The organism is Vibrio sp. D420a, from assembly GCF_030248625.1.
Classification (GTDB): Bacteria; Pseudomonadota; Gammaproteobacteria; order Enterobacterales; family Vibrionaceae; genus Vibrio; species Vibrio fortis_A.
Genome location: NZ_JAHGAN010000012.1, coordinates 115,344 through 208,907 on the forward strand (window position 1 = coordinate 115,344; position 93,564 = coordinate 208,907).

The window sequence follows — 93,564 nt, forward strand, 5'->3', positions numbered from 1 at the left end:
GGTGAGAGTGTTGAATCAGTAATAGCACAAATAGAAAGCTGGACTTCAGACTTAGTCAGCCTTTCACCACAAGAAGCGAAACAGCACTTACAATCAATGCCAGCAGGCGCAGCACGTAATGCCGTAGATTGCGCGCTTTGGGATTTGATTAGCAAGCTAGAAGGGACATCCTTTCCATCACCTACTTTTACTATTAGCCCAGCAATAGAGACCGCCATGACTGTTTCCATTGGAGAGGTAGAAGCCATGGCAAAACAGGCCAAGCAATACGTAGACCAAGGTGCGACACTGTTAAAAGTGAAATTGGATGGCGAATCGGTGGTTGAACGAGTTGCCGCTGTGAGAGCCGCTGCTCCGAATAGCAAAATCGTACTCGATGCAAATGAAGCTTGGGGTTCCCTCGATTTAGAACAGTTATTCGAACAACTTGCCCGTTTTGATATCACCATGATTGAGCAGCCTTTACCATCAGGAGAAGACCAGCTCCTAGCCAGTATTAAGCACCCTATTCCACTCTGTGCAGACGAAAGCTGCCACACGAGAGCACAACTCGCTGACCTGAAGGGACTTTATGAGATGGTCAATATCAAACTCGATAAGACAGGCGGGTTAACAGAAGCATTACTCTTAGAAAAGCAAGCCAGAAACGAAGGCTTCGCCATTATGGCTGGCTGCATGCTGGGCACTTCGACCGCTATGAAAGCGGCTTTGCCAATTGCAACCAACGCAGAGGTGGTTGATTTGGATGGCCCAGTGTTGCTTGGCGATGATGTTGAAGACGGACTTAAGTACCACTCAGGAAAATTGTACCTGTAACGTCTCTCACCTTAACACATGCTTATACGCTGCCCTTTAACTAGGGCAGCAATCGAATAATTAGCTGGCGTACTTTGCTTGATAAAACTGATGTTGTTCTTCTGAGTCCATCAAGTTGCAAGTCTTACACATGCGCACTTTGTTGAGCTTGTACTTCAAACAACATGTCTTTCTTCGAGCGAACAAAGCATGCCCGTGACTACTTGATACGGTTTTCACTTCTACTAAGCTATTTTTTTCACCCAGAATCTTCGTCAACCAACGTTCTACTCGCTGATTCAAATCAGCATCTGAGGTATGTAGCTGTTTGTCAGACAAGCGAGTGAAACCTTGAGCCAAGGCATTGCTTAAGTTACCCCAAAAGCGTTTTCGATTTACACGTTGCTCTGCAAATATCGGCTCTAGCTGAGCGCCAATATCGGCGACAATTTTAGCAAGCTTTTCATCTAACTCTTGGTCGCTCAAAACTTGGCTTTCTTGGTTTTCTATCGCAATCGTATTAACTCGACCGTTTGGCTCAATGTTAAGATGAATCGCTTTTGCATCAATGTTTGGAACAATGCCGTATTTCCATCGCAGTGCAACCAAAGTCGGAAAAATAAGCTCGACTAGCTGCTTGTGCCATAAAGATGCGCATACCGCAGTTCCCAACTGGGTGTGTTCAGCATGCAAAGACATCAGCTCTGAAAAGGATTCATTCAGCCAAGTATTCAGGTCGATATTTTCGTCGCTAAGCACTTTGAGTTCATGGCGTTGATCAACCTGTGTTAATTCGTTTAACGCCAGATCCAGCGAGCACAGTTTTCTTTCCCCCCATAACGACTGCAAGTGGTTAAAGTCCGTTGTGGTAGAGCCCGATGGAACCGCTTTTAAGGAAGCGGCCTGGATTGATTTGATTTTCATTCTAAAATTTAACTTTGTTGTTCACTTACAAACTGTGAATTATCTATTTCACACTGTATGAGATATCGATACTGTACTCGCGCTGCTTCCATGTAACGAAATCAGGCGCAGCAGGAAACGGTTCCGCTTTTCGGACCAGCTTAATTGCGGCTCGGTCAAACTCACGAATTCGAGACGGTTTTGCGATTTTGTAATCTTTGATCATCCCCAACCTATCGAGGGTAAATACCACCACGACGACACCCTGTTTGCGGCGCGATTTCAGTATTTTGGGCGTGACCTTTTTGGACAGCAAATGTTGTCGAATGAAATAGTCAAACTGCGCCTCATCAGCGATACCACCCGCTTGGTTCCCTGCACCGGTTTCTTTTTGCTGAACGTTTTGCTGCTTCGAGCCGTCTACACCTTGCTCTCCAACTTTCTTTTGCGCAAGCAATTCAGGAGAAGGTTGTACCTTCATCTCTTGAGGCTTTGGTTCGACTTTCCTCTCTTTGGGTTTAGGTTCAACTTTGCGCTCTTTCGTTGGTGGCTTCTCTTTCGGCAATACTTTCTTTTTCACTGGCTCTTTTTTCTGCACCTCAGTTTTCTTTAAAGGTGCTTTTTTAGGAACCGCTTGTTTTACTGGCTCTGGCTCTGGCTCTGGCTCTGGCTCTGGCTCTGGCTCTGGCTCTGGCTCTGGAGGAGGCTCTACAACGTCTTCAACCATGTCTAGTTTTGGGGTGGCAACACTCGCCGGAGTCACGACCGTCGCCCCCATCATTGCTGCCTGCAAACCAACGCTAATTCTTAACATGTCTGTGCTTTTTGCGATGACAATATCTTCCTTGGGAGAGAAATAGAGCCAAGCCGCAGCTATACAGTGAATCACCAATGACAGCAATACAAAGCCAGTAAAGGCCGAGCATCTTACTTTCATGCTTTGCCCTTACTGCTGTAAAGCTAGATGCGAGACGTTCAACTCTAGCTCCTGCAATGCTCCAAATAACGCAACGACCCTTTCCATTGGGACTTGTTTGTCACTGTGAATCACTACGCTCAGTTGGTCTGGATACATTAATTTCTGTTCAATTAGCCTTTCCTTGAGCGAATCTATTGAAAACACGCGAGCATCGTTGACTAACCAAGCATCGTCCCCATCAACCACACCAATTGAAACCACATTTTTTTGCACGTTCGCAACCGTTGGCTTTTCAACGGCCTTCGGAAGTTCGACCTCCATCGTCAACAACGGCACGTTGATCATCAACATCATGAACGCAATGATGACAAAAATGACGTCTATCATCGGCGTCATGGCATCTTGCAGCGAGCTAGATACTTCTTCATCTTCCAAATCAATCATGTTCGGTCTCTTCCAACTGAATACAGTGAGAAAAGTGATTAAGCACATCTGCAGCTTCCGCCAAATGAATGCGAATTCTCGACTTAATTAAGGCATGGCAAAGTACGCACACCACAGCGATAACCATCCCTGCAGCTGTTGTTGAAAGAGCTTGCCAAAGACCATCAGCAACAATTGATGGGTTGACAGGGCCATCACTCAGACCGATGTCGCGAAATGAACGCATCAAACCAATAATGGTTCCCAGCAACCCCAGCATTGGTGCAAGCGATGCAATCGTCGTCAAACCTGACAGTCGACGTTTTAGCCGGTTCGAATAACGAACCAACATGATTTTAATCGCCTCATCACGAACTTCTTTGGTGCTAGATTTATGGTGAACCAGCTCATCGATGACAAACTGATACCCGGTACCAGAGTGTTTCAAAATGTCCAAAGCATTGTTCATTTCATGCTTGTGTAATGCCTGAAAGATCGCTTGATTGTCGCCTTTTGAAAGTCCTTGTTTTCTCAAAACAACAAACAGGCGTTCTAACACTAATGCAAGTGCAATCGCCGAACACAACACCAAGGGCGCACCGGTCGCAATGGCCCAAGAATCAATTAACATAGTTCACCTCTTGTTTCTCAGCTGCTTGGATATGTTGCTCAAAGGCTTTAAGTCGCTTGTAAACAGAGATCAATTCAACAATGGTGGACCAACTGAACACAAGGTAATGTAACGATCCCTCTACCTTATTAAACGCACGGATAATCTGCTGCATGGTGCCGAAGGTAATAAGGCCAGCAATAATGGTCGGCGTTAACATGATGTATGGCAGTATTGAAGAGAGCTGCAGGTAGCTCACTTTAAACAAATCAAAATAGAGGTAATGACGATACATAGTGACGTAATTGGTACGCACGTGTTGAAACAGCTCTTTCATCGATTGTGGTTGAGCTCGTGTGTGGTCGTCTTCACCAAGCACTAACTCTTTACGCAACGCGGCTTCGGCCTTTTGGTTATTGAACTCCAAGCCCGGTAACTTCACACCAACAACCGCAAGCAGAACAGTGCCAAACAAAGCAGAGAGAATCGCTACGTAGATCAATACGTGTTCTACTTCGCCAAAAAATGGCACCGACTTAACTTGTTTACTCAACTCCCATAGCACAGGTTGAAACGCCAATAACGTCATCAATGAACGTAGGAACGATACTCCAAGACGCTCTACGATATTGGCGAAGCGCATAGTATCTTCTTGAACACGCTGCGAAGCGCCCTCTATATGACGAACTTTATCCCAATGCTCCATGTAGTAATTGTGCATTGCAGTGCGCCAACGAAAAACGTAGTGACGCATGAAGAACTCGAGCAAAATAGCAACCGCAATAAAGATCGCTGAGATTCGTAAGAAGGTCCACAAGTGACCATATATATCATTGGCTTGTACAGAGCCGGGATTAGTCAATGCTTGTTGAATGGCATTATAAAAATCACCAAACCATTCGTTGACTTGTACATCCAACTGCACTTTGTACCAAGTTGCGAACAGAATGATCACGCTGCCTACCCAAGACCAAACGTACCAGCGCTTATTAAAGAAAAAACTACGGAACATAAATTAGATACCTTCAGATGACACAGGGGTGCCAATCAAAATTGCTTGTTTAGATAGAGGGATAATCTGGTCAACGATCTCAGATAAGTGCTGCTCAGTGACTCGCTGCTCTAGTGTTTGCATTGACTGCAGATAGTCTGGACCTTGATACTTTTCGTAGCTCAGAGCTAAACGACGCAGCCAAGTATTTGTATCCGACAATCTCAATGATTCTGCGAATTGAATGTCGCCTTGAATACGAGGGTAATTTTCCAAAGGCAGTTGCTGAGATAGGTTTTCTAGCACCGTATTATGAGCTGCCACTAACAAGTCAACTTTCTCTGGTGCCGTAGTAAACTCTGTCGATAAGCGCACTTTATTGTCTTTATTCAAAGTCATCTCAAATCGAATCGAATACACACCACCAAGTTCATGACGAAGCTTATTTTTCAGTGCTTTTTGTACAATTGGATTCAGCGTTGATACCAAGAAACTCGATTCTGGTGTCCACATCATGTCCGCTTCACTTTTGATGGTGACTGTCGATTTATCTTCATCGTGGATTGCCTGTTCCAGAGTGTGGTATCCCGTAGGCAATACAGATTCTCGGCCTTCAAAATCCGATTTACGCGTCACTGCGGCCAAATATGGCAGTACCGACTTTTCGATCTCTTGTTCAGTGGTTTGCCCAACAATGAATAGAGACACCGGTTGTTGGTTTAGGGTCTCAACAGCAGACGTAAAGCGGCTCATGTTTAGCGCTTCAATATCATTGTTTGTTGGTGAAGCGTCTTTTGGTGTTCCCCACAGCGCCGCTCGTTCGGTTTCATGTTTAGACACAATATGAACAGAATCGCTAATAGCTTCTTTAGCTTCTTCAAACTGTTCAGCGTTCAACATCCAATCTGTTTGTGTGATCCAATAAGCACGCATTAAAGGCTCTAGGTTTGAAGCTGCCACTTTTGCAGACAAGTCTAGTTGACTGCCTGATTGTGCCCAGCTCCAAGTAGCATTGTGGTCCTTTTGCCATTGCTGCAACGATTGGTTAGAGATCATATTGAAATCAGTTTGTTGCCAAACCTGTTGAGCGGCTTGTAGCATCCAAGGCGGATACGCAGCACTGTTGTAACCCGCGTGAGATAACGCTTTGATATAGAGCTCGCCATCGGACGTTTTGCGATCTAACCAAATCACTTGATCACCGTTTACCAAAGTCCATTGAACAACGACTGGTGAGAAGTGTTTATGCTTACTTGTTACATGTGGTGTTGGAAGTACAGGCTTAGCAAGCTCAAGTGTCTGTGTTGCTTTCCCTTTTCTCGGGCTTTCAGTGAGTTGAGCTGATTTTACTTTTGATGCAGGTACCACTTTCATAGCCGCATATCGTTGCGATGAAATTTGCTTTGAAAGTTGTCCAATTTCCTCAATCGTAGGTAGTGTACGCTGCTGTCCACCAGGGATCTGGTAGAACATGAACTGGTCTGGTGCGCTAAGGATTTGATTAAGACGTTCGTTAAGCTCTTCAACCGTTAGAGCATCGATCCACTTAAGTGTACGTGCAGATTTAATTTCATAATCTTCTTCTACGCTCTCTTGCATCACTGCAGATGTAAGTTTGTCTTCCCATTTAGCAAAATCACGCTTTGGAATGATTTGTCGGTTTCTTTGGACAGAGGCTCTCGCCTTCTCTTTCAAGGCCTGCAGAGCTGACTCATTGATTCCATTCTGCTTTAGTCGCTCGATTTCAGTCAGTACAACTTGTTGCCCTAAAGCGTGATTCGTTGTTTTGGCTGCCATCGCCGCAATCAGTCGATCATTAGTCGGCTCACTAAAAGAGATATGAACAGATGAAATCGACGCATCGTACTCAGATTTTGATGCACGAACAGAGGGCTTTACTAGCTTTCTAATGAAGTAATTTTGCAGTCTCTGGTAGGCACCCGCCTCAGTAATACTTGGTTCCATTTTACTTCTAAAGCCATAAACAACCGCCGAGGTTGTGCCTTTTGGATCTTGAACCTTACCGATCACTAAGCCTTCTTTGAGAGGAAGCTTCACATAGTCTCTATTTGGTACAGGAGCAGCGTCTTCATACCCAAAAGTGTTTTCGATTGCCTCAATAAGCTTGCGGTCATCAAAATAACCACTCGCCACCAAGGTCATATTGCCCGGCACGTAATATCTATCGTAGAAAGCGCGAATATCCTCAATCTCGACATCTAGAATGGCGTTCTTAGTGCCAATAGTTGGACGATCTACATAGCGAGATCCATTTCGAACTACCTGCTTTTTGGCTGTATTGACTCGTTCAGCAACACCAGCACCTCTGCGCATCTCTTCAAGTATGACTCCACGCTCAAGCTGCCAATCTTGATCTTTCATTTTTGCACCAAAGGCTAAATCACTCAGCAATTTGACAGATTGCGAAACATCTAGAGCGTCATTGGGGCGAGTTCTCACCATGTACTGAGTCTCAGTTTGGCGGGTCATCGCGTTGATTTGAGTGCCAGTTTTCCAACCTACTTGGTCGAAGAAACGATGCATGTCGATACTGTGCGCACGGTTCGAACGAAAGACCATGTGCTCAACAATATGAGCCATGCCGCGATGCTCATCATCAACAGAACCAGCGTTGACGATCAAACGAAGATTAAAGGAGTCTTTTGAATTTTGACTGTTATGAAAAACATACTGGAAGCCATTATCCAAATAGCCGTGATTGAGGTCTGAACTCCATTGAATTTCTTTTGCAAAAGCACCTGTGCAGGCCAATACCAAACTCGATGCAATGATACAAATAGAAACGCACCCACTAAGAAACATAATAATAACAACGCTATAACATATTGAATAAAAAAGCACATCCAATGAGAAATTGATTTGATAATGATTATCAATAATTTTCTCATTAGCATTGAAAACGATTCCAAGATTACTATATTATGCGACGCACATCCAAGAATTTTATTGAAAGTAGCCATGCCATCATCTGGGTAAATAGAGCCAGACCATGGCTTTAAAAACAAGAATGTCATTTAAATGACCTAAAACTGCTACTTAATCGATCAAAAGCCCAGTCAAAGCCATTCTTTTAAAGTGGTTAATTGGGATTATTTAGTTGAATGATTATTAATATCATTTAATTTTAGGTCTGGTAACGGTATCAGACACATGCAGTGGTATGACTTGCACAAAGTCATTTTTTGAATCTTTAAATAAAAACAAAAGAATCGACGAAATGAATAAAAATGTTATTGCGCTGGCAATTTTGTCAGCTTTAGGGAGCCCAGTCAGCTACGCTAATGAGCCAGTTGATCTTGGGGATATTGAAATATCGGATGGAAACAGCAGTAACGACAGCGCTGTAAATTCTGATGCTATTTATGAAAGCTATGACCCGATTGACTCAGGTACATCGGTAATGAGTGAAACCAGTGTCCAGAACAATAAATCGGGTGGTATTGATACAACCGATCTACTGAAATCGTCACCTTACGTTCAGATGGACAATAGTTTGGATGACGCTACTCAAGAAAACATCCAGTCTATTCGCCCGCAAAACTTCTCGATTTCAGGTGGTAACTACTACGACAATAACATCCAGATCGACGGCGTATCGGCAACGTCCATTCATGATGTCGTTAAGCCAACGAACAATGATGGTTCGACGAATAATTTGGATTGGAATAATGTCGTCGGTCAGACAAGCCAAAGCCTTTATGTAACACCCGATTTGATTGGCTCTGTTGAGATCATGGACTCCAACATCTCGGCGGAGCATGGCGACTTTGTCGGCGGTGTTGTGAACTATGAGCTTCGCAAGCCTAAAAAAGAGTTTGGCTTCAGCCTAAGTACCAGCTTCCAAAACGACAGCATGGTGGAATACCATGAGCCGACAGAAATCGATCCTGATGACGATCCTATTGCTCCACCGGAATTCACTAAACAACAAACTACCGTCAGCTTTGATCTGCCACTGACAGAGAAGCTTAGTGTTCTCACGTCCTACAGCAAAAGTACCTCTGAAGTCGAATATACACAAGATGAAGCATACGGTGGTACAACCGGCAACAATGGTGACACTTCTGAAAACTTCTTATTGAAAGGGGTTTACGAGTATCGAGACGACCTCACCTTCGAAGGTCAGATCATCCATAGTCCTTACGAAAGTGAGCGCGATTTACAGAATGCACGCAATGACCTAACCATCAGCAACTCTTCAGGCACCCAAGGTTATCTGAGTGCAACAGGCTTTTCTGGATCAACAGATTGGAACACCAAACTTTCTGTCTTACATAATGATGCATCACGTACGTCAAACAACGAACGGTACCAAATGGATGGCGAGTTCTTAGACTGGTGTAACACCACATCAAACTGTAACGATGGCGGTATCGGCGACTTAGAACAGTTGCAGACCGATTACGCCTGGACAACTTCGTTCTCGACAATGCTTGACCAAGGTACGTTGAACTACGGTAGCGAGATAAAATACACAGATGCTGGCAAATCTCGACCAGAAGATGTGTACTACTATTACAGCATTAAAAAGTCGGCTGCCGATGATTTTATCTGCGATCCTAACGACAAATCTTGTACGCCAGATATGGCCAACTGGAAACATACTAAATACGACGCTTTTGACGCTGATGTCGGTGTGTACAGCCACGCACTTTGGGCAGAATACCTTACTCAATTTGGCCCCGTAGAAATGAGAGCTGGTACGCGCTACTCATACGATGACTTTATGGAAAACCATAACCTTGCACCGCGTTTAACTGCAAGCTGGGAGTTTATCGAAGAGACATACCTAACTGTGGGCGCAAACCGTTACTATGCCAACAAGATGATAGGTTATGCGATCAAAGAGCAAACACCTGCTCACACCTGTTATCAACGTGATATGAAAGACACCAGTGATGGCGGTTGGGGCGGCGTACCGGGAGACTGGTATGAGTGTTCAAGTCAACCAAGTGTTGATAACTACAGCGATTCAGACCTAGACACGCCATACAGTGACGAATTGACGTTAGCAATCACCATCCCTACTTTCTTAGATGGTAATGCGCGCTTCAAAACCGTTTATCGTCAGAACCGCTCACAGTTTGCAAAAAGTGATGAGCTAACGGATGCCAATGGTGATGATTACTACGAAATGACCAACGACGGCGAGACTGATTACTACGGTTACTCAATCGAATGGTCAGGTAATTATAAAAAACACTTCTTCAATGCCAACGTAACTTGGTCTGAAACCAAGAACAATGGATTAGTCGATTACACCACCGATCCAGAAGATGAAACTGAGCTTGTTTACTACAAGGGTCAGATCATGACGATGGCTGATATGTATGAAGATGACGCTCGTCAGAACTACGCCGCACCATTCAGAGCATCAGCTTCATGGTCAGCACTGTGGTTTGATGACGTGCTGATGACTAACGCTACCGTTTACTACCGCGGTAAGTATGAATATCTCACAGACACACGAGATAACTACACCGACACTGACGGCAGCAGATACGACATTTATGATGTCGAGGAGCAAAAAGCAAAAACCACTGTCGACCTCAATGCCACTTATCGCTTCCTGAAGTATAAGCAGCATAATGCTTCAATTGATCTACGAATCAAGAACCTATTCGATGAAGTTAATGGCAGTGAGTCCAATTACCAGATCGGACGTTCTTTCTGGGTCGGCTTAAATTACTCAATGTAATATCAGCCGTAGAACGAATTAACCCTTCAAATAGGTTAATTCGTTCATTATTTGCGCGAGATCGGTCACATCTCGCGCAATCGACCATCCATAAAAAACAATTCCATCATTTTTTACTACCCACCTTTAAAATTGAGGTATATACTCTTTCTTATCCCTAGATGGAGGCAGAAATGGATACCCAAAACACCACGACTACGTTTCAACAGCTAAAAACCGGTGCAGACGCATACATTCAGCGTCGTAATCAACGCTTGCTAGCCAACCACCGTAAAGAACTGCGTAACTTTACACGAGCAGAAGCATCAACCTACTTAGGTATTGATGCGAAAACACTGGATCGTTACGTGACTTCTGCTGACATCGATCCACGTCGTCATGAAGACTCACAGTGGTCTATCGACATCTCAGAAATGTACAAAGTGCGCGACCTACTGCCGGAAAATCTACGCAAAGATGCGAAGTTTATCCGCAGCGATAAGCAAAAAGCGCAAGTTATGGTCATCCAAAACCAAAAAGGTGGTGTAGGTAAAACCGTATCAGCAGCGACCATTGCTTCTGGTTTAGCGACTGAATTCCACCAAGAGTATCGCGTTGGCCTTATCGATATGGACGGCCAAGCAACACTTTCTATGTACTACGCTCCAGAAGCGGAACAAGAAGGTTACCTTTCTGTTGGCGATCTTATGATGCGCACCTTTGATTTAGATGAAGGTGAAACATTTGAGCAAGCCGTTTCGGAAGCATTCTTAGAAACCACCATCCCTAACTTGCGTATTCTGCCTGCAGCGCAAAGCGATCGTGCTATGGAAGGTTGGTTCCACGAACGAGTATTTAGCCAAACTCTGGCATCACCATACTCGCTGCTGCATGACATTATTGAAAGTGTTCAAGATGAGTTCGATATCATCATCATCGATACTCCACCATCACTTGGCTATGCGACGTTTAACGCATATTACGCGGCGACCAGTGTGGTATTCCCACTATCGATTACTGAAAACGATATCGATGCAACTTGTTCGTACTTTAGCTACATCCCACAAGTGTGGGCACTGCTAGAGAATGCAAACCACCAAGGTTATGACTTCATGAAGATTTTGCTTACAAATCATCGTGATAGCTCAACGACTACAGACTTGATGAACAACCTATACGACCAATTCTCGCCGTATCTGTACTCGAAAGAGTTCAAACACAGCGAAGCGGTTCGTCAGGCATCTTCTCTTCTTTCGACAGTTTTTGATATGTCGAAAAGTGAGTACCCAAAAAGTAAAGCGACCTTCCAAAGCGCGCAACAAAACAGCTACGAAGTCACCAGCCAGATCCTCCGCGATATTCTGAACGTGTGGCGTGAACAGGAGAATAGTTAATGGCTAAGAAACGTGGCGGTAGCCCTCTAGGAAATACACCTGGCTCCATTGCAGCGCAGCAGTCAGCAGCGAAAGCAACAGTGGAAACGCTGACTAGCCAATTGACTAAAGAGCTAGAGAAGTCGGGCCAAAAAGCGGCTGACTTTCTTCAAGAAAAGTTCGGTATTGGCTCTGTTGGCCAACAAATGGTTTGGAAATTGGCTTCTGGCAATACTGCAACATTCAATGAAGTGACACTGTCATTTAATCAAGTAAAAGCAGATACTTACGTCACTTTTGATGTAAATGGTCGTGACCAAAGCCTGCTCACTAAAGAATCACTCGAAGACCTTAACTCTCTTGAGTTCCAACAGTTCTACCCAGCGGTTGGCCGTGAAGTCGATGGCCAGATTGATGTACTCGATGGTTCTCGTCGTCGTGCTTGGTTCTTACTTCAAGAAGGACGCGTAAAAGAGTTCAGAATTCTTGTTACCCAAGACGAGATTTCAACTTCTGATGCTAAAGCGCTAGCGAAACAGTTACAAACGGCAAAAGAGCACAACCAACGCGAAATTGGTCTTCAATGCCAAACGATCATGAACAGCGGTAATTACACTCAAGAAGACGTTGCTGCGATGATTGGTATCAGCCGCCCAGCGGTGAGTAAGGCACTAAAAGCAGCCAGCATTGATCAACGCATTATCGCCCTATTCCCAGTAGTAAATGCATTATCACACACAGATTATGCTCTACTTGGAAAAGTGATGAAGACATACCAAGAAGACAGTAAAGGCTTAACCGCGTTTATCCAAAAATTGGGTAAAAAAGCTGTCAATGTTCAGGTTGAACATTGTAGTGACGAGAACAAAGAAGCCCTACTCTCTTTGATCAAATCAGAGCTAAAAATTGCGGAATCTAAAAAGGTAACCGACAAAGCTGAAGTCACTCAACTCGCTGAATTTGCTAGTAAAGGTATGTTTGCACGTAAGAAAGTTAAAGGTCGTAACTTCTCTTACGAGTTTGGCCGTTTATCGAAAGAACTGCAGTCAGAACTTGATGAAGCGATTCAAGCTGTACTGGATAAAGCAACCCAAGACTAGCTAACCCAATAGCTAAAATAAGCACCTTTATCTAGTTCAAAAAAGGCTGAAACTTATACTTCCAATATAAGTTTCAGCCTTTTTCATTTTAGCCTTTCGCCTAGCGGTGCTTATATTGCGTTGGGCAATAACCTCGCGTTACTTCAGAGCTGCGAAACTTGGTATGCTTAGTTTTACGCCCTGAAACCCTCGCTCGCCAAAGCTTAAAACTTCCAGGTTTCAGTTGTTTTCTCATAAATCGGATTACTTCTGGTTCGCTCAGCCCAAACTGTAGCTCTATGGCTTCGAATGGAGTCCGATCTTCCCAAGCCATTTCTATAATCCGTGACTCGCTCTCTTCACTCAACATCATTCGTCAATTCCACACTAAAAAAGAAGAATTTTACGTTCAGAGCTGGTGTTGGGTTCATCTACGAATCAAAGTTTTTGTTTAGAGCGTGGCATGTTCAGGGTAGCCAATAACTCGTCTACAACGAAAATGATATATTCCTAGCGATACCTACTCCAAATGCGATTACCTCTTCTAGTCATACTATACAGATTAATTTTACATTTGAGACTCAGCCACACCATATAGAACGTAAGCCACTGTTTATTCGATATAATTTACATTAAGATAGTAAATATAAAAAACTAGGTAGAAAGATTCTGTCTAATAAAACTGTTATGTGCTTTGAGGGACGATATGAGATTTCCAGATTTACGTTTGCATGATTCAGTCGTTCAATCTGTCGAGTATTTATGGGAGAAAAAGTCAGTTCGAATAACTGGATTACTATGCTCGAAAGAGAGCGTGCAGTTCGAAATTAATTTCTCAGCGGTATCAGCCGTGAATATAACCCAAGCGGAGCCGTGGGGACCATCGGTTTCAGTCAACGAAGTAAGAGTGTCAGAGAAAGGAACGTACATTATAGAGATGCAATCAGGAGACGATATCCAAGTATTTGCTAGTTCCTTCACCTACAATGAAGTACATACATAACAAGGCGTTAAATGGCTAAGAGGATACAAATTGGATTCGAAGAAATCGACACACCTATTGAATGATATTGGACATATTGTTACATCTGAGATTACGCCTAACTGGACGGAACTCTTTATTGAAGCTGAAATTGATGCTGAGTTAGCTGACCTCTGTGCTTGGTATTTGGACGAAAATGGAGAAGAGCATTACCCCAATATAACTAGAGAGCTTGTTAACTGCTTCGTGGAACTTCGAAGACATAGCAAGGATAACGAGAAAGGCGCTTGGACGAAGTGTTTTTACAATCTAAAGTCAAACGGGAAGTATGTCATAGATTTCTCATATGGAAAGCCTCGCTGGTCTTGATATACGTATAACGGGCTCAGTGAGCATGAAAAACTAGTGGTTATCACATTTGTTGAACCGGGGGGGACAGCCCTTACATTTTCGCAAATGAAACGGCTTGGTTTATCTAGTTCTGCCATCGAGTCTTTGGTTCAAAAAGAACTACTTTGGACCTTAGTTAGGTCTGATGGTATGACTGAAAGTTTCGTATTAGATATGGCGTTGTATATCAAAGCATTAAGTGCAATAAATGAGTCCACTCACTAACAGGGCGTGTGGTCAAGTAAAGGACGAGTATTTCCTAAGATGAGAACGAACTTAGAATTAGAAGCGAAAAAGCTTACAAGCCTACTCGGTAACAAAAAAGTATCTGAGATTTATCGCCATCGAGAAAGTGAACTGTGCATAGAATTCTCTGATGGTTCCAGACTTTTCGTTAATTGCAATGAAAATAGAAGCCTCGAACTGTCAATAACTGGTTGCGCGAGCATTAAGAACTGTTGAAGAATATAACAATTTTTTCAAGAGCGATTCGCATTACGGTGTCATATAGCATATGGAGAAATGGCGTTGGCAGCATTTGTTTTAGTACTCATATTTTATGTAATTTGGCGCACTCAGAAGCCGCTCGCAGACATATATTTGTGTGATGCGACTGACATTGTTAGTAAAGAATATAGAGGGACAATGCTTCAACTGGTCAGCATTAAGTCCAATAAAGAAATATACGAAATTTGCTTCCAATTAAAGGCAACCAGTTGTTTATGGAATCGAAAAAAACATATCTATACAAGAAAGCAGTTTGAAGAACTTTTGGGTTGTTTAGATAAAGGTTTGAGTGGTCGCTTTGATTCTCCAAACGGAAAGGTTATTGAGGTGGTGCATTCTCACCCTCTAGGTGAAATCTTACTTCATTTATCAACACCATTGTCATGGCAGCAATATACGTTAGAAAAGAAAGTAATCAATTCTATCCGTTCTGATCTAAGTAATAATCTTATTTAACAAATATTTAAAACAGATCCCCAAGATATGGCATTAAGTGATAGTGTTGCTCACTACATCAACGCAGTGCCATACACAAAGGAAAAGCCTGTGACTAAAAGGATTCAAAATAGAGAAGTTAAAGTGTGTCCAGTAGTACTGCGCAAATCAGGTTCGAATTTGGAGTTGCTAGTATTCGAACATCCTTTGGCCGGTGTGCAATTAATAAAAGGTACGTTAGAGCTGACAGACAGTTCAATAGAGAGCGCAGCACTTAGAGAGCTTACAGAGGAGTCAGGTATATCCAAAGTTTCCAGAACTAAATACCTCAGAAGTTGGGAAAGTGGTTTCCAAAATCAACTTTGGCATTTTGTCCTGTGTGAAGTATCGGAAAGTTTACCAAACAACTGGACCTTCTACACACAAGATGATGGCGGCCACGAGTTCAATTTTTTCTGGCACAAACTCGGAGGTTGTCTGGAATTTGAATGTCACAAAGTGTTTTGTAAAGCCATTAAACAAGTCGAAACTATGTTTATACAACAGGCATATCAAAGTGATACATAACATTTGGCACTCTCATTTAAACACGGTTCCCAAAGTCCACCACTAACCTTTTACCACAACCAGAGGTCCCTTCATTGACGTTAGTATGTAAAACAGAAAGATTGGCTATTCGCCAGCTTACGCTCAAAGATACAGATTTTGTCATCCGTTTATACAATGATGAGTCTTTTATCCGCAATATTGCCGATAAAAACATCCGTACCTTAGAAGATGCTAAGAACTATCTTACCAATGGTCCATTGGCTAGTTACGAAACATACGGTTTCGGCCTGAACCTAGTCTCGCTACGCAAAACGGGTGCACCTATAGGAATTTGTGGCGTATTAAAACGCCCCGAGTTAGACAATCCAGATCTTGGTTATGCATTTCTACCGGAATATTGTAATCAAGGGTATGCGACGGAGGCTTCTATCGGGGTACTTCAACATACTGTTAAAGCTCTATCTTTAGATACTGTGCTAGCTGTTACCTTCCCCAGTAACAAAGGTTCAAACCGAGTACTAACAAAAGTAGGCTTTGAGCTGAAGGGCACCATCGAATTGTATGGTTTAGAGAACAACTTATATGAATACCGAGCGTGAGATGGCCTTGTGACTTAACTCGACGCAAACTTCAAATTAACTCAATCGCACTCAGTTAATGCCAATATCGAGAGCTCCCCTACCCCTTAGGTTACATTTTCGCTTCAAGACCGCCAGCATCACTAAGACAATCTCATCATCCACACTTAACCTCTAACGACTACTTTACTCGTTAGTTTTAAAGAAAATTGAGACATTTTGTTTGTTGCTACGTAGTGGTTCAAAAAACGAGAAACCACATGAAAACAGTCAACATCGTATGGTTCAAACGCGACCTTCGACTCACCGACCATCCCCCTTTATTCAATGCACTATCGTCCGATCGCCCGACAATTTTGCTCTACATATTCGAGCCTTCATTGCTCAACAACCCTCACTACTCAGAGAGGCATTGGCGATTTGTGTGGCAGTCTCTTGAGTGCATGAACGAAACGTTAGCTCATCACGGACATCAAGTCTCTGTAATGCAGGGAGACGCGTTAGAGTGCTTCCAAGAGATACAATCTAAGTACCTAATAGATACCGTCTATTCCCATCAAGAGATCGGCTTGAATTGTACTTTCGAGCGCGACCGCTTGCTCAAGGGATGGTTCGATGCCGAAGGTATCGCTTGGCAAGAGTCTCAGCAGGGGGCTGTCTTGCGCGGATTAGCAAACCGAGAGGACTGGGATAAAAACTGGTCTTTAGTCATGCGCTCTGAAATATTAAAGCCTGAACTGTGTAGTGAACACTTACATACTTTAGACTCTAAACAAGTTGACCATGCATTCACCCCTCCCAAATCATGGACGAATTTAAGTAGTGGCATGCAAACAGGCGGAAGTAAGCTTGCATGGCTAACACTTCACGACTTCTTTAACCGCAGAGGTAAAGACTACTATCGCAGCCTTTCTAGCCCAATCACATCTAGAAATGCTTGCACTCGCTTGTCTCCCTATCTTGCGTGGGGCAACATCTCGCTTCGTGAGGTCTACCAAGAGCTATTGCAACATTGGAACGTGCCCGGCTTTCGTCGTAGCTTAATCGCCCTATCATCTCGGCTCCACTGGCATTGTCATTTCATCCAAAAATTCGAATCAGAGTGTGAGATGGAGTTTCGTTGCACCAATACGGCCTATGAAGCGTTACTCTCACAATCTTGTAATACAGATCCAAATCACCTCTTGGCTTGGAAGTCAGGTAATACTGGATTTCCTTTGGTCGACGCCTGCATGCGCTGCTTACATCACACCGGATACATCAATTTCCGAATGAGAGCGATGTTGGTCAGCTTCCTTACCCATCACATGAGCATGGATTGGCGGGAAGGCGTGACTCACCTAGCCCAGTTATTTCTCGACTTTGAGCCTGGTATTCATTATTCCCAGTTCCAGATGCAAGCTGGCGTGACCGGCATTAATACCATCCGCATATACAACCCTATCAAGCAGGCACAAGAACATGATTCAGATGGGGAGTTTGTCAAAAAATGGGTGCCTGAGTTAGAACAAGTTCCTACGCCATTGATATTTGAACCGTGGAAGATGACACAAATGGAAGCTGCGATGTATCAGTTGGAACAAGATTCACCATACCTAGACCCAATTTTCGATCTGAACGAGAGAGCACGCGAAGCGAGAGAACGACTGTGGTCTTGGAAAAAACGCATTGATGTTAAAAATGAAGGAGCGCGAATTTTAGCTAGGCATGTACGTCAAACCAATAAACGCGCAACCAGTTGATCGCAAAACAAACCTTTGACGTAAATATCTTCCTAAACAAAGCCTTCGCCAATCACATTGAGACTATGGGTAGACACATGAGAGAGTTAACTTTTTCGCACGATGATATTCAAACCATGGAAAAGCGTTTCCGTACTCGATTGGTCAACTCGATATCGGGATTCAAAAGCGCTAATCTGATAGGGACAAGAGATGAACAAGGACAAGAGAACCTTGCAATCGTTAGTTCTGTCGTCCATTTGGGCTCACACCCTCCCCTGTTGGGCTTTATTGTTCGCCCGTGTAAAACGCCAAGACACACGCTTCAAAACATCATTGAAACCAAGTCGTTCACAATAAACAGCGTCAACGACAAGATTTTCCAACAGGCACACCAAACATCGGCTCGATACTCAAAATCAACTTCCGAGTTTAGTAAGGTGGGACTCACTCCTTATTACGACGGCAACTGCCCTGCCCCGTTCGTTTTAGAAAGCCGTTTAAAAATCGCGTTAACTCTGAAGGAACGTATTGACATTAAGAGCAATGACACGGTAATGCTTGTTGGAGAGGTCAACACCATTCACGTTCCAAGAATGGCGATCATGCATGATGGTTTTCTAGACCTCGACGCGTTAGGCACAGTCACGATTTCGGGGCTAGATAGTTACCACAGTACTCAACGCATTAACCGTTTAAGCTATGCTAAGCCAGACAAAAGTGTATTTCCACTAACCACCGACGGTGAGCCATCGTCATGGGCAGCTGTTAACCCTGTGCCGGAATAGCCGTGATTGAGCCTAGCTCGTTTTAGGCTTTTTAATCACGTCCCAAGAGCATTCTGGTAAAGACCTCTCTCGATGCAGGAGTGTTTTCTCTATCGACTATGTATTTGACATGGTCATTGTTCTTGGCGGATGGAGATAGCTCAATACTCCAAAGCGCGTTGATTTGATTCGGTACCATCGAATATCGCACATCGATGATTCGATGTTGGTTGTAAGGATCTAATGCAAGGTATCCATTAGAAAAGCGAGAAAACCGGCCAATATCTATCATCTGCTGACTACCTTGCGACACCCACGGCAAGTCAGTAGCAACATTTAGCTTAGCAATAGAATCTCCCGGATATGCTTTAACATCAGGCCCGACCCTAACCGCATCCACAAAATAGGTGTCATTCACTTCATAAACGACTTTCCAAACAAGGAGGTTGGCTAACGTTGGCTTTACTTCCACGGCTACAGGAGTATGTTGACGCTCGTTAGCTAGCTCCAACCCAGCAGCTTCCGCTCTATCTTTCTGTATTCCCCCAATAATCAAATAGACAAATGTCCAGCTCATCGCCACCAGAGCGAACTTAGACTTGTACTTCCAGAAAGCGAGAATAACCAGAACCAATAATGGCAATGTAAACACAGGGTCGATAACGGAGATGATACTAAAGGCAACGCGTTCATCGGAGATAGGCCAAAGCAGCTGCGTTCCGTAACTGGTGCAAGCGTCTAGCATGCCGTGGGTACCGTAACCCAGCGCACAATAGAACCATGTCCGCTGGAAAGAGAGATCGCACCGCTTTGCAAAAATGAAATAGAAGACTAACGCGCAAAGCAAACTACCAAAGGGGATAAACAACAAGGAGTGGGTAAACTGTCGGTGATACTCAAGAAACAATAACGGATCTTGGCTAGAACGGATGAGTACATCCAAATCGGGTGCCATCCCAGAAAGCCCGCCCAAAACCGCGGCAGCCCTCAGGTGCTTCCCCTTACTTACTGCCAGTGTCAACGCTGCGCCCAGCATCCCTTGCGTCAATGGGTCCATTTATAACTCTTTGATAGCATTAATCTAAATGACTCATACTATTTAGAGTAGACGCATTTATTGGCCTATGTGAAGGCAAGCCAACATTTATATCCAGTAGAGGGTTGTGGCCTTCCTTCCCTTATTTAGGCCGCTTGTGATTGTGCAAGAGCAAACTCACGAATCTGCTTCTCTTTGAAACTCGATAATATAAACATCATTAGGTAACCAGAACACAATGCGATAATGATCGCCACAACATTGTCAGTAAACGCAGATATTACATAGAACATAACAACCAGCGTCGCGATACCTGTTAAGCGAATAAATAAGCTTGTTTTAAAGTGTCCGTTTGCTTTGATGTAGGCCAGTTGGTGGGCATTTAGCATCATAAAAATAAAGAAGATAGAGAAGTGGAACAACACTGGTGTTGCGCCTGCATACTCAGCTGGGAAAAGCGCTTCAACAAGGTTTGTACCGAACAACAGCATCGTCAAGAAAAACGCACCGCTGACAATAAATGACAACTTAAACACCCATCGACGGATAAGCTGAATCTCAGAGAATTCTCCATTTCGAACCTTCACAGACAGTTCAGGCAGAACAAAGCGGTAAATTGGGAATACGAATAACATCGTCATGTATGTGAAGACCGGACGCACCACAACCTGAAAATCACCCAATTCATCAACGCTGAAGTAGCGAATAGTTAGCAACACAGCAATGTAAATCATAAGAATGCTTGCTCCTGCTTCGAGTGTCGCAGTAAAGCTCTTTTTCACATAGCCGTACATGTCTGAATTAAGCTGTACAGGCTTGATTGGCAGAGTCGATATCTCTTTTCTTCGGCTGATATACATATAGAGCGCTGTTATCAACGAAGATATGGTCAAACCATAGAACAACGCCGTTAACGCACTGAATCCAGCAATATAGTAAGCGAATAGAAACAGAGCCACGTTCAAGGCAGGGTCAAGCCAAGTGGTGCGGTTAGTGATGTCGTACAAACGATACATAGCAACTAAGTTGGTAAAGTAGAGCTTAAGCCCCAAACCAAAAATGATGCCCACCAACTGCAAGTATTCAACACCGATATCCAAGCTGTGCTTGATGTAAGGAATCACCCCACCCCACGTCATTAGGACGACGACAATAAGAGTAAAGCGGAAGATATTGATAATATCGATATCATTCTTGGTTTGAGAATACGTCACGACCATGGATGAGCGGAAGCCCGTCATCAGTATCATGGACAGAGAAATGATATCAACGACAGTATGAAAGAGCGCCAAATCGGCTTTTGCTACCCAGCCGGCAAGCCAGATCTTAAAGGTAAAACCTATCGCAATGCTGATTAATGTTGCCCATATACCGGAAAGAAACGCCTTCTTTACCTTGGTGACTGATTGTGAATGCATTTCGAATACTACTGTCATAGGTGAGATTTTCACATAGTATTGAAAGCTATTCTCATTTACAACAAAACTCTGCTGTAGCTCTTATAACATTGGCTATGCAAGAAGCCAGATCAAAAGCATGTGCACTTTCTTAAGAAATTGAAGGAACAATCCGTTTGTAGACAGCACACACGACAACGTCTCTCTACACAAACTCATCATGATTGCTTAGGCGCTAGGCTGAAAGTATGTCGCCTATAGGTTAGGCGTGACACTGTCCCTTTAGCATCAAATAATCGAATAGACATTACTAACCCAAAAGTTAAATAAGTAATACAGCTTTGGAATGAGCGAAAAACTTGTCAATGTTCAGCCTGAACATTCCTTTCTAATAGCGTCTTGAGTAGCAGAAATACAGCGCCACTGTACGTGGCCGTGCTAGAGATTTAAGTGGAACTCACGAAACTCTCTTGGTGAATATCTGGTACTTTTTTTGAAGGTGTTCGAAAAGGTAGACAGACTCTCGTAGCCGACATCAGCGCAAGTATCAGTAATCGAGAGTCCTTGCTTTAAAAGTTCTTTGGCTTTTGCGATTCGCATACCCCGTAGGTAGTTTCTTGGCGTCAGACCATACAGCTGCTTAAAAGTACGAACATAATGAAATCTAGACATAAAAGCAGCCTGAGCTAAATCATCCAGCTCGAGTTTTTGAGCATAGTGCTTTTCCATGAACGCTTTAGATTGCCTGATTAGGGCATAGTGTCGCTCAAGCGTTGCTATGTCGCGGTATAAGCGATCTATCTCTTATTCATAGAATGTCTTAGGGGTTGATGCCATCGTGACCAAAAACATCGATTAGGGACAACAGGAAGTTTAGCATGAGATGAGAGTATAAACGTAAGGAGCGCCACACTCTATGACGCGCCTTCTAGACATAAGTTAGCGATAGACTAAAAAAGGTTTCTTCTCAGTGGAATACACTAAGACGGTAGCGACAATCGTATATGACGCACTAAGCATCGAGTACGAACTAGGCACTAAAGGCACAACGTCAATCGGTGAGTTATTAAAGCCGCAGCGCGAAGCTCTAACTTTCGGTATCGAACCTAGTTCAGCTATCGACAAGGCTCAAGAGCAATTATGAGCATCAGAAGTACCAATTGAAGTACGCAGTACAAGGTTTGTAAAGTCACTACCTACGAATGGAATCTGTTAGGTCGTAGGTTCAACCTACAGCTACGCACTTCGGGTTTAACCTCGGAACTGGTCATTAAATGAAAAAGGCAATAGGCCCATTTCTGTCACACGCCTGTCGCATTGACAGATGTGTGACAGAAGGCTGCCGTTTCTTGGTGGACATCCCCACGCACTCGGACCCATCCTCCCACGCATCCCCCGATCTCAATTTGGTTAAGTTTATCTTGACATAGCTACTTTTGGATCATAGTTTGGCGAAGCCCTTTTAATTATTTTAATTATTTTAATTATTAAAACTGTTAAAATATTTTAATTCTAAAGATGGGTCTGGCGAGGGTAATTTAGTCAGCTGTCACTTGAGGGTTGGTTGCTAACCATAAGGCTTGTCGTCCTCATTCGTCCCGAAATTTTTGTTATTGCATCCTGATTGAGTGACAGCATTGTGACACTTTTGGTGCGTCTTATGCTTATTTCATACCATTCCTGCCCTTAATTTCTGTTATCACCATCATCCACTAGCTCTTTATGTGGCACCAATCTGTCAGTCAGCTGTCAGTCAATTACCAATTAATTATTACGTTTATCGTTGATAAGTTGTTCAAGCAACTACCTCATGTGAAAAAATAAACATTTCTCAATTGTTCGTTGAGCAAGTTGTTTTTTGTCAATCGAAATATGAAGACTTAAGCTGATGTGATTCTAATTGGTATATTTTGGTGACCAGTAGACCGGACGTTTGTTGCCTTTGAGTGTATGGTTCGAGGTTAAGTTTGCTCGGTAGGGGCTGAAGTATCTGCACCAATTGTATGTAATTACCACAAGTTTCATCAAGTACAGCAATCATGACATTCCCCGCTTCTCTCGGCTCGATTGAATACTCAACGCCGAGAGCAATCAGCCTTTCATACTCTTGTTGTGCATCGTCCAAAGAAAATGATGTCCATGGAATACTCGCCTCTTTCAACGCTTGTTGATAATGGCGAGCTGGCTCAAACTCCATTGGTTCTAACAGCAACTCAACACCCGACTGCTCTTGTCGGGAGACCACTTGTACTCATAAAGTGGCACTTCTGTCTTCTTAATAAAACCTACTGCATCAGTGTAGAATGCAAGCCTTAGAGTTACTCATTCTATATCGCGTTGTTTTGATCGCTATAGCGCTACAAATCTTACTGTATGGAGTCTATCTCGCAATATAAAGTGACAATGTCACTTAAAGTAAGCATTCACGCTTTCTAATAGACAAGGACGTATGACTAATCACTCATCACGGACAAGCTAAAAGAATATGATAGATGACTTCTGAGGTTTTACCTTTTAATCCTATAGTAAATGCGACATCTTTTACTTGGGATCTTAACTCCCCTAGCCTCACGTCAGATATACAGAAATCAAACTCTTGATTCGATGTAAGTGTAGAGGCATCGGCAGTACGTAACACTAACTTGGGCGCGACGTTCTACAGTGAATTGCGGTTCTATGTTGTCAATGTTCAGGCTGAACATTGACAAAAAAGAGACACAATCGCAGTCTAAGATTAGTTATCTAGACGATTAATGATATGACGAATAGAGCCCAATACGTCGGATGCCATCATACCGACTTGTCCATACATATTGGCATTGTGATCCGCAGCCATACTGTGAATGACACTACCTAGTATTGCTGCATCAATAGGTTGATACCCTTGTGCTAAGAGTGACGAGATGAGGCCAGCAAGTACATCCCCCATCCCACCAGTCGCCATCCCAGCATTACCTGCGTGGCATACTACCGTTTTGTGGCCATCACTAATTAAGGTTCCCGCCCCTTTAAGTACAGTGACACATCGATATTTTTGACATAGCTTTTTAATAGAGAGATAGCGATCGGCTTCAACTTCTTTGACACTGCAATTGAGCAACATTGCCGCTTCACCAGGATGAGGCGTAATAACTGTATTCTCTATCGGGCGGGCATCTAAGTCATCTTGCGCTAACCAATATAAGCCATCCGCATCTATCACTTTAGGCATATCATAAGCTTGACTCATCACCGCTTCATAAGCATTTTTACCCCAATCGAGTCTACTTAAACCGACACCCACACAGATACTAGTGCACCATTCAAGTCGTTCTGATAGTTGCTCGACATCTGACACCATAGCTTCAGGTAACAAAGAACGCATAGGAAAGCAGCTAGATTGATGGACAATAGAGGCCAGCAACCCCGTCCCGGAACGCAACGAAGCTGCAGCGGCAAGATACGCAGCACCGCTCATGCCGTCACCGCCGCCAACAACCAACAATCGCCCGTGGCTACCTTTATGTGAGTCTTGTGCTCTAACTTTCAACCTATCTAGCCATCTCGAACTCGTGAGCAAAGCATTTGGTGCATTATGATCAGCAAAGGCTCCATCTATGCTTAACCCTGCAAACAACAACTCCCCAACATGACTTCGAGCTTGAGCGGTAACCAAGCCTCTTTTGAGGGCAATAAAGGTGACAGTCGCCGTTGCCTTAACCGCCGTTCCAAGCTGTCTACCTGTGTCGCTATCTAGCCCCGATGGAACGTCGATTGAGATAACAGGGCAGCTAGACTTGTTCAATGTGGTGATAACAGACTCGGCATACTCCCTGAGTTTGCCAGTAAGCCCTGTTCCCAAAATCCCATCAACAATGAGGTCGATACTATCGTCTACTTCAAAGTTTGGTTCGTGCACTTTGCCGCCAGCAGATAGAAAGAGTTGCTCTGCAGACTTCGCATCTCCACTTATCTTTTGAGATGAACCCACTTGCCATAAAGTCACCTTGTATCCCGACATCAATGCTAGTCTTGCGACAACATAGCCATCACCACCATTGTTACCAGTTCCAGTAACCACCAGGATATGACAACAATGCTCATATCTTTGCTGAATGACAGAAAACACTGACTCTCCAGCTCGCTCCATCAATTCGTACATGGGAATACCGAGAAGTTTAGCGACTCGTTTTTCTCCCTGTCTTACCGTATCTGATAAGTACAGCTCTTGCGGTAATTCTGGTATTGCCAAGCTTGTAAACATGAGAGGCCTCAAAGACTAATGTTGGGTTCTACTTATTGAAAAGCATATAACATTGTTTATTGGTTTGATGTGTCCCGGCGAGCAACATCAGGTACAAAAACTATTTATACAAAGAAACAACAATCAAACGTGTCAGTGTTCAGGCTGAACATTGACAACATCTCAAGCCGAAAATCTTTCATCCAGTCGCGATAGGTAGTGGTAGGTATACTAAACAACCTCCTCTTACACTCTATATTGATGTAGGGTTAAATGTTGACAACGAGTTCCTGTTCTTTAAGCCTTCAAAGGCAGTAAGCAATAGAGTAGGGAAGGGAAGGCTAACAAGGTGTGAGGACAAGTAACATTGCCTTATGTTCAGGCTGAACATTGACAAAAAAACTCCTCATACGGGAGATAGATGGGGTAGGTTACTAAATGGTAACTGCTTGTCACTAAAGGAGATCACTTCTATATTTGAAATGGTTTAAGAATCCAATTTCGATAAAAAGGGAACCAGATGGGACATTCAAGTAAACTCAAGGCTGGGGATTCATTTCCTACTATTAATGCAACCTTACTCGACGGAACAAATGTCACCTTAGGTGAGCCAAAGTCAGGAATGACATGGCAAGCTGTATTCGTTTATAGGGGCAAGCACTGTCCATTATGTACAAAATACCTAAATGAGATTGAAAGCTATAAACAAGCCTTCAATGATGCTGGTGTCGATATTCTTGCAGTCTCAGCAGACGCAAAACATCAAACAGAAGAACAATTAGAGAAACTCGACATCTCTTTCCCAATTGCGTACGGACTCACCGAAGAACAAATGAAAACACTCGGTGTATACATTTCGCTTCCACGTTCAGAACAAGAAACCGATCATAACTTTGCAGAACCTGGATTGTTCGTCGTTAATGAAAAAGGGGAGTTACATGTCGTTGATATTTCAAATAACCCTTTTGTACGTCCAGAACTGGGGGCGTTAACGCGCGGATTAGCTTGGATACGAGATCCCAATAACCATTACCCAATTCGCGGCACACTAGATTATTAGCCTAGAATTGACGTAAAAAAGCCAGCTAAGTGAGTAACTTAAGCTGGCTTTTGTTTATCTAGAGTAAAGTTAAAATTATTTAAGTTGTATGTTGTGGTCTTCCGACCAGGCACGTAACTCTTCAAGGATACCCAATGCTGTTGAACCAAACTCGGTCAGTTCATAGCTCACTGCAATAGGGCGGTCACTGATGACTTTACGAATAATCATGCCCTCAGATTCGAGCTCTTTCAATCGTTGGTCAATCATCTTCTTGCTCGCGCCTCCCAGCATTCTCGCTAAATCATTGAAACGGACAGGACCATCTTTTAAGTGATAGATAATGGAGCCTTTCCACTTACCGCCAATTAAACGCATGCCTTTTTCTATAGCACACGGTTCCGTGCAGACATTAGCAACCGTTTTACGACCTTTAGTATCTATAGTGATGGAGCTTTGCATAATAAATACCCCGATAAACTTCTACGTTAGTTACAAACTATGCTTAGTATACAGCAAGTCCATACTGCACGCGTTTTCAGTATTACCTATTAGTTATGAAAGCAACCAATCGAAGGCCTTTTCACGCCAATAGTAAAAATCTTAAATCTAAGCCTAACCAATGCAGATTTAAAAATGCGCCATAATATGAGCTTCAAAGCGTTCGAAATCACGCTCAATATCCGCATTTTTCATTACATCGAAACAAGAAAAAGTCGGAAGAGAAGTCATACCAAAGAAACGAAAGTTTGCATGCATGTGGAACATAAGATCATCAACACCTTTGCCTTGGAATAGATATTCCTTGTCATCATCAAACGACTCTTCAGGAGCATTAAATGTCAGTGATAGCATGTACTTTGTTCCAGTTTGAGTGCCACCTGTACCATAGTTTTTCTTAGGATCGCTTTCACTACGACCATCGAATGCACAAAGAGCGCCCCCCATACCTGCAGTAAACACATCATCCATATACTTTTTAAATGACCATGGTACAGACATCCAATTGACAGGAGATTGGATAATCACTCTGTCGGCCCATGCAAAATGTCCAAGCTGTTCCTCAACATCAATCTCATCTTGCATAGAAACCGTGCGAACCTCATAGCCTTTACTCTGTAAAAGTGTTTGAGCTTTATCAACTAGACTCGCATTCAAACGACCTGGAGAATAAGGAGAAACTTCGTGCGCGTTAATAATCAGTACATTAGTCATTTTCATTACCTTTAACTATCGTAAATTAAATAGGGGAGGGGAGTTCCCATCCGATAGTGGTTTATTATGGTAACCTGAAAACAACTTTCAATTAGTATACTTTTAGTAACCTAGTCAAATCTCTAACAACTCATTGATAAAAGTAGAAAAAATTGTTTTTCCGATCATTAGTCATCCAATCAAATATGGTTACATCGATCGGAACAATGTCAATGTTCACGTTGAACACTGAATTTAACAACAATGAGTGATACTACGAATAATACGAGATAGTTAAAATGTTACGTCGTAACGTACTGGTGAGGTTTGATGACAAAAATAAACTACTTACTGAAAAAACGATCTCAATTTATATGATCACTAATAGGAAAGAACAAAACTAATCGTTCCTTAGATGGATTATTAATGAAAGCAATAAACTAAAACTCTTTAGAAACATCTATATTATGATCTTTATACTGAACACAATATCATCAATAATCGGTCAATGTTCAGCCTGAACATTGACAAAAAATTAACATACCAAAGTACTTACTACTTGAGTTACTTATGATCAATTGGTAACAGTGTAACGAACATGATTATGATCTTAACTTTACGATCGAAACATCATGAAGGTTCTACAATACCTTCTTCTAATCATATCAACTTCGTTAAATGTTTATATCTTAGAAGTAGAGGATAATGACATTTAACGATCTTAAATTTTGAATTCCATTTAGTTTATTGAAACAAAAATTTAGCCTATCACCTTAAGCTTAAATAACGAACAAAAAGAGCATTAAACAACTGAAGTTTGTCGATAAACTCAACAGCTCATTACAAAACTCTCTTGAGTTTTGTGATGAGATTTTGAGTCACCGACAGAACCTAAGTGAAGTTGGTAATTTTTTAAAACTAGATTCTAAAGGTTCTAGTTTCTTAGTATGACGCTTTAAGTAACGACATTTACCGATTAAACGTAGATATTAGCCGATTGGATATAAATATTTACCGATTATCTAATAACATTAGACGATCTCACATATAAACATTTGCCGAACACGATTGTTTTAATATAAACATTAACCGATCATCTATGAAGTAAGATCTTAATTTGTTGAAGCTCAATGATCTTCAGGCGATCCAAGCACACAAAGTAACCACAATACGTCTCATAAGGGAAGAGATCGGTAAATAAAGATCAATCCATAAGAACTAAACATTTACCGAATCAACTAAACATCTACCGATGTTTATAGGGGGTTATTGTGATCTACTATCAACATTTACCGATCGAGTATAGATATTTACCGAAGTTAATGAGTTAATCGAAGATCTCTGTTAGACTGATAAAATCGTATCCATAGGTAATGATCATGACTTCATCATCCAGCTTAACCGTTATTAATGAAGAAGATCGAAAGAATCGATTCATCTCATCCATTTTGTTTTCAAGAGCAACGATTTTTCATCCCGCATCTCGGTTAACGTCAACTATGCAGTCCAAGTTGGTTGAGATTGCGCAAAATGGTGGTACGGATCTTAACTATCCATTAGAAAGTGTGAACATCAATAGTTACGGTAAAAATTTTAGAGTTGATCTTCATGTTGACTATTTACTGCAACCTCACCGCGATATCTTAGAAACCATGTTGGCTTACGCACAAACGATCCAATTGGATGACTCTTCTTATGAAGCTGGTGCACGGCTGACTTGGTCACAGGTATATCAAACAATTACCGATGGCGATGTTTCGGATACACAAGAGGATGGCTTCGATTCATTTATTGATCGAGATGCAACGGTTCTATCGATGAGTATGTATGAATTGGCTACGCGAATGGGCATGGCAACGACACGAGCTAACTACGATCAAATTGAGCGCAGAATCACTCAATTGGCAACTGCACATCTAGTGATCAACGAACTCGATGATGATCAAAATGTCGTCGGTAAAAAACCATTAGAGTTTGTACAAGATTACCGATTCTATTGTGATCGCAGTAAATTCAAAACGGGTCGTAAGACAACCAAGAACTTAACCAATCATGTATTTTTGGTTCCTGATATGCGTCTGCTGCAGGCCATTCGTGACCACGGTTACTATTACCGACTCGAACAACACAAAATGACGAACTACAGCAAGCCGTCAGTACGCTCATTTTTGAAATACATAACCACACATAAAGCTGAGTTTTTGCATAACAAGAAGTTTGAGTGGGCGCTTGATAGCTACATTCAATCTATCGCTTCGAAAGTCAGTCATAGCTTCCGTAGTGATCTTAGAAAAGATCTTTTAGCAAATGCAGTACAAATTGAAAAAGACTTCAGTCTACAATTCCGAGATGTCGGAAATGGTATTCAAATTTTCTATATCGGAGAAAGTGAATCATGATAACTCAGTCTCTTGATACGCTGATGTCGTCACGTGCAAGTCAAGAAATGAGCTTTAGCTTAAAAGGTTTACTTAAAGGTCATGTGGGGATGTTGATAGCAGCTCCTAATGTCGGTAAATCTCACTTAGCACTGTGTATCGCTATGGAGCATGCTTCTTCGATGACGCTATTGGGTATGAGTGCAGCCGATAGGCCCGCCAAAACACTGGTCTTGAGCTCGGAGGATGGGGCGGGTGTTATTCAAACCAGAATGAAAGATAAGCTAGCTAGTTGTACTCCTACAATTCGCTCTGAACTGAAGAACAACTTGCACTTCATGACCGATATTGAGCCTATCGTCATACCACCTGATTGCTCACACCAAGAACAATTAGAGCATCAACAATACTTGGCTCAACTTAAAGAAACATTCGCTCAATTTGACCTAGTGATCATCGATACCGTAACTGAAGCAATCGGACGCTGTGAGGAAGTGAAGCACGATAGATTGATTAAGAATGTGTTTCAGTCGCTAGCCAATGACTCAGGTGCAAGCTTGTTACTAGTACACCACGTGAACAAAGATGAAATTCGTGGCAATCAAGAGATAACCATGGCGTCTGGAGCAGGGCTTACATCGGTAATGCGTTTGACCAAGTGTTTATTTACCTTGAAACGCAGCAAAGACTTAATGTCGATTAAGTACCTGAAAAGTAATTATCTACCAGAAAACGAGAATCAAGAGTTTGCGGTTGAGGTTCGCCAAAGCCTAACCATAAACCCAGAGTTGTATAATCCGAAAGCACGAGCTAGCAGCAAAGGTGTTAGAACGACGACTCGAATTAAAGCCGCGCCAAAATCCATTACACTGTCCGGGACAATCCCCGAGCAGGAAGAGATCGAAGAGCGCAAGAACTTGCGTGATGTTCTCTAGTCATTCTCTAGTGTTAAGACCTTTCTATGAGCAGCTCAAATTAGAGCTGCTTTTTTTGTATGGGCACGTTTGACCTGTCTACAGGTTTCAGGTTTAGACTCCGCGCCTTAATTCAATAAGTCGAAGTGGGGTCTAATAAGGTGTATCAAAGATTATCGAGCAAACAAGCTGTATTGAGTCAGTGGTTTCAATCGCTGCCAATGACCGCAAAAGGTATTTTTCTCGCTCTTTTTTCAACGGCACTTTTCACATTAGTCGGGGCGTTGGTTCGTCAATTGAGCGCTGACTATGATGTTTTTCAAATCCTATTCTTCCGACAGCTCGTTTTTGTGCTTCTACTTGCCCCTGCAATGCGCAACAACATGAAAGTGTTGTTAAAGCCGAATAAGGTTAGGCTTCATATTCTTCGCATACTTGGAGCGTTTACAGCGCTTTATTTGGGTTTTGTCACTGTCAGTAATATCGCCTTCGCAGACGCGACGGCTCTCGGGTTTTTACAAGTCATTTTTGTCGCGCTCATTGCTCGTATAACCTTGAAAGAACAAGTGACGACGCGTCGCTGTCTTACCATCACCTTAGGTTTTACTGGTGTGATGTTGGTGGTACAACCGTCGCTTTCTGGAAATGAGTTCGTTTATGTTATGACAGGTGTGGCGGCAGCGATAGGAGCGGCTATTGCTGTCACCTGTGTTCGTGCCGTTGCACAGACTGAACCGAAGATAACGTTATTAGCCTATCAAGCGGTCTGTGTTGGCTTGATTGCACTGATTCCGGCAACTTATCAATGGCAAACGCCGACTATTGAGGATCTCCTATGGCTTCTCTCAATCGGTGTGATTTCTTCTATTGCTCAATACGTTGGGATCTCGGCTTACAAATGGGCGGAGGCAAACATTATTGCTAATGTGGAATATGTGAAGATCATTTACTCTGTACTGATAGGGTGGATGCTTTTTTCGGAGCTTCCTAACATGTGGGCTTTCGTAGGTGTGTTAACCATTCTAGCGAGCGCAATCATCCCCATGGTTTGGTCATATTTCGAGTCAAAAAAGGAGTCATACGTTGATGCTGAGCATTAAGCAATTCTGCGAGAGAATGAAGGTATCTCGTTCAACGGTTCTTTACTATGAAAGACAGGGGCTTTTGAAACCCTCATCGAGATCGTCAAGTGGCTATCGCCAATATAATCAAAAGGACGTTGAGCGCTTCTCTGCCATCTTGGCGTATCGATCTTATGGTATCCCAGTATCGAAAATTGAGTCTCTAATGATCGATGCTGAGGGAAAAGAACGAGATATGGCGTTAAGGCAACAGTTCGCCGCACTCGATAGAGAAATACAGAAGCTACGTCAGCAACAGCACTCTATTCTTGCTCTGCTCCAAGAACCTGATGGACTTGAACAAGGATTAATGACCAAGGAGCGCTGGGTGGAAATCCTCTGGCAGTCCGGAATGGATGACCAAGACATGCATAACTGGCACAAGCGATTTGAACAGATGGAGCCGCTTGGTCATTTGAAGTTTCTTCAGTCACTCAATATTGATGAAAGTGAAATCGAGGCTATCAGAACCTGGTCACGTGAGCCTTAAAATAAGATTTCGAATAGTCGTTTACTTCAATAAACGTTTTATCAACAAAGGCTGCAAGTAGATTGGTAGCTGCAGAGCGCCAACAAGAGGCAAGAACAGCGGTCCAAGATAAGCCCCTGCTATGGTGTAGGTAAGGAGCACATTGCGGTTCCCCGACGTGATAGCGGCAATCATCGCGCCATCGCGATCGGTAAATTTGAATATGAGGTAAGCGGCTACGAAAAAGCTCAGGCACAAAACAAAAGCCAGCATGAAAAGGTGTAACGCGTGCTCTGGATTTGTATCCCACAATTGACGAAAGTCGCCCATTAATCCGAGCGGGAAAAGAAATACCAGCATTATGTTGTACTTAGCCAGCTCAGCATGCACTTTTTTGATCTTGGATAGATCGACGAAGGCATGGATCACGAAGGAGAGTGCAATAGGGCCGACGATATAAACGATCAACTTGACTAAGTAAGCCTGCATGTCCAACTCAAAGTGATCGTTATAGGCCCACCACAGCGTTGCGTAGAGAGCCACTGGCTTCAAGAGCGTGGATGTGATGGTGTAGGTCATGGCTGAAAAGTAATCCAGGCCAATTGAGCGTACGATCGCGGGAGTGGCAAACAGCGAGCCAGTAGCCGCAACCCCTAACATGGCTAAGGCGTGATCCTGATTTAAGCCGAACATCATTATCACAGCGCCGCAGAGGGCGATCATGCCGAAGGTATGTATTACGGCATAGAGCCAGCCTTTTGGGCGAACTAAGGATTTGAGTAGCGCTTTTTGGTCGAGTCCGACCAAGGTGAAGAACATTAAAAAGAATAAGACAAACGGCAATATCTTAAACACATGCATTGAGATGCCAGGAACAAGAAATCCTAGAAAACAGAATGCAATGAGTAACCATGGGGCTTTACTTGATATGTAGTTGAGCATATTACCGTTTTAAGGGAGGGGAGACTACCTCCTTAATCCTTTATTTGGGCTGTACTAACAGAAGAGCGTTTCACAAGTATTGGCATAAACAGCTTGTGTTCTTTCAGTTGCGTTTGTTCTTTATTTGTGAGCTGCAATGACAATTTCACTGCTTCGTCTGCCATCACTTGAATTGGGTAACGAATGGTAGTTAAACGCGGGTAGATATAGCGAGCAATATGGCCATCATCGAAACCTATCACTGACATATCTTCAGGGATACGAACCCCGTTTTCTTGCAGTAGCGTCATGCATCCTGCTGCCATTGAATCGTTATAAGTCGCGACTGCTGTGATCGGTGTATTTCTCGCCATCAAATCGACCATGGCTTGTTCGCCACCGGTTTCATCAGGTTCACCGTATTGGATGTACTCGTCACGGGGTTCAATACCATTATCACGTAGAGCGTCTAGGTATCCCTCACGACGGTCGCGTGCATCATCAATGTCGTGACTAGAACACAGGTAACCAACGTGTTTGTGACCATTACGGATAAGGTGCTCCGTCGCGATATAAGAGCCCTGACGGTTATCAAGAGCAATACAGCGTGGAGCGATATTTTCCACAACTCGGTTGATGATGACCATGCCAGGGATCTCTTCAGCAAGCTTAGTGAGTTCTTCGTCAGACATGCCTTTGCTGTGCACTACTAACGATTCACAGCGACTGTTGATCAGCAAATTGATGGCATTGCGCTCTTTGGTTGCATCATGATAACCACTGCCCACCAGCAACTGCTTTTCTTGCTCACTCGCAATGGTATCTATGGCCTTGATCATAGAGCCAAAAAACGGTGCAGACATGTCATTGACTAACACACCTATAGCGTTAGAAGACTTACTTACGAGTGCACGTGCATTGGCATTTGGGCGGTATCCCAGCTTTTCCATCGCATTTTTTACAGCAACAATCGCTGCTTCGCTGGTGTGAGGGGCATTGTTGAGCACTCGAGAAGTGGTAGCGATCGATACGCCTGCTTCTCTTGCGACATCTTTTATGGTGGCCATAGGGGACTCAGAACTAAAAATTTTGAGCTATTTAACAATGTGTAGCAGCTGAACTCAAATAGTTAAGTAATAATTGTCGTTATACATCATGAATTTGAATGAAAAGCATGCCCATTTGAGCATGCTTGATGATCTATTTTGGCTTTGAACGAACATTCAGTGAATCGCAGAGTGAATTATTGAACAGTAAGTGATTGCTTACTTCATTTCTGAAGTAGATCTTCTTTCATCTCGTTTGACGACTGGTAGCCGTAGTAATACCAAAGCTTTTTGTTGGTGAGACAATAGTTATATAGAACCTCTCTCATCCACTCTCTTCTTGTGTCGCTTAATAGTTGGTTTAGTTGCAATCTTAGCTGCTTCATGGTGCCTCCCATGTGTGGTCTCTTTGCGTTTCAGTCTAAGTTCACAACCCAAGGGCCGGTAATCGTATGTGTTCGTCTTTAAGTACATTTCGATTATTTCTTGCTAAAATTTATACGTTTTTGAATTTATAAGTACAAAGTGTTCGCGTATGAAAGGCAGTTTAGAACGAGTACCACAAAGAATTGGCGTTTCGTGGCGATATCGTAAGATTGAAGAATCGTCAAAGAGTTATGGTTGGCATCGCCATGAAGAGTACGAGATTGCTATCCATCGTAACTTTTCAGGTAGTTGTTTCGTTGGTAATCACATAAGTGAAGTGTCACACAACCACATGGTTTTGTTGGGTTCCGGCCTTCCGCATGCGATCTATTCAGACTCTGTCGCGGATTCGAAGCCGTGTGAAACGCATGTAATCTGGTTCCGTAAAGAGTGGATTGAATCTTTAATTCATCTTTGCCCTGAACTCACACCATTAACAGACCTCCTCAAAGATGCACACCGAGGTGTTCAATTTTCCGAGAAAACCACTGAGCGAGTTGTCGCTCTGCTAGGCAATATTCTCGATTCTTCGCCCATACAACAGCTTTCCGACTTGCTGGCAATCTTCGGATTATTACTGGGAGATGATGGTGCCGTTCGACTGATAAATGCGAGTACTTTGAAGGTGGACACTAATGCTAGCAAGACTCATAAGAACCTAGAAAAAATTGACGAATATCTTCTGTCACACTTCAATCAGAATATCGCGCCAAGTGATCTCGCTGACTATTTGTTCTTGAGTGAAAGCAGCGTGCGTCGGATCTTTGCAAAACACTTCAACGAAAGTTTTAGTCAACGGCTTAAAAAGATTCGATTAAACGTAGCTTGCGATATGTTGATGAATACAGACCTACCGATTGGCATCATCATCGAAAAAGTTGGCTACGATAATCAAGCTAACTTCAATCGACAGTTCAAAGCCTATAAAAGAACCACACCTACCCAATACCGCCTAGCGATGAAGAGTGTTCGTTAGCGAGAATAAAACATAGACACACATAAGATATACAACCTATCTACAAAATTCCGATGGTAAGGAGTGCTGCTAAATCACAACATTGCAAGAGGTTGTTGTGGTTTGTTAAGTTGCTGATTATGATGGGATAGTTTTTATGAAGATTGCCTTTTTAGAGAAAGGATTATGAATTGGTGACTACTAGACTATGAGTGACAGAGAACAGGATAAAATTTATCACAGCCTATTAGGTAAGCTAACACTCGTGTTTTTATGCATCGTACAGTCAAACTCGGCATATTCAACACAGCTGAATTGCGAATTGATTTCTGAATACGAAGATATAAATGTAGATACTAGGCAGAGTACAGTTTCAGAGTTCATTTTTGGAGTGGTGCGCAAAGAACAAGAAATGAAACTAATTACAGAGCTTACTAATGAAATCTATCAAGGTCATACAAGCTTTGATGGATACCTGAGTATTAAAGATTGCGTCGGAAACTCTGATAGTCATTTCATTCAACGTAATCGGAACGTAATACTTACTACTCTCCTTGGTCAGGTAACCAGTTTTTCTGATGTTGCGCCAGCATCTTTAGAAATAGAAAGAAGCTTCGCAGAAACTGTTTTAAAACAAGGCGATAATTATGAACAAGCGGGCGCAATAGGTGCAGTCAAAAGTTTTAAAGATGATCGTGCTGTCGATGCTTTGTTTGAGTTGATTGTTACTACGGAGTGGCGATCATATGTTCGTATAGCATTGTCATCGTTATATTCGATCAGAAGTGATTATGCTCAACAAAAACTTATTAAAGCGAAGGAAGTTAGACCCGAGTTTGAGTCAGTAATTGATGAATACCTAAACTATTGGTGATAGCGGAAAGAGACTACTACCTATTTGATTAATCTATCCACACAACAATAGTAAACAATGATGAAGCATTATACAGTTAGCAAGAAAACCCTAAAAAATATTGTTTCTAATGGATATTAGGTCGAGCCATATTAGTAATAATAGTTTGTTTAATATTGGTTCATCTGACCTAAAAATAAAAACATGAGCCTATTTATATTTGGACTATATAACCACTATATGTCGACTTTTCTCACCGTGAGTTGCTTGTATGGCAAACGAAAGATGATCCCCTTGAGTAACAATTTAACAAAGAGGCTTTGTGAGTGATGAATAGTATTTTCATGAACTACCTTGAATTGTATGGCGAGCCCACTCGTAAAGCTAAATATAAATCTCCAGATGGAAAAGTGATTCAGATTTTTAAGTGGGACGAAGATCAGACCGATGAAGGGGTAGTGATGTATGCTACGATGGGAGCAAGCATTACTCTTGGAGATAAAGAAGAGAGATGCGAGTTCTTTATCGGGTTAACGCCGGATGCGGATGATATAGCCGATGCGTTAGCTGAAGTTGCGTTATATGGGAATGGCACTACCCATGTACCAAATAGTGGAGATACGGTTACGTTATCTTATGACCTCTGGCATGGTACCAAGGCAAGATCTTTTATGTTTACAGATGGGGATGAGATAGTTCCGTCAACAAAGGATGAGCATGGTAGACAGATTTGGTTTATTCAACTGGTGCCCTTATTTGAAGAAGAATTAAGTTATAAAAAAGAGTATGGAGAAGATGCTCTCTGGGGTGAGTTTGAAAATGCTGAAGTGCCTTATTGGAGCTCGTCGAGATCGAGTTTATTTGAGTAAGTTTCAAATTAAGATATAGAACTATCAAACTTCGACATACGTTGCAATTATTAAAGAGTAATTTGATTAGAAACTATGATTAAAAAATTTCATGCTATCGCTTCAACATGGCTCTTTTTATTGGTGTTGTTCACTACATTTGATACCTATGCAAATGGAATTTATGTTGAAGATGTTCTAGTCCCCGTAAGGGAGGAGCTTGGTAAGTCAAGAGGGGACGCAGGTTCTACAACGATTTTTGTATTAAAAAGTAATGATAAGATCCAGTTACGCGTAAAAGATTTTCATCAACAATACGATAAATTTTTTCCTGGAGGGGCGTATTACGACAAGAAAGTGCTCGTTAAATATGCTCCTTTATATAGAGATAGCGATATATATCTAGTTAATAGAATTGAGTATAATGGCGAGCCTATATATGATGGGATTCGAAGCTTAAATATATTTGATTATGCGATATTTATTCTATGTGCCCTGCCTATGATTATAAATAAAATTTGTCTTAGAATGGGTATAGATATCAAAAGGTTATTGAAATCGTCAGGTTAAAAACATCTTTATTTCTTTAATATGATTAAGTGAGCAAGCAAAACCTTGAGGAGCTGCTCAACTATTAAGTCAGCTATTTGATACATTGTTATTACTTGTTTGATTAAGTCAGGTGGGCAAAGGCTCGCAGGAAGTGAAAATGCTATCGAAAAACACCACAGGGTTGATTGTTGTTGATGTGCAAGGAAAGCTTGCGAGCTTGATGCATGAAAGCGACGCTAACATTGAGAATACGACGAAGTTAGTTAAAGGCGCTAAAGCGCTCGACTTGCCCATTGTATGGCTGGAGCAAAATCCAGAGCGTTTAGGTCCAACAGCTGAGCCGATTCGTGAAGTGCTGGCAAAAGATCATCTTGCCATCGCTAAATACACTTTTGATGGATGCAAAGAAGCCACGTTTAAATTGGCGGTGGAGAATACTAAGGTCGACACATGGCTAATCTGTGGGATCGAAGCACATATCTGCGTTTATCAAACGGCTTTATCTCTGCGAAAAATGGGTTACCGAGTGGAGCTTGTAACGGATTGCACAGCTTCAAGAACGGCAGCAAACAAAGCGCTAGCTATGGCTAAACTCACCGCGAATGGTGTTGGATTGACGGGCGTTGAAATGTGTTTATACGAAATGATCGAAGATTGCCGTGCCCCAGAGTTTAAAGCGATCTTAGCGTTGATTAAGTAGTACGTTGATATTCAATAAGCACAACCTTCAAACGAGGAGCGCGTTTGCTCACGAATAAGAGACACGATATTCTTGTTAGTTAACCAGTAGTTACTTATAAATCAATCGTTATGTCATTGCTCAATTATCGTGTTAATCAGGTCCACTTTGGTCATCCGCAAGAATCTTTACAGCTTGAGTCTATTTCTTTAGGAGAGCTCGAAGAGGGTAAGGTTAGAGTTGAAATTGAAGCGACGAACATTAACCCTAGCGATTTACTCTCGATTCATGGTGTAGGGCAATATAGCAAGAACCATATCCCTCCGAGAGTTCCTGGTTTTGAAGCGGTTGGACAAGTCATCCAATCTCGTAGCCCTGAGTTTTCTCTCGGGGAGCGTGTGGTGGTCGCAACGAGTGGTACTTGGCAACATTATATTGAGACCTCTCCAGACAACCTCTTTCGTGTCCCTCAATCTTTAGATTGTGGTTATGCAAGTCAGTTATATATTAACGCGCTCACCTCGTGGGTGTTAACGAGTGAGATTGCAAAGCTCACTATTGGAGATTGTCTCATCATCAACGCCGGAAGCTCCGCAATCGGCAAAATCTTCGCTCAATTGTCTCGTTCTTTAGGTTTCTCGCTCATTGTGGTGACAACGCGCCCTAGCGACTATCCATTTGGCTCTCCATATATCATTGATGCAAAACAGGACTTAGCGTCCCAGATCCACAAGTTAGGTGCACCAGTACCCAACGTTGCATTTGATGCGATTGGCGGGAAAGTTGGAGAGGCGTTGCTCCGAACGTTGGAAAAGGGAGGGACGTTTGTCAATTATGGAACTCTTTCTTTAGAAATCTATCCCCCTTCATTTTTTAGAAATGCCAAGAGGTTGGACGTTGAGTTCAGTACATTTTTTCTTCGCTACTGGGAAAAGCATGTAGGGAATACCGTGCGACGTGAAGCGTTTGAAAAGATGTTAGAGCACTTTTTACGCCATGGGGTGAGGCTAGATGTCGAATGCTGCATGCCGTTGAAAGACGTGCACAAAGCAATTGATCTTATTGAATCCGATCAACCTCTATCAGGGAAAGTCATTCTCACGGTGTAATAGTAACCACTTTGGAGATGGTGATTGGTAATCTTAAAGGCTCCTGTCACATGTTGTATTGTGTTAGTATGCTGACTCTTCCTATATTGCAGAGGTTTCTATGACTCTCAACCCTCTATTGAAACAGCCCCGTATCCACTGACTCGTTAAGTTTTTGACTATAAAAATTTAAATGCAAACGAGTTAGAGGTAAGTATGCAAAAGAAACATTGGTCAAAATTCCAATATTTACATCAAGTGGTTTCCAACCCCAATATCTTTGTGAAAGGCGAGCACAGTTATTACAGTGATTGCTGGGATAACGGATTCGAAGAGTCTGTTGTTCGATATTTGCATGGGGATGAGGTGAGTCGTCAATGGGAGCCTCGATGGGAAATTGATCAGTTGTACATCGGCGACTATGTGTGCATCGGTGCTGAAGTGGTTATCTTAATGGGCGGCAACCATACCCACCGAGCGGATTGGTTTTGTTTATATCCCTTTATGGAACACATTGAAGAAGCCTATATCGGTAAAGGTGATACCCACATCGGAGATGGCTCTTGGCTTGGTATGAGATCGATGATCATGCCTGGTGTATCTATCGGCGAGGGTGCGATTGTGGCTGCAAACAGTGTGGTCACTAAAGATGCCCCTCCATACAGCGTTGTGGCTGGCTCACCGGCAAAAGTGATTAAGTATCGTTTTGAGCCGGAGGTCATCTCAGAGCTTATAGAACTGAAGGTGTATGATTGGCCAACAGAAAAATTTGAAGCTCTGAAGCGGCACTTGTGTTCATCGGATCTAAGCGAACTAAAAGCTGCGATTTCGGACTACGATTCAAATCAAGACTAACAGCAAAGAAAAGCGCCAAGGTTATGCCTTGGCGCTTTTTTAACATCATGGTAGAGCTAATCTACAACTGTGTTCTTAGCTTCGTTGCGTCTCTGCCTTACTGATGCCAGATACAATTAAAACTCGTAGCTAACGCCCGCACCAATCACTGGGTCAAAGTTGCCAGATTGTGCTGACATGCTCATTTTTGCTGAAACTGCGTCTGAGTAACGGTAGCTTGCACCAACTGCAATAGCTGACTCACTGTTGTAGTAACCAACACCTGCACCAACTGCCACATTACCAACGCCCTGAGCGTTCGGGATGTTGCTCATTGCTGCAACGCCAGCGATAGCGCCCGAAAGCTCTTTGCTTTGACGCTCTAGATCTTTACGAAGGTCTTTGATTTCTGCAGCGTTTTGGTTAATTGAAGCAGTGTTTTGAGCGATGTGCGTTGAGTTAACTGCAGAAGTTGTAGCGTTTTGTCCAATTACTTTACCTTGAGCACTCAACGCATCTGCATTCTTTGATGATTTGATACGGTTTTGGTCGATAGTGTAAGCACGCTCCATTTCTTTTTTAGCCCCTTCGCTTACTACGTTTGAGCTAGCTTGACCTTTACCACCTAAGGCTTCCTTAGCGAAGACTTCACGCGCTTTTTGTTGAGCTTGAATGCGGTCGAGATCATGAGACGCTTGGCCCTTTCCATTTAGGCGGTCAACGCCAGCTTGGTGGATTGCTTCTGCTGTTGCTTTTGCCTGTGTTGCGTTATCAATATGAACATTTTGCCCCTTGCTTGCTGCTTGTGCGCCAAATGCTGTGAAAAGAGCTACTGCGATGATTGTTTTTTTCATTACTTTCTACCTACGAGATTAAGAACAGCTTCCTGCTAACCTTTCCGTTTGGCGGGCAGTATAGGAACGAAGATCACATAAACAAGCGGTTTTTGGCGATTTTAGTACTGTATGAATAAACATTGTTCACATTTTACAGCACGATAATTTCGTCGTTACCTGAGGTTACATGTGTAATTCACTGTAAGCGGTATTTAACATTGTAAGGGTGTAAGTTTGCGTAGTTTTAAGCGCAAATAAAGGCTGAAAATGAACTATTCATAGGACTCTTTTCTGTGCAAATACAAAAATCCCCAAGCTGAAACTTGGGGATTTAACTACATTGGCGTGTGTTTATGTTATCAATCGATTACTGAGCTGGTTTAAACGTCACTTTGTAAGCGTATTGATTGTCCGTTAACTGGAATTCCTTGTGCACACTTGGGCTCCAAGAGTCATCACCGCCAACGCCCATGTGTTTATGGTCTAGGCGTACGTAAATCTTCTCTTCTGCGACCAAATCATTGGTGTGTTTCGCTGCTGCTAAGTGCTGCTGAGCGTACTGACTTACACTGAACTGGAAGTCACCTGAGATTTCTAACTCATTCACCTTCAACCATTGCGTACCACAACGCAGACCGCTATCGGTTGGGAAAATGTACGGAGTGTGCATTTGCTCAAGCGTTTGTGTGTGCTGACCGAAGCGCGCCGCTGCCAAACGGTCAGGGTAGTTTTCAAATGGCCCTAAACCTTGCCATGTGATCGGAGCGTTTTGCTCATTTAATGGCAGTTCGAACTCCAAACCGATGCGTGGCATTGGTGGTAAATCATCAGCCAGTTTCACATCGACAGCCAATGTCATCTCACCGTTATTGCTCAATGTGTGCGTCCAAGTCGTGATTGCCTGAACTTCCCCATTAAAGTGGTAAGCGAACGTCGAAGTCACTTTCACCGCATGCGCCAGAGCTTCACTGTGGCAAGCGACAAATTGGCGTTCCCACTGGCCGATACCCGCCATGTCCCAACGGCACATCCAAGCGTTTGGATCGACGTTGTCGATTTCGCTTACACCGATGTCGTTATCCAGTGGTGCGCGGAAGAAGTTATCTTGCGGTGCCGCAAGCATTTGTGCTTCGCCATCAACACGCCAATCAGTCATCAAGCCCGTTTGGCTATCCCAAATCCACTGGTACTTTTCGTCTTGGCTAGATATTAAGATCGCATCGCCTTGCTGCGTTAGCATTGGCGCTGGTTGCGTTTCCAATGTTGGCAGAACAAGGCCAGCGGTATTGCGTAGCAGCATTTGCTCAGAAGCGACGACGTGCTCCGCGTCTGCCCAAAGCGTTGCAGCAATCAGAGTAATATCGGTATTTAAATGGTATTGCGCTTCCGCTTTTGGCGTGAAGTTAAAGGCAATCTCAATGCTTGCTTGGCTGTCGGCTTCTACGTTAAGCGCCAATGACCCCGTTTGGATGACTTTGCCATCTTCCAACAGAGACCAGTTCAATTGCTCATTATCGGTCGCGCGGAACAAGTTCTCGTTAGTCACTAACAGTGTACAAGCGTCTTTGGTTTGTTCTTGCAGTGATACGGTGATCATACGTTGGCAGTATTTTGCTTCTTCCAACGTTGGATGAACTGTGCGATCTGGGAAGATCAAACCGTTGATGCAGAACTGACGGTCATTGATTTCATCACCAAAGTCGCCGCCGTAAGCCCAGAAGTGTTGGCCGTTTTCATCCCATTGGCTCAAGCCTTGATCCACCCAATCCCAAATAAAGCCACCTTGTAGGCGAGGGTAATCGCGGAACGCATCCCAGTAGTCATTAAAGCTACCCAAACTGTTCCCCATCGCGTGTGCGTATTCACACAAGATCAAAGGACGAGTTTCGTTTGGTAACGACACCCATTTCTTGATTGCCCATTTAGGCACGGCTTCGTCTTCAATGACCGTGTTCACACGCGCGTACATTGGCGCAATGATGTCGGTTGCTGTGGTGTTTGAACCGCCGCCTTCGTATTGCACTGGGCGAGACGGGTCATAGTTTTTAGACCAAGCGTACATGGCATTGTGGTTGCTGCCGTGACCGGATTCGTTACCTAAAGACCAGATGATGATCGAAGGGTGGTTCTTATCGCGCATCACCATTTGGGTGTAGCGGCTCATGTAAGCGTGCGCCCATTGTGGATCGCTCGATAGGCGGTTCATTGGCTGCATGCCATGAGTTTCGATGTTCGCTTCATCGCACACGTACAAGCCGTATTGGTCACACAGTTCGTACCAACGAGGGTGGTTCGGGTAGTGCGCCGTACGTACTGCATTGAAGTTGTATTGCTTCATCAAGCAGATGTCGCGGATCATGTCTTCTTCCGTCATCACATGACCAAGCTCTGGGTGATGTTCATGGCGGTTCACGCCGCGGATCAACAAAGGCCTACCGTTTAGCTTCAATTGGCCATCGGTGATTTCGACTTTACGGAAGCCCACAGGGTACGCTTCGCTTTCTAGGTGTGTGCCATTTTCATCCAACAGTGAAACGACTAAGCGGTATAGGTTCGGTGTGTCCGCCGTCCATTTCTTTGGCTCGCGTACGTGCAATGTTTGGAATACTACGTCATCCCATGTGCCACGCTCGTCAATGCGACGGTTGTGCGGACGGTCGATGCGAGGCTCTGTCACGGCTTGTTCGCCATCAAACAGCTGCACTTGAACTTGGTAGGTGTCCGGCGCAGATATTGAAGTCACAACCGACAGTGAACCATCGCGGTAACATGCGTCTAGATCCGGAGTGATGAACACATCTTCAATGCAGTTTTGTGGTTTAGATAGCAGAGTCACGTCGCGGAAGATACCACTTAGCCACCACATATCTTGGTCTTCTAGGTAGCTGCCATCACTCCAACGAATCACCATGACGGCTAGGCTGTTATCACCTGCCACAAGGTACGGCGTTAGGTCGAATTCAGAAGGCAGGCGGCTGTCTTGACTGTAGCCAACCCAAGTGCCGTTACACCAAAGGTGGAAAGCCGAGTTCACGCCATCAAAGATAATGCGTTGGGTATTGATCAAGTCCGCCTCAGAAAGTGACACGGTAGTGCGGTAGCAACCTGTTGGGTTATCACTTGGTACAAACGGCGGGTTTACTTCGAATGGGTATTTCACGTTGGCGTAGATAGGCTTGTCGTAACCTTGCATTTGCCAGTTTGAAGGGACAGTAATCTTATCCCAGTCTTTGTCATTGAATTGTGACTCGATGAACTCGCCGTCAACTTGTTCTGGCGCATCAAACAGTTTGAATTTCCATTGTCCGTTCAGCGACTGACGCTGGGCATTAACATTGTCACGAGCATCTTCTTCATCACGAAAGCTTGCAAGTGGGCTGTGCGCTTTAAGGTTATTGATATTGACCGATTGTGGGTTTTCCCAATCACGTCTTTGAATAATATCTGAGAATGCTGTCATGATGTTCCTACTTAAATTTCTTTGTTACTAATCTGGTTTCGCAATCATTTCGCAGTGAAATACAGGTGAATAGCGTTGCGAATGAGTCGGAGAGCAACGAATCGTTATTTCGCTAGCTGCTCTACGAGATAATCTTTGGCTTGGGTATAGCCTTGTTGTGATGCTTGGTTGGCTAGCGCAGCGGCTTGCTGTACATCGTTGTTTTCGAGTGCTTTATCGATTTGAGATTGAAACACTTCCCACTCATCTGCCGCTTCTGGAGAGGCGGATTGTGTCATTTGAGAATTCTGTTTCTGCTTAGTTTGTGTGCCTAGTTCTGTCAGTAGTGTGAGAACGGCACTGTTGCTTGACGCGCTGGTGGTCACCTCGACGACACCAAATGCTTGGTAATCCGCGACTAGAGGAAGCTGTTTACTGCCGATGATGTTCTGAGACTCTGCATACACTTGTTCAGGGTGTTGTCGTGCGAGTTTTTGTCCAAGCAATGATGAGTCGGAAGCGAGAACTATATATTGAGCCCCGTTTAGCTGTGGGTTGATCGTGATGACTTTCTCGATGCGTTCTAAACCGCGCATGCCGGTTGGGTGATACTCGAAATCCTGTGCCGAGTAACGGGCTACAAGCTGCCAGTTTTCGTCATAAACTAAGACGCTCGCAGCAAACAACGCTTGGTTATCGACATAAGAGCGTACAAGCAGTGCAAATGGGGCATCTGACGTTATTTCATAGCCGACAACGGGCAGCGCTTGGTGTGAAGCTGAGCTTGATGAAAGTAGTACCGTGTCACTCAAGATAGGCAGCTCAGCATCCACAACAACTTGCTGGTGGAATGGTGTAGACAGCGTTGTGAGTGGCAGTGCTTCTAGGGTTGAGCAGCACGTTTGTTTATCCAAATCTGTATTAAAAGCCTGCTCAGGCAATCCACTGCATGCGCTCAGAGACAATGCCATAAAAAGAGTGGCTAGCGGTTTTAGTTTCATCTGCTTGTGTCCTATGAGGGGTGAACGCTTTGCTCACCCCGTTGGGTCTAAAAATAGTAACCGGGAAGGATTACCACCACGTTTCGACGTTAAAGCCGAAGGTGATCTCATCTATGTTTTGCGTAGTTATGCTTTGTGCTTGTCCGTAGACATCGCCCCCGCGTCCCCACTCATCGGTTTTCTCTGAGTAAGTCGCGAATAAACGAAGTGATGGACGAGCCCAAACACCTTTGCCCGCTTGGAACATTTGCGACACTGTCACTTTGTACATGTCGTTGGTGCCTGCACCGTTCTGAGCTTCTACGGACTCATAACCCACCTCTAGCGCGGTTGCCATGTAATCTGTCCAGCTGTACTGAGGGCGAGCACCAACACTGAACCATTTTTCACCTTCGTCGTTGTCGAGGTTTTTATCTTGGTAGGCGATGGAGTACATCACTTGGAAGTCTTCACTCACGTTTAGATCACCTGAGTTGAAAATACGCCAGCTGTAACCATCATGTTCGACGCCCGTGCTGTACTTACGGTTTGAGCCGCCTTCTGCACTCATCAAACCGCCCGCCAACGCATCGGTACCGTATTGGAAAGCGAATGTGTTTGAGCCGTAATCCCAAGCTTGGCGGTAGAGTGTCGATAACATGGCGCCAGAAGTGGTGATGTCACTCTCGTCGTAGCTAGAGTTTTGGGTGAAGACGTAGTTCAGACCAACGGTCAGATCAGCGCTGTCACTGAGCGTGATGTCGCTAAGACGCGCATCAAGGTTGTGCAGGCTGCGACCGTCTTTACTTGAGTTTGGTGCCATCCAAGCGATGTGGCCTTTAGCAAAACCAAAGTCCCAATCTTCTAGACCAATACCTGTGCTAGAGGTATCCCAGTATTTAATATCGATCATGTGGACTTCGTGACGACGGTAGAAGCGTTCACCTGCCCATACTTTAGCGTCGGCTTGCCCATCAATCAGGCCGTGACCTGCAGACCACATCTGGATCAAGCTCACGTCGCCCCAACTCTCGCCACTGCCTAGGTAAAGCGTGGTATCAAAGTACGCATCACCTTGTTGCCAAACGTCGGCTTTGAGGCCTGCTTCCCACCAGTTCAGCTCGTTACCTAAACGGTAGTTACCGTAGCCTTCGCTGGCTCGAATCACATCATTGCGCTCGCCTTTGCCTGAGTTGTGTTCGTCGTTATCGGTGTAAATGTTGCCCCACTTGGCGTAACCGAAGTAATTGATGTTCTCCACTGCGGCCATACCAGCAAGCGGTGCAAGGGCAAGGGTGAGCCCTAGCGCTCTTACAAGCGTCTTTTGTTTCATGAAGTGTCTCCATTGTATTTTTATATATGGATTATTTTTTTATTGAGTCCTAACTCGCTGCGCAGTGTAAATAAACCCTGGAAACGTTTTCATGATGGAGTTGGCATTTTTTGTCGATTACTGAAATTTTGGATGTTTAATGTGATTTTTATCCCGTTTTATCTTGGTTTTTGATGTTTTTTAGGGATTTGTTGTGGTGTTTTTGTGAAATCGTTTTCTTTTGGTTGTGGAGGTTTCTTTTGAAAATGATGAAGTGACAGAGGGGTAAGGTATTGAAATGTATGGTTTTTTTGTGAAGAAGGTAGCCCAATTGAAATCAATTGGGCATGTGAGACAAAGAAGTCAAGTGTAGCCATGTGAACCAAGGCTAGACGCCTTAATCTGAGTACACCGTCAATTTGGGGTATTAAGTTAGGACCCAATAGAGACACTTCATCGCGTTCTCGAAGGCTTCAGAATACGAGGGCTACTCGATGACTGCAAGAGTAGCGCGTGTTAAATGGGTGTTTAGTCGCCTAAATGATAGGGTGTTGTTTTTAAGTTATTGATAATAATTGATTTTAAATGATAGCTAAATAGTCGTTTAAATCGAAAATATTGCTATCTTTGTGGAAAAAAGCGGGTGATTTTTCCAATGAATAGCCACGTAATATAAGAGGGGGATTTTTCTATGCTACTCGCTTATGAGTTGAATCATATTTAATGGAAACGTTTTCATCATTAGGGGTTCGTCACAGATTCTTTCTAAGATTTCATTATGATGCGACGTAATTTCCAGTTTCAAGGTAAGACAAGATGACGGATAAAACACTGGTTGAGCTAACAGGTAAGCAAACGCAGCTGATCGTAGAGCTTGGCGATTATGCCGAGATCCTGCATTGGGGTAAAAAGGTAAGCGGTGATTACAAAGAGTATCGCAGGGCTTTGCATCGCCCAGTGCCATATGGGCGTTTAGACAATGATGTATCGATGACTTTGAGCCCAGAGCTTGGTCGTGGTCTATTTAGCAGCCCCGGTGTTGAAGGGCATCGCAATGGCCAAGACTGGGCGCCAGTGTTTGTAGTTTGCCATGTTGAAGAAAGCAAAAATGGCGTGGTGATTGAAAGTGAAGATGCTAACGCGGGTCTTCGTCTTCGAACTGAGCTGATTTTAGACGCCAATGACGTGGTAAAAACGCGTCATACGCTAACGAATACCAAAGAGGGCGTATATCAGGTCAATCGCCTTGCTAACACTTTACCTTTGCCTGCAAGAGCGAATGAGCTAATGACTTACTACGGTCGTTGGGTTCATGAATTTCAAACGGTGCGTCAACCATTACATCAAGGTGGGTATCAACAAGAAAACCGTCGTGGTCGCACTTCTCATGAGCATTATCCTGCGCTTGTTGCTGGTACGGCTCACTTTGATGAAATGAGTGGTGATGTCTGGGGCTTCCATTTTGCTTGGAGCGGTAACCACAGACTGCGTGTTGATGTTAAGGCTGATGGTCGCAGATACATGCAAGCAGAGGTGATCTACCTGCCAGGTGAAGTGGCCTTGCAAGAAGGTGAGAGCTTGACCACACCTTGGTTGTATGCCAGTTATAGCCATACCGGCTTGAACGGCATGAGCCATCAATTTCATGCTCATGTTCGCGATACGATTTTGCCAGCAGACTTCGCTGATAAGCCGCGTCCAATCCACCTTAATACTTGGGAAGGCATCTACTTCGACCACGATCCAGAATACATCATGTCGATGGCGACTCAGTCGGCTGAGATGGGCGTCGAGCGCTTTATTATTGATGATGGTTGGTTCAAAGGGCGCAATGGCGACAAGGCTGGGCTAGGGGATTGGTTCCTATGTGAAAGCAAATACCCAAATGGTTTACACCCGATTGTGGAACACGTAAACAATTTGGGAATGGAATTTGGCTTGTGGTTCGAACCAGAGATGATCAACAAAGATTCAGATCTGTATCGCGCTCATCCCGATTGGCTGCTGGCTGTCGATGGCTACGAGCAACCAACGGGTCGCAACCAATACGTCATCAACCTACAAAATGATGATGCGTTTAACTTCCTGCTTGAGCGACTGGACCATTTCCTTTCGACCTACAATATCGCTTACATCAAATGGGACATGAACCGCGAAGTCGTTCAGCCAGCACACTTAGGTCAGGCTGCAGCGCATAATCAAACCCAGCGCTACTACCAGTTAGTCGACAAAGTTCGCGAAAAGCACCCGAAAGTAGAGATTGAGTCTTGTGCGGCGGGCGGTGGTCGAATCGATTTTGAGGTGCTGAAACGTACTCATCGATTCTGGGCGTCAGATAATAATGACGCGCTTGAACGTCAATCTATTCAACGTGGTATGAGCTACTTCTTCCCACCCGAAGTGATGGGCAGTCATATTGGTGCGAGCCATTGCCACAGTACTCGTCGTCACCATAACATCGAGTTCCGTGGGCTTACCGCACTGTTCGGTCATATGGGTATTGAACTTGACCCTGTGAAAGAAGAGCAAGTGGAGAAAGAGGGATTTGAGCGCTACATCAAGCTACACAAAATGTTGCGTTCATTACTGCACAGCGGCAGCACTTGGCGTATCCCAACTGACGATAAAGCGCACCAAATTCATGCGGTTGTCTCTAACGATCAGTCGGAAGCTGTCGTGATGATTGCACAGCTTGCGATGCCAACCAATTCATTGAGTGGCCATTTGCGTGTACCTGGGTTGGATCCACAAGCGATATACCGAGTCACGGTATTGGATAAACCATCTAATTATGACGATATCGTGAACTATCAGCCACCCTGGACTCAATCGGGCTGCGAATTATCAGGTGACTGGTGCGCTGAGGTTGGTCTCACGATGCCAATTTTGGATGCCGAGAGTGCTATGTTAATCAAACTTCAGCGTATCGACATAGCATAGAACCACAGCTTTTCATCTCAACGAAAATAGGTCCCTAAACAAGGGAATAAAATGCCGCACAAGTTTGAAATTTGTGTGGCTTTTTGCGTTTCATTGTAATATCTTATTGATAATTGTTATTATTATCAATTAATTTAAGTTGTTAATTTAAAAGGAGAAAATTATTTTTATTTCGTAGTGGTGTGTAACCTTTCGTGCTCAATGTCTCATTTCTACAACTTTATTGGAAACGTTTCCATAAGGCGGTTTTTGATCACAGTAAGGTGGTTGGTGTGTGAGTAGCATTACCCTCGAAATATAAATAAAAGACGTCGACGCTCTCCATTCTAGTTAGGGGAATGAAAAGCAGTACGACACTAAGGAACTAAAATGTCTGATAAAATTACGCTACAAACCAAGCTGTCCTACGGCCTCGGAGCACTCGGTAAAGATTTCGCCTGTGCACCCATCTATATCTTCTTAATGTTTTACTTTACGGATGTTGCAGGCCTCTCTGCTGCCTTCGTAGGTACCATCTTTTTAGCTGCGCGTATCATTGATGCGGTGACCGATCCAATGATGGGCGTCATCGTTGACAACACTCGCTCAAAATTCGGTAAATTCCGCCCTTGGATTGTGATTGGTACAATGCTGAACGCGATTGTGTTGGTCGGCCTTTTCAGCACACACATGTTTGAAGGCACGACTTTGTACATCTACGCCGCAGCGGCGTACATCCTTTGGGGTCTTACTTACACCATTATGGACATCCCTTACTGGTCAATGATTCCGGCACTGTCTAGTGAGCGTCAAGAGCGTGAAAAGCTCGTTGTGTGGCCACGTCTGTTTGCAAGCCTTGCATGGTTCATTACCGGTACTTACGGCCTGCACATTGTGGGTGAACTTGGTAACGGTAACCAAGGTGACGGCTTCTTCAATGTTGCTATGTTGATTGCGGTTCTGTTCGTAATGAGCGCATTCTTGATTGCTCGTAACGTGAAAGAAAAAGCGGCACCAGCAAACGCAAAACCAGCAGAGAAATTCAGCTTTAAAGATGTGCTTACTATCATCGGTAAGAACGATCAGCTTAAAGCACTGATTGGTACTGTTCTGTCGTTTCAAATTGCTAACTTACTTGTTGGTGGCTTCGCAATTTACTACTTCTCTTATGCACTTGGCAACGCAGAACTATTCCCAGTTTACATGGCGGTTGCGGGCGCAGCAGAGGTAGCGGGTGTGTTCTTGTTCCCACGTATTGCGGCATTCCTACCGCGTAAGCTTCTATGGCCTATCGCTTGTGGCTTCCCAGTTCTATCTTGTGTACTTCTGCTAGTGATGGGCTTCATCGCTCCAGCTAACGCGCCAATGATTGGTATGGCAGGCGCTGCAATCAAGTTCGGTGTGGGTATTGCGAACGCACTGCAAACAGTAATGCTTGCAGACGTAGTGGACTACGGTGAGCACAAAACTGGCCGCCGCAGCGAGAGCGTTATCTTCTCTGTACAAACTATGCTTGTGAAATTCGCTGGTGCAGCGGGCGGCTTCATCGTGGGTGTCGGCTTATCGGTAGTGGGCTACGTACCAAACGTAGAGCAATCAGCAAGCACAATCATGGGGCTAGAGTTCATGATGATCGGCCTACCAGCTATCATGATGACCATCAGTGGCCTTATCTACCAACGCTACTACCGCCTACACGAAGGCTTCAATAAAGATGAGGCAGACCAAGTAGAGCAGGGCGAACGAGTGACTGCAGAAGCTTAGTCTATTTAACTTACTAAGCCTAAAGAGGTCACAACCGGCCTTGTTACTGAAACCAGCCTATAGCAATGTAGGCTGGTTTTTTATTCGGACAGCAACAGGGCATTCTATTTTGTATATACTTGGTGCACTTGCTCATTGATGTTTACAATACCAGTTCTTTTATACAGGGGCTCAGCCCGTACCTAAGCTATGAAAGGTAGTCTCTCTACTACCGTCTTAAACAATAACCGTACATCTAAGCGAATACCCTTATTAGAAGTATTGATTCTGTAATTTTATTTCACAATTATCGAATCGATTATAAGGATAATTCGAACTAATCTTTACTCTCGCTACTTTGGTTACATTTGCTTTCTTTTGCTCACTTATTGAGACTATTCGCGATGTTTTGAGACAATTTTCTACACTCCTTCCTTTTCCTTAGTTGATATAAATCATGGCTGGAAGAAATCAGAACCACCTGTATTTCTCGATACATGATCCAAACTGCCTGATTTTTCGTAATTAAATTACAAGTAAACACGATTTTTAATATGGCACGTTTTTGAGGAACCAAGATGTTAGATACCCTCATGCTGTCGCGGATCCAGTTCGCGGCCAATATCAGCTTTCATATTCTCTTCCCGACCATCACCATCGCGTTGGCGTGGATGTTGGTGTTTTTCAAGTGGCGATATAACCGCACACAAGCCCCTGTATGGCTCGATGTTTATTACTTCTGGGTCAAGATATTCGCTCTCACTTTCGCCTTAGGTGTAGTATCCGGCATTACGATGAGTTTTCAGTTTGGTACCAACTGGCCAGGCTTTATGGAAAGAGTCGGAAACGTAGCAGGACCATTGCTCGGATACGAAGTGATGACCGCCTTCTTTATGGAAGCGACCTTCCTTGGCGTGATGCTTTTTGGGCGTGGACGAGTACCGGAATGGGTTCATACTCTCGCAACCGTTCTAGTTGCGGTCGGAACAAGTATGTCCGCATTTTGGATTCTGGTGCTTAACAGCTGGATGCACACACCAAGCGGCTATGAAGTGATTGACGGAATTGTACATGTAACCAGTTGGAAGGAAGTTATTTTCAATCCTTCTTTGCCATACCGTCTTCTGCACACGCTATTAGCATCGGCGCTGACTGCCAGCTTCTTGATTGCGGGTATCTCGGCTTATCAAATAATGAAAAAGCCAGATCACCGCTCAGCCAAACTTGGCCTAAAAGTCGCGTTGTTCGCGGCGGCTGGATTTATCCCGATACAAATCTTTGTCGGTGACCTTCATGGGTTAAACACGCTTGAACATCAACCTGCAAAAATCGCAGCAATGGAGGGCGTGTGGGAGACCGAGCAAGGCGCGCCTCTTCTTCTGTTTGCGATGCCAAATGAGGAAACTCGCAGCAATGATTTTGAAGTTGGCATCCCGAAGTTAGCGAGTTTGATTCTTACGCATGACTTAGACGGGGAAATCCAAGGACTTAACGAGTTTGCGCCTGACCACCCGCCAGTGAAGCCCTTGTTCTTTGGTTTCCGCGTGATGGTTGGTGTCGGTGTTGTTATGCTGCTGGTTAGCTGGTATGGCGCGGTGAAGCTAGCACGCAAAAAAGCGCTACCTAAACCTTACCTGTACACAGTATTAGCCATGACGTTCTCCGGTTGGGTAGCCACACTGGCGGGTTGGTATGTTACTGAGATTGGTAGACAACCTTGGTTGGTCAGCGGTGTATTGCGTACATCAGAAGCGGTCACCACAGTTGCGAGCAGTAGCGTGATGACTTCGCTCATTATGTACTTAGCCATTTACGCGGCATTGCTGGTTGCGTACATCCATACCCTGTTCTTTTTGGCGCGCAAAGACGTTGCAGCCCATGAAGTCCCACTGACACAACAAGAGGCCTAATCATGCTCGACTATCTACCAGAAATTTACCTTCTGCTGCTTGGTTTCTCGGTCTTTATGTATGCCGTGCTCGACGGCTACGACCTTGGCGTCGGTATCCTTTTGCCAAGTGATAATGAAGCGCAACGTGACCGAATGATAGCGTCTATCGGCCCTTTCTGGGACGCGAATGAAACGTGGTTGGTGTTAGCCGTTGGTATTCTGCTGATTGCCTTTCCTACCGCACATAGTTTGATTTTGACGGAGCTTTACATGCCGACTGCCATCATGCTTATCGCACTGATCATGCGTGGTGTGGCGTTCGACTTCCGCGCCAAAGCGAACTCGGATCATAAGCCTCATTGGGATTGGTGCTTCAGAATTGGCTCGCTAATCACCGCGCTAACCCAAGGTTACATGGTGGGTCGTTACATCATGGGATTTGAACAATCAACAGAAGCATTTGGCTTTGCTTGGTTAAGCGCACTTTGTGTAACGGCGGCGTATGTTTACATCGGTGGCGCATGGTTGGTACTGAAAACGGAAGGTGATTTACAAATACGCTCGGCACGTTGGTCTCGCCGTGCGGGTTGGTTAGCGGCGTTGGGTATCTTAGTAGTGAGCGTTGTAAACCCGATTGTAAATCAACAAGTTGCCCTGCGTTGGTTCAGCTTCCCAGAAGTGTTGTTGCTTGCCCCAGTTCCGCTGATTGTGTTGGCGACCATCTTCCTCGTTGATCGCTATTTGCGTCAGGTTCCAATGGTGAATGACCTGGGTGTGCGTTGGCCTTTCTTTGGTGTCACCGTCATTTTCGCGTTGAGCTTTCTCGGCCTTGCGTACAGCTTCTTCCCAGAAGTTGTGCCGGGATTAATGACCGCGCAAGAAGCCGCTTCATCGCCTGCGACGTTAATGATTGTAGGCTACGGTGTGATGATTGTTATGCCGATGATTTTGCTTTACACCTTCATGGTGTATCGAATCTTCAAAGGCAAAGCGACAGAGCTTAGCTACAAGTAGACAAGACAATTACCTACATAGAAACGCCGCAGATTTAGCGGCGTTTTTGTTTCTACACACAAGTCACATAAGGCCTATTTCTTGTTGTTTCTCCAGATTTGATAACCACTTTCCTGCGTCGCCTTACCCAGCAAATGTGCCGCTACCGGGGCGGTAATACAGATAAACAACATAGTGCCAATCACTCGTGAAATCACCGTGATATCTGGTATCGCTATCGCAACCGCCAATAACAGCGAAGCTAAGCCCACAGTGCCAGCTTTGGTTGCAGCGTGCATTCGCGTGTAAAGGTCAGGCATTCGCAAGATCCCAAGACTCGCGATGAGCGTAAACAAGGTTCCGAGACAGAGTAAAATCCCTACAATAATGTCCATTACATCTCTCCTTTTCTTTTGAAGATCAGCCTTGCAAACGCAATCGTCCCGAGGAAGGCCACTAGACCGAGCGTGATAGCAATATCCAACAAGGATTGTTGCCCACTATCTAAGGTATAAACGGCAATAAAACCCACTGTTACAAATGAAATCAGATCAAGCGCTATCACTCTATCGGCCAAGGTTGGACCAAGAACCAAACGAATAAATGCCATCACAACACTGAGCAACAAACCAATATAAGCGAATGTGATGCTCATCTGTAACCAACTACCCACTTGTAATCCATCAGCCACGTGTCACCTCCAAAATCCGTTTTTCTAAGCCGTCTTTGATTTCTCGAATTACCTTTTCATGCTCGGGTGCAAACATCGCGTGCACAACCATGTGCTTCTTATCTGGCGTGACATCTAAGCTCAAGCTTCCCGGAGTAAGTGAAACCATGTTAGCGAGCAACGAGATCTCTAAATCTGACTCAACATCTAGCGGCACATAAACAATATCTGGCTCACTCAAATGGGTTGGCGTGACCACATCCCAGACGACTCTGGCCACCGAGATCACCATCTCATAACAGAAGAAAAGAAACAGGCCGACCAAAGCGCGGAAACGTCGAAAGTAACTGGTTTTCAACCCAAACGGTTGGCTAAGTCGCAATGCCAAAAAGCCGACCACAAAACCAAGAATGAAGTTCGTGCCTGTATAGTTGCCGTTCAGCAACATCCAAGCCAGAGCGAGGAACAAATTCAAAAACAGATAAATCATTGGTTCCCTCCCGATGCATTCAATGCCACGCTGTCAGCTATTGCAGTGTCAGCCAAAGCACTCTCTCCAAGAACCGCTTTTACGTAAGCTTGTGGCTCTATCAACTGATCTGCTGCGAGTTCTGCAAATTGATAAAACGGCTCGGCTGCCAAACCAATAATCAGACTTAACGTGGTCAACGTGGCTATTGGCACGCAATACAATCCTTTTGTGTACTTGTTCATTGGCTGAGCTTTTAGCGTTTGCTGAGGCTTTTTCCAAAATACTTCGTTCCAGATCTTGGTCATCGAGAACACCGTTAACAGCCCCACCAAGAGCGCTGCCCCTGCAAGCCAATAAAACTCGGTTTGCAAGCTAGATTTGATGACAAGGAACTTGCCCCAGAAGCCCGACAAAGGTGGAAACCCCGCTAAAGAGAAGGCTGGAATGAGAAACAAGAAAGCGAGCCAAGGCATGGCTTTGTAAACGCCGCCTAATTGCCCCAGATTACCCGAGCCATACTTACGCTCGATAAAGCCGCCAATCAGGAATAAATTTGCTTTCACTATGATGTGGTGCACGATGTAGAAAATCGCACCCGCAATGGCAAGCGGCGTGTAGATCGCCAATCCCATGATCATGTAACCAATCTGGCTGATGATATGGAAAGAGAGAATCTTTTTAATGTCGTACTGGCTCGCTGCGCCCAATACACCAGTTAACATCGTAAGCCCTGCCACCCACATCAAAGTTGGCTGCCAACCGCTTTCTGATAGCGGGAAAATCAAGGTAAACACACGGATTAATGCGTACACTCCAACTTTGGTCAGCAACGCTGCAAACAGTGCGACAACCGCGCTCGGCAAGATATGGTAAGAAGCAGGCAGCCAAGCAAAAACGGGGAACAACGCCGCTTTAATCGCGAACGCGAACAGGAACAGTACCGCGAGCAAGGTTTTGGTGTCTGACGGAATCAGTGCGGCTTTGGCGTGTAAATCCGCGAGGTTCAAAGTCCCTGTTGTGCCATAGAGTAGGCCAATTGCGAGCAAGAAGACCAAGGTCGAAATCAGATTGAGCATCACGTACTTCACTGCTCCATCCACTTGTTGCTTTGATCCATCTAAGATCATCAAACCAAACGATGCTATCAACATCACCTCGAACCACACATAGAGGTTGAAAATATCTCCGGTAAGAAACGCACCATACACGCCAGCCAGCAAGACATGCATCAGCGCATGGAACGTGCCGTACGATGCCTTTTCTTGCAGATCGCCCATGGCGTAAAACACGCTCACTACACCAATAATGGCCGTCACCATCACCATGGCGACGGCAAGATAATCCACCACAAAAACAATGCCGAATGGTGCCGCCCATTGACCAAAGGCTACTGCTTGTGGTCCACCGTTGATGACATCGTGCGTCAACAATGCTGCAATCACCAAGGTAGCCAGTGCACTTGTGCCACTTATCGCATCCACCAGCGCTTTGTTACGCTTCACGCAGAAGATAGCGACAGCGGTAAGAAGTGAAACAACTACGGGTAACGTCAACCAAATCGTCGTCATTCATCCTCCTCAGAACGTCGCATCGCATCCACATCTGCCGAGCCCGCTTCTGAATATGCGCGGTAAAACAGCATTAATGCGAACACCAACAAGCCAAAGCCAATCACAATGGCAGTCAGAATTAAGGCTTGAGGAAGCGGGTTTGCCGAGCCCTCTGGTGGCAACACTGAATTCGCCTCAATCAATGGCGGCAGTCCGGGGGTTAAACGTCCAGCAGTGAAAATCGCGATGTTCACCGCACTGCTCAACAAGATCAAACCGAATAGTAAGCGTAAGATGTGTCGTTCAAGCATGAGATAGACACCAGCAGCGACAAACACACCGACCACGAGACTCCATAGTATTTCCATCAGTCCAACTCCTCATTCACGCGCAGCAACATCCCCATGACACCACCAATAATGGCGAGGTAGATGCCGACATCGAATATTAGCGGTGTGCCAAGTGGCAGAATGTCTTTCCACCACAAACCCGTTAAGAACGGCAAATTGAAGGCAAAGCTCATTAGGCCAGCCACAAAGCTTAAGAAGATGCCAAACAGAGCAATGCTAAATGGTGCGTAATATAAGCGGTCACGCACATACTTTGGCGATTCCGCAAACATCAGTAGCGCAAAACCAATCACAGCGATCAGCGCACCAATAAAGCCGCCACCCGGCTCGTTGTGACCTCGTAATAAAAGGTAAAGTGAGAACACCAACATCAGTGCAGCAACGATGTGTGCGGTAGTCGCAAAGATAAGGGAACGGATGCGGTTGCGTTTGTGATAGTGCGTTTTCAACAAGCTAACCGCAGCGATACCCGCCATTACGACCACAATCACCTCGCCCAACGTATCGAAGGCTCGGAAATCGACCAAAATCACGTTGACGATGTTGCGTCCATGCCCGACGGGAACGCTATTCTCTGCGAAGAAATCAGCCAGAGTGGAATCTAAAGGTTGTACGGTGATGTTTATCAACAACGCCGCTACCGACATACCAATAACACCTGCTATCGCCCCGTGAAGTAATCTTCGATGTACAGAATGTTGTGGCACCGTCAATAAACCAGGGATGTGGCGTATCAAGAGCACCACAAATACAACCATCAAGGTTTCTACCAACAATAAGGTTTTCGCCACATCTGGTGCGCTGTAAAGCATAAAGACTAAGGTGGTCATAAAACCCACCACGCCAAGTGCAGAGACCGCCAGCAAACGAGACGTGGTAAAAGTACAGACTAAGGCAGCACCAATGAGTAGCAGTGCAATGCTGATCTCGTAGAAACTAATATCTGCTAATGCAGCAAAACGAGCTTGTGGGATCACTAACGGGCTACTCAACAGCAATCCAGCCAGCACGATAAAGAACAACAACACATAATGGCTTAAGCGCTTTTGCTGCAATAACCGCGTTTGCCATTTCGCCAAACGCATCATGCCAGCCATGATTTGGTCGAAAACGGATTCTGCTGTTGGCAACACGGGTACTTTACGTTGCCAGCCCACCAACAGCCTTGGGTAGACTCGATACAAAACAAAACCGAGTAACAAAGTTAATGCACTGAGCGCCAACGGCAGATTCACGCCCTGCCACAGCTTAGCTGTCTCTGGTGCAGATTCAGGCAAGCTCGACAAAACGCCCGGAATAACCACGTTGTTGTTGATCCACCCTAAGCCAAATAACGGCGCAAGGATGCTGGCTATGGCAAGCAGCATTGCTGGTATCCATAGCCCTATACTGGCATCCACTTTCTTGGCTGGCGTTGGATTACCTTCATACGCTGCGAAGAAAGGTTTAACGATCAACGCCAACGCTAATGCCACCATGGTGACGTTAACCAGAAGGAATATCGTAGTTGGGATGGCACTCACTTCCAGACCGGATTTGTACATGTACTCTTTGCTTAAGAAGCCGAGTAGCGGTGGCACACCTGATTTAGACAAGGCAGCAAGGATTGCGGCTGTGACACTGAGTATTAGTACTGCTTTCAAACCATGCAGCATACGAATGTCACGCGTTCCCGTCGCTTTATCGATATTCCCTACCACCATAAACAGCGCTGCTTTGTAGAACGAGTGCGCCAAGATAAACAGCAGCGTGGCCATCATCGCTAACTCAGTCCCCATACCTATCAATAACACCAATTTACCCAAGGCAACGTTGGTGCTGTATGCCAGCATCAGCTTTAAATCTGTTTGTTTAAGTGCTAGCAGCGCGCACCATATCGCGGTAAAGCCACCAAAAATGCCGAGCGTGTAAAACCAAATCTCGCTGTGTGAATAGATAGGTGATACACGGGCAAGCAAGTACACCCCAGCCTTTACCATGGTGGCAGAATGAAGATAGGCGCTCACTGGCGTTGGCGCTGCCATGGCATTAGGTAACCAGAAGTGGAATGGAAACTGTGCCGATTTAGTGAACGCACCGAGTAAGATCAGAATCAGCGAAGGTAGGAACCATTCATGTTGTGCAATCAGCGCACTTTGCGCAACGATGGAACTTATCTCATAACTGCTAGCCATTTCACCCAACAGTATCAGGCCAGCTAATAACGCTAAGCCACCAGCGCCAGTGACAATGAAAGATTGCAATGCATTCTTGCGGGATTTGTCTTTCTCGTGATTAAAGCCGATCAAAAGATACGACGTGATGGTAGTCAGTTCCCAAAACACAAAAAGAAGCAGGATATTGTCGCTCGTGACAACACCTAACATGGCTAACATGAACAGCGTTAAGTACAGGTGGAAAGAGAATCGAGACGAATGCCCCTTGAGGTAAGCCAGTGCGTAAATCTGGATAAGCGCACCGATACCGCTGATCAAACACGCAAATAGGAAAGACAAGCCATCCAACTTGAAGCTCAGGTTTACATCTAAACCCGGAACCCAAGCCGCTTGCCAACTTACGCCTCCCGGCTTATACCAACTAATGAGCGAGACGAAAATGACCATCGGCAGCAAAGGAAAGATCATAAGAACCAGCGAACGATCTTTTGAGCCCTGTGTTTGATTATTTCCTAATACACTATTCAATATCGCCATCCATTTCGATACAAACTGATAAGGTTAATGGTTCAAGTTACTTACTACCTTGCGAGACGTAAGAGTGCATGTCGCTACAGGCATTCACGTCGTTGAGTTGGTACGCAGGCATTTCATAAGCAAGACTAAGATCGTCATATGAGCAATCTCCGATTTTATTTCTTGGGCACACATGAATGTTTGAGCGTTCAATCATTTCAGTTCGGCAATTCGGACACAGTTTTTTCATACCATCCTCCATTGGAAGTTGTCGGTTTTAGGTAGCGCTGTTTGTCTTGGTGCTTCTCCTCATAATGTTTGTGGACGTATATTTACTTGATTGGGGATACAAAACCCTCTGGCTTTAACGCCACTAAAGAGCAATTGATGGATTGGAGAACGTTCTCGGCAGTGTTACCGATTACAAAACCAGAAATACCGGTTCGAGCTAAGGTACCCATGACCAGAACATCAATTTCGATCTCATCAACACACTCTGGAATCTTGTCGTCTGGTTTGCCGTGCAGGTGATGAATTACAGTTTCACCAGAAATTCCTGACTCTTCGATTAAGCGTTGCAATGCCTGTATGTGTTTGGCCTTTGCAAGGGATACTTCACTTGCTAGTTGTGTTTCTTCAACTTGAATCCAGACATTGCCGTCGAGATAGTTCTCTAAGTAGTGTTCCCAGCAAGAGATAATGTGTAATCGGCTGTCGCAGGTGTCTGCAATCGAGCGTGACAGCTCCAATAAGCGACGTGAAAGCGCTTGTTGTTCAGGGCTCGTGGTAATTGGGTCTACAGCCACGGCAATGCGTCGTTTATCTCTGGGTTTAGAAATAGGGCGGTGAAGCCATACTGGGCAAGGGCACTTACGCAATAGCGTCATGTCTATCGCTTTAAAACCGTCAGCCCCTTCACTGAGTGGTTCCGCTTCTTTGATGATCAGGTCATTGTGATGGGTTAACGCTTCTTGAATGATGCAAACTGCCGGTTGTTCACTGCTGTGTACTCGCAGCGGAAAGGGCACCTGTTCTTCAGAGATTTCGAGTTGTTCACGTAATGCTTTGACACTCTGCTGCAGCGAATCATGCAAAGACTGTTCGTAGCTTTGTTGGTACTGAATCAGATCGGTAGGAAAGTCCGGGCAGGCTATTAGACCTGAAACCGGAACGCGATTGTTAGCCGCGATTTTTATCGCTTGGCCCAGTGCATCGCTATGCCCTGGTAGTCCTTGCGTGGCAAAAAGTATGTTCTCGAATCGTCTCATACACACCTCCTTGGTTGATTAAATTCTAATCATTTAGAGGTAGTCCGTACTAGCACGTAATTGTAACCAGTCATTAGGTGAATGATATTTGTTCTCACTCAGTTATTTGCATAGTAAATATCAATAAAAGTGAGTTGAAATTAATGTTCTCTGATGACGATATGTAACAAATTGCGTCAATATTTCTTATAGTTTGGAATGAAAAATAGGTATGAAAGGGTATTCGAGTTAGTGGTTCTCGACTTTATTGAGCTGGTGGTTCAGTGAATTGACAGGGTTTAGAACTTGGCATAATCTTCGCCCGATTTTCCCTTTCTTTAAGGAGGTACTTGCAATGATTTTTAATGAAACAACTATTTTCTTAACGCGTCCTCTCTGCATTCTTAGATAATGCGGTTTGTTGTGAGGACGATAATTAATTCATTGTCGGAATTACAAAAATGTTTAAAAAAATTGATAGCGCAACTACTAAACCCGCTGTTTGGTCTGAATATACAGCAGACGTTCTGTGGACTGATGAACATATAGCAAAGCAGATGCTTGCTTTTCATCTAAACCCAGACTTAAGCCTCGCTTCTAGAACAGCCGCTTTTATTGATGATTCGGTTACATGGTTGGCTTCAGAGTTTGACCTAAACGAAACCTCAAAAGTCATTGATTTCGGTTGTGGGCCAGGGCTTTACACGCATCGATTGAAAGCAAAAGGTATTGGTACGGTTGTTGGCTTGGATTTCTCAAAGAACTCCTTAAACCATGCAATCGAGCAGTCAGAACAAGCTAACCTCGCTATCGAGTACCATTATGGTAATTATCTTGAATACAGTGACTCAAGAAAGTTCGATTTAATAACTTTAGTGATGTGCGATTTGTGCGCTTTGAACCCACAACAACGTTCACAGCTATACACAAAATTTAAATCACTGCTTGCTCAAAGTGGCTCGATTGCACTTGATGTTTACACGGCCACAAGGTTTGCTGTTCAAGGTGAATCTTTGAGTCTTGAAAAGAACGCCATGAACGGTTTCTGGAGTGATTGCGATTATTGGTGTATTCAATCTTCATTCAAATACGAGAATGAAAAAGTAACGCTAGATAAATATGTGATATCTCAAGAAGACAAAGAGTGGACAGTTCTCAATTGGCTTCAACACTTTACACTTGAAGACCTGAACAAAGAACTCGATGCTCACGGCTTGGAGATCAAAAGAGCATACAGCGACCTAAAAGGTTCATCACTCGTTGATGGTGATGAAATGGCCGTGGTTATTGGTCACAAGTAGTTAATGTTAAGTTTAAAGGGGCGCTGAGCCCCTTTTTAGTATCTGCGCTCGAGTTGCTATTTATAGACTGCTCCTCTCGATCATTAATAAACCCAGCTTATGATGATGTGAGCTAGGTTTTTTTATTAGTGTTTAGACGAGAGAGCGAAACTAACTTTTGGACAGAAGTGTGTTAGGAGCTTTGATAAGTTTCGCAACGTTCGGATAACAATACGTATTACAACTCACAATGGGTAACTATATGCCCTTATTCATTACATATCCGGCTAAGGGCTACAGACCTACGCTTTTCTTAAGACAACAAAATAACTAGACGCTTCCTTGTAGAACTCCTCAGCTACAACTATTTGAAAATCTTCTTTGTTCAATAAACTATCCAAATCAGAACTTCTGTATTGTCTTATAGTGATGGGGATTATTCCGATCTTCGAGAGTATTCTAACAAGATGAATCTGCATGCTAACCAATAGAGATTTTCTCCCCCCTAAACAAGGTGTGGTCGAAATCAATAGCCCATTAGGTTTTAATAGCTCGTGTATCCTCTTAACGACATGACTAGGGTTTTCAACGGTATGTAACATGTTGAAAGCAAAGATCACATCAAACGACTCGTCTTCATATTCATTATCAAAGATAGTAGCTTGGGAAAAATGGACATTTTCGATATTGTGACTGGCGGCTTTATTTCTTGCCGCTTCAACCATTTCTGCCGATATATCAATGGCATGAATTTCCTTTACATAGCTTGCTAACTCGCATGATTTGGTGCCTGTTCCACACCCGTAATCTAATACGACATTGCTACTATCGAGGTGATTTTTTGCATTTTCTCTAGTCATATTATGTATGAATTCAAAACGAGCCTCAGACTTGTCATAGCTTTTTGACGCCTTATCCCAGAAGTTTTCGGTCTTGTTCATTACCTACCACCTTTTAGTATTGTGAATACCATACACTAGCTAATTAAGTTGAATCTCTATGATTTGAAATTCATAGATTACCTACATTCTATCGATGCTATTATGGATTAATATAGGCGAAAATGCATAAATGGTATTCATATGCGAATAGATTGGAAGGCAGTAGATTTTGATTGGAATCACGCGAGAGCTTTTCTCGCAACGGCTGAGCTGGGTTCTCTATCAGCCGCAGCGAAAGCTTTAAATAGCTCTCAACCAACGTTGAGTCGGCAAGTCAATGCATTGGAGAAGCAGCTTAAAGTTGCACTATTTGAACGTGTAGGTAAGGGGCTTGAGTTAACCCCAAGTGGTGTCGAGCTGGCTGAATGTGTCAAAAGCATGGGCAATGCTGCTGCCCATTTATCTCTCACAGCTTCGGGGAAGTCAGAGTTACTAGAGGGCTCGGTTTGCATAAGTGCATCAGAGAGTATGGCAGCTTACGAATTGCCTGCGATCATATCGAAGTTGAGGCGTCTTGAACCCAAAATTACGATTGAATTAGTCGCATCTAACGCGAGCAGTGATTTGAAACGCAGAGAGGCCGATATTGCTATCAGATCTTACAGACCTGAGCAGTTAGATTTGATTGCTAAGAAGATCAGAGACGACCATTTCTATCTATATGCCGCGCATTCCTACCTTAATTCGATAGCAAACCCTCAGACTTTGTCAGATTTCAATAGTGCTGATTTTATTGGTCCGTCAGATTTTCAACAAATTATATCAATGCTAAATCAACGGGGGCTGAGGCTAACACCTGAGAACTTCCCTGTTACAACAAGTAATCATACCGTTTATTGGGAGTTAGTTAAGCAAGGTGTTGGTGTTGGGTTTATTCAAGATCACTTAGTTCAACTTACAGATAATGTAGAAAAAGTGCTGCCAGAACTTGGCTGTTTTCCAACGGAGCTTTGGCTTGTTACCCATCGAGAACTTCGAACAAATAGAAGGATACAATATGTCTTTGAATTCTTGAGTCAGGAATTATCAAACTAAAGTTGATTTAGGTTAGTGAGGTAAGTTTACTGCTTCTAAAGCTCGGATTATGGAAAGAACCTGTATAACACTCTAGCTTAATTCAATTCGCTCCATTAATAGAAAAATTGGTGGACAATGTTTGAATAAATTTCTTTCTAACTCATTTTGGGGCAAATACTAGTTAGAAAGTGCCATAGGTAAAGAATCGGATCATGAGGGCCATGAGCATAAACGAGTTTGCAAATTAGCGCCGAAAGGGTGAAGTTAGACATTACAACTCTAAAACACAAAAGCCACCCTCCTTTGTGATGGCTATATGAATCCAAATATCGAGGTTCTATTGCTCTCTGCTCGCTAAGGTTAGGAGCTACCTAACCTTGCGTTTGTTCTCTGTGCTTTTCGGTTATCCAGGGTGATTAATAACACTGGCAGTAATGACATCAGCATGACCATGGCCAATGTAGCGATACTGCTGAATCCGAGTAGCCCCGATAAAACTACAAGCAGTGCACCTCCAATCATTCTGAAGAAGCCATCGATTGATGTTGCTAATCCTGCACAGTACTTAAAGGGTTCTAGCGCCAAAGATGTCGCAGATCCAGATAAGAGACTAAAGCCTGCCGCTCCCAAAGCTGATAGAGCAAAGAACAGATACGTCGCATCAGGTCTTATCATCAATAAGCCTACACCTCCGGCAGAGATAACAGTGGCACCAAAACGCACCGTATTTCGACGACCAAACGACGTCATTAACCTAGGCGCAATAAAGCTAGCGAGTATTTGAACCCCTCCAATGACGCCGAACATCATTGAGAACTGTACTTGAGAAAGCCCTCCGTCACTGATGGCAACAATGGGTGCAACTGAAATGTAAGTCAACAGGGCACCAAAGCTGAGCATGTTAGTCAGTGAGTACACTAAAAATGTACGATTGGTTAAGATGTCACGCACGTTACATTTCAGCGCCTCTGTGTCCTTTAAATCAACTGTATTTTTTAGATTACCTTTGGACTTCAAAGTCTTTTTAGACGGTAGAGCTACGGCTGACATTACAAACAGCAAGATAGCCAAACCAGCCATAAGGTAGAACCCGCCTGTCCATCCCCATAACACAGCCAACCCACTGCCGATGAGTGGCGCAATGGTAGGCACTGCACTGGTGACACCGCCCATATAGCTTAACCATTTACCGGCAGTGTCACCTTCGTAATTGTCTCGAACCCAAGCCATGGCAGTGATCATAGTGAAGGATGCACCAACGCCTTGAAGCGCTCGCGCTGCGTACAACATCTCCAATGAAGAGGAGAGCACAACAAACAAGCTCCCAGCGGCATACAGAACCAGCCCTAGCATGGCAGAGAACTTACGACCTTTGCGATCAGAAATGGGACCGGCAATTAACTGACTCACACCGAGAGCCAGAACATAAATTGAAATGGTCTGTCTGATTTCGCTATCCGAGATGCTGAACGCTTCTATCATCTGTGGAAAAGATGGCAAATAGACATCAATTGCCAGCGGCCCCAGAGGGATGAGCGAAAAAATAACCAGCAGTTGGAAAAGTTTGTTACCTGCCATCTTAACCTCCATTACTGACTTATTGGTGGATATAGCGATAAACCAGAGCGAGATGCGATAAAGTGAACAAAGCGCATCATAGGTTCACTCATTTCTAGGTCAGCGATCATGGTGTAGTTTCTTAGCTCAGAAAATGCGGCAATGTCGTCGATGTTCAACTGACGTTCGCCTGAAATAAGTGCATCAATAGCAATCAATGATTCCAGCTCGTCCAAAAGTAGCTTTAGCTCCGGAAGATATTCTTCGGTTCTCTGCAACGCTTGCTCTATGGGCTGACCCAAGACTTCTTTGCGAGATTCCACAAACATACTGAGAGCCTCTGGCGTAGATAGCTCTGGCAGGTCAAGTTGTGGCATTCGTGGATACAAAAGCTGAGACGAAACAGGATACAGCCTCTTAAGCAGATGGTTTAATGCTTCCGATACTTCGTAACTGGTGAACATTGGTGCATCTTGTTGGTCCAAATAACGAATTATGTCGAGGCTCTCGACCATCACAGTAGACTTATCATCGTGCTGTTGCTGCTCAAGCGCAGGGACCGTTAATCTCTCAAGTTTTCCCTCCAGTGATTCTGGCCATTGCCCCAAAGTCATGGGACTAATTTCGCAATTAAGGTTTTTAAGCCCGATCAAGGTTCTAACTCGAACGCAAAAAGGGCAGCTATCAAATACATGTAATTTCATTATGTTGTTCCTATTTGCCGGCATACTCATTAGTTGCCGTGCCAAATTGAGTAAGACATTCTTTCGACGTGTGCAGGTAGGTTTTCTTCATAGCCACGCCAATGGCTGAACTCCGGTAATTTGACAGTGTTCTTTAGTTCTTCTGTTGTTTTACCTTCTTGCATGCCTTCCCAGACTGCATCAAAAAGCGCTTTGTTGAAGCGGTAATCCTCTTTGAATGCCTCTGGTGAAGATGCTGGCATATGGCCACTGAGCACGGTGTCAAATTCGAGCTCGTTCAAAACACGTTCAAAGGTATTTAGAATCGCCACGTAGTTGTGCGCGGTAAGGCGATAAGGTTCATTGACATAACCGGGAAGATGCCAATCTACCCCCATAAGAACCTTATCTGCTGGCATATGAATGATACTCATGCAGTCACCGTCATTTGGTCCGTAATAATGTAAATCGACTTGCTTGCCACCTAACTTGATCGAGTAGCTGTCCGTATAAGTGGTATCCGGCTGGACGACTCTGTTTTCTAAGTCGCGACTCATCAATTCAGTACACTTTTCCTGAGTAATGAATTCTGCACCTTCCTCTTTAAATATCTGACCGCCTCGGGAGTGGTCAAAGTGGTCGTGGGAATAGATCACTTTTTTGACCGGCGCATCTGTGAGCTTGCTGATCTCTTTACGCATCATTTTTGAACGAGCTTCACCAGAAGGGTCGGTGACAATAACGCCGTCGTCTGTAACAACAACCAAACTGTTATAGAAGAACTGGGAGTACTGATATACGCCATCTTTAAGTTCGGTCATCACAGGCTTTGTAGGATCAAAACCATCGGCTGCAGAAACGCCAGAAATCATACCTAGCGTCAGGGTTAAAGTGGTCAGTTTTGAAGTAACAGACATTGTTCTTTCCTTTCGTCATTGAAGATGAAACAAAAGATAATTAACATTATTAAATAGAACAATTGAGTAAAAAGTAACTTCACTTAATACTAAAGGTATCGAATGGATAAGTATCGGAATATGCAGCTATTTTGTACGGTTGTCGACCGAGGCAGTTTTTCTAAAGCGGCTAAAGCATTAGGTGTTACCCCTGCGATTGTCGGTAGGCACATTGCCGCGATGGAGGAATCGTTAGGTTTTGTCCTATTGAATCGCACCACACGTAGCATGCACCTTACACCCGGAGGGAAAGCTTACTATGAAGGTGCGCAAACGGTACTGAGTCAGATAGAGCAATTAGAAGACTCACTCACAACGGCACACCAAAATAATCCTGAAGGTCTTATTCGACTGTCAGCACCAGATGGAATGGGACCTTTTCTGATGAGGGCCATTAAGGAATTTCGAACGGAATATACAGGCGTTCGCTTTGATCTCGTCTTATCTAACAATAAGTCAAACCTGATCGAGGAAGAGATTGATCTTAGTATTCGATTTGCATTCGAGTTACAAGATTCCTCTTACATTGCAACCAAGCTTGGCGAATCAGAGTTTGGTTTGTATGCCGCCCCTTCATATATAGAGGCACACGGTATGCCTTCTGATTACACCGACCTAAAAAATCATGATTGTCTGCATATGGGAAGCTCAAGAGATGGTGATTATTGGATGCTCACTGTTGACGGGAGAAGTATTTCTCATCGGCAGCCGTGGGTCGCTGTGATTTCAGATACAAACACTTTGCTGCAAGCGACCATGGATGGTTCGGGTATCGCCATGATTCCGAGCGTATTTGCACATTCACATGTTAACAGCGGCAATTTAACCAAAATAGAAAACGTTGCGGAATTTCCAATCATCAATATTTACGCAATGTACCCAACACGCAAGCATGTGCCTTATCGATTATCGCTGTTTTTGGAGTACTTAAAAGTGAACTTTGATCGAATAATTGGATAATTAGCTTCCCAAAGGTTAAATGGATTATAAAAGGGTAATCATAGTCGGTATTGGATTTAACTGAGGTTGGAAAATTTAGTTTATTTGATGATCTTAATCGTCGTTATAAATTGAAATATATTGATTTTAATATTTCCATAAATTCCCTTCTTCGATAAGTATATAATATATGGTGTATCGTGCTGTAATATGGGTTGTGAGATAAAAATCCCTAACTATCATCCCACATATTATTCAACTTATTGCACTTTATAATAGGGGTTTAAGACTAAGAATGGCCTCATCTGGAATTAGCACGTTGTTTCGATATGATTTGAACTAACCAGTTGTATTATATGAACATTATCTACAAAATATATTGGATTGTGTAACTTATATTGTTGGAATTGTGATTGAAAAATCGACTTTATTTTGACACGGCCTATTAATTATAATTATATTATTCTTTTGAATAACAAAAAGCAGGCTATGTTTAACTCGAAATCAATCAATCGATTGGATTACTCTCTTCTAGAACAACTTGGTTACTTGGTCACCGTTTATGACCAACAATGGCGCCCTGTCTATTCTTGCGAAAAGATGGTTGAGCTTTTGAGTATCAATGTTGTCGATTCGAGTAAACGAAGCTTGAAAGATTTTGTTGATTCGCAGGACTGGCTAGTATTGAAGGAGTCTGCGACGCTAAATGATGGTAAAGCTCATAATGTTAAACCCCCTCTTTTGGACATAAAACTTAGGATTAGAAGTACCACTAAAGAGCTATCTGATAATACCTTCTACATTTTTAGCTCAGAGATACTTACGCTTGATAGCGTTACTAAGAAGTTACCTGGGATTAATGAGAGCGTTATTTTAGATGTAGATAAGCATTTAAAGCTAGGTTACTGGCGATACGGGATCAATAATAACAGCCTATTGTGGTCGGAAGGTATATATCAAATACATGGATTATCACCCGATAATTTCACTCCAACATTAGACAGCGCTCTATCTTTTTATCATGAAGATGACCTGCCTATAATTAAAAGATTGGTTAATGATGCCATTGTTAAGAAAAGATCTTGGCATGCTGTCACGCTACGAATTGTTACTCCAGACGGTGGTGTTCGTTGGGTATTATCGAGTGGTTGTTTCTACCAACTAGCTGATAATAAAGATAGTTTTATCTGCGGTGTATTTGAAGATGTCACAGCGCAGCAGAGAGTTAGTAGTGAGCACAACTTTTTAGTGACAGCCTTAAAAGAAACCTCTGTTGGTATGGTTGTCGCTGATCATGACAAGAATGTTATATGGGTAAACAAATCCTTTGAACGAATCACTGGCTACAGTCTGATTGAAGTGGCTGGCAACAAGCTCGGCAATATACTTCAAGGAGAGGGCACAGATCCCGAAGTAGTGGAGGAGATCAGTGAGTTTCTACAAAAAGGCATGGCGATTAAAACTCGAATTAAGAATTACCACAAGAGTGGTCGCCCTTACTGGAATGAGTTATCAATTACTCCCATTACTAAAGATTCTAAAGTTGACTACTATTTCGCCGTCCAAAATGATGTTACCGATGAAGTCAATGCGAAGTTAGCTCTGCAAAATCTCAACCACGATTTAGAGGCGCAAGTAGAAGCGAGAACGATAGAGTTAAAAATCATCAATCAAAAGTTGAGCGAACAAGCGAATATTGATCCATTGACTGGCCTTCTAAACCGACGTCCTCTAAATGAGTACGTTTCCGAGGCTCAAACCGCGTTAAACGATGGAAACCAACCACTGTCATATATCCTGATAGATATCGATGATTTTAAGAGACTTAATGACAAATTCGGCCATTCGGTTGGCGACCTCGCATTAGAGAAAGTCGCTCAAGCGTTAATTGAGAATAGTCGTAAAGAAGATAAGGTTTTCCGTCTCGGTGGTGAAGAGTTTCTTGTGTTAATGAAAGCTGCTAACACGAGTGTCGCTCTCACAGTCGCAGAACGAATAAGACTGGCTATTGCGTCTACACCTATCTTTGTTGGCCATGGCCAAATTAACGTCACTGCAAGCTTTGGTATATTGACAGATGGACGGGGGTTATCCGTTGAAGAAAGTTTAAGGTTGGCAGACAAGTGTTTATATCAAGCAAAAGCGAGTGGTAAAAACAGAGTAGTGAGTGAGGTTAGGTAATCTCGCTCAACATAGGTAAAAGGAAATTTTACCTCAGTGTTAGCCGCAATTGCAGTCAACACTGAAGTCGGACCAAAACATATACCGCACACAGCGCTGGAAAATCAGTCCGCTTTTACCACTTCATTTCACCCATATGCACTTTAGCACCAATACTTAGCGCCATAGGCAGTTGTGCATCGGGGTAGGTTGCAGACATTTTGTCGATCACTTCCGCGCTATTCTTGCTGTTATCTTTTGCTTTCTGGAAGTATGAAAGGTACTGCTGGGAATAGCTTATAGTGTTTGCGTCAAGCTTGGTTCCAGCTTTCATGTGTCCTGGAATGACAATATCTGGTTTTAGCTCTTGCAGTTCTTTCAACTGTTTAACCCATGCTTTCTGGCTACTATCCGATTGCGCGTCAGCCATCCAAAGGTGCAAATTGCCATACACGGCGACGTTGCCCAGAACCGCTTTGTTAGAAGGGATCCACAAGTAAGGACGATGAGCCAATTCACCTTGTGTGCCACGAATCTCGATTTCGTGTCCGTCAACGGTCAGCACATTACCTTCGATAGCTTGTGGTAGATATGGTTCAACCGGAGCGTTGCCCCCCATTTTAGGTCCCCAAAAAGCCAATTTGCCAGCCAACTTCTTCTCTATAACCTCAATCACTTCCGGCGTGCTCAGAACTTGCGCTTTTGGAAACATCGTATGTAGCACTTCAGCACCAAAGTAGTAGTCTGGGTCAGCCTGACTGATAAAAATTGTTTTCAGCTCTTTGCCACTATCAAGAACTTTTGCGGCGATGCGCAAAGCGTCTGCTTTGGTAAATCCGGTATCGACAACCATGACTTCACTTTCACCGATTACTAATGTTGAGTTTACGTGGAAGCTGTTCTTGTCAGCGTTATAAACATCAAGAGTTAGTGGCGTGCTTTCTGCTGCGGTTGCATTAGTGGCGAGTAAGATAGATGCGGCCATTAGAGTTAAATTTTTCATACCGTTATCCTTCTATGTGTTTGGGTACGGAGAGGATAGTAAGGAATTGACGTGCTCAGAAAAACACACCAAACTGAGCATTATTGTTTCTTAATTCGAGCGAATATATGGATAGGCTAACAGCTGCAAAGGTGTTTGTTGATGTTGCAGCGACGGGTAGTTTTACTGCTACAGCAGGCAGGCTGGATATGTCTCGCCCTATGGTGACGAGATACATCGAGACGATGGAAGCTTGGCTGAATACCCGCCTTTTACATCGAACTACTCGAAAAGTATCGTTAACAACAGCGGGCCAAACATGCTTGGAAGAAGTTAAACAGTGGCTTGATCAAGCCGAAAGCCTAAGTGAGTTAGCAGATAACAGTGGTGAGTTGTCGGGCACAGTTCGGTTGGCAACCAGCATGTCATTTGGTTACTCTCAATTGGTGCCAGCCATTCAAGACTTTATGGTAGAGCACCCCAACGTAAACATCGATGTCGACTTACATGATTCAGTGACCGACCTAACTGAAAGCCAGATAGATCTTGCTGTCCGAATCGCCTCGACACCGGATCCGTCTTTGATAGGTAAACCGATATCGATATGTGAGTCAGTGGTGGTCGCTTCGCCAGAGTATTTGAATAGAAATAGTGCCATTTCTAAACCAAGCGACTTAACCGGTCATACTTGTCTTGGGTACAAAAATTTTCAACAACATATTTGGCATTTAACAAAAGACAACACACAACAATCGGTAGAAGTTAAGTGTAACTTGACAGCAAATGAGGCAACCGCCTTATTGCAAGCCGCATTGCATGGTGCAGGCATTGCTATCCAGCCATTCTATCTCGTGAACCAGTACATTAAAGATGGACAGCTTCAGCAGGTATTGCCGGATTGGAAACCTGACGACTTAACCATTTATGTTCTCTATTCTTCCAGAAAGTATATGTCACCAACTGTTCGTGCACTGATTGATCATTTATCAGATTACTTTTCTGAAGCTCGTTGGTAGTGCTTTAGTTGATATAAGAAACTAAGTAGATCCACTCACAATTCCCTTTTATAAATCTCCTAATGCATACTCGTAATGAGTATATTTTAACCAAGCTAAAAATTTTTGGGGACTTCTATGGATCGAGCGTTGTTAAAGGCTCATTTGGCGGTAATGACTGCAGTCGTTATTTGGGCGACATCTTTTATTGCCTTAAAAGTTGCGATTGGTGAAGTTGCACCTATGGTCGTGGTCTTTTTCCGAATGGCGATTGGTTCACTCGCTTTTTTGGTGGTTTGGCCGTGGATTCGTAACGGAATAAACTATCAAGCAGGAGACTGGAAGTTATTGTCAGGTATGGCATTACTTGAACCTTGCCTCTATTTTATTTTTGAAGCTCAAGCCATGCGTTTTACCAGTGCAGGTCAGGCCGGTATGGTGACTTCCATGCTGCCTTTAATGGTGGCTGTTGCCGCTTACTTCCACTTAAAAGAGCGTAATACTCCGCGTCAATGGATCGGGCTAATTATTGCCGTTCTCGGCGTTGTATGGATGACGCTGAGCGGAACCGAAAGCGAGCAAGCTCCCAACCCAGTATTAGGTAATCTATTGGAATTTGGCGCGATGGTGACTGCTGTTGGGTATACGTTACTTATTAAGCTACTAGTTCAGCGCTATTCAGCTTTTGTTTTAACTGCGATTCAAACCTTTGTCGGTACCATTTTCTTTTTGCCACTGGCATTAAGCTCTGATTGGCCAACCGATATTTCATTTAATGCTGTTAGTAGTATTGTCTACCTAGGCTTGGTGGTATCTCTTGGAGGGTATGGGCTATATAACTACTCACTGACTCGGATTAAAGCTTCTACGTCAGCAGGCTATATTAATCTAATCCCTGCATTTACTTTGTTTTTCTCTATGCTGCTGCTAGGCGAGCGTTTGGTTCTCACGCAATGGATAGCGATTGGAATTATCTTTTTTGGGGTGCTGTTGAGTCAGGATAGAACACCACAGGTAGAGCAGCAGGTACGAGTGTGACCTATTGACTGAAGTTTATTTATCAGCTGAATGAAACATCCCGCACGATTCTATCTGCAAATGTTTGACTATTCACTCATCACCATTAACATGAACGTCATCAGCTGAAATCGAGCTATCTAATTAATATTTATAGATTTATTTTGAAGGGTTACTGGGTTTAAGTGCGACCGAAACCTATATGTCTCGAGAGTTGGTATGAAAGCGGTACACAGCAGTAAAGGCGAAAATTATGGAACTTGAAGAGCAAGTAAAGAAACTGTCTGAAGTAGGCCTATCGTTGAATGAAGGGATTACAGTTGATCATCTACTCCTTTCATTTTCGAGAGAACAGTATGAGGCTGCGCCATTTGATTTGATCTTACTTGCCTACGGTCTTGAAGTAGAAGAAGAGCCTTGGGGACGTTTCATTTGCGACCAAGCTTGGAATTTTGATGTTGAAGCCATAGAAGACAATGGCTCTTATGTGGATATCGTTAACCAGTTCCATAGGATCACTGGCCAAGTTAAGCGTGTTGATGGGTTGCAAGACATGGTGAACATTGAAGAGTCTCGCGCAAAGCTTGAATACGAAGTAGATGGTGTAAAAAGAAGTTTAGAGCCAGTAGTCGAAAATGATTGGGCTGACGTCCAAGTCGTTACAACGATTATGGGTGACCTAAGTGAAGATGGGTATGATTTTTATCCAAAAGATAACGGACAGTCGAGTGTTTGGTTTTATCTATCCGATAAACAAGCTTTAGCGTTAAACAACTTAGCTAACAACGTATTTAATCTGAGCAACAGACCGTGGTGGAAAATATGGTAGGGCAGTCATAGATGTCTAAGCTTGAGAACACCGTCGAATGTTGCCTCCATGGTGAGCAACAAGAAACGTTTGTATGCCAACACATTGTACAGACTCTTAAAGATGAAATACCAAGAGGCTTTTGGTGGGCAGATAATCCTGAAAACCCAAGACCAGATGCGTGGTGTAGTGAGTGTGAAGCTATGGTGCAAAGAACTGGCGGGGAGTGGAACGATGAGAGTGGGGCTTTTGCTCAGGTAAAGCTACTCTGCGGCGTGTGCTATGACCAAGCTAAATCGTTCAACTTCCCTGACAAGAAACCATGGTGGAAGTTTTGGAAGTAAATGTTCATCGTCTATCAACTTCCCAATCTCTCCAACTTGAAAGAAAGGCAATTGAGTCAGCAGGCCCTCTACTGACTCTCACAAGATCAACTAATGCTTAATTTGTATCTCTTTTCTAACTTGTTTAAGAAGACATGCAGTTTCTGATTCATCTCATCGTAATTATGTTGTAGCAGGGTAGTAGGATCTTCTACAAATCTGAACTTCCTTGGTTCGGGCAGCTCATCATTTTCAATGAGCAACGCTACGACATGTTTGGTCAACTCCATATGGCATTGAAAACCGAAGACTAATTCACCATATGCCACAATTTGCCTTGGACATCCTTCACTAAAAGCTATGACTTGTGCATCAACTGTTAGCCCGGGCATATCATTGTGCCAGTGACCTACATCCAGCGTTTGAGAAAAATGGTCGAATAACGGGTGTGTTAGACCTATATCAGTAAGTGTGATTGGAAACATACCGATTTCACGCTCAGGGCTGTGTTCAAAGCGAGCCCCTAGCACCTCACCTATTAACTGAGAGCCCAAACAGATACCTAATACCACTTTTCCTGCATTAATGGCTTTTTCTATTAGCTCTTGCTCTCCTTTGCTATCAAAGTAAGTACATTGCTCAATAGTTGTCGCGGGATCTTGAGGGCCTCCCATCACAATAAGAAAGTCAATATCGTCGATATCTTGGAGGAGCGAATCTCCTTGGTAAACTCGAGAGTAGGTGATGGTATGCCCGTGTTTTTCTGCCCAAGATTCGTAGGCCCCTGGAGCCTCAAAGTGTTCATGAACAATGAAGTGAATATGCATCTTTCTTCCTCTTACTTAATGTTAGAGTTGAGATGTTATATTAAACCTCGATGGCGTAATCTATACTAACAGGCATGTTATGTAGATAAGTCGCCAACTATGAACGCTAATGATCTGATAGAAGAGTTTCCCAATCAGCAGTTAATCACTAAATCGACCAGAATGGCTGCTGGCTATATCGATGACTTCCACTCTCATCCATGGCATCAAATAGTGTTTCCAGTTCAAGGGTTATTGCAGTCGAATATTGGTGATACGTGTGCAATCGTCCCGCATAATGGGATGCTCTATATTCCCTCCAATACGATTCACAAATCCGTAGCTGTGACTGATACGATATTTTTGGCGATCTATCTCAACCCAGATAAGTTGATTCAATATCGTGATGAGCCAAAATCCTGTCAGGTGAGTGCGTTTATAAAAGAGCTGATTTTAGTTTTGTTTGAGTGCAATACGTCGTCGCAATCTGAATCCAATGTTTCAAATCTGCTTGCGGTGTTACACGATCAAATTGAGTTGGCGAGTAGTTATGAAATACCGCTATTGATACCTAAAGACAAACGCCTTTTGTCTATCTTTTCTCAACTTAAACAGCAGCCTGATTTGCCTTACACATTGAAGGAATGGGCCCAACAAGTTGGCGCATCAGAAAGAACTCTATCTCGGTTGTGTTCAAAAGAGTTCTCTCAATCATTTGCATTGTGGCGACAAAATATAAGGTTGGTTTTATCTTTGCAGATGCTAGACACGGAAATGAGTATACAGAGTATAGCTATCAGTTTAGGGTACTCGTCTGACTCTGCTTATACATTTGCTTTCAAGAAAACATTTAACCAGACGCCAAGTAACTATCGGAATAACATGTTAGAGCGTAGATTCGCGTCTAGCGCTCTAATGAACCAGCTATAAAGCGACGTTTGTCGCTGATGTTTTGGAATCTTATCTAACGCTTGTTACTGGGGTGAGTGCCCGGTCTTTTTAGCTAATTTCTGCATAGCTTCCGCGAAGGTTGTTGTCCCGCCTTTTGCTTTAACCTGAACCACTTTAAATCCTAATTTCTCTAGCGCTTGGCGCTCTTCCACAACACCTTTGTCATTTTGTTGGCTGCCCGGTGCAGGCTGATGAATGTAACACTCTTCTAGCTGGCCATCTTCAACTAGCTGGTGGTGTTTTAGTGCGTCGATATCAAATTTCATAGTGAGTCTTTTTGTTTTGAAGAGTGAATTCTTGAGGAAAAGTCGATTTTACTGATGGCTTGTACCTTACGGTATTTTAGTTGCAAAAAGCTAGTGTAAATAGAGTAACGGAGCACATGTTATTGGGTAAGCTTTGCTCTTTATGGTGACTAATTATGCAATCTATCAGTTACTACTAAGTCAATGTAATGAATGAGGAGAAATTGAGTATTTTGATTTTATAAAATTAGAATAAATACCCTAATAAAGTAATTAAAAATTCATGTTTTTGATTGGTAATTGTCTGTTTTACAAACAGTAAATTGGATGTTGAGTGTTCACTCTTTTGGTTTGTCGAGTGACTATCGCTCAAAAATTAAACATTCGTGTGGTGAATGATTTGGACTTTAGCGCAATTAATTTATAGCTGAGTAGCCCGCTCGGGGATTTTATAAATGATTCTTGATGGGCTATGTGTGAATAAAAATATGCTAAAGGAAAAAGCAGATGCACTATACAACGTTAAAAATGAAAGGCTTAATGCCACTGTCTGCCATAGCAGTGGCAATGGCATTCTCTATGTCAGCGCAAGCGGCACCATTCTCTGGATTCGATGAATCTAACTTGCCGACCAAATACATCGTCAAGTTTAAAGAAGATACGTCGAGCCCTTCACTGATGGGTGGAAACTCCTTTTGGGGGCCACGCATTGTGCAAGAGTCCGTATTAGATCAGCTCAAAGCACGCAAAGTAGAAAAGTTAGGAAACAGCGCTATCTACAGTGTGGAGATGGAAGACTCAGAGTTAGGGAAACTGCGTAATCGTAGTGATGTTGAATATGTGGAAATTGATCCACCACGATACCTGTTAAGCGAAACTATACCTTGGGGATACGAAGCAGTAAATGCTCAGCTTTTGGATGACTCAAACGCTGGCAATCGTACCGTGTGTATTATCGATTCAGGCTACGATCTCGCTCATAACGATCTGAGTGGTAACCTTGTGTCTGGAACTAACGACAGCGGCACCGGTTCTTGGAGCGTACCTGGAAACAATAACGCGCATGGAACACACGTAGCAGGCACTATCGCTGCGATTGCGAATACCGAAGGCATTAAAGGTGTGATGCCAAACCAGAATGTGAATCTGCATATCGTTAAGGTATTCAATGAAGCGGGTTGGGGGTATTCGTCTAGTTTGGTGAAAGCGGTACAAACGTGTGCAGATAATGGTGCGAACGTGGTTAACATGAGCTTAGGTGGTAGCCAATCAAGTGTGACCGAAAGAAATGCGCTGAAAGCCGTTTACGATAACGGCGTTCTGCTGATAGCCGCTGCTGGTAATGATGGCAATACAGCGCACAGCTACCCAGCATCTTACGACTCCGTTATGTCGGTTGCTGCGGTTGACGATAAGAGCGATCACGCTGCGTTTTCTCAAGCAACAAATCAAGTTGAGATTGCAGGTCCGGGTGTAGCCATTCTATCTACCGTGACGTTGGGTGAAGGTAAACTATCAGACATTAGACTAAATGGTGTCAGCCAGTTTGAGCGTGGTATTGTGCCGCACAACCGCTTGGTTCAAAGTGGCGGTAGCTACGGTCCTGATCCAGTCGCAGGTTCAATCACGGCAGAACTGGCAAGCTGTGAGGTCTCTGGTAGCCGTTTCAATTGTGGCGATATGTCAGGCAAAATTTGTTTGACGGAGCGTATCGGTAATCAGTCATCGGGTAGCTACCCTGAGATTGATGCAGTTCAAGCCTGTTACAACGCTGGAGCAAGCGCAGCGATTGTTTACAGTAACTCCGAACTATCGGGTTTGCAGAATCCTTTCCTTGTTGACCAAAACAACGCAGCGCGTATGGTATCGGTGACGGTTGATCGTGCGTTTGGTCAAGAACTGGTGGGCTATGTCGGTCAAGAGATCACGGTTTCAACCACCAAAGGTGAAGACTACGAGTACTACAACGGTACTTCCATGGCGACACCGCACGTCACAGGTGTGGCGGGCTTAGTGTGGAACTATCACCCAACGTGTACCGCTGCACAGGTGCGTAATGCGCTGATCAAGACAGCAACGGACATTGATGTCGTGGGGCGTGACAATCGCACTGGTCATGGTCTTGTGAACGCAGATGCTGCGAAGCAATATCTAGATGCGGGTTGTAATGGTCCTGATGGTTCAGGTAGTGGAACCGATCTGAACAGCTACACCAATTCTGATGCTGTTGCGATTCCTGATAGCAGTGCTTCGGGCGTTATTAGTGAGCTTGATGTGGTTCGTTCTGGCGATGCGGGTTTGGTAACGATTGATTTAGACGTTTCTCATACCTACATTGGAGACTTACGTATCACGCTGACTTCTCCAACAGGCGGACAAGTTGTGTTGCATGACAATCAAGGCGGCAGTGCCAACGATATCAATACCACTTACCAAGTCGACTTCTCTGGTTTTGAGTCTCAGGGTGCTTGGGAACTAAAAGCGGTAGACAGTGCCAGAAGAGACACAGGAACCATCAACAGTTGGACACTAACCTTTCAATAAGGAGTGACTATGAAGGCGTTGAACTTAGTTTCGTTGTCTGCAATGGGTGTGAGTGCGCTATTAGCACTCGGGCTGAGCTCACACAGTTTAGCTAACAACCAAGGTTTTCCTTTGGTGGATAAACGCCCTGAACAAGCTGAGCAACAACCTACGCGTTACTTCGTTAAGTATGTAGAAGGGAAGGAAAGCGAGGTGAGAGCGCTTCTTCAACAGCACGACATTCAAGTGGTCGATGTGCTGTTGGACCAGCATGTGCTGATTGTGACTGGCGAGCAATCCGAACTGGATAACCTTGCTGAGCACGAATCAGTGGAATACACCGAGCCAGAGCCTGTGCGAAGGCTATTGTCTCAGTAAAACACTTCAATAATCTGTTCAAATATGCAAACGCCCCTTACTCTAGGGGCGTTTTTTTGTTTTCACTTCAAACTCTATTTTTGCTGGTCTCGCTAAACTGCACATGATTAGGTTGGCTTGTTCGTGCAACATCAGACCTCTAAAGTTAAGATTTGAGCAGGATATTCAATTAAACGAGTCCACCGTTAGCGCGAATCACTTGGCCATTTATCCATGCTCCGTCATTACCAACAATGAATGAGACGACTGATGCTATGTCTTGCGGTGTACCAAGTCTGCCGAGAGGGGACATGTTGGCCAGTCTATCAATTACCTCTTTTGACTTGTCTTTTAAGAACAGGTCGGTCGCTGTCGGTCCTGGGGAAACAGCGTTAACGGTGATCTCCTTTCCTCTTAACTCCTTAGACAATACTCGAGTTAGTGTCTCTACAGATGCTTTAGTTGCGGCGTAAATGCCGTAGTTTTCCATGTTAAGTTCGGTCACAGACGAGGACAGATTGACTATCCGACCTCCATGAGCCAAATGCGTTGCAGCTTCTCTCAATGTATAGATTACCCCTTTAAGGTTGATATCAATTTGTCGAGCGACTGATTCGTTCGATATGTCAGCGATTGGAGCCAACTCCATGACACCGGCATTGTTAACAAGTACATCTATTGAGCCCAGCTCATGCTGTATGTCATGAAACATTTGTTGAACGGCTGAAGGGTTGGAAACATCAGCACGATAAGAGATTGCCTTACCACCCTCAAACTCGATCTCCTTTATTATCTCATCTGCCAAGTCACTTTGGCGGGAGTGGTTTACAATGAGAGTAAATCCATCCTTTGCCAGTTTCTTTGCTATCTCTGCACCAATGCCTTTTGAAGAACCGGTAACTAGTGCAACTTTACCTTTGCTTTTCATTGAGTTCATTCCAAATAGATTAGTCATAATGGGCTTTCCGTTTGCGTTGTTTGTTAACTCGAAAAACCTTAGCACTTAACTAAATTCGGATAATCGGCTATAAATTGGTAACTGAATTCAATATTTACGAACAATCATGGATAGAATTGATGCCATGCGAGTGTTTGCTCGGGTGTTAGAGCGTCGCAGTTTTACTCTTGCCGCTGAAGACTTACAGATGCCTCGTTCGACAGTGACCGATGCAGTCAAAAAGCTCGAACTAAGATTAGGCGTTCGTCTTTTTGAGCGGACGACGAGACATGTCAGTCCGACGTTAGACGGGGAGAATTTTTACAAACGCTGTATCTCCATCATCAAGGATATTGAAGATGTAGAAAGTTTGTTTACCACCCAGCAGCCTAAGGGCAGGCTTCGTGTCGATGTTCACGGGACTCTCGCTAGGCATTTTATTCTTCCTAGATTATCGGAGTTTCTTAGCAAGTACCCAGAGATAGAGCTATTTATGAGTGAGGGAGATCGGCTGGTTGATCTACTTCGCGAAGGTATAGATTGCGTGGTCCGCGTCGGCGAGCTGCATACTGACGAGTTAGTGGCTAGGAAGCTCACCACGTTAGAAGAAGTGACTGTCGCTTCTCCGGATTATCTGCAAAGGAACGGGATACCACACACGTTGGAGGAACTGTCTAACCATAAAATGGTGGGGTTTTGTGTAACAGGACAATCGGGGCCTATGCCACTTGAGTTCTCTGTCAAAGAAAAATTGCTCTTTAAGAGTCTGCCTACGTCATTGTTAGTAAATTCGGCGGAATCATTGGTTGATGCAGCAAAAACGGGACTAGGCATCATCCAAGTGCCCAAATACCATGTCGAAAATGACCTGAGAAATGGCAGTCTAGTGGAACTGCTCTCAGAGTTTCCTCCTGCGTCTTCTCCAGTCTCGATTCTTTACCCGCGTACGCGAAATGACTCACCACGCGTCAGAGTGTTCATTGAATGGCTTCAAAGTACATTAGATAAATAATGGTTTATCTTGAATCACTCATACCCTTGAGAGGATAGGAAAGAGTGAATTTGCTCTCTTTTTTCTCTCATGAACTCGATGAACCGCTGAGACTTTTGAGGAAGGTGTGTTCGATCTTGGTAGACCAATAGCATGGTTTTATCTTGCGGAACCCAAGGCTGGAGAAGGAGTTTGAGTTTGTTTTCCTTAAGCTCTTTGTAAAGCATGGATATAGGAAGATAACAAATGCCTGCACCTTCTAAGCAAAGCTGTTTGCTGACAAAAAAGTCATCGCAAGTGATGCCGCTCGTTTGAGATATTTCAATCGTTTCATTATGGTCCCTGAAGCGCCAGGGTAGGAAATATCCTTCCACATGATTTCGAATGCATGGCAACGATGTTAGTTGATTTGGATGGTTAATCTCCGGAAGTTGGGCTGCAAGTTCACTCGATATAGCGAGTACATACCTCACCGGAGATAACGTCATTGCAACCAATGATGAGTCATTTAATGGGCCGAGCCTAAACGCAAAATCCAAGCTCTGCTTTGTCATGTCTTGATAGCGGTTTGATGACGTGAGGTTGATTCGTATAGAGGGGTAACGCGCTTGAAATTCTGCAAAGAGTGTTGCGAGTAAGTTTTGACTCAACGCCCTTGGTGCCGTGATATTTAGAGTTCCGACCGGCTTGTTTGCAGCATCTTCTGCTTGGTCATAGAGTTCGCTGACTGTATCGGCGATCAACTGTGCTTTTGGTAGAACTTGTTGCCCTAGCTCGGTAAGTGACAATGATCGAGTAGAACGATTAATCAGTTTACCGCCTAATTGCTCTTCCAACTGCTGAATTTTTCGGCTAACGGTCGTTGTCGGTACATTCAATTGTCTCGCTGCTTCAGCAAAACTATTCAGTTCGATGACCTTTGCGAACAAAGGTAGTGCAGATATCTCTTTCATTGTGTTTCTCTTGTCCCGTATGTGGGATAGTGAAGCCCAGTTATTGTATCTAGTCAATATAATCGGGATTAACTAAAGTATATCCATACCGCAGCATTCACTGCCTGAACAAATTAACGCTCAGCTCGATAGGAGAACATCATGGATATTTTAGTATTAGGCGCAACAGGTAACACAGGTTCTGAAGTGGTTCGTCAGCTTAAACTCAAAGGCGCGGACTTTGGTGTGATGGTTCGTAAGTCGAAATCCGCAGAAGCGATGTATTTGAAAGCCGAGCAGATTCGTGAAGGTGACTTCTCTGATGTTGAATCGATGAAAAGCGCAATGAAAGGCGTTAAGCGTATCTACGTTTCTATGCCCATTCACCAAGATAACGAACTTTGGGTGGCGAATGTGATTGAAGCGGCACAAGCTGCGAATGTAGAGCACGTAGTCAAACTTTCGGGCATGGGGGCAAAGATCGATGCAGGTTCTGAGATCATTCGTACTCATGTTATTACCGACAACTTGCTTAAAGAATCAAACCTACAATGGACTATCATTCAACCGAATTCGTTCTTCCAGAACTTGTACGGAAGTCTAGAAACCATCAATAGTATGGGGCAATTCTTCTTGCCTTTGGCAGACGCAAAACAGAGTGTGGTCGATATTCGAGATGTGGCAGCGGTTGTTGTTGAGGCGTTAACTGGTGATGGTCATCATAGTCAAACATATCTGTTATCAGGCCCAGAGGCTCTAACTTTTGCTGAACAAGCAGCAGTATTGTCGCAGGCCATGGGCAAAAATATCGAATACGTTGCCATCTCTGAGGAGGCTTTTGCCAGCGCCATTAAAGAAGCGGGAATGGACGAGTGGTTTGCTAACGCACTCGCTGAGATCATGGCGTGGTTTGCTACTGGAGCTTATACAGAAGTTACCGATACTGTGGAGCGTGTAACGGGCAAGCCAGCCAGAACCTTCTCAGATTTTGCCGATGAGTTTGCTCATGCGGTTACGAAGTAGATATCATGAAAGTTTGATAAAAGTAAAAAGGCACATTGATGAATGTGCCTTGCTACTAATTAGCTCAGATTACTTTTTGAAGCTCGAATCACAGTTCGAATAACACATCAGTACGAATGATGTGTTTAACTCCTGAAAGAATTGGTGCTGAGCCATGTAGACAATGGAATGGGTGGGTTCCGTGTGGGAAACACAACACGCTTCCGCTTGGCGTTCTTACCGATTCAATGTTGGCTCCTTCATGTTGGTGAGCGGGTCTAGTCGGGTCATCACGGTTGACCATAAACTGGGTTTCGCCACCAACAAAGTCATCCGTTAATAGAATCAGAAAGGTATACATACTCCAACGGTCACCAAAGGCATCATCGACTAACTGATTGTCGACAATTTGGCTTCCCGGCCATGAACCGTCAATGTGCATTTTGAAATAGTCGCCTTGTTCGTAACGATAAAATCGAAAACGACCATTGATCCCAAGTGGTTGCTTGTTGCCAAAGTGTCCGTATTGATCACTGAAATGATCGCGGCAGCGTTGCCAAATTTGCTCCAAGGTCTCAGTGTCGGCAATGAAATTGAGGTTACTGTTGTGGCGAATCTCTCTTGGCAATGACACCGCAGCATCTTCGGTAAAACCAAGCTCGTTGGTTGCTGCCAATATACGCTTTACCTCTTCAGGTTTTAACACGTTGAGCAATTGAAATGCCCCAGGTACGTTGTCGACCTCTTTTCTCGTTACACCTTGGTATTCACTGTCGAGCAAAAACGGGTTTTGATTCTTAGGTGCCCATACAGGTAAGTCGTTTCGCTGAGTGCCAGACTCTCTTCTGACAACATAAAATGATTCGTTATTCGTCATTGGTCTCTCCTTATTTTGAAACGACTCGAACTTGTGCAAACTGGCGGTGCCCATCGGCCGAGCCGTGGAAGCCTAAACCGCTTTGTTTTGCGCCAACCCAAGGTGCGTCGCCACTGCCGCCTTGGCCTTGGTTAATTCCTACCATGCCAGCCTCAAGCTCTTCCGCAACGCCTTGAACGCCTTGGTTACCGAAGACGACCGCACCCAAGCCATATTCACTGGCGTTTGCTCTTTCGATTGCCTCTTCAACGTCTGAGTAACGGCTGATCGCAACAACAGGGCCAAAGGTCTCTTCTGTTTCAATCTTCATTTCTGGCGTCATCCCAGTGATTACCGTTGGGCGGATGTAACGCTCAGGTTGTTGTGAACCGCCTAGTAAAATCGTGGCGCCTTTCTCTTCTGCATCTTTGATTTGTTCAACGATCTTGGCGTGTTGTGTTGCGTTGATGATGGGACCAATGTTGACGCTTGGCATATCCCAAGGGCCAATTTGGTACATGTTGGCGATTTCGGTAACGCGTTGTTCAAATTTATCGGCGATACGTTCATCAACGTAGATACGCTCTATAGAGGTACACATTTGGCCCGAGTTCTCAAAGCTACCTGCCACGGCAAAGCGTGCCGCTTGTTCGAGGTTAGCATCGCGCATGACGATCATTGGGTCTTTACCACCCAATTCCATAACAAGGCGTTTCACCTTAGAAGCTGCGCGCGCCATGATGTCTTGACCTGCGACTTTAGAGCCTGTGAATGCGATCATATGGATATCGCTTTCGACTAAGGCTTTTCCTGTCTCTCGGTCGCCATGAACAATGGTCAACACGTCTTCAGGAAGATGTTTTTTGAGTTCGCCGAAGAAGGTTTCTGCCACCAAAGGTGTCTCTTCTGATGGCTTCAAAACCACGCTGTTACCCGCCACCAACGCAGGAACAATCAGGTTATTGGCCATCATGACGGGATAATTCCAAGGCGAAATCACACCAACAACGCCTAGAGGTCGGTACTGCAGTTCCGTGCCACCGGATAGTTGACGAGTAGTGAGCGCGCGTGCTGCATCTTGTGCGTAATGTTGCCCCATGTACACCGCACCGCCTGCCTCGCCAGCTGCTCGGCGAATGTCTTTACCCATTTCACGGGCAAGCAGTTCAGAGAATGAGTCTGTTAGGTGGTCGATCGCTTGGTATGCGCTGTTGATGATGCGTGCTCGCTCAGGGAGCGGTGTTTTTCGCCAAAGCTTTTGAGCGACATTCGCTCTGGCAACCGCGGCATTAACTTGTTCTGTTGTTGAGTTTTCAACTTCGCCCAACAACTCTCCATTGCTAGGGTCAAAAGATTGAATAAGGCTGGTCATACTCATTGTCTCCAAGTATTTGTATTTATTACGCTGAAGGCTTCCTCTCCGGGTTTGTCTTCAACTGTGTTTGTAATTTTTAGATAATTAGATATCTAAAAATCTCGATATGTGGTTTTAAATAAATAGGGAGGTGTGAAACATGCTCCCTATTTATGGAATTAAAGTGAGTCGTTCAGCTGAGCAAGGAACAGCTCAATAATTTCGTCGTTTCGCTTGTAGTAAGTCCAAGAACCAATGCGCTTTGAGCTGACGAGGTTCGCTCGCTGCAAGTTCGACAAGTAAGAAGAGACAGTCGATTGCGATAGGCCACTTTTTTCTTGAATAATACTGACACAAACGCCTTCGACTTCAGCATCAACGAGCTGTTTCTCGAGATTGAAGTGTTCATGTGGCGACTTAAGCCAATGTAAGAAATTACGCCTTACCGGGTTGTTAATCGATTTTAGAATTTCGTTGATATCTAACATGCCGAATGGTTTCTTATCTTGATACTACGTTGGTTGATGATGCAGAGCATACGCCTAAAAATAGGATATCGCAATATCTCGAAATGCTGTTTGGGCCATGTTTTTGTTCTATGGTATAGCCAAATGAAGGAAGTATGACCGTGTGAAAGGCCTAAACAAGTGGTTTGAGAATACGAAAACAGCCTCAAACGCTAAGTTCGGGGCTGCTGAATTTGAGAGCTAGCTAGAAGTATTGGTCTTCTAGTTTGAGGACAATCACTCTTACATTGTTGCTATCAATAACCTTAATTGGTGCGGTAAACAGAAAAGGACTACATCGTGATTAGACATATCTTGTTAATTAAATTTAAACCAGAAACTGCTCAAGCGCAGATTGAAGAGTTGATGGCGATGTTTATTTCAATGACTGACAAGGTTGATGGTGTAATTGATGTTGAATGGGGAGAAAACAACAGCCTAGAAGGAAAAAATAAGGGCTACACACACTCTGTTTTTATGACATTCGCAGATGAGGCAGGACGTGACAACTACTTACCTCACCCAGAACATAATGCGTTGAAGGACGTCTTTAGACCGATACTGGATGACATCATCGTATTTGACTATCAACCTGCGTAGAAGGTGATTCACGGGGCTTGGGAGATATGTTCATGTCTTAAACCTAACTCAACACAGAGCTTTGGTTCATTTTAAGAACGTTTGGCTCATAGCTTCGCGTTGTGGATAAATTCGGTTTCTGTGTCAGAGGTGAGTGCGTGGTTTCTCACTCACCTCTGTTGTTAGAGCATTTAAGCATTCGCAAACTTAAACGTTCGATAGCCGCCGATTAAGTTTCTTGCTTTAAACCCATTGTTTACGAGTTGGCGATAGGCTACGTTACCGCGTAACCCAACTTGGCAGTAGATAATGATCTCTTTCTCTTTTGGCAACTCATCCATGCGCTGACGAAGTTGATCGACGGGTATGTTGATAGCACCTGAAATAAATCCGACGTTCCCAAGTTCAGCCGGGTTTCGTACGTCCAACAGAACCTGATTGTCATTTAGATTTGTGACTTCATCAAAGTGTATTGGTGTTGCGTCACCTTTGATGATGTTGCTTGCCACAAAAGCAGCTTGGTTAATCACATCTTTGGCACTGCCATATGGCGGCGCGTAAGTGAGCTCTAAGTGCTGAAGCTGCTCGACAGTCATGCCTGCTCGTTGAGCAACGGCCATCACATCAATACGTTTATCGACACCATCTTTACCAACCGCTTGAGCACCCAGGATTTTTCCAGTGGATGGCTCAAACAGCATTTTGAATGAGACAATTTCTGCACCTGGGTAGTAACTGGCGTGGCTGGCGGTGTGCACGTAGACTTTTTCATACTCGACACCTTCACGCTTCAATTGCTTCTCGTTTTTACCTGTTGAGGCAACGGCAAGGTCAAAGATCTTACAGATGGCAGTGCCTTGTGTCCCTTGATAGGTTTCATTGCGTCCGAGCATGTTGTCGGCAGCCATTCGACCTTGGCGGTTTGCAGGCCCTGCAAGCGGAACTAACGTTTGTGCGCCTGTGACAAAGTCTTTCTCTTCGATAGCATCACCGACAGCGTAGATACTTGGATCACTCGTCTGCATTGAATCGTTAGTGTAAATGCCGCCTAATGCACCGATTTGAAGCCCAGCTTCTTTTGCCAACTTAGTCTCAGGACGCACTCCAATGGCCATGATCAAAATATCGGTAGTGAGCGATTCACCGTTGCTAAGAGTCAGTTCGATCTCACCTTCAATATGTTGATGCTCTTCGTTTTCACCAGAGTCGATACTGGCCATGTGTTGGTTCGGAATGTATTCGACCGCTTCAAGTGCAACGCCTAATTTAAGGTCAACACCTTTCTCTATAATTTCAGCATGAGCGAAGCCCGCCATTTCACGATCTACAGGCGTCATCACCTGATCCGCCATTTCAATTAGTGTGGTTTTGATCCCCAACTGGTGGAAGGCTTCCATCATCTCTAAACCAATGAATCCGCCACCAACCACCGTCGCGTGTTCAGGCTTGTTCATTTGAATGGTTTTAATGATGCGATCCATATCAGGGATGTTTCGCAGTGAGTGGGTTAACGGGTTATCAATACCAGGAATTGGCGGAACCACGGGACCAGCGCCAGGGCTGAGCAAGAGGAAGTCATAGCTTTCAATATACTCACTACCATCAAGAAGATTCTTAATGGTGACCTGTTTGTTGTGTCGGTCAATGGATACGACTTCGCTCATAACGCGGACATCAACGTTGAATCGAGCTAAGAAGCTCTCTGGCGTTTGCAGTAGAAGCTTACTTCTATCTTCGATGTCGCCCCCTATGTGGTATGGCAAGCCGCAATTCGCAAACGAGACGAAACTTCCTCTTTCGAACATGATGATTTCTGCATCTTCACTCAAGCGACGAGCACGTGCAGCGGCTGATGCGCCACCTGCAACGCCACCAACAATAACAATCTTAGTCATAAGGTCACCTTTTATTCTTCTGATTGGCGACCACTATAAAACCCATAATTAGAAAAGTCTAATTTAAATTTAACTAAATTAGCATTGACTAATTTTAAGGGTTGAATCATCATAGTAGCCAGAGTTAAGTGATGAGATTGAATCGATGAACATTGAAGAGATGCGTGACAACGCAAATGAAACTGCTGAGTTTTTAAAATCGATGGCTCACCCCGACAGGCTGATGGTTTTGTGTCAATTGAGTGGTGGTGAAGTAGGCTTCACGGAATTGCTGGAGTCTTCCCATCTAAGTCAATCTGCATTCTCACAACAGCTCACCGTGCTCAAAAAGAAGGGTTTGGTGAAAGTAAGAAAAGAAGCGCAGCAAGTGTTTTATTCGTTAGCCGATGACCGAGTCATGATGTTGATGGGGTCACTTCACAGCGTATTTTGTAAACATCAACAAGAGGAGAAGTAGATGGGCTTTTCAATGCCTTGGCATGCGTTGGCTGGTGGTGCCTTGCTCGGCTTGTCCGCAGGTCTACTCATGTTATTTAGCGGTAAAGTCGCTGGTATCAGCGGGATTTTGGGTGGATTACTTACCCCGAAAGCGGGAGACCGATTATGGCGAGTGCTGTTTCTGTTTGGCATGGTGATCAGCATTGTATTTACACGCCCAATTGGTTTTGAACTGCCGGATTTAAGCACAATGAATCTAGGCTTGGTTGTGGTTGCAGGTGTATTAGTTGGTATTGGCACGCGCCTAGGCAATGGCTGTACTAGTGGACATGGCATTGTTGGCATGGGGCGTTTCTCTAAACGCTCAATCGTCGCGACATGCACGTTTATGATTGTCGCGATTGTCGTTGTATTTGTTCGTCGTAACTTGGGAGTGCTATAAATGAATCCTATCTCTTTGTTTGTCGCTCTTTTGTCTGGCGTACTTTTCGGTGCTGGAATGAATATATCCGGAATGGTCGACCCTGCTAACATCTTTGCGTTTCTCGATATCACGGGGGATTGGGATCCGAGCCTTGCGTTCGTGATGGGAGGAGCTTTGCTCGTATTCACGCCTTTCTACCATTTCATTATTAAACCTCGCAGTAAAACCATTGATGGCAATGCTATTAGCCTGCCTACGAATACAAAGATTGATCGCAAACTGATTTTGGGCGCATCTATTTTTGGCTTAGGTTGGGGAATCGGTGGTATCTGCCCGGGACCAGCGGTCGCCAGTTTGGGCGAGGGCAGCATTACCATCATCTCATTTATTGCGAGTATGCTGATTGGAATGAAGTTGGTTACTTTAGTCTCGAATAAATAACTGTATATCTTTTTTACTGATCTGCCCGACTCTAAATATGCGCTAGGTTTTTTATTGCTAGATTCAAAGTCAGTTTAACGAACTCGAATCGAATGCAAAAACTATGGATTTGTTTTGTGGCTTGCAGTAGATATTTTATTCAGTGGGCTTACGGTACCTGCGAAGTGTTCACCAATGACATGCGTATAGATTTGTGTCGTTGCGACATCTGAGTGGCCTAACAATTCTTGAACAGTACGAATGTCTTGTCCAGAACGTAGTAACTCAGTTGCAAAGCTATGACGAAAAGTATGGCAGGTGATTCGCTTATTAAAGATCTTTGCCTGTTGTACAGCACGTTTTAAGGCCTTTCGTGGTGAAGAGTCGTGTAGGTGATGTCGGCAGAGTTGATTGGTTACTGGATGTCTAGAGATAGTTGTTGAAGGAAAGATAAACATCCATGAACTTTGTTTAAACGCGTTGGGGTACTTTTTACCAAGAGCATGAGGTAGCGAAGGGCCGATACCTTGTTTATTATCATTTTTTTGTATTGTTGATACTCTGTCTATTTGCTGTTGGAGTAATGAAATCATGACGGGGCTTAGTAATGTCACTCGATCTTTTTTACCTTTCCCATCACGTACTGTTAACGACAAGTTAGTGAAATCTAGGTCTTGTATTCTGAGTCGTAAACACTCACTGATTCTTAATCCTGATCCATAAAGCAACGAAAATATTATGTGATTCACACCCGATAGATGCGAGAGAATAGCCTGCACTTCGTTGGCCGTTAGAACGTTTGGTAGTTTGCGTGGTTTTTTGGCATAGGTAAAACCTAAATCCCCTAATGGTAGTTGTAAAAATTGATTGTAGAGGTAAGCAATTGCGTTGAGCGCAACTTTTTGAGTGTTAATTGCTACGCACTGCTCGTTAGCAAGATAAGAAAGAAAAGCCGTTACTTCGCTTTCGCCTATATCTTTTGGATGTTTGAGTTTATGGAATCGGATGAAGTATTTTATCCAGTATAAGTAGGCCTTTTCGGTCTTGATACTGTATCCTCGCATCCGCATGTGTCGGCGAATTTCTTCCAAAAATTTGCTTGCCATCGTCACCTCCTCTCTCTGTTTATTTATACAGTTTATTTGAGTTAGATTCGGTTTGAGTATGAAAAATGGCTTGTTTTGCCGAGAGTCTATTCTCGTTTAGTTGATAGAGGATTCGATAAGCTATTGTTATCAATATGATTCGCGCTATTTCTTCCTCGGATAACGCGCATTGTTAAAAAGTGATAACACGCGTGCTCGTTTTTATATAAAGACAAAATGCGAAACGTGAAGTATATGCATTATATCTCAATGGTTTATGATAGTTTTAAGACAAGTTAGGCAAGCAGAAAAACGAGCTGGCTTGTTATTAACAATGTTATGTGTGTCGGGTCAATTCGGGTTTAGGAGTACAGTTTGGCTAAAAAGTATTATGTGGTTTGGAAAGGTCGAGAGACTGGCATTTTCACAACGTGGGCGAAGTGCAAATCATTAGTTGATGGTTTTGCAGGAGCAAGATTTAAATCGTTTCCAACTTTAGAGGAAGCGGAATCTGCGTTTGGTAAAAAAGCAAAATCTACAGCACCAAAGGCTAAAACCAAGATCGTAAAAAAATCTAGCAAGTTGAAATCAGTTCCATTATCTCAAGAGCAAATAGACGCAATGCCGTTTGAAGTAAAAATCTACACCGATGGTGCTTGTGAACCTAACCCAGGAGAGGCGGGTACTGGGCTTGCAGTCTATGAGAACAATAAGTTAACTGAACTCTGGTATGGTTTGTATCAATCATTCGGTACTAACAATACTGCCGAGCTTCATGGACTCAATCAGGCTCTACTACTTGCTAAGGAGAAGTTAGCCACAGGAAGCTCAGTTGGTATCTTTTGCGATTCTAAATACTCTATCGACTGTATTACAAAGTGGGCTAGTGGTTGGGAGAAAAAAGGTTGGACTAAGTCTGGCGGTGAAATTAAAAACTTAGACATAATTAAACCAGCTTATTCTCTCTATCAAGAAATATCATCTCAAATTACGATTCACCATGTGAACGGGCATGTTGGCATCGAGGGTAATGAGTTAGCTGATAGGATGTCTATCATAGCTATTGAGTCTCAAGACGAAAGTCTTTCTTTGTATAGAGAAACTCATAATATTCCTGAACTTTTAGCGTTGCGTACTGGTTGATAGACACACATAACAAAGCGTTTAAGACAGATTCCCAACGCTTGGCATTTTTCACTCCATCGCTGGGATTTGTGTTTAAGGTGGTATGGTTAAGTTTAGTGGTGGCGTTGCTCACTACTTAACGCGGCGTTATATGAAGTCGTGAAATTTAGGGGTATAAATCAAACCGGTCTCTCAGACCATTCGTCCATATTCCCGGCAATTTAGCTCTGTATTTCCCCAAGTTCTTTGTTCCCCAACCGGTTTATATCCAAGGTTCGTGAGTTGCCTTCCTTACGTTCATCGTTTGTTTGTTGTGAGTCTGGTGTGCCTAAATCGCTGAAAGTATCATTTCATAGAAACCGGTCTGCTTTGCTGAACATTCGCTGGTTGAGTTTCGAGTAAACAAAAGCATCCGTGGGTTAGTTGGTCCGTGTACTGCTTTTGTTGAAGCTATGCAGCACAGCTTGTTGGCTAAGGCGGTTTCTTGGGTCACTCCAACATTGCATATGCTGTTGGTTTGGTCGCAGTCTTTGGCAGGGGTTTCGTGATAAATTTGGCTTTGGTGATAAATTCATATAACAAGGCATTTAAGAGGGATTCGCCAACGCTCGGTACTGTCGGTTTGGTCGGGTTCAGTGGTTAAAGGCGGTCTGTTTGAGTTCAGTGTAAGTGTTGGCTCACCCCTTAATGCGGCGTTATGCGTCATTACGAGTA

The 93,564-nt window shown here is 43.9% G+C and carries 88 protein-coding genes (1 of these 88 cut by a window edge); 45 read left to right on the forward strand and 43 right to left on the reverse strand.

What is annotated here, in order from left to right:
- On the forward strand, positions 1-816 hold the 3' portion of the coding sequence (gene dgcA / locus KI743_RS10555) for an N-acetyl-D-Glu racemase DgcA (RefSeq protein WP_285466323.1). 150 nt of this gene lie to the left of the window's left edge; 816 of the gene's 966 nt are visible here — the last part of the coding sequence; its start codon lies off the left edge, out of view; its stop codon occupies positions 814-816.
- A gap of 60 nt (positions 817-876) precedes the next feature.
- Here dgcA and fhuF read toward each other — a convergent pair whose 3' ends face one another.
- Genes fhuF through KI743_RS10585 form a run of 6 tightly spaced genes read right to left on the reverse strand, consistent with a single transcriptional unit; the run spans position 877 to position 7,464 of the window.
- Positions 877-1,719, reverse strand: a complete 843-nt coding sequence (gene fhuF / locus KI743_RS10560) for a siderophore-iron reductase FhuF (RefSeq protein ID WP_285466324.1) — start codon at positions 1,717-1,719, stop codon at positions 877-879.
- Between the two features lie 43 nt (positions 1,720-1,762).
- Positions 1,763-2,635 (reverse strand): energy transducer TonB, encoded by an 873-nt coding sequence (locus tag KI743_RS10565; protein WP_285466325.1) that lies wholly within the window; start codon positions 2,633-2,635, stop codon positions 1,763-1,765.
- A gap of 9 nt (positions 2,636-2,644) precedes the next feature.
- The gene (locus KI743_RS10570) at positions 2,645-3,061 is read right to left on the reverse strand and encodes a biopolymer transporter ExbD (RefSeq protein ID WP_285403505.1); all 417 of its coding nucleotides are present in this window, start codon (positions 3,059-3,061) and stop codon (positions 2,645-2,647) included.
- Entirely contained in the window at positions 3,054-3,671 is a 618-nt protein-coding gene (locus tag KI743_RS10575; protein WP_285466326.1) for a MotA/TolQ/ExbB proton channel family protein, read from the reverse strand. The genes KI743_RS10570 and KI743_RS10575 overlap by 8 nt, the downstream gene beginning before the upstream one ends.
- The gene (locus KI743_RS10580; RefSeq protein ID WP_285466327.1) at positions 3,661-4,662 is read right to left on the reverse strand and encodes a putative transporter; all 1,002 of its coding nucleotides are present in this window, start codon (positions 4,660-4,662) and stop codon (positions 3,661-3,663) included. Before KI743_RS10580 ends, KI743_RS10575 begins: the two co-directional genes overlap by 11 nt.
- 3 nt (positions 4,663-4,665) lie before the next feature.
- The gene (locus tag KI743_RS10585; RefSeq protein WP_285466328.1) at positions 4,666-7,464 is read right to left on the reverse strand and encodes a M16 family metallopeptidase; all 2,799 of its coding nucleotides are present in this window, start codon (positions 7,462-7,464) and stop codon (positions 4,666-4,668) included.
- Positions 7,465-7,879: 415 nt separating this feature from the next.
- On the opposite strand from KI743_RS10585, the gene KI743_RS10590 reads away from it, so the two are divergent.
- The 3 genes from KI743_RS10590 (at position 7,880) to KI743_RS10600 (ending at position 12,812) form a co-directional block, all read left to right on the forward strand.
- The gene (locus KI743_RS10590; protein WP_285466329.1) at positions 7,880-10,360 is read left to right on the forward strand and encodes a TonB-dependent receptor domain-containing protein; all 2,481 of its coding nucleotides are present in this window, start codon (positions 7,880-7,882) and stop codon (positions 10,358-10,360) included.
- Positions 10,361-10,533: 173 nt separating this feature from the next.
- The gene (locus tag KI743_RS10595) at positions 10,534-11,733 is read left to right on the forward strand and encodes a ParA family protein (RefSeq protein WP_032550784.1); all 1,200 of its coding nucleotides are present in this window, start codon (positions 10,534-10,536) and stop codon (positions 11,731-11,733) included.
- Positions 11,733-12,812 carry a ParB family protein gene (locus KI743_RS10600; RefSeq protein ID WP_285466330.1) on the forward strand — a complete coding sequence of 360 codons (1,080 nt, stop codon included), beginning with the start codon at positions 11,733-11,735 and terminating at the stop codon, positions 12,810-12,812. The genes KI743_RS10595 and KI743_RS10600 overlap by 1 nt, the downstream gene beginning before the upstream one ends.
- Before the next feature lie 100 nt (positions 12,813-12,912).
- Here KI743_RS10600 and KI743_RS10605 read toward each other — a convergent pair whose 3' ends face one another.
- Positions 12,913-13,164: a TIGR03643 family protein gene (locus tag KI743_RS10605; protein ID WP_285466331.1), complete on the reverse strand. Its 252-nt coding sequence runs from the start codon at positions 13,162-13,164 to the stop codon at positions 12,913-12,915.
- 795 nt (positions 13,165-13,959) lie between these two features.
- On the opposite strand from KI743_RS10605, the gene KI743_RS24640 reads away from it, so the two are divergent.
- The 6 genes from KI743_RS24640 to KI743_RS10630 all read left to right on the forward strand — a co-directional run bounded on the left by KI743_RS24640 (position 13,960) and on the right by KI743_RS10630 (position 18,741).
- Complete coding sequence (locus tag KI743_RS24640; protein WP_373417828.1) at positions 13,960-14,142, forward strand: immunity protein YezG family protein; 183 nt, start codon at positions 13,960-13,962, stop codon at positions 14,140-14,142.
- Positions 14,143-14,691: 549 nt separating this feature from the next.
- Positions 14,692-15,126, forward strand: coding sequence for a hypothetical protein (locus KI743_RS10610; protein WP_285466332.1), 435 nt, complete (start codon positions 14,692-14,694; stop codon positions 15,124-15,126).
- A gap of 27 nt (positions 15,127-15,153) precedes the next feature.
- On the forward strand, positions 15,154-15,672 hold the full coding sequence (locus tag KI743_RS10615) for an NUDIX domain-containing protein (RefSeq protein WP_306416830.1): 519 nt from the start codon (positions 15,154-15,156) through the stop codon (positions 15,670-15,672).
- A gap of 74 nt (positions 15,673-15,746) precedes the next feature.
- On the forward strand, positions 15,747-16,253 hold the full coding sequence (locus KI743_RS10620) for a GNAT family N-acetyltransferase (protein ID WP_285466333.1): 507 nt from the start codon (positions 15,747-15,749) through the stop codon (positions 16,251-16,253).
- A 239-nt stretch (positions 16,254-16,492) separates the two neighbouring features.
- Positions 16,493-17,974: a cryptochrome/deoxyribodipyrimidine photo-lyase family protein gene (locus tag KI743_RS10625; RefSeq protein WP_285466334.1), complete on the forward strand. Its 1,482-nt coding sequence runs from the start codon at positions 16,493-16,495 to the stop codon at positions 17,972-17,974.
- Between the two features lie 77 nt (positions 17,975-18,051).
- Complete coding sequence (locus KI743_RS10630; RefSeq protein WP_285466335.1) at positions 18,052-18,741, forward strand: flavin reductase family protein; 690 nt, start codon at positions 18,052-18,054, stop codon at positions 18,739-18,741.
- Between the two features lie 31 nt (positions 18,742-18,772).
- Here the strand turns inward: KI743_RS10630 and KI743_RS10635 are convergent, their stop codons facing one another.
- From KI743_RS10635 to KI743_RS10645, 3 genes are all read right to left on the reverse strand, one after another.
- Positions 18,773-19,777, reverse strand: coding sequence for a metal-dependent hydrolase (locus KI743_RS10635; protein WP_285466336.1), 1,005 nt, complete (start codon positions 19,775-19,777; stop codon positions 18,773-18,775).
- A 125-nt stretch (positions 19,778-19,902) separates the two neighbouring features.
- Positions 19,903-21,174, reverse strand: coding sequence for a hypothetical protein (locus KI743_RS10640; protein ID WP_285466338.1), 1,272 nt, complete (start codon positions 21,172-21,174; stop codon positions 19,903-19,905).
- A 417-nt stretch (positions 21,175-21,591) separates the two neighbouring features.
- Complete coding sequence (locus KI743_RS10645; protein WP_285466340.1) at positions 21,592-21,882, reverse strand: helix-turn-helix transcriptional regulator; 291 nt, start codon at positions 21,880-21,882, stop codon at positions 21,592-21,594.
- A gap of 241 nt (positions 21,883-22,123) precedes the next feature.
- On the opposite strand from KI743_RS10645, the gene KI743_RS10650 reads away from it, so the two are divergent.
- Positions 22,124-22,297: a hypothetical protein gene (locus KI743_RS10650; RefSeq protein ID WP_285466342.1), complete on the forward strand. Its 174-nt coding sequence runs from the start codon at positions 22,124-22,126 to the stop codon at positions 22,295-22,297.
- 717 nt (positions 22,298-23,014) lie between these two features.
- Here the strand turns inward: KI743_RS10650 and KI743_RS10655 are convergent.
- Together KI743_RS10655 and KI743_RS10660 are read right to left on the reverse strand one after the other, a co-directional pair.
- Entirely contained in the window at positions 23,015-23,398 is a 384-nt protein-coding gene (locus KI743_RS10655; RefSeq protein ID WP_285466343.1) for a hypothetical protein, read from the reverse strand.
- Positions 23,399-23,887: 489 nt separating this feature from the next.
- Entirely contained in the window at positions 23,888-25,396 is a 1,509-nt protein-coding gene (locus KI743_RS10660) for an NAD(P)H-hydrate dehydratase (RefSeq protein ID WP_285466344.1), read from the reverse strand.
- Between the two features lie 499 nt (positions 25,397-25,895).
- Here KI743_RS10660 and KI743_RS10665 point away from each other — a divergent pair, with 499 nt between their 5' ends.
- Positions 25,896-26,435, forward strand: coding sequence for a redoxin domain-containing protein (locus KI743_RS10665; protein WP_285466345.1), 540 nt, complete (start codon positions 25,896-25,898; stop codon positions 26,433-26,435).
- Positions 26,436-26,510: 75 nt separating this feature from the next.
- On the opposite strand, the gene KI743_RS10670 is transcribed toward KI743_RS10665, so the two are convergent.
- Both KI743_RS10670 and KI743_RS10675 read right to left on the reverse strand, forming a co-directional pair.
- Positions 26,511-26,876, reverse strand: coding sequence for a helix-turn-helix domain-containing protein (locus KI743_RS10670; protein ID WP_150873065.1), 366 nt, complete (start codon positions 26,874-26,876; stop codon positions 26,511-26,513).
- Between the two features lie 168 nt (positions 26,877-27,044).
- Positions 27,045-27,629: an NAD(P)H-dependent oxidoreductase gene (locus KI743_RS10675; protein ID WP_285466346.1), complete on the reverse strand. Its 585-nt coding sequence runs from the start codon at positions 27,627-27,629 to the stop codon at positions 27,045-27,047.
- A gap of 1,352 nt (positions 27,630-28,981) precedes the next feature.
- Between KI743_RS10675 and KI743_RS10680 the strand changes: the two genes are divergently transcribed.
- From KI743_RS10680 to KI743_RS10695, 4 genes are all read left to right on the forward strand, one after another.
- The gene (locus KI743_RS10680; RefSeq protein WP_032550802.1) at positions 28,982-30,007 is read left to right on the forward strand and encodes a hypothetical protein; all 1,026 of its coding nucleotides are present in this window, start codon (positions 28,982-28,984) and stop codon (positions 30,005-30,007) included.
- Positions 30,004-30,921 (forward strand): AAA family ATPase, encoded by a 918-nt coding sequence (locus KI743_RS10685; protein WP_285466347.1) that lies wholly within the window; start codon positions 30,004-30,006, stop codon positions 30,919-30,921. Before KI743_RS10680 ends, KI743_RS10685 begins: the two co-directional genes overlap by 4 nt.
- Before the next feature lie 200 nt (positions 30,922-31,121).
- Entirely contained in the window at positions 31,122-32,000 is an 879-nt protein-coding gene (locus tag KI743_RS10690; protein WP_285466421.1) for a DMT family transporter, read from the forward strand.
- Positions 31,987-32,511, forward strand: coding sequence for a MerR family transcriptional regulator (locus KI743_RS10695; protein ID WP_285466348.1), 525 nt, complete (start codon positions 31,987-31,989; stop codon positions 32,509-32,511). The genes KI743_RS10690 and KI743_RS10695 overlap by 14 nt, the downstream gene beginning before the upstream one ends.
- 21 nt (positions 32,512-32,532) lie before the next feature.
- Here the strand turns inward: KI743_RS10695 and KI743_RS10700 are convergent, their stop codons facing one another.
- The 3 genes from KI743_RS10700 to KI743_RS10710 form a co-directional block, all read right to left on the reverse strand.
- Positions 32,533-33,351 (reverse strand): hypothetical protein, encoded by an 819-nt coding sequence (locus KI743_RS10700; protein ID WP_285466349.1) that lies wholly within the window; start codon positions 33,349-33,351, stop codon positions 32,533-32,535.
- A 113-nt stretch (positions 33,352-33,464) separates the two neighbouring features.
- On the reverse strand, positions 33,465-34,478 hold the full coding sequence (locus KI743_RS10705; RefSeq protein ID WP_285466350.1) for a substrate-binding domain-containing protein: 1,014 nt from the start codon (positions 34,476-34,478) through the stop codon (positions 33,465-33,467).
- Between the two features lie 203 nt (positions 34,479-34,681).
- A complete protein-coding gene (locus KI743_RS10710; protein ID WP_285466351.1) occupies positions 34,682-34,843 on the reverse strand; it encodes a hypothetical protein in 162 nt (53 codons plus the stop codon).
- 149 nt (positions 34,844-34,992) lie between these two features.
- On the opposite strand from KI743_RS10710, the gene KI743_RS10715 reads away from it, so the two are divergent.
- From KI743_RS10715 to KI743_RS10745, 7 genes are all read left to right on the forward strand, one after another.
- Positions 34,993-35,859, forward strand: a complete 867-nt coding sequence (locus tag KI743_RS10715) for an AraC family transcriptional regulator (protein ID WP_285466353.1) — start codon at positions 34,993-34,995, stop codon at positions 35,857-35,859.
- A 187-nt stretch (positions 35,860-36,046) separates the two neighbouring features.
- Entirely contained in the window at positions 36,047-36,712 is a 666-nt protein-coding gene (locus KI743_RS10720; RefSeq protein WP_285466354.1) for a hypothetical protein, read from the forward strand.
- Between the two features lie 308 nt (positions 36,713-37,020).
- The gene (locus KI743_RS10725; protein ID WP_285466422.1) at positions 37,021-37,560 is read left to right on the forward strand and encodes a suppressor of fused domain protein; all 540 of its coding nucleotides are present in this window, start codon (positions 37,021-37,023) and stop codon (positions 37,558-37,560) included.
- A gap of 75 nt (positions 37,561-37,635) precedes the next feature.
- On the forward strand, positions 37,636-38,109 hold the full coding sequence (locus tag KI743_RS10730; protein WP_285466355.1) for a hypothetical protein: 474 nt from the start codon (positions 37,636-37,638) through the stop codon (positions 38,107-38,109).
- Between the two features lie 139 nt (positions 38,110-38,248).
- Positions 38,249-38,791 carry a hydrolase gene (locus KI743_RS10735; protein WP_285466356.1) on the forward strand — a complete coding sequence of 181 codons (543 nt, stop codon included), beginning with the start codon at positions 38,249-38,251 and terminating at the stop codon, positions 38,789-38,791.
- A 110-nt stretch (positions 38,792-38,901) separates the two neighbouring features.
- Positions 38,902-39,879, forward strand: a complete 978-nt coding sequence (locus KI743_RS10740; protein ID WP_285466357.1) for a zinc-dependent alcohol dehydrogenase family protein — start codon at positions 38,902-38,904, stop codon at positions 39,877-39,879.
- 195 nt (positions 39,880-40,074) lie between these two features.
- Complete coding sequence (locus KI743_RS10745) at positions 40,075-40,713, forward strand: CatB-related O-acetyltransferase (RefSeq protein ID WP_285466358.1); 639 nt, start codon at positions 40,075-40,077, stop codon at positions 40,711-40,713.
- Positions 40,714-40,829: 116 nt separating this feature from the next.
- Here KI743_RS10745 and KI743_RS10750 read toward each other — a convergent pair whose 3' ends face one another.
- The 4 genes from KI743_RS10750 to KI743_RS10765 form a co-directional block, all read right to left on the reverse strand.
- A complete protein-coding gene (locus tag KI743_RS10750) occupies positions 40,830-41,546 on the reverse strand; it encodes a YadA C-terminal domain-containing protein (RefSeq protein WP_285466359.1) in 717 nt (238 codons plus the stop codon).
- 349 nt (positions 41,547-41,895) lie between these two features.
- Positions 41,896-44,988, reverse strand: a complete 3,093-nt coding sequence (locus KI743_RS10755; RefSeq protein WP_285466361.1) for a beta-galactosidase — start codon at positions 44,986-44,988, stop codon at positions 41,896-41,898.
- A gap of 104 nt (positions 44,989-45,092) precedes the next feature.
- Positions 45,093-45,968, reverse strand: coding sequence for a MalM family protein (locus tag KI743_RS10760; protein ID WP_285466363.1), 876 nt, complete (start codon positions 45,966-45,968; stop codon positions 45,093-45,095).
- 70 nt (positions 45,969-46,038) lie between these two features.
- Positions 46,039-47,280, reverse strand: coding sequence for a carbohydrate porin (locus tag KI743_RS10765; protein WP_285466366.1), 1,242 nt, complete (start codon positions 47,278-47,280; stop codon positions 46,039-46,041).
- A 795-nt stretch (positions 47,281-48,075) separates the two neighbouring features.
- Here KI743_RS10765 and KI743_RS10770 point away from each other — a divergent pair.
- The 4 genes from KI743_RS10770 to KI743_RS10785 all read left to right on the forward strand — a co-directional run bounded on the left by KI743_RS10770 (position 48,076) and on the right by KI743_RS10785 (position 54,826).
- Positions 48,076-50,199, forward strand: a complete 2,124-nt coding sequence (locus KI743_RS10770) for an alpha-galactosidase (RefSeq protein ID WP_285466367.1) — start codon at positions 48,076-48,078, stop codon at positions 50,197-50,199.
- Between the two features lie 369 nt (positions 50,200-50,568).
- Positions 50,569-51,942: a melibiose:sodium transporter MelB gene (melB, locus tag KI743_RS10775; protein WP_285466368.1), complete on the forward strand. Its 1,374-nt coding sequence runs from the start codon at positions 50,569-50,571 to the stop codon at positions 51,940-51,942.
- A 557-nt stretch (positions 51,943-52,499) separates the two neighbouring features.
- Positions 52,500-53,831: a cytochrome ubiquinol oxidase subunit I gene (locus tag KI743_RS10780; protein ID WP_285466369.1), complete on the forward strand. Its 1,332-nt coding sequence runs from the start codon at positions 52,500-52,502 to the stop codon at positions 53,829-53,831.
- A 2-nt stretch (positions 53,832-53,833) separates the two neighbouring features.
- Positions 53,834-54,826 carry a cytochrome d ubiquinol oxidase subunit II gene (locus KI743_RS10785; protein ID WP_009704562.1) on the forward strand — a complete coding sequence of 331 codons (993 nt, stop codon included), beginning with the start codon at positions 53,834-53,836 and terminating at the stop codon, positions 54,824-54,826.
- A 74-nt stretch (positions 54,827-54,900) separates the two neighbouring features.
- On the opposite strand, the gene mnhG is transcribed toward KI743_RS10785, so the two are convergent.
- The 8 genes from mnhG to KI743_RS10825 all read right to left on the reverse strand — a co-directional run bounded on the left by mnhG (position 54,901) and on the right by KI743_RS10825 (position 61,787).
- Complete coding sequence (gene mnhG, locus KI743_RS10790) at positions 54,901-55,200, reverse strand: monovalent cation/H(+) antiporter subunit G (RefSeq protein ID WP_285466371.1); 300 nt, start codon at positions 55,198-55,200, stop codon at positions 54,901-54,903.
- Positions 55,200-55,460, reverse strand: coding sequence for a cation:proton antiporter (locus KI743_RS10795; protein ID WP_306416836.1), 261 nt, complete (start codon positions 55,458-55,460; stop codon positions 55,200-55,202). Before KI743_RS10795 ends, mnhG begins: the two co-directional genes overlap by 1 nt.
- 28 nt (positions 55,461-55,488) lie before the next feature.
- Complete coding sequence (locus KI743_RS10800; RefSeq protein ID WP_199436930.1) at positions 55,489-55,965, reverse strand: Na+/H+ antiporter subunit E; 477 nt, start codon at positions 55,963-55,965, stop codon at positions 55,489-55,491.
- On the reverse strand, positions 55,962-57,515 hold the full coding sequence (locus KI743_RS10805) for a proton-conducting transporter membrane subunit (RefSeq protein WP_285466372.1): 1,554 nt from the start codon (positions 57,513-57,515) through the stop codon (positions 55,962-55,964). The genes KI743_RS10800 and KI743_RS10805 overlap by 4 nt, the downstream gene beginning before the upstream one ends.
- Complete coding sequence (locus KI743_RS10810) at positions 57,512-57,865, reverse strand: Na+/H+ antiporter subunit C (protein WP_285466373.1); 354 nt, start codon at positions 57,863-57,865, stop codon at positions 57,512-57,514. The genes KI743_RS10805 and KI743_RS10810 overlap by 4 nt, the downstream gene beginning before the upstream one ends.
- Positions 57,865-60,471, reverse strand: coding sequence for a hydrogen gas-evolving membrane-bound hydrogenase subunit E (gene mbhE, locus KI743_RS10815; RefSeq protein ID WP_285466424.1), 2,607 nt, complete (start codon positions 60,469-60,471; stop codon positions 57,865-57,867). The genes KI743_RS10810 and mbhE overlap by 1 nt, the downstream gene beginning before the upstream one ends.
- 106 nt (positions 60,472-60,577) lie before the next feature.
- The gene (locus KI743_RS10820) at positions 60,578-60,769 is read right to left on the reverse strand and encodes a hypothetical protein (protein ID WP_285466374.1); all 192 of its coding nucleotides are present in this window, start codon (positions 60,767-60,769) and stop codon (positions 60,578-60,580) included.
- Between the two features lie 82 nt (positions 60,770-60,851).
- On the reverse strand, positions 60,852-61,787 hold the full coding sequence (locus KI743_RS10825) for a universal stress protein (RefSeq protein ID WP_285466375.1): 936 nt from the start codon (positions 61,785-61,787) through the stop codon (positions 60,852-60,854).
- Positions 61,788-62,227: 440 nt separating this feature from the next.
- Here KI743_RS10825 and KI743_RS10830 point away from each other — a divergent pair, with 440 nt between their 5' ends.
- Complete coding sequence (locus tag KI743_RS10830) at positions 62,228-63,067, forward strand: class I SAM-dependent methyltransferase (protein ID WP_285466376.1); 840 nt, start codon at positions 62,228-62,230, stop codon at positions 63,065-63,067.
- Between the two features lie 281 nt (positions 63,068-63,348).
- On the opposite strand, the gene KI743_RS10835 is transcribed toward KI743_RS10830, so the two are convergent.
- Positions 63,349-63,987 (reverse strand): bifunctional 2-polyprenyl-6-hydroxyphenol methylase/3-demethylubiquinol 3-O-methyltransferase UbiG, encoded by a 639-nt coding sequence (locus KI743_RS10835; protein WP_285466378.1) that lies wholly within the window; start codon positions 63,985-63,987, stop codon positions 63,349-63,351.
- A 141-nt stretch (positions 63,988-64,128) separates the two neighbouring features.
- Between KI743_RS10835 and KI743_RS10840 the strand changes: the two genes are divergently transcribed.
- Positions 64,129-65,022, forward strand: a complete 894-nt coding sequence (locus KI743_RS10840; protein WP_285466379.1) for a LysR family transcriptional regulator — start codon at positions 64,129-64,131, stop codon at positions 65,020-65,022.
- Positions 65,023-65,364: 342 nt separating this feature from the next.
- Here the strand turns inward: KI743_RS10840 and KI743_RS10845 are convergent, their stop codons facing one another.
- From KI743_RS10845 to KI743_RS10855, 3 genes are read right to left on the reverse strand one after another with little or no spacing between them, the layout of a single operon-like run.
- Positions 65,365-66,582 (reverse strand): multidrug effflux MFS transporter, encoded by a 1,218-nt coding sequence (locus tag KI743_RS10845; RefSeq protein WP_285466380.1) that lies wholly within the window; start codon positions 66,580-66,582, stop codon positions 65,365-65,367.
- An 11-nt stretch (positions 66,583-66,593) separates the two neighbouring features.
- Positions 66,594-67,265: a glutaredoxin 2 gene (grxB, locus tag KI743_RS10850; protein ID WP_285466381.1), complete on the reverse strand. Its 672-nt coding sequence runs from the start codon at positions 67,263-67,265 to the stop codon at positions 66,594-66,596.
- Between the two features lie 29 nt (positions 67,266-67,294).
- Entirely contained in the window at positions 67,295-68,161 is an 867-nt protein-coding gene (locus KI743_RS10855) for an MBL fold metallo-hydrolase (RefSeq protein ID WP_285466382.1), read from the reverse strand.
- 102 nt (positions 68,162-68,263) lie between these two features.
- Here KI743_RS10855 and KI743_RS10860 point away from each other — a divergent pair, with 102 nt between their 5' ends.
- Together KI743_RS10860 and KI743_RS10865 are read left to right on the forward strand one after the other, a co-directional pair.
- Entirely contained in the window at positions 68,264-69,160 is an 897-nt protein-coding gene (locus KI743_RS10860; RefSeq protein ID WP_285466384.1) for a LysR family transcriptional regulator, read from the forward strand.
- Between the two features lie 468 nt (positions 69,161-69,628).
- Complete coding sequence (locus tag KI743_RS10865; RefSeq protein ID WP_285466385.1) at positions 69,629-71,320, forward strand: sensor domain-containing diguanylate cyclase; 1,692 nt, start codon at positions 69,629-69,631, stop codon at positions 71,318-71,320.
- A 115-nt stretch (positions 71,321-71,435) separates the two neighbouring features.
- On the opposite strand, the gene KI743_RS10870 is transcribed toward KI743_RS10865, so the two are convergent.
- On the reverse strand, positions 71,436-72,302 hold the full coding sequence (locus KI743_RS10870) for an MBL fold metallo-hydrolase (RefSeq protein ID WP_285466386.1): 867 nt from the start codon (positions 72,300-72,302) through the stop codon (positions 71,436-71,438).
- A 107-nt stretch (positions 72,303-72,409) separates the two neighbouring features.
- Between KI743_RS10870 and KI743_RS10875 the strand changes: the two genes are divergently transcribed.
- The 4 genes from KI743_RS10875 to KI743_RS10890 all read left to right on the forward strand — a co-directional run bounded on the left by KI743_RS10875 (position 72,410) and on the right by KI743_RS10890 (position 75,445).
- A complete protein-coding gene (locus KI743_RS10875; protein ID WP_285466387.1) occupies positions 72,410-73,297 on the forward strand; it encodes a LysR family transcriptional regulator in 888 nt (295 codons plus the stop codon).
- 117 nt (positions 73,298-73,414) lie between these two features.
- Entirely contained in the window at positions 73,415-74,314 is a 900-nt protein-coding gene (locus tag KI743_RS10880; protein WP_285466388.1) for a DMT family transporter, read from the forward strand.
- A 232-nt stretch (positions 74,315-74,546) separates the two neighbouring features.
- A complete protein-coding gene (locus tag KI743_RS10885) occupies positions 74,547-75,122 on the forward strand; it encodes a hypothetical protein (RefSeq protein WP_285466389.1) in 576 nt (191 codons plus the stop codon).
- Between the two features lie 11 nt (positions 75,123-75,133).
- On the forward strand, positions 75,134-75,445 hold the full coding sequence (locus KI743_RS10890; RefSeq protein ID WP_285466390.1) for a hypothetical protein: 312 nt from the start codon (positions 75,134-75,136) through the stop codon (positions 75,443-75,445).
- An 86-nt stretch (positions 75,446-75,531) separates the two neighbouring features.
- Here KI743_RS10890 and KI743_RS10895 read toward each other — a convergent pair whose 3' ends face one another.
- Positions 75,532-76,251, reverse strand: coding sequence for a glutamine amidotransferase (locus KI743_RS10895; RefSeq protein WP_285466392.1), 720 nt, complete (start codon positions 76,249-76,251; stop codon positions 75,532-75,534).
- Between the two features lie 99 nt (positions 76,252-76,350).
- Between KI743_RS10895 and KI743_RS10900 the strand changes: the two genes are divergently transcribed.
- Complete coding sequence (locus KI743_RS10900) at positions 76,351-77,160, forward strand: AraC family transcriptional regulator (RefSeq protein ID WP_285466393.1); 810 nt, start codon at positions 76,351-76,353, stop codon at positions 77,158-77,160.
- Positions 77,161-77,204: 44 nt separating this feature from the next.
- Here KI743_RS10900 and KI743_RS10905 read toward each other — a convergent pair whose 3' ends face one another.
- Entirely contained in the window at positions 77,205-77,447 is a 243-nt protein-coding gene (locus tag KI743_RS10905; protein ID WP_285466394.1) for a hypothetical protein, read from the reverse strand.
- A gap of 486 nt (positions 77,448-77,933) precedes the next feature.
- On the opposite strand from KI743_RS10905, the gene KI743_RS10910 reads away from it, so the two are divergent.
- Positions 77,934-79,970, forward strand: a complete 2,037-nt coding sequence (locus KI743_RS10910) for a S8 family serine peptidase (protein WP_285466395.1) — start codon at positions 77,934-77,936, stop codon at positions 79,968-79,970.
- 9 nt (positions 79,971-79,979) lie between these two features.
- Positions 79,980-80,327: an ATPase gene (locus KI743_RS10915; RefSeq protein ID WP_285466396.1), complete on the forward strand. Its 348-nt coding sequence runs from the start codon at positions 79,980-79,982 to the stop codon at positions 80,325-80,327.
- Between the two features lie 169 nt (positions 80,328-80,496).
- Here the strand turns inward: KI743_RS10915 and KI743_RS10920 are convergent, their stop codons facing one another.
- Entirely contained in the window at positions 80,497-81,261 is a 765-nt protein-coding gene (locus tag KI743_RS10920; protein ID WP_285466397.1) for an SDR family oxidoreductase, read from the reverse strand.
- Positions 81,262-81,370: 109 nt separating this feature from the next.
- On the opposite strand from KI743_RS10920, the gene KI743_RS10925 reads away from it, so the two are divergent.
- On the forward strand, positions 81,371-82,255 hold the full coding sequence (locus tag KI743_RS10925; protein ID WP_285466399.1) for a LysR family transcriptional regulator: 885 nt from the start codon (positions 81,371-81,373) through the stop codon (positions 82,253-82,255).
- Between the two features lie 14 nt (positions 82,256-82,269).
- Here KI743_RS10925 and KI743_RS10930 read toward each other — a convergent pair whose 3' ends face one another.
- Positions 82,270-83,187, reverse strand: a complete 918-nt coding sequence (locus tag KI743_RS10930) for a LysR family transcriptional regulator (RefSeq protein ID WP_285466401.1) — start codon at positions 83,185-83,187, stop codon at positions 82,270-82,272.
- A gap of 141 nt (positions 83,188-83,328) precedes the next feature.
- On the opposite strand from KI743_RS10930, the gene KI743_RS10935 reads away from it, so the two are divergent.
- The gene (locus tag KI743_RS10935) at positions 83,329-84,189 is read left to right on the forward strand and encodes an SDR family oxidoreductase (protein WP_285466402.1); all 861 of its coding nucleotides are present in this window, start codon (positions 83,329-83,331) and stop codon (positions 84,187-84,189) included.
- An 88-nt stretch (positions 84,190-84,277) separates the two neighbouring features.
- Here the strand turns inward: KI743_RS10935 and KI743_RS10940 are convergent, their stop codons facing one another.
- The 3 genes from KI743_RS10940 to KI743_RS10950 all read right to left on the reverse strand — a co-directional run bounded on the left by KI743_RS10940 (position 84,278) and on the right by KI743_RS10950 (position 86,866).
- Positions 84,278-85,045 carry an oxidoreductase gene (locus KI743_RS10940; protein ID WP_285466403.1) on the reverse strand — a complete coding sequence of 256 codons (768 nt, stop codon included), beginning with the start codon at positions 85,043-85,045 and terminating at the stop codon, positions 84,278-84,280.
- Positions 85,046-85,055: 10 nt separating this feature from the next.
- Complete coding sequence (locus KI743_RS10945) at positions 85,056-86,396, reverse strand: aldehyde dehydrogenase (protein WP_285466404.1); 1,341 nt, start codon at positions 86,394-86,396, stop codon at positions 85,056-85,058.
- A 161-nt stretch (positions 86,397-86,557) separates the two neighbouring features.
- The gene (locus tag KI743_RS10950) at positions 86,558-86,866 is read right to left on the reverse strand and encodes a helix-turn-helix transcriptional regulator (protein ID WP_032550853.1); all 309 of its coding nucleotides are present in this window, start codon (positions 86,864-86,866) and stop codon (positions 86,558-86,560) included.
- 318 nt (positions 86,867-87,184) lie between these two features.
- Between KI743_RS10950 and KI743_RS10955 the strand changes: the two genes are divergently transcribed.
- Complete coding sequence (locus tag KI743_RS10955) at positions 87,185-87,484, forward strand: Dabb family protein (RefSeq protein WP_285466406.1); 300 nt, start codon at positions 87,185-87,187, stop codon at positions 87,482-87,484.
- Between the two features lie 170 nt (positions 87,485-87,654).
- Here KI743_RS10955 and KI743_RS10960 read toward each other — a convergent pair whose 3' ends face one another.
- The gene (locus KI743_RS10960; protein ID WP_285466407.1) at positions 87,655-89,358 is read right to left on the reverse strand and encodes an FAD-dependent oxidoreductase; all 1,704 of its coding nucleotides are present in this window, start codon (positions 89,356-89,358) and stop codon (positions 87,655-87,657) included.
- 145 nt (positions 89,359-89,503) lie between these two features.
- Here KI743_RS10960 and KI743_RS10965 point away from each other — a divergent pair, with 145 nt between their 5' ends.
- From KI743_RS10965 to KI743_RS10975, 3 genes are read left to right on the forward strand one after another with little or no spacing between them, the layout of a single operon-like run.
- The gene (locus tag KI743_RS10965) at positions 89,504-89,815 is read left to right on the forward strand and encodes a metalloregulator ArsR/SmtB family transcription factor (protein ID WP_152470852.1); all 312 of its coding nucleotides are present in this window, start codon (positions 89,504-89,506) and stop codon (positions 89,813-89,815) included.
- Positions 89,816-90,238 carry a YeeE/YedE family protein gene (locus KI743_RS10970; protein ID WP_285466409.1) on the forward strand — a complete coding sequence of 141 codons (423 nt, stop codon included), beginning with the start codon at positions 89,816-89,818 and terminating at the stop codon, positions 90,236-90,238. It abuts the gene before it with no gap.
- The gene (locus tag KI743_RS10975) at positions 90,239-90,661 is read left to right on the forward strand and encodes a YeeE/YedE family protein (protein ID WP_032550857.1); all 423 of its coding nucleotides are present in this window, start codon (positions 90,239-90,241) and stop codon (positions 90,659-90,661) included.
- A 101-nt stretch (positions 90,662-90,762) separates the two neighbouring features.
- Here the strand turns inward: KI743_RS10975 and KI743_RS10980 are convergent, their stop codons facing one another.
- Entirely contained in the window at positions 90,763-91,746 is a 984-nt protein-coding gene (locus KI743_RS10980) for an integron integrase (RefSeq protein WP_285466411.1), read from the reverse strand.
- A gap of 354 nt (positions 91,747-92,100) precedes the next feature.
- Between KI743_RS10980 and KI743_RS10985 the strand changes: the two genes are divergently transcribed.
- Positions 92,101-92,868 (forward strand): ribonuclease H family protein, encoded by a 768-nt coding sequence (locus tag KI743_RS10985; RefSeq protein WP_285466413.1) that lies wholly within the window; start codon positions 92,101-92,103, stop codon positions 92,866-92,868.
- Positions 92,869-93,564: the final 696 nt, after the last annotated feature.

Coding starts and splice junctions, on each gene's coding strand:
- KI743_RS10765 (WP_285466366.1), bottom strand. CDS start 47,280: ATGAAACAAAAGACGCTTGTAAGAGCGCTAGGGCTCACCCTTGCCCTT.
- KI743_RS10820 (WP_285466374.1), bottom strand. CDS start 60,769: ATGAAAAAACTGTGTCCGAATTGCCGAACTGAAATGATTGAACGCTCA.
- KI743_RS10910 (WP_285466395.1), top strand. CDS start 77,934: ATGCACTATACAACGTTAAAAATGAAAGGCTTAATGCCACTGTCTGCC.
- KI743_RS10875 (WP_285466387.1), top strand. CDS start 72,410: ATGGATAGGCTAACAGCTGCAAAGGTGTTTGTTGATGTTGCAGCGACG.
- KI743_RS10970 (WP_285466409.1), top strand. CDS start 89,816: ATGGGCTTTTCAATGCCTTGGCATGCGTTGGCTGGTGGTGCCTTGCTC.
- KI743_RS10925 (WP_285466399.1), top strand. CDS start 81,371: ATGGATAGAATTGATGCCATGCGAGTGTTTGCTCGGGTGTTAGAGCGT.
- KI743_RS10730 (WP_285466355.1), top strand. CDS start 37,636: ATGATTAAAAAATTTCATGCTATCGCTTCAACATGGCTCTTTTTATTG.
- KI743_RS10855 (WP_285466382.1), bottom strand. CDS start 68,161: ATGTCTGTTACTTCAAAACTGACCACTTTAACCCTGACGCTAGGTATG.
- KI743_RS10660 (WP_285466344.1), bottom strand. CDS start 25,396: ATGTTTACAAGCTTGGCAATACCAGAATTACCGCAAGAGCTGTACTTA.
- KI743_RS10565 (WP_285466325.1), bottom strand. CDS start 2,635: ATGAAAGTAAGATGCTCGGCCTTTACTGGCTTTGTATTGCTGTCATTG.
- KI743_RS10580 (WP_285466327.1), bottom strand. CDS start 4,662: ATGTTCCGTAGTTTTTTCTTTAATAAGCGCTGGTACGTTTGGTCTTGG.
- KI743_RS10575 (WP_285466326.1), bottom strand. CDS start 3,671: ATGTTAATTGATTCTTGGGCCATTGCGACCGGTGCGCCCTTGGTGTTG.
- KI743_RS10750 (WP_285466359.1), bottom strand. CDS start 41,546: ATGAAAAAAACAATCATCGCAGTAGCTCTTTTCACAGCATTTGGCGCA.
- KI743_RS10870 (WP_285466386.1), bottom strand. CDS start 72,302: ATGAAAAATTTAACTCTAATGGCCGCATCTATCTTACTCGCCACTAAT.
- mbhE (WP_285466424.1), bottom strand. CDS start 60,471: ATGATCTTTCCTTTGCTGCCGATGGTCATTTTCGTCTCGCTCATTAGT.
- KI743_RS10965 (WP_152470852.1), top strand. CDS start 89,504: ATGAACATTGAAGAGATGCGTGACAACGCAAATGAAACTGCTGAGTTT.
- KI743_RS10840 (WP_285466379.1), top strand. CDS start 64,129: ATGCGAATAGATTGGAAGGCAGTAGATTTTGATTGGAATCACGCGAGA.
- KI743_RS10830 (WP_285466376.1), top strand. CDS start 62,228: ATGTTTAAAAAAATTGATAGCGCAACTACTAAACCCGCTGTTTGGTCT.
- KI743_RS10705 (WP_285466350.1), bottom strand. CDS start 34,478: ATGGCCACCATAAAAGATGTCGCAAGAGAAGCAGGCGTATCGATCGCT.
- KI743_RS10825 (WP_285466375.1), bottom strand. CDS start 61,787: ATGAGACGATTCGAGAACATACTTTTTGCCACGCAAGGACTACCAGGG.
- KI743_RS10665 (WP_285466345.1), top strand. CDS start 25,896: ATGGGACATTCAAGTAAACTCAAGGCTGGGGATTCATTTCCTACTATT.
- KI743_RS10615 (WP_306416830.1), top strand. CDS start 15,154: ATGGCATTAAGTGATAGTGTTGCTCACTACATCAACGCAGTGCCATAC.
- KI743_RS10745 (WP_285466358.1), top strand. CDS start 40,075: ATGCAAAAGAAACATTGGTCAAAATTCCAATATTTACATCAAGTGGTT.
- grxB (WP_285466381.1), bottom strand. CDS start 67,265: ATGAAATTACATGTATTTGATAGCTGCCCTTTTTGCGTTCGAGTTAGA.
- KI743_RS10585 (WP_285466328.1), bottom strand. CDS start 7,464: ATGTTTCTTAGTGGGTGCGTTTCTATTTGTATCATTGCATCGAGTTTG.
- KI743_RS10695 (WP_285466348.1), top strand. CDS start 31,987: ATGCTGAGCATTAAGCAATTCTGCGAGAGAATGAAGGTATCTCGTTCA.
- KI743_RS10950 (WP_032550853.1), bottom strand. CDS start 86,866: ATGTTAGATATCAACGAAATTCTAAAATCGATTAACAACCCGGTAAGG.
- KI743_RS10895 (WP_285466392.1), bottom strand. CDS start 76,251: ATGCATATTCACTTCATTGTTCATGAACACTTTGAGGCTCCAGGGGCC.
- KI743_RS10845 (WP_285466380.1), bottom strand. CDS start 66,582: ATGGCAGGTAACAAACTTTTCCAACTGCTGGTTATTTTTTCGCTCATC.
- KI743_RS10735 (WP_285466356.1), top strand. CDS start 38,249: ATGCTATCGAAAAACACCACAGGGTTGATTGTTGTTGATGTGCAAGGA.
- KI743_RS10920 (WP_285466397.1), bottom strand. CDS start 81,261: ATGACTAATCTATTTGGAATGAACTCAATGAAAAGCAAAGGTAAAGTT.
- KI743_RS10590 (WP_285466329.1), top strand. CDS start 7,880: ATGAATAAAAATGTTATTGCGCTGGCAATTTTGTCAGCTTTAGGGAGC.
- KI743_RS10810 (WP_285466373.1), bottom strand. CDS start 57,865: ATGGAAATACTATGGAGTCTCGTGGTCGGTGTGTTTGTCGCTGCTGGT.
- KI743_RS10760 (WP_285466363.1), bottom strand. CDS start 45,968: ATGAAACTAAAACCGCTAGCCACTCTTTTTATGGCATTGTCTCTGAGC.
- KI743_RS10940 (WP_285466403.1), bottom strand. CDS start 85,045: ATGACGAATAACGAATCATTTTATGTTGTCAGAAGAGAGTCTGGCACT.
- KI743_RS10725 (WP_285466422.1), top strand. CDS start 37,021: ATGAATAGTATTTTCATGAACTACCTTGAATTGTATGGCGAGCCCACT.
- KI743_RS10795 (WP_306416836.1), bottom strand. CDS start 55,460: ATGAGCATCACATTCGCTTATATTGGTTTGTTGCTCAGTGTTGTGATG.
- KI743_RS10755 (WP_285466361.1), bottom strand. CDS start 44,988: ATGACAGCATTCTCAGATATTATTCAAAGACGTGATTGGGAAAACCCA.
- KI743_RS10740 (WP_285466357.1), top strand. CDS start 38,902: ATGTCATTGCTCAATTATCGTGTTAATCAGGTCCACTTTGGTCATCCG.
- KI743_RS10600 (WP_285466330.1), top strand. CDS start 11,733: ATGGCTAAGAAACGTGGCGGTAGCCCTCTAGGAAATACACCTGGCTCC.
- KI743_RS10690 (WP_285466421.1), top strand. CDS start 31,122: ATGACCGCAAAAGGTATTTTTCTCGCTCTTTTTTCAACGGCACTTTTC.
- KI743_RS10715 (WP_285466353.1), top strand. CDS start 34,993: ATGAAAGGCAGTTTAGAACGAGTACCACAAAGAATTGGCGTTTCGTGG.
- KI743_RS10885 (WP_285466389.1), top strand. CDS start 74,547: ATGGAACTTGAAGAGCAAGTAAAGAAACTGTCTGAAGTAGGCCTATCG.
- KI743_RS10605 (WP_285466331.1), bottom strand. CDS start 13,164: ATGATGTTGAGTGAAGAGAGCGAGTCACGGATTATAGAAATGGCTTGG.
- KI743_RS10880 (WP_285466388.1), top strand. CDS start 73,415: ATGGATCGAGCGTTGTTAAAGGCTCATTTGGCGGTAATGACTGCAGTC.
- KI743_RS10960 (WP_285466407.1), bottom strand. CDS start 89,358: ATGACTAAGATTGTTATTGTTGGTGGCGTTGCAGGTGGCGCATCAGCC.
- KI743_RS10980 (WP_285466411.1), bottom strand. CDS start 91,746: ATGGCAAGCAAATTTTTGGAAGAAATTCGCCGACACATGCGGATGCGA.
- KI743_RS10780 (WP_285466369.1), top strand. CDS start 52,500: ATGTTAGATACCCTCATGCTGTCGCGGATCCAGTTCGCGGCCAATATC.
- KI743_RS10670 (WP_150873065.1), bottom strand. CDS start 26,876: ATGCAAAGCTCCATCACTATAGATACTAAAGGTCGTAAAACGGTTGCT.
- KI743_RS10785 (WP_009704562.1), top strand. CDS start 53,834: ATGCTCGACTATCTACCAGAAATTTACCTTCTGCTGCTTGGTTTCTCG.
- KI743_RS10800 (WP_199436930.1), bottom strand. CDS start 55,965: ATGATTTATCTGTTTTTGAATTTGTTCCTCGCTCTGGCTTGGATGTTG.
- KI743_RS10570 (WP_285403505.1), bottom strand. CDS start 3,061: ATGATTGATTTGGAAGATGAAGAAGTATCTAGCTCGCTGCAAGATGCC.
- KI743_RS10915 (WP_285466396.1), top strand. CDS start 79,980: ATGAAGGCGTTGAACTTAGTTTCGTTGTCTGCAATGGGTGTGAGTGCG.
- KI743_RS10905 (WP_285466394.1), bottom strand. CDS start 77,447: ATGAAATTTGATATCGACGCACTAAAACACCACCAGCTAGTTGAAGAT.
- KI743_RS10595 (WP_032550784.1), top strand. CDS start 10,534: ATGGATACCCAAAACACCACGACTACGTTTCAACAGCTAAAAACCGGT.
- KI743_RS10945 (WP_285466404.1), bottom strand. CDS start 86,396: ATGACCAGCCTTATTCAATCTTTTGACCCTAGCAATGGAGAGTTGTTG.
- KI743_RS10700 (WP_285466349.1), bottom strand. CDS start 33,351: ATGCATGTGTTTAAGATATTGCCGTTTGTCTTATTCTTTTTAATGTTC.
- KI743_RS10675 (WP_285466346.1), bottom strand. CDS start 27,629: ATGACTAATGTACTGATTATTAACGCGCACGAAGTTTCTCCTTATTCT.
- KI743_RS10680 (WP_032550802.1), top strand. CDS start 28,982: ATGATCATGACTTCATCATCCAGCTTAACCGTTATTAATGAAGAAGAT.
- KI743_RS10890 (WP_285466390.1), top strand. CDS start 75,134: ATGTCTAAGCTTGAGAACACCGTCGAATGTTGCCTCCATGGTGAGCAA.
- mnhG (WP_285466371.1), bottom strand. CDS start 55,200: ATGGACATTATTGTAGGGATTTTACTCTGTCTCGGAACCTTGTTTACG.
- KI743_RS10835 (WP_285466378.1), bottom strand. CDS start 63,987: ATGAACAAGACCGAAAACTTCTGGGATAAGGCGTCAAAAAGCTATGAC.
- KI743_RS10930 (WP_285466401.1), bottom strand. CDS start 83,187: ATGAAAGAGATATCTGCACTACCTTTGTTCGCAAAGGTCATCGAACTG.
- KI743_RS10720 (WP_285466354.1), top strand. CDS start 36,047: ATGAGTGACAGAGAACAGGATAAAATTTATCACAGCCTATTAGGTAAG.
- KI743_RS10805 (WP_285466372.1), bottom strand. CDS start 57,515: ATGACGACGATTTGGTTGACGTTACCCGTAGTTGTTTCACTTCTTACC.
- KI743_RS10645 (WP_285466340.1), bottom strand. CDS start 21,882: ATGGAAAAGCACTATGCTCAAAAACTCGAGCTGGATGATTTAGCTCAG.
- fhuF (WP_285466324.1), bottom strand. CDS start 1,719: ATGAAAATCAAATCAATCCAGGCCGCTTCCTTAAAAGCGGTTCCATCG.
- KI743_RS10630 (WP_285466335.1), top strand. CDS start 18,052: ATGAGAGAGTTAACTTTTTCGCACGATGATATTCAAACCATGGAAAAG.
- KI743_RS10770 (WP_285466367.1), top strand. CDS start 48,076: ATGACGGATAAAACACTGGTTGAGCTAACAGGTAAGCAAACGCAGCTG.
- KI743_RS10640 (WP_285466338.1), bottom strand. CDS start 21,174: ATGCATTCACAATCAGTCACCAAGGTAAAGAAGGCGTTTCTTTCCGGT.
- KI743_RS10685 (WP_285466347.1), top strand. CDS start 30,004: ATGATAACTCAGTCTCTTGATACGCTGATGTCGTCACGTGCAAGTCAA.
- KI743_RS10865 (WP_285466385.1), top strand. CDS start 69,629: ATGTTTAACTCGAAATCAATCAATCGATTGGATTACTCTCTTCTAGAA.
- KI743_RS10860 (WP_285466384.1), top strand. CDS start 68,264: ATGGATAAGTATCGGAATATGCAGCTATTTTGTACGGTTGTCGACCGA.
- KI743_RS10975 (WP_032550857.1), top strand. CDS start 90,239: ATGAATCCTATCTCTTTGTTTGTCGCTCTTTTGTCTGGCGTACTTTTC.
- KI743_RS10625 (WP_285466334.1), top strand. CDS start 16,493: ATGAAAACAGTCAACATCGTATGGTTCAAACGCGACCTTCGACTCACC.
- KI743_RS10710 (WP_285466351.1), bottom strand. CDS start 34,843: ATGAAGCAGCTAAGATTGCAACTAAACCAACTATTAAGCGACACAAGA.
- KI743_RS10635 (WP_285466336.1), bottom strand. CDS start 19,777: ATGGACCCATTGACGCAAGGGATGCTGGGCGCAGCGTTGACACTGGCA.
- KI743_RS10900 (WP_285466393.1), top strand. CDS start 76,351: ATGAACGCTAATGATCTGATAGAAGAGTTTCCCAATCAGCAGTTAATC.
- KI743_RS10935 (WP_285466402.1), top strand. CDS start 83,329: ATGGATATTTTAGTATTAGGCGCAACAGGTAACACAGGTTCTGAAGTG.
- melB (WP_285466368.1), top strand. CDS start 50,569: ATGTCTGATAAAATTACGCTACAAACCAAGCTGTCCTACGGCCTCGGA.